Source organism: Paraciimarium castrense LEGE 11436 (assembly GCF_056633055.1).
Map to the genome: position 1 here is coordinate 1 of NZ_JBSJOW010000009.1, position 107,311 is coordinate 107,311.

The 107,311-nt window shown below is 68.0% G+C and carries 122 protein-coding genes and 3 tRNA genes (1 of these 125 cut by a window edge); 65 read left to right on the forward strand and 60 right to left on the reverse strand.

The annotated features are described in order from the left end of the window. The first annotated feature begins 107 nt into the window (after positions 1-107). Entirely contained in the window at positions 108-569 is a 462-nt protein-coding gene (locus tag ACWJIO_RS12650; RefSeq protein ID WP_480313938.1) for a DUF6165 family protein, read from the forward strand. Here the strand turns inward: ACWJIO_RS12650 and polA are convergent. Beyond that, a complete protein-coding gene (gene polA / locus ACWJIO_RS12655) occupies positions 511-3,609 on the reverse strand; it encodes a DNA polymerase I (protein WP_480313940.1) in 3,099 nt (1,032 codons plus the stop codon). The two genes, ACWJIO_RS12650 and polA, sit on opposite strands and share 59 nt — an antisense overlap. Before the next feature lie 90 nt (positions 3,610-3,699). Between polA and ACWJIO_RS12660 the strand changes: the two genes are divergently transcribed. Next, on the forward strand, positions 3,700-3,945 hold the full coding sequence (locus ACWJIO_RS12660) for a hypothetical protein (RefSeq protein ID WP_480313942.1): 246 nt from the start codon (positions 3,700-3,702) through the stop codon (positions 3,943-3,945). Then, positions 3,942-5,237 (forward strand): cation:proton antiporter, encoded by a 1,296-nt coding sequence (locus tag ACWJIO_RS12665; RefSeq protein ID WP_480313944.1) that lies wholly within the window; start codon positions 3,942-3,944, stop codon positions 5,235-5,237. Before ACWJIO_RS12660 ends, ACWJIO_RS12665 begins: the two co-directional genes overlap by 4 nt. Here the strand turns inward: ACWJIO_RS12665 and gltX are convergent. The 6 genes from gltX to ACWJIO_RS12695 all read right to left on the reverse strand — a co-directional run bounded on the left by gltX (position 5,169) and on the right by ACWJIO_RS12695 (position 8,149). Next, complete coding sequence (gene gltX, locus ACWJIO_RS12670; protein WP_480313946.1) at positions 5,169-6,632, reverse strand: glutamate--tRNA ligase; 1,464 nt, start codon at positions 6,630-6,632, stop codon at positions 5,169-5,171. The genes ACWJIO_RS12665 and gltX overlap by 69 nt on opposite strands. 51 nt (positions 6,633-6,683) lie before the next feature. Then, positions 6,684-6,757: transfer RNA gene (locus ACWJIO_RS12675), tRNA-Asp, on the reverse strand. Between the two features lie 218 nt (positions 6,758-6,975). Next, complete coding sequence (locus ACWJIO_RS12680; protein ID WP_006043540.1) at positions 6,976-7,164, reverse strand: SH3 domain-containing protein; 189 nt, start codon at positions 7,162-7,164, stop codon at positions 6,976-6,978. Positions 7,165-7,200: 36 nt separating this feature from the next. Then, a tRNA-Trp gene (locus ACWJIO_RS12685) sits at positions 7,201-7,273 on the reverse strand. A gap of 62 nt (positions 7,274-7,335) precedes the next feature. Continuing rightward, a complete protein-coding gene (gene rplS, locus ACWJIO_RS12690) occupies positions 7,336-7,674 on the reverse strand; it encodes a 50S ribosomal protein L19 (RefSeq protein ID WP_480314160.1) in 339 nt (112 codons plus the stop codon). A gap of 166 nt (positions 7,675-7,840) precedes the next feature. Beyond that, positions 7,841-8,149 carry a peptidase gene (locus ACWJIO_RS12695; RefSeq protein ID WP_480314162.1) on the reverse strand — a complete coding sequence of 103 codons (309 nt, stop codon included), beginning with the start codon at positions 8,147-8,149 and terminating at the stop codon, positions 7,841-7,843. A gap of 222 nt (positions 8,150-8,371) precedes the next feature. Here ACWJIO_RS12695 and map point away from each other — a divergent pair, with 222 nt between their 5' ends. Next, positions 8,372-9,229, forward strand: a complete 858-nt coding sequence (map, locus tag ACWJIO_RS12700; protein WP_480313948.1) for a type I methionyl aminopeptidase — start codon at positions 8,372-8,374, stop codon at positions 9,227-9,229. A 3-nt stretch (positions 9,230-9,232) separates the two neighbouring features. Here map and ACWJIO_RS12705 read toward each other — a convergent pair whose 3' ends face one another. After that, entirely contained in the window at positions 9,233-9,985 is a 753-nt protein-coding gene (locus ACWJIO_RS12705; protein WP_480313950.1) for an NAD-dependent epimerase/dehydratase family protein, read from the reverse strand. A gap of 148 nt (positions 9,986-10,133) precedes the next feature. On the opposite strand from ACWJIO_RS12705, the gene ACWJIO_RS12710 reads away from it, so the two are divergent. Continuing rightward, positions 10,134-11,231: a phosphotransacetylase family protein gene (locus tag ACWJIO_RS12710; protein ID WP_480313952.1), complete on the forward strand. Its 1,098-nt coding sequence runs from the start codon at positions 10,134-10,136 to the stop codon at positions 11,229-11,231. 36 nt (positions 11,232-11,267) lie between these two features. Beyond that, complete coding sequence (locus ACWJIO_RS12715; protein WP_480313954.1) at positions 11,268-11,780, forward strand: DNA-processing protein DprA; 513 nt, start codon at positions 11,268-11,270, stop codon at positions 11,778-11,780. Positions 11,781-11,800: 20 nt separating this feature from the next. Here the strand turns inward: ACWJIO_RS12715 and ACWJIO_RS12720 are convergent, their stop codons facing one another. Next, positions 11,801-12,232 (reverse strand): MAPEG family protein, encoded by a 432-nt coding sequence (locus ACWJIO_RS12720; RefSeq protein ID WP_480313956.1) that lies wholly within the window; start codon positions 12,230-12,232, stop codon positions 11,801-11,803. An 80-nt stretch (positions 12,233-12,312) separates the two neighbouring features. On the opposite strand from ACWJIO_RS12720, the gene ACWJIO_RS12725 reads away from it, so the two are divergent. From ACWJIO_RS12725 to ACWJIO_RS12775, 11 genes are all read left to right on the forward strand, one after another. Further along, positions 12,313-13,290: a class I SAM-dependent methyltransferase gene (locus ACWJIO_RS12725; protein ID WP_480313958.1), complete on the forward strand. Its 978-nt coding sequence runs from the start codon at positions 12,313-12,315 to the stop codon at positions 13,288-13,290. An 86-nt stretch (positions 13,291-13,376) separates the two neighbouring features. Beyond that, complete coding sequence (locus tag ACWJIO_RS12730; protein WP_480313960.1) at positions 13,377-13,868, forward strand: YajQ family cyclic di-GMP-binding protein; 492 nt, start codon at positions 13,377-13,379, stop codon at positions 13,866-13,868. A gap of 373 nt (positions 13,869-14,241) precedes the next feature. Then, positions 14,242-14,658 carry a hypothetical protein gene (locus ACWJIO_RS12735; RefSeq protein ID WP_480313962.1) on the forward strand — a complete coding sequence of 139 codons (417 nt, stop codon included), beginning with the start codon at positions 14,242-14,244 and terminating at the stop codon, positions 14,656-14,658. Positions 14,659-14,704: 46 nt separating this feature from the next. Then, the gene (locus ACWJIO_RS12740) at positions 14,705-18,451 is read left to right on the forward strand and encodes a hydantoinase B/oxoprolinase family protein (RefSeq protein WP_480313964.1); all 3,747 of its coding nucleotides are present in this window, start codon (positions 14,705-14,707) and stop codon (positions 18,449-18,451) included. Next, complete coding sequence (gene ggt / locus ACWJIO_RS12745) at positions 18,435-20,321, forward strand: gamma-glutamyltransferase (RefSeq protein ID WP_480313966.1); 1,887 nt, start codon at positions 18,435-18,437, stop codon at positions 20,319-20,321. The genes ACWJIO_RS12740 and ggt overlap by 17 nt, the downstream gene beginning before the upstream one ends. Before the next feature lie 115 nt (positions 20,322-20,436). Further along, a complete protein-coding gene (locus ACWJIO_RS12750) occupies positions 20,437-20,934 on the forward strand; it encodes a DUF2231 domain-containing protein (protein ID WP_186699127.1) in 498 nt (165 codons plus the stop codon). Continuing rightward, entirely contained in the window at positions 20,934-21,509 is a 576-nt protein-coding gene (locus ACWJIO_RS12755; RefSeq protein WP_186699129.1) for a DUF2231 domain-containing protein, read from the forward strand. The genes ACWJIO_RS12750 and ACWJIO_RS12755 overlap by 1 nt, the downstream gene beginning before the upstream one ends. Continuing rightward, the gene (locus tag ACWJIO_RS12760) at positions 21,506-22,462 is read left to right on the forward strand and encodes a cytochrome c oxidase subunit II (protein WP_193915260.1); all 957 of its coding nucleotides are present in this window, start codon (positions 21,506-21,508) and stop codon (positions 22,460-22,462) included. The genes ACWJIO_RS12755 and ACWJIO_RS12760 overlap by 4 nt, the downstream gene beginning before the upstream one ends. A gap of 1 nt (position 22,463) precedes the next feature. Next, positions 22,464-24,170, forward strand: a complete 1,707-nt coding sequence (locus tag ACWJIO_RS12765; protein WP_193915262.1) for a cytochrome c oxidase subunit I — start codon at positions 22,464-22,466, stop codon at positions 24,168-24,170. After that, positions 24,167-24,766: a cytochrome c oxidase subunit 3 gene (locus ACWJIO_RS12770; RefSeq protein ID WP_480313969.1), complete on the forward strand. Its 600-nt coding sequence runs from the start codon at positions 24,167-24,169 to the stop codon at positions 24,764-24,766. The genes ACWJIO_RS12765 and ACWJIO_RS12770 overlap by 4 nt, the downstream gene beginning before the upstream one ends. Before the next feature lie 28 nt (positions 24,767-24,794). Continuing rightward, positions 24,795-26,324 carry a GMC oxidoreductase gene (locus ACWJIO_RS12775; protein WP_480313971.1) on the forward strand — a complete coding sequence of 510 codons (1,530 nt, stop codon included), beginning with the start codon at positions 24,795-24,797 and terminating at the stop codon, positions 26,322-26,324. Here the strand turns inward: ACWJIO_RS12775 and ACWJIO_RS12780 are convergent. Then, on the reverse strand, positions 26,311-27,597 hold the full coding sequence (locus ACWJIO_RS12780) for an NRAMP family divalent metal transporter (protein ID WP_480313973.1): 1,287 nt from the start codon (positions 27,595-27,597) through the stop codon (positions 26,311-26,313). The two genes, ACWJIO_RS12775 and ACWJIO_RS12780, sit on opposite strands and share 14 nt — an antisense overlap. 7 nt (positions 27,598-27,604) lie before the next feature. Further along, complete coding sequence (gene hemL, locus ACWJIO_RS12785) at positions 27,605-28,891, reverse strand: glutamate-1-semialdehyde 2,1-aminomutase (RefSeq protein ID WP_480314164.1); 1,287 nt, start codon at positions 28,889-28,891, stop codon at positions 27,605-27,607. 286 nt (positions 28,892-29,177) lie between these two features. On the opposite strand from hemL, the gene ACWJIO_RS12790 reads away from it, so the two are divergent. Further along, positions 29,178-30,644: an FAD-linked oxidase C-terminal domain-containing protein gene (locus ACWJIO_RS12790; RefSeq protein WP_480313975.1), complete on the forward strand. Its 1,467-nt coding sequence runs from the start codon at positions 29,178-29,180 to the stop codon at positions 30,642-30,644. A gap of 32 nt (positions 30,645-30,676) precedes the next feature. Here the strand turns inward: ACWJIO_RS12790 and ACWJIO_RS12795 are convergent, their stop codons facing one another. Then, positions 30,677-32,320: an alpha/beta hydrolase gene (locus ACWJIO_RS12795; RefSeq protein WP_480313977.1), complete on the reverse strand. Its 1,644-nt coding sequence runs from the start codon at positions 32,318-32,320 to the stop codon at positions 30,677-30,679. Between the two features lie 89 nt (positions 32,321-32,409). Next, the gene (gene xth, locus ACWJIO_RS12800; protein ID WP_480313979.1) at positions 32,410-33,240 is read right to left on the reverse strand and encodes an exodeoxyribonuclease III; all 831 of its coding nucleotides are present in this window, start codon (positions 33,238-33,240) and stop codon (positions 32,410-32,412) included. Between the two features lie 67 nt (positions 33,241-33,307). On the opposite strand from xth, the gene ACWJIO_RS12805 reads away from it, so the two are divergent. Then, a complete protein-coding gene (locus tag ACWJIO_RS12805; RefSeq protein ID WP_480313981.1) occupies positions 33,308-33,661 on the forward strand; it encodes a hypothetical protein in 354 nt (117 codons plus the stop codon). On the opposite strand, the gene ACWJIO_RS12810 is transcribed toward ACWJIO_RS12805, so the two are convergent. Continuing rightward, positions 33,615-34,466, reverse strand: coding sequence for a tetratricopeptide repeat protein (locus ACWJIO_RS12810; RefSeq protein WP_480313983.1), 852 nt, complete (start codon positions 34,464-34,466; stop codon positions 33,615-33,617). The genes ACWJIO_RS12805 and ACWJIO_RS12810 overlap by 47 nt on opposite strands. A gap of 99 nt (positions 34,467-34,565) precedes the next feature. On the opposite strand from ACWJIO_RS12810, the gene ACWJIO_RS12815 reads away from it, so the two are divergent. From ACWJIO_RS12815 to ACWJIO_RS12860, 10 genes are all read left to right on the forward strand, one after another. After that, on the forward strand, positions 34,566-35,288 hold the full coding sequence (locus tag ACWJIO_RS12815; protein ID WP_480313985.1) for a hypothetical protein: 723 nt from the start codon (positions 34,566-34,568) through the stop codon (positions 35,286-35,288). A gap of 1 nt (position 35,289) precedes the next feature. Continuing rightward, positions 35,290-36,027 carry a DUF554 family protein gene (locus ACWJIO_RS12820; protein ID WP_480313987.1) on the forward strand — a complete coding sequence of 246 codons (738 nt, stop codon included), beginning with the start codon at positions 35,290-35,292 and terminating at the stop codon, positions 36,025-36,027. Beyond that, positions 36,024-36,731, forward strand: a complete 708-nt coding sequence (locus tag ACWJIO_RS12825) for a hypothetical protein (protein WP_480313989.1) — start codon at positions 36,024-36,026, stop codon at positions 36,729-36,731. Before ACWJIO_RS12820 ends, ACWJIO_RS12825 begins: the two co-directional genes overlap by 4 nt. Beyond that, positions 36,728-37,993, forward strand: coding sequence for a nickel pincer cofactor biosynthesis protein LarC (larC, locus tag ACWJIO_RS12830; RefSeq protein WP_480313992.1), 1,266 nt, complete (start codon positions 36,728-36,730; stop codon positions 37,991-37,993). The genes ACWJIO_RS12825 and larC overlap by 4 nt, the downstream gene beginning before the upstream one ends. Next, positions 37,990-39,069, forward strand: coding sequence for a lysylphosphatidylglycerol synthase domain-containing protein (locus tag ACWJIO_RS12835; RefSeq protein WP_480313994.1), 1,080 nt, complete (start codon positions 37,990-37,992; stop codon positions 39,067-39,069). Before larC ends, ACWJIO_RS12835 begins: the two co-directional genes overlap by 4 nt. A 135-nt stretch (positions 39,070-39,204) precedes the next feature. Next, positions 39,205-39,648, forward strand: coding sequence for a Fur family transcriptional regulator (locus ACWJIO_RS12840; RefSeq protein ID WP_480314166.1), 444 nt, complete (start codon positions 39,205-39,207; stop codon positions 39,646-39,648). Between the two features lie 11 nt (positions 39,649-39,659). After that, positions 39,660-41,354, forward strand: coding sequence for a SulP family inorganic anion transporter (locus ACWJIO_RS12845; protein ID WP_480313997.1), 1,695 nt, complete (start codon positions 39,660-39,662; stop codon positions 41,352-41,354). A gap of 41 nt (positions 41,355-41,395) precedes the next feature. Continuing rightward, positions 41,396-42,421: an HAD family hydrolase gene (locus ACWJIO_RS12850; RefSeq protein ID WP_480313998.1), complete on the forward strand. Its 1,026-nt coding sequence runs from the start codon at positions 41,396-41,398 to the stop codon at positions 42,419-42,421. Between the two features lie 57 nt (positions 42,422-42,478). Continuing rightward, complete coding sequence (locus ACWJIO_RS12855) at positions 42,479-43,345, forward strand: bile acid:sodium symporter (protein WP_228009177.1); 867 nt, start codon at positions 42,479-42,481, stop codon at positions 43,343-43,345. Positions 43,346-43,417: 72 nt separating this feature from the next. Beyond that, positions 43,418-44,920: an arylsulfatase gene (locus ACWJIO_RS12860; protein ID WP_186699153.1), complete on the forward strand. Its 1,503-nt coding sequence runs from the start codon at positions 43,418-43,420 to the stop codon at positions 44,918-44,920. A 30-nt stretch (positions 44,921-44,950) separates the two neighbouring features. On the opposite strand, the gene ACWJIO_RS12865 is transcribed toward ACWJIO_RS12860, so the two are convergent. Then, the gene (locus ACWJIO_RS12865; protein WP_480314001.1) at positions 44,951-46,804 is read right to left on the reverse strand and encodes a mechanosensitive ion channel family protein; all 1,854 of its coding nucleotides are present in this window, start codon (positions 46,802-46,804) and stop codon (positions 44,951-44,953) included. Between the two features lie 143 nt (positions 46,805-46,947). Here ACWJIO_RS12865 and ACWJIO_RS12870 point away from each other — a divergent pair, with 143 nt between their 5' ends. From ACWJIO_RS12870 to ACWJIO_RS12885, 4 genes are read left to right on the forward strand one after another with little or no spacing between them, the layout of a single operon-like run. Next, positions 46,948-47,871 (forward strand): formylglycine-generating enzyme family protein, encoded by a 924-nt coding sequence (locus ACWJIO_RS12870; protein WP_480314168.1) that lies wholly within the window; start codon positions 46,948-46,950, stop codon positions 47,869-47,871. Positions 47,872-47,874: 3 nt separating this feature from the next. Continuing rightward, on the forward strand, positions 47,875-48,303 hold the full coding sequence (locus tag ACWJIO_RS12875; RefSeq protein WP_480314003.1) for a DUF1622 domain-containing protein: 429 nt from the start codon (positions 47,875-47,877) through the stop codon (positions 48,301-48,303). A 15-nt stretch (positions 48,304-48,318) separates the two neighbouring features. Continuing rightward, the gene (locus ACWJIO_RS12880; RefSeq protein WP_480314005.1) at positions 48,319-48,705 is read left to right on the forward strand and encodes a YidH family protein; all 387 of its coding nucleotides are present in this window, start codon (positions 48,319-48,321) and stop codon (positions 48,703-48,705) included. A gap of 5 nt (positions 48,706-48,710) precedes the next feature. Next, the gene (locus ACWJIO_RS12885) at positions 48,711-49,601 is read left to right on the forward strand and encodes a bile acid:sodium symporter family protein (protein WP_480314007.1); all 891 of its coding nucleotides are present in this window, start codon (positions 48,711-48,713) and stop codon (positions 49,599-49,601) included. 34 nt (positions 49,602-49,635) lie between these two features. Here ACWJIO_RS12885 and ACWJIO_RS12890 read toward each other — a convergent pair whose 3' ends face one another. The 3 genes from ACWJIO_RS12890 to ACWJIO_RS12900 form a co-directional block, all read right to left on the reverse strand. Beyond that, entirely contained in the window at positions 49,636-50,529 is an 894-nt protein-coding gene (locus ACWJIO_RS12890) for a hypothetical protein (RefSeq protein ID WP_480314009.1), read from the reverse strand. Positions 50,530-50,735: 206 nt separating this feature from the next. Further along, positions 50,736-51,809: a hypothetical protein gene (locus tag ACWJIO_RS12895; protein WP_480314011.1), complete on the reverse strand. Its 1,074-nt coding sequence runs from the start codon at positions 51,807-51,809 to the stop codon at positions 50,736-50,738. Next, entirely contained in the window at positions 51,806-52,357 is a 552-nt protein-coding gene (locus ACWJIO_RS12900; RefSeq protein ID WP_480314013.1) for a hypothetical protein, read from the reverse strand. The genes ACWJIO_RS12895 and ACWJIO_RS12900 overlap by 4 nt, the downstream gene beginning before the upstream one ends. A gap of 197 nt (positions 52,358-52,554) precedes the next feature. On the opposite strand from ACWJIO_RS12900, the gene ACWJIO_RS12905 reads away from it, so the two are divergent. Further along, a complete protein-coding gene (locus tag ACWJIO_RS12905; protein WP_480314015.1) occupies positions 52,555-53,151 on the forward strand; it encodes a Crp/Fnr family transcriptional regulator in 597 nt (198 codons plus the stop codon). A 53-nt stretch (positions 53,152-53,204) separates the two neighbouring features. Further along, a complete protein-coding gene (locus tag ACWJIO_RS12910; protein ID WP_186699172.1) occupies positions 53,205-53,345 on the forward strand; it encodes a hypothetical protein in 141 nt (46 codons plus the stop codon). Here the strand turns inward: ACWJIO_RS12910 and ACWJIO_RS12915 are convergent. The 11 genes from ACWJIO_RS12915 to ACWJIO_RS12965 all read right to left on the reverse strand — a co-directional run bounded on the left by ACWJIO_RS12915 (position 53,342) and on the right by ACWJIO_RS12965 (position 63,397). After that, positions 53,342-54,811, reverse strand: coding sequence for an ABC transporter permease (locus ACWJIO_RS12915; protein ID WP_480314017.1), 1,470 nt, complete (start codon positions 54,809-54,811; stop codon positions 53,342-53,344). The genes ACWJIO_RS12910 and ACWJIO_RS12915 overlap by 4 nt on opposite strands. 104 nt (positions 54,812-54,915) lie before the next feature. Then, complete coding sequence (locus ACWJIO_RS12920; RefSeq protein WP_480314019.1) at positions 54,916-55,992, reverse strand: extracellular solute-binding protein; 1,077 nt, start codon at positions 55,990-55,992, stop codon at positions 54,916-54,918. 123 nt (positions 55,993-56,115) lie between these two features. Further along, a complete protein-coding gene (locus tag ACWJIO_RS12925; protein WP_186699175.1) occupies positions 56,116-56,259 on the reverse strand; it encodes a hypothetical protein in 144 nt (47 codons plus the stop codon). 157 nt (positions 56,260-56,416) lie between these two features. After that, positions 56,417-57,571 carry a CobW family GTP-binding protein gene (locus tag ACWJIO_RS12930; RefSeq protein WP_480314021.1) on the reverse strand — a complete coding sequence of 385 codons (1,155 nt, stop codon included), beginning with the start codon at positions 57,569-57,571 and terminating at the stop codon, positions 56,417-56,419. A 102-nt stretch (positions 57,572-57,673) separates the two neighbouring features. Further along, positions 57,674-58,711, reverse strand: a complete 1,038-nt coding sequence (locus ACWJIO_RS12935; protein WP_480314023.1) for an extracellular solute-binding protein — start codon at positions 58,709-58,711, stop codon at positions 57,674-57,676. A 150-nt stretch (positions 58,712-58,861) separates the two neighbouring features. Next, positions 58,862-59,323: a lectin-like protein gene (locus ACWJIO_RS12940; RefSeq protein ID WP_480314025.1), complete on the reverse strand. Its 462-nt coding sequence runs from the start codon at positions 59,321-59,323 to the stop codon at positions 58,862-58,864. 70 nt (positions 59,324-59,393) lie between these two features. After that, a complete protein-coding gene (locus tag ACWJIO_RS12945) occupies positions 59,394-59,861 on the reverse strand; it encodes a Fur family transcriptional regulator (RefSeq protein WP_480314027.1) in 468 nt (155 codons plus the stop codon). A 24-nt stretch (positions 59,862-59,885) separates the two neighbouring features. After that, on the reverse strand, positions 59,886-61,268 hold the full coding sequence (locus ACWJIO_RS12950) for a hypothetical protein (RefSeq protein WP_480314029.1): 1,383 nt from the start codon (positions 61,266-61,268) through the stop codon (positions 59,886-59,888). After that, a complete protein-coding gene (locus tag ACWJIO_RS12955) occupies positions 61,265-61,945 on the reverse strand; it encodes a TIGR03943 family putative permease subunit (protein WP_480314031.1) in 681 nt (226 codons plus the stop codon). Before ACWJIO_RS12955 ends, ACWJIO_RS12950 begins: the two co-directional genes overlap by 4 nt. 1 nt (position 61,946) lies before the next feature. Then, complete coding sequence (locus tag ACWJIO_RS12960; protein ID WP_480314033.1) at positions 61,947-62,909, reverse strand: permease; 963 nt, start codon at positions 62,907-62,909, stop codon at positions 61,947-61,949. Further along, positions 62,906-63,397: a 6-carboxytetrahydropterin synthase gene (locus tag ACWJIO_RS12965; protein ID WP_480314035.1), complete on the reverse strand. Its 492-nt coding sequence runs from the start codon at positions 63,395-63,397 to the stop codon at positions 62,906-62,908. The genes ACWJIO_RS12960 and ACWJIO_RS12965 overlap by 4 nt, the downstream gene beginning before the upstream one ends. A gap of 82 nt (positions 63,398-63,479) precedes the next feature. Here ACWJIO_RS12965 and hisIE point away from each other — a divergent pair, with 82 nt between their 5' ends. Further along, positions 63,480-64,127: a bifunctional phosphoribosyl-AMP cyclohydrolase/phosphoribosyl-ATP diphosphatase HisIE gene (hisIE, locus tag ACWJIO_RS12970; protein ID WP_480314170.1), complete on the forward strand. Its 648-nt coding sequence runs from the start codon at positions 63,480-63,482 to the stop codon at positions 64,125-64,127. Positions 64,128-64,260: 133 nt separating this feature from the next. On the opposite strand, the gene ACWJIO_RS12975 is transcribed toward hisIE, so the two are convergent. Both ACWJIO_RS12975 and ACWJIO_RS12980 read right to left on the reverse strand, forming a co-directional pair. After that, entirely contained in the window at positions 64,261-65,070 is an 810-nt protein-coding gene (locus ACWJIO_RS12975; RefSeq protein WP_480314037.1) for a peptidase, read from the reverse strand. Positions 65,071-65,096: 26 nt separating this feature from the next. Next, on the reverse strand, positions 65,097-65,597 hold the full coding sequence (locus ACWJIO_RS12980; protein ID WP_480314039.1) for a DUF2214 family protein: 501 nt from the start codon (positions 65,595-65,597) through the stop codon (positions 65,097-65,099). Positions 65,598-65,791: 194 nt separating this feature from the next. Here ACWJIO_RS12980 and ACWJIO_RS12985 point away from each other — a divergent pair, with 194 nt between their 5' ends. The 5 genes from ACWJIO_RS12985 (at position 65,792) to ACWJIO_RS13005 (ending at position 68,424) form a co-directional block, all read left to right on the forward strand. Beyond that, the gene (locus ACWJIO_RS12985) at positions 65,792-66,712 is read left to right on the forward strand and encodes a sigma-70 family RNA polymerase sigma factor (protein WP_480314041.1); all 921 of its coding nucleotides are present in this window, start codon (positions 65,792-65,794) and stop codon (positions 66,710-66,712) included. 39 nt (positions 66,713-66,751) lie between these two features. Next, positions 66,752-67,102 carry a YkvA family protein gene (locus ACWJIO_RS12990; protein WP_480314043.1) on the forward strand — a complete coding sequence of 117 codons (351 nt, stop codon included), beginning with the start codon at positions 66,752-66,754 and terminating at the stop codon, positions 67,100-67,102. A 63-nt stretch (positions 67,103-67,165) separates the two neighbouring features. Next, on the forward strand, positions 67,166-67,495 hold the full coding sequence (locus ACWJIO_RS12995) for a hypothetical protein (protein ID WP_480314045.1): 330 nt from the start codon (positions 67,166-67,168) through the stop codon (positions 67,493-67,495). Between the two features lie 39 nt (positions 67,496-67,534). Continuing rightward, positions 67,535-67,828, forward strand: a complete 294-nt coding sequence (locus tag ACWJIO_RS13000; RefSeq protein WP_480314047.1) for a hypothetical protein — start codon at positions 67,535-67,537, stop codon at positions 67,826-67,828. An 80-nt stretch (positions 67,829-67,908) separates the two neighbouring features. Then, positions 67,909-68,424, forward strand: coding sequence for a phosphate-starvation-inducible PsiE family protein (locus tag ACWJIO_RS13005; RefSeq protein ID WP_480314049.1), 516 nt, complete (start codon positions 67,909-67,911; stop codon positions 68,422-68,424). On the opposite strand, the gene ACWJIO_RS13010 is transcribed toward ACWJIO_RS13005, so the two are convergent. Both ACWJIO_RS13010 and ACWJIO_RS13015 read right to left on the reverse strand, forming a co-directional pair. Continuing rightward, positions 68,360-68,890, reverse strand: a complete 531-nt coding sequence (locus ACWJIO_RS13010; RefSeq protein WP_480314051.1) for a Nif11 domain/cupin domain-containing protein — start codon at positions 68,888-68,890, stop codon at positions 68,360-68,362. The two genes, ACWJIO_RS13005 and ACWJIO_RS13010, sit on opposite strands and share 65 nt — an antisense overlap. Beyond that, the gene (locus tag ACWJIO_RS13015) at positions 68,883-69,392 is read right to left on the reverse strand and encodes a GNAT family protein (RefSeq protein WP_480314053.1); all 510 of its coding nucleotides are present in this window, start codon (positions 69,390-69,392) and stop codon (positions 68,883-68,885) included. Before ACWJIO_RS13015 ends, ACWJIO_RS13010 begins: the two co-directional genes overlap by 8 nt. Before the next feature lie 193 nt (positions 69,393-69,585). Here ACWJIO_RS13015 and ACWJIO_RS13020 point away from each other — a divergent pair, with 193 nt between their 5' ends. Together ACWJIO_RS13020 and ACWJIO_RS13025 are read left to right on the forward strand one after the other, a co-directional pair. Then, positions 69,586-69,951, forward strand: coding sequence for an AbrB family transcriptional regulator (locus ACWJIO_RS13020; protein WP_480314055.1), 366 nt, complete (start codon positions 69,586-69,588; stop codon positions 69,949-69,951). A 199-nt stretch (positions 69,952-70,150) separates the two neighbouring features. After that, entirely contained in the window at positions 70,151-70,552 is a 402-nt protein-coding gene (locus ACWJIO_RS13025; RefSeq protein ID WP_480314057.1) for a c-type cytochrome, read from the forward strand. Between the two features lie 24 nt (positions 70,553-70,576). On the opposite strand, the gene ACWJIO_RS13030 is transcribed toward ACWJIO_RS13025, so the two are convergent. Continuing rightward, positions 70,577-70,846, reverse strand: coding sequence for a YciI family protein (locus ACWJIO_RS13030; RefSeq protein WP_480314059.1), 270 nt, complete (start codon positions 70,844-70,846; stop codon positions 70,577-70,579). 132 nt (positions 70,847-70,978) lie between these two features. Between ACWJIO_RS13030 and ACWJIO_RS13035 the strand changes: the two genes are divergently transcribed. After that, positions 70,979-71,248, forward strand: a complete 270-nt coding sequence (locus tag ACWJIO_RS13035; RefSeq protein ID WP_480314061.1) for a hypothetical protein — start codon at positions 70,979-70,981, stop codon at positions 71,246-71,248. A gap of 42 nt (positions 71,249-71,290) precedes the next feature. On the opposite strand, the gene ACWJIO_RS13040 is transcribed toward ACWJIO_RS13035, so the two are convergent. From ACWJIO_RS13040 to ACWJIO_RS13055, 4 genes are read right to left on the reverse strand one after another with little or no spacing between them, the layout of a single operon-like run. Then, positions 71,291-71,902 (reverse strand): DUF938 domain-containing protein, encoded by a 612-nt coding sequence (locus ACWJIO_RS13040; protein ID WP_480314063.1) that lies wholly within the window; start codon positions 71,900-71,902, stop codon positions 71,291-71,293. Between the two features lie 19 nt (positions 71,903-71,921). After that, complete coding sequence (gene trpA / locus ACWJIO_RS13045) at positions 71,922-72,737, reverse strand: tryptophan synthase subunit alpha (protein ID WP_480314065.1); 816 nt, start codon at positions 72,735-72,737, stop codon at positions 71,922-71,924. 27 nt (positions 72,738-72,764) lie between these two features. Further along, on the reverse strand, positions 72,765-73,160 hold the full coding sequence (locus ACWJIO_RS13050; RefSeq protein WP_480314067.1) for a DUF3007 family protein: 396 nt from the start codon (positions 73,158-73,160) through the stop codon (positions 72,765-72,767). Next, positions 73,157-73,408 carry an NAD(P)H-quinone oxidoreductase subunit L gene (locus ACWJIO_RS13055; RefSeq protein WP_480314069.1) on the reverse strand — a complete coding sequence of 84 codons (252 nt, stop codon included), beginning with the start codon at positions 73,406-73,408 and terminating at the stop codon, positions 73,157-73,159. The genes ACWJIO_RS13050 and ACWJIO_RS13055 overlap by 4 nt, the downstream gene beginning before the upstream one ends. Before the next feature lie 44 nt (positions 73,409-73,452). On the opposite strand from ACWJIO_RS13055, the gene ACWJIO_RS13060 reads away from it, so the two are divergent. The 4 genes from ACWJIO_RS13060 (at position 73,453) to ACWJIO_RS13075 (ending at position 75,428) form a co-directional block, all read left to right on the forward strand. Beyond that, positions 73,453-73,536, forward strand: a tRNA-Leu gene (locus ACWJIO_RS13060). A gap of 35 nt (positions 73,537-73,571) precedes the next feature. Beyond that, positions 73,572-74,519, forward strand: a complete 948-nt coding sequence (locus ACWJIO_RS13065; protein ID WP_480314071.1) for a LysM peptidoglycan-binding domain-containing protein — start codon at positions 73,572-73,574, stop codon at positions 74,517-74,519. 82 nt (positions 74,520-74,601) lie between these two features. After that, positions 74,602-74,994, forward strand: coding sequence for a transglycosylase SLT domain-containing protein (locus ACWJIO_RS13070; protein WP_480314073.1), 393 nt, complete (start codon positions 74,602-74,604; stop codon positions 74,992-74,994). A gap of 17 nt (positions 74,995-75,011) precedes the next feature. Further along, positions 75,012-75,428 carry an NUDIX hydrolase gene (locus ACWJIO_RS13075; RefSeq protein WP_480314075.1) on the forward strand — a complete coding sequence of 139 codons (417 nt, stop codon included), beginning with the start codon at positions 75,012-75,014 and terminating at the stop codon, positions 75,426-75,428. 37 nt (positions 75,429-75,465) lie between these two features. Here the strand turns inward: ACWJIO_RS13075 and ACWJIO_RS13080 are convergent, their stop codons facing one another. Both ACWJIO_RS13080 and ACWJIO_RS13085 read right to left on the reverse strand, forming a co-directional pair. Then, positions 75,466-76,041, reverse strand: a complete 576-nt coding sequence (locus ACWJIO_RS13080; protein ID WP_480314077.1) for a DUF924 family protein — start codon at positions 76,039-76,041, stop codon at positions 75,466-75,468. 736 nt (positions 76,042-76,777) lie between these two features. Further along, entirely contained in the window at positions 76,778-77,170 is a 393-nt protein-coding gene (locus ACWJIO_RS13085; protein WP_480314079.1) for an MAPEG family protein, read from the reverse strand. A gap of 106 nt (positions 77,171-77,276) precedes the next feature. Between ACWJIO_RS13085 and ACWJIO_RS13090 the strand changes: the two genes are divergently transcribed. Beyond that, positions 77,277-78,353 carry a calcium/sodium antiporter gene (locus ACWJIO_RS13090; RefSeq protein WP_480314081.1) on the forward strand — a complete coding sequence of 359 codons (1,077 nt, stop codon included), beginning with the start codon at positions 77,277-77,279 and terminating at the stop codon, positions 78,351-78,353. Positions 78,354-78,369: 16 nt separating this feature from the next. Here ACWJIO_RS13090 and ACWJIO_RS13095 read toward each other — a convergent pair whose 3' ends face one another. The 3 genes from ACWJIO_RS13095 to ACWJIO_RS13105 all read right to left on the reverse strand — a co-directional run bounded on the left by ACWJIO_RS13095 (position 78,370) and on the right by ACWJIO_RS13105 (position 82,477). Continuing rightward, entirely contained in the window at positions 78,370-80,187 is a 1,818-nt protein-coding gene (locus tag ACWJIO_RS13095; protein ID WP_480314083.1) for an SLC13 family permease, read from the reverse strand. A gap of 59 nt (positions 80,188-80,246) precedes the next feature. Beyond that, on the reverse strand, positions 80,247-80,951 hold the full coding sequence (locus ACWJIO_RS13100) for a potassium channel family protein (protein ID WP_480314085.1): 705 nt from the start codon (positions 80,949-80,951) through the stop codon (positions 80,247-80,249). A gap of 83 nt (positions 80,952-81,034) precedes the next feature. Continuing rightward, positions 81,035-82,477 (reverse strand): TrkH family potassium uptake protein, encoded by a 1,443-nt coding sequence (locus tag ACWJIO_RS13105; protein ID WP_480314087.1) that lies wholly within the window; start codon positions 82,475-82,477, stop codon positions 81,035-81,037. A gap of 55 nt (positions 82,478-82,532) precedes the next feature. On the opposite strand from ACWJIO_RS13105, the gene ACWJIO_RS13110 reads away from it, so the two are divergent. From ACWJIO_RS13110 to ACWJIO_RS13130, 5 genes are all read left to right on the forward strand, one after another. Beyond that, positions 82,533-83,198 carry a DedA family protein gene (locus tag ACWJIO_RS13110; RefSeq protein WP_480314089.1) on the forward strand — a complete coding sequence of 222 codons (666 nt, stop codon included), beginning with the start codon at positions 82,533-82,535 and terminating at the stop codon, positions 83,196-83,198. Between the two features lie 460 nt (positions 83,199-83,658). Beyond that, a complete protein-coding gene (locus tag ACWJIO_RS13115) occupies positions 83,659-85,578 on the forward strand; it encodes an NAD(P)H-quinone oxidoreductase subunit F (RefSeq protein WP_480314091.1) in 1,920 nt (639 codons plus the stop codon). A gap of 9 nt (positions 85,579-85,587) precedes the next feature. Beyond that, complete coding sequence (locus ACWJIO_RS13120; protein ID WP_480314093.1) at positions 85,588-87,168, forward strand: NADH-quinone oxidoreductase subunit M; 1,581 nt, start codon at positions 85,588-85,590, stop codon at positions 87,166-87,168. Then, positions 87,165-88,475, forward strand: a complete 1,311-nt coding sequence (locus tag ACWJIO_RS13125; protein ID WP_480314095.1) for a CO2 hydration protein — start codon at positions 87,165-87,167, stop codon at positions 88,473-88,475. The genes ACWJIO_RS13120 and ACWJIO_RS13125 overlap by 4 nt, the downstream gene beginning before the upstream one ends. A 40-nt stretch (positions 88,476-88,515) precedes the next feature. After that, complete coding sequence (locus tag ACWJIO_RS13130; protein WP_480314097.1) at positions 88,516-88,917, forward strand: fasciclin domain-containing protein; 402 nt, start codon at positions 88,516-88,518, stop codon at positions 88,915-88,917. 31 nt (positions 88,918-88,948) lie between these two features. Here the strand turns inward: ACWJIO_RS13130 and ACWJIO_RS13135 are convergent, their stop codons facing one another. Then, a complete protein-coding gene (locus ACWJIO_RS13135) occupies positions 88,949-89,347 on the reverse strand; it encodes a hypothetical protein (RefSeq protein ID WP_480314099.1) in 399 nt (132 codons plus the stop codon). 94 nt (positions 89,348-89,441) lie between these two features. Here ACWJIO_RS13135 and ACWJIO_RS13140 point away from each other — a divergent pair, with 94 nt between their 5' ends. The 3 genes from ACWJIO_RS13140 (at position 89,442) to sepF (ending at position 91,619) form a co-directional block, all read left to right on the forward strand. Continuing rightward, on the forward strand, positions 89,442-90,653 hold the full coding sequence (locus ACWJIO_RS13140) for an NAD(P)-binding protein (protein WP_480314101.1): 1,212 nt from the start codon (positions 89,442-89,444) through the stop codon (positions 90,651-90,653). 54 nt (positions 90,654-90,707) lie between these two features. Further along, on the forward strand, positions 90,708-91,091 hold the full coding sequence (locus ACWJIO_RS13145) for a hypothetical protein (RefSeq protein ID WP_480314104.1): 384 nt from the start codon (positions 90,708-90,710) through the stop codon (positions 91,089-91,091). A 252-nt stretch (positions 91,092-91,343) separates the two neighbouring features. Then, positions 91,344-91,619, forward strand: a complete 276-nt coding sequence (gene sepF, locus ACWJIO_RS13150; RefSeq protein WP_480314106.1) for a cell division protein SepF — start codon at positions 91,344-91,346, stop codon at positions 91,617-91,619. A gap of 6 nt (positions 91,620-91,625) precedes the next feature. On the opposite strand, the gene ACWJIO_RS13155 is transcribed toward sepF, so the two are convergent. The 3 genes from ACWJIO_RS13155 to ACWJIO_RS13165 form a co-directional block, all read right to left on the reverse strand. Beyond that, positions 91,626-91,814 carry a hypothetical protein gene (locus ACWJIO_RS13155; protein ID WP_480314109.1) on the reverse strand — a complete coding sequence of 63 codons (189 nt, stop codon included), beginning with the start codon at positions 91,812-91,814 and terminating at the stop codon, positions 91,626-91,628. Positions 91,815-91,928: 114 nt separating this feature from the next. Further along, on the reverse strand, positions 91,929-92,528 hold the full coding sequence (locus ACWJIO_RS13160) for a lipase family alpha/beta hydrolase (RefSeq protein WP_480314111.1): 600 nt from the start codon (positions 92,526-92,528) through the stop codon (positions 91,929-91,931). Beyond that, complete coding sequence (locus ACWJIO_RS13165) at positions 92,521-92,760, reverse strand: hypothetical protein (protein WP_480314113.1); 240 nt, start codon at positions 92,758-92,760, stop codon at positions 92,521-92,523. Before ACWJIO_RS13165 ends, ACWJIO_RS13160 begins: the two co-directional genes overlap by 8 nt. 157 nt (positions 92,761-92,917) lie before the next feature. Here ACWJIO_RS13165 and ACWJIO_RS13170 point away from each other — a divergent pair, with 157 nt between their 5' ends. Beyond that, positions 92,918-93,064 (forward strand): chlorophyll a/b-binding protein, encoded by a 147-nt coding sequence (locus tag ACWJIO_RS13170; RefSeq protein WP_186699245.1) that lies wholly within the window; start codon positions 92,918-92,920, stop codon positions 93,062-93,064. A gap of 200 nt (positions 93,065-93,264) precedes the next feature. On the opposite strand, the gene ACWJIO_RS13175 is transcribed toward ACWJIO_RS13170, so the two are convergent. Next, on the reverse strand, positions 93,265-93,810 hold the full coding sequence (locus ACWJIO_RS13175; RefSeq protein WP_480314116.1) for a LexA family protein: 546 nt from the start codon (positions 93,808-93,810) through the stop codon (positions 93,265-93,267). A 57-nt stretch (positions 93,811-93,867) separates the two neighbouring features. Continuing rightward, a complete protein-coding gene (locus ACWJIO_RS13180; protein ID WP_480314118.1) occupies positions 93,868-94,455 on the reverse strand; it encodes a hypothetical protein in 588 nt (195 codons plus the stop codon). Between the two features lie 266 nt (positions 94,456-94,721). On the opposite strand from ACWJIO_RS13180, the gene ACWJIO_RS13185 reads away from it, so the two are divergent. The 4 genes from ACWJIO_RS13185 to ACWJIO_RS13200 all read left to right on the forward strand — a co-directional run bounded on the left by ACWJIO_RS13185 (position 94,722) and on the right by ACWJIO_RS13200 (position 96,810). Further along, entirely contained in the window at positions 94,722-95,234 is a 513-nt protein-coding gene (locus tag ACWJIO_RS13185) for an NADPH-dependent FMN reductase (protein ID WP_480314120.1), read from the forward strand. Continuing rightward, the gene (locus ACWJIO_RS13190; protein ID WP_480314122.1) at positions 95,231-95,992 is read left to right on the forward strand and encodes a pirin family protein; all 762 of its coding nucleotides are present in this window, start codon (positions 95,231-95,233) and stop codon (positions 95,990-95,992) included. Before ACWJIO_RS13185 ends, ACWJIO_RS13190 begins: the two co-directional genes overlap by 4 nt. An 81-nt stretch (positions 95,993-96,073) precedes the next feature. After that, positions 96,074-96,466, forward strand: a complete 393-nt coding sequence (locus ACWJIO_RS13195) for a Hepatitis C virus core protein (RefSeq protein ID WP_480314124.1) — start codon at positions 96,074-96,076, stop codon at positions 96,464-96,466. Positions 96,467-96,576: 110 nt separating this feature from the next. After that, on the forward strand, positions 96,577-96,810 hold the full coding sequence (locus ACWJIO_RS13200; RefSeq protein WP_480314126.1) for a hypothetical protein: 234 nt from the start codon (positions 96,577-96,579) through the stop codon (positions 96,808-96,810). A gap of 18 nt (positions 96,811-96,828) precedes the next feature. On the opposite strand, the gene ACWJIO_RS13205 is transcribed toward ACWJIO_RS13200, so the two are convergent. The 4 genes from ACWJIO_RS13205 to ACWJIO_RS13220 all read right to left on the reverse strand — a co-directional run bounded on the left by ACWJIO_RS13205 (position 96,829) and on the right by ACWJIO_RS13220 (position 99,628). Next, on the reverse strand, positions 96,829-97,500 hold the full coding sequence (locus ACWJIO_RS13205) for a DUF2808 domain-containing protein (RefSeq protein WP_480314128.1): 672 nt from the start codon (positions 97,498-97,500) through the stop codon (positions 96,829-96,831). Positions 97,501-97,520: 20 nt separating this feature from the next. Beyond that, complete coding sequence (locus ACWJIO_RS13210; RefSeq protein WP_480314130.1) at positions 97,521-98,783, reverse strand: glutathione S-transferase family protein; 1,263 nt, start codon at positions 98,781-98,783, stop codon at positions 97,521-97,523. Positions 98,784-98,802: 19 nt separating this feature from the next. Beyond that, positions 98,803-99,147 (reverse strand): P-II family nitrogen regulator, encoded by a 345-nt coding sequence (locus ACWJIO_RS13215; protein WP_480314132.1) that lies wholly within the window; start codon positions 99,145-99,147, stop codon positions 98,803-98,805. A gap of 295 nt (positions 99,148-99,442) precedes the next feature. Continuing rightward, positions 99,443-99,628: a DUF4278 domain-containing protein gene (locus ACWJIO_RS13220; RefSeq protein WP_480314134.1), complete on the reverse strand. Its 186-nt coding sequence runs from the start codon at positions 99,626-99,628 to the stop codon at positions 99,443-99,445. Between the two features lie 497 nt (positions 99,629-100,125). Between ACWJIO_RS13220 and ACWJIO_RS13225 the strand changes: the two genes are divergently transcribed. Together ACWJIO_RS13225 and gorA are read left to right on the forward strand one after the other, a co-directional pair. Continuing rightward, positions 100,126-101,589, forward strand: a complete 1,464-nt coding sequence (locus tag ACWJIO_RS13225) for an ammonium transporter (RefSeq protein ID WP_480314136.1) — start codon at positions 100,126-100,128, stop codon at positions 101,587-101,589. Positions 101,590-101,744: 155 nt separating this feature from the next. Next, positions 101,745-103,109, forward strand: coding sequence for a glutathione-disulfide reductase (gene gorA, locus ACWJIO_RS13230; RefSeq protein ID WP_480314138.1), 1,365 nt, complete (start codon positions 101,745-101,747; stop codon positions 103,107-103,109). 31 nt (positions 103,110-103,140) lie between these two features. On the opposite strand, the gene ACWJIO_RS13235 is transcribed toward gorA, so the two are convergent. Genes ACWJIO_RS13235 through ACWJIO_RS13245 form a run of 3 tightly spaced genes read right to left on the reverse strand, consistent with a single transcriptional unit; the run spans position 103,141 to position 104,311 of the window. Further along, positions 103,141-103,584 carry a hypothetical protein gene (locus ACWJIO_RS13235; protein WP_480314140.1) on the reverse strand — a complete coding sequence of 148 codons (444 nt, stop codon included), beginning with the start codon at positions 103,582-103,584 and terminating at the stop codon, positions 103,141-103,143. Between the two features lie 59 nt (positions 103,585-103,643). Then, complete coding sequence (locus ACWJIO_RS13240) at positions 103,644-104,180, reverse strand: ferritin (RefSeq protein ID WP_480314142.1); 537 nt, start codon at positions 104,178-104,180, stop codon at positions 103,644-103,646. Further along, the gene (locus tag ACWJIO_RS13245) at positions 104,177-104,311 is read right to left on the reverse strand and encodes a hypothetical protein (RefSeq protein ID WP_480314144.1); all 135 of its coding nucleotides are present in this window, start codon (positions 104,309-104,311) and stop codon (positions 104,177-104,179) included. Before ACWJIO_RS13245 ends, ACWJIO_RS13240 begins: the two co-directional genes overlap by 4 nt. Before the next feature lie 143 nt (positions 104,312-104,454). Between ACWJIO_RS13245 and ACWJIO_RS13250 the strand changes: the two genes are divergently transcribed. After that, positions 104,455-105,198, forward strand: a complete 744-nt coding sequence (locus ACWJIO_RS13250; protein WP_480314146.1) for a glutamine amidotransferase-related protein — start codon at positions 104,455-104,457, stop codon at positions 105,196-105,198. Here ACWJIO_RS13250 and ACWJIO_RS13255 read toward each other — a convergent pair. The 4 genes from ACWJIO_RS13255 to ACWJIO_RS13270 all read right to left on the reverse strand — a co-directional run. Then, on the reverse strand, positions 105,191-106,243 hold the full coding sequence (locus ACWJIO_RS13255; RefSeq protein WP_480314148.1) for a metallophosphoesterase family protein: 1,053 nt from the start codon (positions 106,241-106,243) through the stop codon (positions 105,191-105,193). The two genes, ACWJIO_RS13250 and ACWJIO_RS13255, sit on opposite strands and share 8 nt — an antisense overlap. Before the next feature lie 58 nt (positions 106,244-106,301). Continuing rightward, the gene (locus ACWJIO_RS13260; protein WP_480314150.1) at positions 106,302-106,463 is read right to left on the reverse strand and encodes a hypothetical protein; all 162 of its coding nucleotides are present in this window, start codon (positions 106,461-106,463) and stop codon (positions 106,302-106,304) included. Between the two features lie 110 nt (positions 106,464-106,573). Beyond that, complete coding sequence (locus ACWJIO_RS13265) at positions 106,574-106,990, reverse strand: hypothetical protein (RefSeq protein ID WP_480314152.1); 417 nt, start codon at positions 106,988-106,990, stop codon at positions 106,574-106,576. Positions 106,991-106,993: 3 nt separating this feature from the next. Further along, on the reverse strand, positions 106,994-107,311 hold the 3' end of the coding sequence (locus ACWJIO_RS13270) for an ATP-binding protein (protein ID WP_480314154.1). Its footprint extends 1,071 nt past the window's final position; the window shows 318 of its 1,389 coding nt (coding positions 1,072-1,389); its start codon lies off the right edge, out of view; the stop codon is at positions 106,994-106,996.

A 107,311-nucleotide genomic window follows, 5' to 3' on the forward strand; every position in this document is an offset into this window, starting at 1 on the left:
GAAGCCCCCTGAGAAAATAGGTCGATGCCAGGTAAAACTTTTTGTGCTCTGCTCTCATGTTCACTAAGGCCGCCCTCGGGCGGCTTTTTTGTGCCCATTCTGTGCCTATGGACTCCTTGATCCAGATACCGGTTTCAGTGGGTGAATTGATCGATAAGCTCACGATCCTTGAGTTGAAGTGCAGGCACTTTGAGGCTGAGGCCCTTGAACACGTCCGGATCGAGTATCAACTTCTGAACGCTGTGCTCGCCGCAGCACCGCTTGTTGTGCCCGAAGACCTGCAGCAACAGCTACAGGCGGTCAACGCTCAGTTGTGGGAGGCGGAAGACGGCATTCGTGCCAAGGAGCGTGCCCAGGACTTCGGCGCCTCCTTCGTGGAACTGGCCCGCAGCATCTACCGCATCAACGACCGCCGTTCCGCCATCAAGCGAGCGATCAATCTTGCCTGCGGCAGCCCCCTGATCGAAGAAAAGCACTACGCACTTCCTCCGCGACCGGGCGAGGCTCGCCCTACTTCGCCTCCATCCAGTTCGGGCCACACCCCGTCTCCACCAGCAGCGGAACGCTGAGTGTCATGGCCTGCTCCATGGTGTGGCGGGTGAGTTCCAGCACCGCCTCAGCGGCCTCGGGGGCTGCTTCCAGCACCAGCTCATCGTGCACCTGCAGGAGCAGCCTGGCCGGCAGGCCTTCGTGCTCAAGACGCGCCTGCAGCTGCACCATGGCCAGTTTGATGATGTCGGCGCTGGAGCCCTGGATTGGAGCGTTGGCCGCAGCTCGCAGCTGCTGGGCTTCAAGACCGCCGCGGCGAGCCAGTTCCAGGTCCAGACTCAGCGGGTCTTTCCCCAGGTAACGGCCCAGGCCGCCAGGATCAAAGACGAAGGGCCGCCGCCGCCCCAGGATCGTCTCCACATAGCCGCGGCTGAGGGCCAGCCGTTCCTGCAGCTCCAGGAAGGCAAACACCTTGGGGTAGCGCTGCCGGTAGCGGCTGAGGAAGTCCTTTGCTGCAGTCTGGCTCACTCCGGTTTCCCGGGCAAAGCGCTGGGCTCCCATCCCGTAGATCACACCGAAGTTGATCGTTTTGCCCAGGCGTCGCTCCTCGCTGGTCACCTTCTCCTTCTCCAGCAGCAGCCTTGCCGTCAGGGCGTGCACGTCGTCGCCGTTGCGGTAGGCCTCCACCAGAACCTCTTCGCCACAGAGATGGGTGAGGATGCGCAGCTCGATCTGGGAGTAGTCGGCGCTGATCAGCGTCCAGCCCTCCTGGGGCAGGAAGGCCTTACGGATCCGCCGTGAGAATTCCGTGCGGATGGGGATGTTCTGCAGGTTGGGATGGCTGCTGCTGAGACGGCCCGTGGCGGTCACTGCCTGATTGAAGTCCGTGTGCACCCTGCCGGTTTCAGGCTCCACCAGGCTGGGCAGGGCGTCCACATAGGTGCTCTTGAGTTTGCTCAGCACGCGGTGCTCCAGCACCAGCGGCACCACCGCATGGTCGTCCTCCAGCTTTTCGAGCACGTTGGCGTCGGTGCTCCAGCCTGTCTTGGTGCGCCGCGACTTCTTGCGCTCCAGCCCCAGGGTGTCGAACAGCAGCTCCCCCAACTGCTTGGGGCTGGCCAGATTGAAATCCACCCCCGCTGCGGCCCTGGCTTCGGCCTCCAGCCGCTCCAGGGTGCTGCCCAGGGTGCCGCCAAGTTCCTGAAGGTAGGCCGTGTCAATGCGGATGCCCGTGGCCTCCATCTGGGCCAGCACCGGCTCCAGGGGCAGCTCCAGCTGATCCAGTAGTGCCGGCAGGGCCGGCCCCATCGCCTCGAGGTCTCGCCGCAGCAGCGGCGCCAGCCGCCGCGTCACGTGCACGTCCATGCCGCAGTAGAGGGCGGCGGCCTCGATCGCAACAGCCGCGAAGCTGGCGCCCTTGGGCACCAGCTCCCCGTAACTGGTGGGTGTGAAGCCGAGATTGCGCTGCGCCAACACCTCCAGGCCGTGCTTGGCGTTGGCATCGCGCAGGTAATCCGCCAGCAGGGTGTCCATCACCACCCCCCGCAGCTCCAGGCCGTGGCGCAGCAGGATCAGCCGGTCGTACTTGGCGTTCTGCAGCGCTTTGGGGTGTACGGCGCTGGCCAGCCAGGCAGCCAGGGCGGTGAGCACCTGATCGAGAGCAAGCTGGACAGGCGGCGGCGGCGGCGGGCTCAGCAGGTCGTCAGCGATGGCGGCCTGGTGGCCGATCGGGATGTAGGCCAGCTCGCTGGGGCCTTCCCCCCAGGCCACGCCGATGCCCACCAGCTCGGCCTGGAAAGGATTCAGCGCCGTGGTCTCGGTGTCGAGGGCCACGGGGTTCTTGGGATCGCTGCAGCCCTGGAGGCGCTCCACCAATTCCGCCAGCCCTTCAGAGGTGGTGATCAACTGGGGTGACAAAACAGGCGGTTCGTTCTGCTGCCTGTCATGGGGCTTGGAATCCGCTGATGGGGATCCCGCCTGCTGCGATCCCGACTGCTGGGATCCTGGCGGCTGCGGGTCGGGACGCTGAGCTTCGGACTGTTTCCCCCGGGGCCCAGCTTGCGCTGTCTTGGCTTTGGTCGTTCGAGCTGAATCTGCAGCACCGGCTACCTGGCTGCTCCCTTCTGTCCCTGCGGGCTGCTCCAACGAGAACAGCGCCGCAAAGCCGTCCACCTGCCTGGCCAGGCTGTGCAGCTCCAGCTCCTCCAGGCTGGTGCGCAGAGCCTCGCTGTCCACGGCCCCAAGCCGTAGCCGCGGGGGCTGGGGCAGGGGGATGTCCACCAGGATTTCGGCCAGCATGCGCGAGAGGTAGGCCTTCTCGCGACCGTCCTGCATGCGGCCGATCAGGGCCCCCTTCAGCACCCCCTTGGGATCCTTCGCCTTGGCGCCGGCCTGCTCCAGCTCCGCCAGGGCCTCGTAGATCCCATCGAGGTGCTGGTAGGCCGCCAGCAGGTTGATGGCGGTCTTGGGACCCACACCCTTGACGCCGGGGATGTTGTCGCTGCTGTCGCCGGTGAGGGCCTTGAGGTCCACAACCTCCTCCGGCGCCACGCCCAGCTTCGCCACCACGCCCTCGCGGCGCACTTCCAGGGGCCCGGAGTTCCTGGCATAGGGGCCGCCGCCCATGTAAAGCACGGCGATGTCGCGGCTGTCATCCACCAGCTGAAACAGATCGCGATCGCCCGAGAGGATGCGCACCCGCCAGCCCTCGTTGGCCGCCTGGTTGGCCAGGGTGCCCAGCACGTCGTCGGCTTCGTAGCCCGGGGCCATGCACAGGGGGATGTCCAGGCTCTCCTGCAGGATCGTCTGCAGGTTGGCGAGATCCTGGAAGAAGGCTTCCGGGGCCTCATCCCGATGGGCCTTGTAGGTCTCGTCGGCCTGATGGCGGAAAGTGGGTTCCGCCGTGTCGAAAGCCACCACCAGCCCCTGGGGCTGCAGGCCCTTGCAGTGGTCGAGCAGGGCCTTGAGGAAGCCGTAGGTCACTGAGGTGGGCACCCCCTCGCGGGTGCTCAGGCCGCCATCGCCACCCTTGGTCAGGGCGTAGTAGCTGCGAAAGGCCAACGAGTGGCCATCGATCAACAGCAGCAGCGGCCTGGCGCTGTCGGGTTCTGCTGCTGCCACGCCTGTCCTGATCGTTCAGGGCCCCAGCCTGCCACCCGCCCCCCGCTGGGCCATCCTGGGCAGACGCCTTGCCGGTGAACCACCCCTGCCATGTCTCGCATCCCCCGGCGCTATGCCGTTCACCTCCACCTCAGCGGCGGTCAGACCCAGACGGTGATGTTCCAGAGCCTGGAGGGCTTTCAGGAGTGGTACCGGGGGCTGCTGACCGCAGCGGCCCCCGACACCTTCGTGAACGTGCCGATCTCCGAGCTCGACGGGGAATACCTGGTGGTGCGCCCATCAGCGGTGATCGGAATCCATGTCGAGCCACGGTTCAGTGCTGCTGATGATGCATGACCCCTGAGCGACTGGGCCTGCTCTGGGGCGTCACGGTGTTCTCCGGCGCCGTGGCCCAAGCTCTGGCCTGGCTCACGGGCCTGCCTGGGGTGGTGCTGCTGCTCAGCTCAGGGCTGCTGATCGGTCGGGCCGGTCTGGGCCTGGTCGAACCGCTCGATCTGGGCGACGGCCTCGAGACCGTGGTGGGCCTGTTCGTGAGCCTGGTGCTCTTCGATGGTGGCCTCAACCTGCGCCTCCCGCCCGACGGCACCAGGCAGGCGGTGCTGCGCATCGTGGGGGTGCGCCTGGTGCTGGCCCTGGTGGGCGGCCTGGTTGTGGGCCATGGGCTCGCTGGACTCGACTGGCCTCTGGCGGGGGTGTTCAGTGCCATCGTGCTGGCCACTGGTCCCACCGTGGTGACCCCCCTGGTGCGACAGATCGGCTTGCGGCCGCCCCTTGGCGAAGTGCTGGAGGGGGAAGGGCTGGTGCTGGAGCCGATCGGTGCCGTGCTTGCCCTCTTGCTCCTGGAGCTGGTGCTAGGCAACCTCCATGGCTGGCGCGAGCTGGCCACGGGCCTCCTGCTGCGCCTGGGGGGCGGGGTGGGCCTGGGGGCTGCTTGTGGCTGGCTGCTGGCGGAAGTGTTGCGGCGCCTGCCGGTGGAGCCGCGTACCGATCCGCTGAGGCTGCAGCTCACCCTCGGCACCCTCTTCCTGATGTTCACCGGGGCCGAGCAGGTGCTGGCGGAGTCGGGGCTGCCGGCCGCGGTGGCCGCCGGGATGGTGGTGGGGCGTCGACTTGAGAGCGACGCCGCCAAGCTCGATGCCCTGATCCGCCAGCTGGCTCAGTTGGCGATCACGATGCTGTTTCCGCTGCTGGCCGCCGACGTGAGCTTTGCCCAGCTGAGTCCGCTCGGCTGGGGCGGTGTGGCCTGTGTGCTCTGCCTGATGCTGGTGTTGCGCCCCCTGGCGATCGCCCTGGCCACCTGGGGTATGGGCTTCAGCCTGGCCCAGCAGACCGTGCTCAGCTGGCTGGCGCCCCGGGGGATCGTGACCGCCGCTGTAGCCAGCCTGTTCGCCATCCGCCTGGAGCAGGCGGGGGTGGTGGGGGCGGGCCGGCTGCAGGGCCTGGTGTTCCTAACGATCCTGCTCACGGTGGGGCTGCAGGGCCTGAGCGCAGGTCCCCTGGTGAGCTGGCTAGGCCTCAATCAACCGCCGGGCGAACAGCCCGAGGCCGCCAGCACCTCCTCAGAGGCCGCGGCTGATGCGCAGACGATCCTCCCCGCTGCGGTGGAGCAACAGCCAGGTGGCCACTAGATCGGGACCCTGCAGGCTGCCCAGCAGCACGGCCCGCAGGCTCTTCATCAGCACCCCTTTCTTGACGCCGGCGTCCTTCGCGGCCGCCGTGAGCAGTGCTTGGGCCTGATCGGCCTCCAGGGCTTCATCCGGCAGCAGCTGGACCAGGGCCTTGAGGCTCTGCCTGGCACCAGGTACCTCCAGCTGCCGGTTGGCGGCCTCCGTCAGCGGCGGCTGGCTGAAGAAGGGCTCGGCTTGCTCGACGCCGTCCTGGAGCAGGGTGAGGCAGGGGCCGATCAGGGCGCAGAGCTGGCATTGCCAGTGGGGGTCGGCCTGGGCCTGGGCGGCCTGGCCACTTCCCGGCTCAGGCCAGCCCCGAGCGGCCCACAGGGGCAGCAGCTGCTGCCGCAGACTCTCCGGCCCCAGCTCGTGCAGCACCTGGCCATTGAGCCAGTTGAGTTTGTCCCAGTCGAACCGGGCCCCGGCCCGGTTCACCCGCTCGAAGTCGAACACCCCGGCCGCCTCCTCCAGGCTGAAGCGCTCGCCCATGCCCTCGGGCGGCGACCAGCCCAGCAGCGTCATGTAATTGGCCAGGGCCGCCGCCGTGTAGCCCATGGCCTGGAAGTCGCTGATCGAGGTCACGCCGTCGCGCTTCGAGAGCTTCTTGCCGGCCTGGTTGAGGATCAGGGGGGTGTGGGCGAACACGGGGGGCTCCAGGCCCAGGGCCTCGTAGAGCAGCAGCTGTTTGGCGGTGTTGGCGATGTGGTCTTCGCCGCGGATCACGTGACTGATCGCCATGAAGGCATCGTCCACCACCACCACCAGGTTGTAGAGGGGGTCGCCGATGCGATCGGCCGGGGCGCGGCGGGCGATCACCATGTCGCCGCCCAGGTCTGAACCGGCCCAGCGCATCGCCCCGCGCACCAGGTCGTGCCAGCTGATGCTGCGGGCGTCGTCGATGCGAAAGCGGATCACCGGCTCGCGCCCCTCAGCGATGAAGGCCTGCTGCTGCTCGGGCGTGAGCGAGCGGTGGCGGTTGTCGTAGCGGGGGGCCTGCTTGCTGGCCGCCTGCAGCTCCCGCATGGCGGTGAGCTCGGCCTCGCTGGCGTAGCAGCGGTAGGCCTGGCCGGAGTCAAGCAGCTGCTGGATGGCCGCCTGGTGGGCCCCCAGACGCTGGCTCTGGATCACCGGCTCGCCGTCCCAGTCGAGGCCCAGCCAGCCCAGGCCCTCGAGGATGTTGGCGGTGAATTCGGGGCGACTGCGCTCGCGGTCGGTGTCCTCGATGCGAAGCAGGAAACGGCCGCCGTGGCGCTGGGCAAACAGCCAGTTGAACACCGCCGTGCGGGCCGTGCCGATGTGCAGGGTGCCGGTGGGGCTGGGGGCGAGTCGAACGCGCACCGCGCCGGCTGAAGTCACCTGGTGCACTCCATCGAAACCACCTGCCGGAGCACGGCCAGTGGAGGGAAACGGGACTGACGGGATTCGAACCCGCAACTTCCGCCGTGACAGGGCGGTGCTCTAACCGGTTGAACTACAGTCCCAGACGGGTCATGGACCCAGGCGGGCCATCGGGTGGGCTGACCCTTGAATCGGTCGCGGTGGCTTGATGGGCGGAAGAGGCCAAAGGCCCAAGCGCTCAGGCCTGCTCTCGACCTCGGAAGTATCTGTGATCGCTGGCCCCAACGTCAACTGTTGAGGGGAGCCCGAGGCGGACCAGCAACAGCGTGCCGGTCCATGGCTGTGGGGCAGCGCGCCAGGATCAGGGACGGAAGCCGGCTGGCTCGATCAGGCGCACCTGATTGCCGCGGGCCGTGAATTCCCGGCCCTGATCACTCTGTACAACCACCCGGCCTCCGGATTTGACCCGGATCACCCGAGCTCGAACCCAGCCCAGAGCGGCAGACTCGAGCACCTTGACCACATCACCGGGTTGTAGATCCAACTCCATGTCCGGAACCATGAAACAGCAGGTGGGGACATCGAACGCGCCGTGGAGGACTTGAACCCCCGACATCAGGTTTTGGAGACCTGCGTTCTACCAACTGAACTAACGGCGCAGGGCCGATGTCCCCAGTGAGACATTGACGAAACCGACCGGACCCTCCTTGCGGAGGATCCTTCAGCGGTCGAAGCGTTGCTTGACCCTGGTGGCTTTCCCCACCCGATCGCGCAGGTAGAAAAGCTTCGCCCGGCGCACCTTACCGCGCCGCTCCACGGTCACGGAAGCCACCTGGGGGCTGTGCAGGAGGAAGATCCGCTCCACGCCCACGCCCTGGAAAATGCGCCGTACCGTGATTGTTGCGTGCAGGCCGCCGTGGCGCTTGGCGATCACCACGCCCTCGTAGGGCTGAACCCGTTCCTTGTTGCCCTCGCGGATGCGCACGCCAACCTTGACGGTGTCGCCCACGTAGATCTCGGGCAGGTCGCTCTTGAGCTGCTCGTTCTCGAAGGCCTGCATCAGGGCATAGGCACTGAGCTTGCCCGTGGTGACCTGAGGGGCTGCCTCTGTTGTCACGCTCTCTCCATCGAGACTGGTCTCGTCATCAATGTGCTGGTCCTTCGTGTCCTCAACCGCCATCTCAACTCCGCGTCGCCTGGCCAAACCACCAGTGTACGGGCTGGGGTCACCCCCCCTTGCGGTTCAGCTGCCGCTGCAGCCGCTGCACGGCCATGGCGGCACCGCTCAGCAGCATCCACAACAGCCCCAGGCCATTGAACAGCACGTAGAGGGTCTCGCCGTTGGATCCGAACCACTGCTTCAGCCACTCCCCCTCGTGCAACACCATCAGCAGATGGGCCTGGTCGCGACCCAGACCGGCCCAGTCGCGCAACAGCCGGTAGGACACCCCGGTGGACACCGTGACCAGCAGCGGCAGCAGCACCAGCGGCGCCACGGCGGCATGGGCCTGGCGCAGGCGCAGCAGCAGGGGCACTGAGGGCCTGGGCTGGGCTGGCTTCGCCTGGGAGTCTTCCGCCTGGGACGGTGTCACGCTGAACCGGTGCGTAGGGCGCTTGGGGGCTGGCTGGACGGTGGGTCGCAGGCCTGCCGGCAACGGACCCATGATGGAACCGCCGTTGCGGCTGGGGCCGGATCCCTATCGAGGCCCGGGTCCGCCAGAATCAGCTGTAACCGTGCCCGCCCACCGCCGATCCGAATGAATCTGTTTGCCGATCTGCTGGCCAGCACCCGCGCCACCACCGCCCCCTCGCCCCTGGTTCAGGCCGGGCCGCGCATCCAGAAGACCCGCCGCGGCGTGGAGGTGAAATCGGCGCGGGAAATCGCCACCATGCGCAAGGCCAGCCGCATCGTGGCCACCGTGCTGCGCGAGATCATGGCGATGGCCGCTCCCGGCATGACCACCGCTGATCTCGATGCCCATGCCGAGAGCCGCATCCGGGCCATGGGTGCCGTGCCCAGCTTCAAGGGCTACCACGGCTTTCCGGCCAGCATCTGCGCCTCGATCAACAACGAGGTGGTGCATGGCATCCCCAGCGCCAAAAGGGTGATCAAGGCCGGCGACCTGCTCAAGGTGGACACGGGCGCCTACTTCGAGGGCTACCACGGCGACAGCTGCGTCACGCTCTGCGTGGGAGACGAGACCCCCGAACCGGCGCGGCGCCTCGCCCGGGTGGCCCAGGAGTCGTTGATGCAGGGCCTGTCCTGCATCAAGGCCGGCAACACCCTGCTCGATATCGCCGGCGCCGTGCAGGACCACGTGGAGGCCCACGGCTATGCGGTGGTGGAGGACTACACCGGCCACGGCGTCGGCCGCAACCTGCACGAGGAGCCCTCGGTGTTCAACTTCCGCACCCGCGATCTGCCCAACATGACCCTGCGGGCCGGCATGACCCTGGCGGTGGAGCCGATCCTCAACGCCGGCAGCAAGACCTGCCGCACCCTCAAGGACCGCTGGACCGTGGTGACCGTGGACGGCAGCCTCTCGGCCCAGTGGGAGCACACGATCGTGGTGACCTCCGATGGCTGCGAGATCCTCACTGACCGCGACTTCTGAGCCTCAGGGCCTGCCCTGGGGGCTGGTGAAGGCCCGGAAGTAGAGCCAGCGCCCCAGGGCCGAGAGCGGCATCACCACGTAGGTGAACGGGTTGGGGGTGACGATGATCAGGCCCCAGTTCAGTTCGGCCTGCCGCATTACCAGGGCCGCCACCAGATCGGGCGGCATCACGCCAATGGGGTTGAGGGCAGAGCGGAAGGGGCCCAACACCAGTCGCCGCAGCCGCAGCTGGTTCCCCAGCTCCAGCGACCGCAGGCTCAAGAGTTGGCCCATCAGGCGCTTGCTGATCTCATAGAGCGGGCTCAGGGCCGGCTGCACTTCCGCCTCCGAGGTGTTGACCCAAACCTCCGGACGCGGCCGATCCCCGGCCCCACCAGACCGCTCACGCGCAGCTGCGGCCGCGGCAAAGAGCTCCAGCAGGCGCCAGCTGCTGAGCGCATTCACCTCCAGGGAGCTGGCCACCGCCTGTTCGGAGCGGGAACCGTGCACATTGATGCCGTGGTTGAGCACCAACACGTCCAGGTCCTGGAGCAGGGGACCCAGCTTCTCCTCCTCCCCCACCTGCCAGCGCACCTGCTGCAGCTGGATCGGCAAGCCGTCGTCGTCGTGCAGGTCCAGCGGGGCCGGCCCGGAGCTGAGGGCGATCAGGCGTGCACCACGGCGGTGCCACTGTCGCAAGAGCGCCCGGCCCAGGGCTCCACTTGCACCGGTGATCGCCACCGTGGGGGCCTGGCGGCGGGAAGCGGCAGGGGCCATCAGGGCGCGACCATGGGGATCAGAACTCTGCAGGTGAGCGCTTGGCCACACCGTACGGGGCTGGGCCAGCTGCCGGGGCGGCCGGGGCGTTCGGCACCAGGACCCACCCTAGATTGACACCACCGGCAGCCCTCGGCGAGGCAGATCTATGGCCCCCACCTTGCTGATCGGCTCCTGTGAACCGTTCAGTGGCAAGTCGGCCGTGGTGCTGGGCCTGGCTCGGCGCCTGCGCCGCCAGGGTCTGGGGGTGCACTTCGGCAAGCCCCTGGCCACCACCCTCGATGGCGAGGACCTCCCCCCCGCCGGTGAACCCCTGCTGGATGCGGATGTGCGCTTTGTGGGGGCCACCCTCGGCCTGGAGGCCCATCAGCTGATTCCCTCCCTGGATGCCCTGGAGCCCTCCGTGGCGCGCCAGCGACTGCTGGCCGCAGACCTCGATCCCGGCGCGGGCTTCGCCCAGCTGAGGCAACGGCTGGCTCAGGACTTCGACGGCGTGGCCCTGCTGGAGGCCGCCGGCAGCCTGCACGAAGGATTGCTGTATGGGCTCAGCCTTCCTCAGCTGGCCCAGGGCCTGGATGCCCCGGTTCTGCTGGTGCAGCCCTGGAACGACAGCCGCAGCGTGGATTCCCTGCTGGAGGCCAAGGCCCGCCTCGGCGACCACCTGCTGGGCGTGGTGCTGAATGCCGTGGACCCCGCCATGGTGCCCCAGCTCGGCCAGGACATCGTGCCCGCCCTCGAACAGCTCGGCCTGCCGGTGCTCGCGGTGATGCCCCGCAGTCCGCTGCTGCGCAGCGTCACCGTGGAGGAGCTGGCCCGCCGCCTCGGCGCCCAGGTGCTCTGCTGCCGGGATCGCCTTGATCTGCTGGTGGAGACCCTCTCGATCGGCGCCATGAACGTGAATTCGGCGATGGAGTTCTTCCGCCGCCGCCGCAACATGGCCGTGGTCACAGGTGCGGACCGCACCGACATCCAGCTGGCCGCCCTGGAGGCCTCCACCCAGTGCCTGATCCTCACCGGCGCCGGCGACCCGCTGCCCCAGTTGCTGACCCGAGCTGAGGAGCTGGACGTGCCCCTGCTCAAGGTGGAGCACGACACCCTCACCACCGTGGAAGTGATCGAGCGTGCCTTTGGCCACGTGCGGCTGCATGAGGCGGTCAAGGCCACCTATGCGGTGCGCCTTGTGGAGGAACACTTCGATTTCGAGCGTCTTTTCACTCGCCTACGCTTGCCCGCAATGGTCCAATAACGCTGCTAGTTTCTTGGCGCAGCCTGCGATCTTGCGGTGACCCGGTCCCTGGATCTTCCTTCCATCGAACGGATCGACACCCTGGCTCAGGAGCTCGCCATGCTCCAGGACACCAGCAAGCGCAGGATCGCCATCCTGGGCAGCCGCCATGTGCCGGTGGTGTCAATCCATCTCGTCGAAGTCATGGCGCGCTCCCTGGCCCAGGAGGGTCACAATCTGATCACCTCCGGGGCCCAGGGGGTCAACGCCGCGGTGATTCGGAGCGTTCTTGAAATCGATCCCTCCCGTCTCACCGTGCTGCTGCCCCAGAGCCTGGACCGCCAGCCCACTGAATCGCGCGAGCAGCTCGATCGGGTGTTGCATCTGATCGAGAAGCCCGAGCACGACGATCTGCCTCTGCCGATGGCCAGCAGCCTCTGCAATCAGGACATCATCACCCGCTGTGATCAGCTGATCTGCTACGCCTTCCATGACAGCGAGACGCTGCTGGCCAGCGTGCGGGTGGCCGAGGACATGGGCAAGGTGGTGAGCCTGCTCTACTTCGACTGATCCTGATCAGCTGATCCGCATCAGCCGACCAGGGCGAGCATGGCCCTGAGCCCGGCCACGTAGAGGATGCCGCTGCAGACCACTCCGGCGGCCCAGCACAGCCCGCGCAGCGGGGGCAGGTTGCCGATGTAGGCCCCCAGGTAGGCCAGACGCAGGGCCGGATGCAGCCAGGCCGCCGCCACCACCGCCGGGCCCGTGGCCCCCGCCACCAGGCAGAGCAGAACGGCGGGTGCATGCAGGGTGAAGGCTTCGAAGCTGTTCTGGTGGGCCCAGCTGGCGCGCTTGCCCCAGGCCGGCAGCCGCTCAAACATGGCGCGCGGCGCCTGCAGGTCGTCAAGGCTGAAATCGGCCTGGGAGCGGGCTGCCCCCAGGGGCACCGTGCTCAGCACCACCACGGCCCCGGCCAGTGCCAGGGACCAGGCCAGGGGGGCAGCGGCGGCGGTGACTCTCATGGTGACCGGGGATCGCGTGGTGGTTGCGCCTGCATGATCGCAGCCGCCTGGGCCAGGATCAGGCCACGCCCCGGCACCCCATGACATCCTCCGCCCCTGTTGCCTCGCCCGCGTCAGCGGCGGTGCCGCCCAACTGGATTGACAACCGCCATCCCCTCGGCCGCCTGATTGCCCTGCTGCTGGCGGTGGAGCCCCTGCGGCGCCTGATGTTTCTGCAGGCGCGCCAGCTGATCATCCGCACCGCCGAAGGTCGCGGCATCGCCTGGCGGGCCCGGCGGCAGGAGCTGCAGCGGCAAGCCGAGCCCCTGCTGGAGGCGAGCCGCAGCCCCCACACCCTGACTCCCGCTTACTACCGGGCCCGCTTTCACGCCTACCAGCAGGGCAACCTCTGCTGGCAGGCCGCCTGTGAGGCGGAGCAGGCCACCGACGCCATGGCCCTGCGGGTCTGGCCCGATGAAGCACTTACTCCACCCCAAGCTCAGCAGCGCCTGCGGCAGGCGATCTTCGCGGCGATCGAACCCAGCCTCCAGGGCCGTCCGGTGCGGGATGCCCTGGACCTGGGCTGCTCGGTGGGGGTGGGAACCCTGGCCCTCAAGCACTGGCTGGAGCAACGCCAGCAGGTCCCGGTGAGGGTGCAGGGGGTCGATCTCTCGCCCGAGATGCTGGCCGTGGCCAGGGTGCGCGATGCCGGCCAGGAGATCCACACCTGGCGCCATGCGGCCGCCGAGGCCACGGGCCTGCCGGACGCCTGCATGGATCTGATCACGCTGCAGTTCGTGTGCCATGAACTGCCTGCCGCCGCCACCAGGGCCGTGCTGGCCGAGGCCGCCCGGCTGCTGAGGCCGTCGGGGGTGATCGCCCTGGTCGACCAGGACCCGGGCTCGGCGGTGATCCGCCGGCTGCCCGCCCCGATCGCCACCCTGCTCAAAAGCACCGAGCCCTACCTGGAGGACTACTTCCGCCTTGATCTGCCGGGAGCCCTGGCGGAGGCGGGCTTCCAGGCGGTGCGGGGCCAGGCCTGCGACCCCAGGCATCGGGTGCTGGTGGCCGTGCGCTGAGCGCCAGGGCTGGACGGTGTCGCTGGGGGAACTGCGCCAGGGTGGTTTTCTACGCTGCTTGCGGCACCGCGCGCTCCCCCTGACCCATGGCTGACACCTATTCCTTCGATGTGGTCTCGGATTTCGACCGCCAGGAACTGGTGAACACCCTCGACCAGGTGCGCCGGGATGTGGGCCAGCGCTACGACCTCAAGGACTCGGCCACCGAGATCGCCCTGGAGGAGACCAGCCTCACCATCACCACGGCCACGGACATGACTCTGCAGGCGGTGGAGGACGTGCTGCGCCAGAAGGCCACCAAGCGCAACCTCTCGCTCAAGATCTTCGACTTCCAGACCCCGGAGGCCGTGGGTGGCAACCGGGTCAAGCAGGAGGTGAAGTTGCGCAAGGGCCTCAGCAAGGAGCTGGCCAAGGATCTCAGCAAGGTGGTGCGCGACAACCTCAAGAAAGTGTCCGTGGCGATCCAGGGCGAGAGCCTGCGGGTCACCGCCAAGAGCAAGGACGATCTCCAGGCGGCGATCCAGCTGCTCAGGGACCAGGAGGTGGAGGTGCCGCTGCAGTTCGAGAACTACCGCTGAGGAGCCACCAGCTGGGGTGCCAATTGTTGTGCTGGCCTAGGCAAGGGTGGACGTGTCCTGTCGCACTTGTTATCGCCAATCTTCAATGTATTAAGCCTTTTGGTTGCTACCGCAGTTGTCAAGTCGATTCCGATTCGACCTGTGCCATGTCCTGCATTTCAGCTCAGACCATCTGAACTGACGGTCCCCAAACTGTCCGCAATAGCCCCCGCGGGCCCCCGCCCTGATTTGTTACGGTGCTGAGGCTTGATGAGTTTTGGCGATGAGTGAATGGAAGGTTCGGAATCTCCCCTCCTGGATGGGTCGGCGCGGCTCCAAGAACGGGTCCAAGCTGAACCTGACTGGTAACAGCACCTGGGCTGGTCAACCGGTGGTGGCCAGGGTGAAGATCAATGCCAGGGGCAAAGGCGATGGCATCACCAACCGTGTGGTGATCAACCGGGCCATGGCCGCCGGCTGGTCGTACAACGGCAATGGCGACCGTGACAAGGTGATCTTTGGCGATCAGGCCGGTGCGATCACCAAGCGCACCAACAGTGTGATCAACTTCGGCAACGACAAGGTGCGGGACACCTTTGTGTTCACCAACACCACCCGTACTCACGGCCCCTTCAATCACATGCAGCGCTATGTGATCCGCAACTTCGGCCGCGAGGATGTCGTGCGTCTCCGCAATGTGGGCCGCACCTTCCGCTTCCGGGATCTGCGAAGCTTCGGCAACGGCGTTTACGGGTTCAACGGTGTGCCCCTAGACAAGCTCCGCGTCTCCCTGGCCTCAGGCCTCGACTGAGGCAGCTCTGCTTAGCCTGAGCGGACCTCCCGGCATCAGGCAGACGGTGATTGGTGCTGAACTGCCCAGCTGTGGCTGGCGTTTCTGGATCGACCGGGGCGGCACCTTCACCGACGTCATCGGCCGCGACCCCGAAGGCTGTCTACGGGTGCGCAAGGTGCTTTCCTTGCCGCCGGGACCATCGGGGGACCCGGTGCTCGCGGCCATGGCTGAGCTGGCTGGCTGTGCTCCCATCGAGGAGATGCGCCTGGGTACCACCGTGGCCACCAACGCCCTGCTCGAGCACCGTGGCTCGCCGGTGCTGCTGCTGGCGAATCGGGGCTTTGCCGATCTGCTGACCATTGGCGATCAGCATCGCCCCGATCTCTTCTCCCTGGCCATCCAGCGGCCCAGGCCCCTGGAGGTGAGGGTGCTCGAGGTGGCGGGGCGCTTGAGCGCCAACGGTGAGGTGTTGGCTCCCCTCCTGCTCGATGACGCCCTGGCCCGGGCGGTGGGCCAGGCCCGTAGCGACGGTTTCAGCAGCTGTGCGGTGGCCCTGCTGCACAGCTGCCGCCAGCCGGCCCATGAGCTCCAGCTGGAGGCCTGGCTGCAGCCCTTCGGCTTCGAGCAGGTGGCGCTCTCCCACCGGCTGAGCGCCCTGGCCCGGCTGGTGCCCCGGGGCCACACGGCCCTGGTGGAGGCGGCAGTGGCGCCGGCGCTTGAGGCTTATCTTCGGCAGGTGCAGCGCTCCCTGGCGAGCCACGCCCCCCGCTCCGGCGCAAGGCCACGCCTGCGGGTGATGCGTTCGAGCGGTGCCCTTGCCGCCCCAAGTGCTCTGCTGGCCAAGGACACGATCCTCTCCGGCCCGGCCGGCGGCATGGTGGGGGCCGTGGCCGTGGCCCGCGAGGCCATGGCGGCGTCGGGCTCCGCGCTGGGGCCCGTGGTGGGCTTCGACATGGGCGGCACCTCCACGGATGTCTTCCACTGGGACCCCTCCAGGGGCCCCCTGGCCTGGGAGCGCCAGGGCGAATCCGAGCTGGCCGGGCTGCGCCTCCAGGCGCCGATGCTGCCGATCCACACCGTGGCCGCCGGTGGTGGTTCCATCCTGCGCTTCGACGGCCAGAGCCTGAGCGTGGGCCCCGCCTCCGCAGGATCTGACCCGGGGCCAGCGGCCTATGGCCGGGGTGGCCCTGCCACCCTCACCGACGCCAACCTGTTGCTGGGGCGCCTGCCCGCTGTGGCGCTGCCGGCGGTGTTCGGCGTCAGCGGCGACCAGCCCCCAGACCTGGGGGCCGTGGCCGGGCGCTTTGCCGCCCTGGCCGCGGCCATGCAGCTGGCCTCACCCGGCATCACCCCGCAGCAGGTGGCTGCCGGAGCCCTGGACCTGGGCCTGGACACCATGGCCGCGGCGGTGCGGCGCCTCTCGATCGAGCGGGGCCACGACCTCCGCGATGCCCTGCTGGTGAGCTTTGGCGGTGCGGGCGGCCAGCACGCCTGCCGGTTGGCCGAGGGCCTCGGCATCAGCCGGGTGCTGTTCCATCCCCTGGCCGGCGTGCTCTCGGCCTATGGCATCGGCCAGGCCGAGCAGCGCAGCCTGCGGGAGTGCCCCACGGCGCTGCCGCTGCTGCCGGCCAGCCTGGAGCAGCTGCAGCGCCGGGCCGAGACCCTGCGCCAGGAAGCCGCCCTGGCCCTGGAGCAGGCCGGCGACCTGGGCGGCACCGAGGGGCCGCTGCGCTGCTGGTTTTCCCTTGAGGTGCGACCACCTGGTCGCGATCAAGGCCTGCTGCTGGCCTGGACGCCGGGCATGAGCGCGGAGTCGCTGGCGGCTGCCTTCGGCGAGGAGCATCGCCAACGCTTTGGCTACTCCCCTGAGCTGCAGATGGCGGAGCTGGTGGTGCAGCGGTTGCTGGTGGAGGTGGCCCCCCCTGAGCCGCCAGGGGCAGCGCCAGGCTGGGAAGCCGAAGCAGCCCCGACCGACGCAACAGACCCGACAGCCGAACTGGGCTACGGAGCCACGGTGAACCTGTGGCTTGATGAGGCCCGCGGCTGGCAGGCGGTGCCCCTCTGGCGCCGGGCCGAGCTGCGGCCCGGCCAACGGCTGGAGGGCCCGGCGCTGCTCCTGGATCCCACCAGCACATCGGTGCTGGAAGCCGGCTGGTCTGGAGATGTGCTCCCGGATGGGGCGCTGCTGCTGCAGGCCCCTTCCCAGCCCCAGGCCGCTGTGCCCGCCCCAGCGCTGCCAGCACAGGCCGACCCCACCCTGCTGGAGCTCTACCACCACCGCTTCGTGGCCATCGCCGAGCAGATGGGCACACGCCTGCAGCAGAGCGCCCGCTCCCTCAACATCCGCGAGCGGCTCGACTTCTCCTGCGCCGTCTTCGATGCGGCCGGCCGGCTGGTGGCCACGGCCCCCCATATTCCGGTGCATCTCGGCTCCATGGGCGAGAGCGTGGCCAGCCTGCTGGCGGCCGTGGCCCGCGGCGAGCGCCCTCGCCTGGAGCCGGGGGACGTGGTGCTCGCCAACGACCCCTATCAAGGCGGCACCCACCTGCCGGACATCACGGCGATCACCCCTGTGTTCGCCCCCGGCGGCGACCCGCTGACGCCCAGCTGTTTCGTGGCCTGCCGGGGCCACCACGCCGACGTGGGCGGCATCACCCCCGGCTCGATGCCAGCCTTCAGCCGCACGATCGAGCAGGAGGGGCTCAGGCTCGACAACCTGCTGTTTCTGCACCGCGGTGAGATCGACATCACGGCCTGGCGCCGGCGCTTTGATCAGGGGCCCCATCCGGTGCGCCAGCCCGACCAGCTGCTCGCCGACCTGCAGGCCCAGGTGGCCGCCAACCGCCTGGGGGTGGAGGAGCTCACGGGCCTGATCCGGGCCAAGGGCCTGGCCGAGGTGCGGGCCTACATGGCCCATGGCCAGGCCCATGCCGCCGAGGCCGTGCGCCGGGTGATCGATCGCCTCAAGGATGGCTCCGCCTGCGTGGAACTCGACGACGGCAGCCGCATCGTGGTGGCCGTGCACCTTGATCGGCAGCGGCGCTCGGCCCTGCTCGATTTCCGGGGCACCTCCCCCCAGCACCCCGGCAACCTGAACGCTCCGCTGGCGATCACCCGAGCCGTGGCGCTCTACGTGTTCCGCTGCCTGGTGGGCGAGCCGATTCCGCTCAACGCCGGCTGTTTCGAACCCCTGGAACTGCTGGTGCCGCCAGGCTGCCTGCTCAATCCCGCCCCGCCGGCGGCCGTGGTGGCCGGCAATGTGGAAACATCCCAGGCCCTGGCCAATGCCCTGTTCGCGGCCCTGGGCGTGCAGGCCGCGGCCCAGGGCACGATGAACAACCTCAGCTTCGGCACCGCCCAGATTCAGTACTACGAGACGATCTGCGGCGGCACCGGCGGCGGCAGGGATCTGCAGGGCCAGGGATTTGCCGGCGCCAGCGCCGTGCAGAGCCACATGACCAACTCCCGCCTCACGGACCCCGAGGTGATGGAGGAGCGTCTGCCGATCCGGATCGAGCGCTTTGCGATCCGGCGCGGCAGCGGTGGCCACGGCCGTTGGCCCGGCGGCGACGGGGTGGTGCGGGAGCTGCGCTTCCTGGCCCCGATGACGGTGTCGCTGCTCTCGGGCGCGCGGCGGGTGGCGCCGGCGGGGCTGGCCGGCGGGCAGCCGGGCCGGGTGGGCAGCAACCGCCTGGAGCGGGAGGACGGCACAGTGGTGATGCTTGCCGGCATCTGCGAAGTGGCAGTGGAGCCCGGTGATCGACTGGTGATCGAAACACCTGGAGGAGGGGGCTATGGCGCACCGGACTGATCGCGGCGCCAAGACCTGGCTGAGCGGCTGGCTGGGAACGGCGCTGCTGGCCGTGGCGCCCGTGGCAGCAGCGCTGCTGGCGGCCGTTCCCCTTGCGGCTGGAGCCCAGGGTGGCGCCTCGGTGGCGCCGTCCAATGTGCTGCAGGAGCGGGGCCAGCGCTTCCAGCCGGTGTGGTCAGCCCGGGGCATGGTGGCCGCCCAGGAGCCCATCGCCGGGGCGGTTGGCGTGCGGGTGCTGCGCCAGGGGGGCAATGCCGTGGATGCGGCCGTGGCCGTGGCCTTCGCTCTGGCGGTGACCGAACCCCAGGCGGGCAACCTCGGCGGCGGCGGTTTTCTGGTGCTGTGGCTGCCGGGTCCATCGCCGGCTGAGGGCCGCGGCTGCCTGGATGGCCCCAGCGCCCCTGGGTCCACCCCTGGGCCTGGCGGCGAGCCGGGAGTGGAGCTGCGCATCGGCGGCGGCACGGCCGTGGCCGTGAACTTCCGGGAAAAGGCCCCCCAGGCCGCCGGCCCCGACCTGTTTCTGCGCCCCGACGGCAGCGTGGACCGCCAGCGCGCCACGGCCAGCCTGCTCAGCACCGGCGTGCCGGGATCGGTGGCGGGCCTGGCGCTGGCCCAACGCTGCTACGGCCGCCTGCCCCTGGAGCAGGTGATGGCCCCCGCCATCGCCCTGGCCGAGGGGGGCTTCGTGGTGAGTCGTGCCCTGGCTGAGGACCTGAGCCGCAGTGCCGCCCGGCTGCAGGCCGATCCCACCGCCAGCCGCATCTTTCTGCCGGCGGCCCGCGCCGGCGCCCGGCTGCGCCAGCCCGAGCTGGCCACAAGCCTGCGGCGCATCGCCGCCGAGGGGGAGCTGGGCTTCTACGCCGGCCCCACTGCTGAAGCCCTCACCGCCTTGATGCGCCAGGGCGGCGGCCTGATCACGGCGGCCGATCTGGCCGCCTACCGGGCCGTGCTGGTGCGCCCTCTGGAGGGCCGCTACCGCGGTCACACCGTGCTGGTGCCGCCGCCCCCCAGCAGCGCCGTGACGATCCTGCAGTTGCTGGCGATCCTGGAGCCCATGGACCTGGCCGGCCTGGGTCATCACAGTGCCGCCAGCCTGCACCGGATGGCGGAGGCGATGCACCTGGCCTACCGCGACCGCAACGCCCTGCTGGGCGATCCTGACCAGGTGGCCATGCCACTGGAGCGGCTGCTGGATCCGGCCTATGTGGAGGCCCAGCGCCAGGCCCTGGATCTGGAGCGCCATCGCCCGGCGGCGGCGGTGCAGCAGGGCCCGCCTCCCCTGCCGGAGAGCGAGGACACCCTGCACTTTTCCGTGGCCGATCGCCAGGGAGGCCTGGTGGCCCTGACCACCACCTTGAACTTCCCCTTCGGCAACGGCATCGCCGTGCCAGGCGCCGGCTTCCTGCTCAACAACGAGATGGACGACTTCACGGCGCGGATCGGCAGCCCCAATGCCTTCGGCCTGGTGCAGGGCGCCGCCAACACGATCGCCCCCGGCCGCCGGCCCCTCAGCTCGATGAGCCCCACCCTGGTGTTCCGGCCCGATGGCAGTCCCTGGCTGGCCACGGGCAGCCCCGGCGGCAGCCGCATCCTCACCACCGTGCTGCAGGTGCTGCTCAACCGCATCGACCACGGCCTCAACCTGGCCGGGGCCGTTGCCGCCCCTCGCATCCATGCCCAGCTGCTGCCCGATCGCCTCTCCCACGAGGAGGGCTTCAGCCCCGACACCCTGAAGCTGCTGGAGGCCCGCGGCCACAGCCTGCGGCGCAGCCGCGCCATGGGTTCCGCCAACAGTGTGGAAATCACGGCGGAGGGCAGCCTCGGCGCGGTGGATCCGCGCCGCTCCGAGGCCAAGGCCCTGCCGGAGTGAGGCCAGAGCCGAGTGCAGATGGGGGATTGCCCACACGGCTGTCGCAATCCATCACAACCGCAGCGACGCCGCCGATCCAGCCAGCAGGCTGGAACCGTTCGGTGGTGCCAGCCCCATGTTTGAGCTGTTGCCCCCCCTCAACGACCACAACCTCCCCTGGATCGACACGATTCACCCGATCGTGGTGCACTTCGTGATCGCCATGGGCCTGGTGATGTTCGTGTTCGATCTGATCGGCGTGGTGGCCCGCAAGCCGGCCCTGTTTGAGGTCAGTTTCTGGAACCTGCTGTTCGCCACCGCGGCGATCTTCGTGGCGATCATCTTCGGCCAGGTGGAAGCCGGGCTGGCCAACCCCTACGGACAGTCCCGCGACATCCTCAGCCTGCACAGCACCATCGGCTGGTCGTTGGCGGCCGTGCTGTCGCTGCTCTCCGGCTGGCGTTACGTGATCCGGGGCCGGGACCCCGAACGCCTGCCCCTGGCCTTCCTGGCCGCCGGCGCCCTGCTCAGCGCCTTGATCGTGGTGCAGGTGGGGCTGGGCAACCAGCTCGTGTGGATCTACGGCCTGCACACGGTGCCCGTGGTGGAAGCGGTGCGTGGAGGCCTGGTCTGATGGCGCTCGGCCCCAACGATCTTCCCTACGCCCTGCCGATCCACCCCAACCTGGTGCACTTCACGATCGGCCTGTTCGTGATTGCGATCGTCTTCGACGTCGCCGGCGCCCTGTTTCCCCTGGAGAAGCGGCTGTTCCGCTTTCTGGCCCTGCCGGTGACCCGCTCCGGCTTTCACGCCGTGGGCTGGTACAACCTGCTCGCCTGCGCTCTGGTGAGTTTCTTCACGGTGGCTGCGGGCCTCTACGAGATGCTGCTGGCCCAGCCGATCGAGGGGGTCACCAGCAGCCTGGGCCTGGGGGCCTCCGCCACCCTGCTCTGGCATGGCGTGGGCGGGGTGCTGATCCTGCTGCTGATCGTGGCGATGACGCTCTGGCGCGGCTTCCAGCGCTTCCGCTGGCGGCGCGACCTGGGCCGCCAGGTGCAGTGGAGCTACCTGCTCTCCGGCCTGGTGCTGTTCGGGGTGATCGGTCTGCACGGCACCCTCGGCGCCGAGCTGGCGGCTGAGTTCGGCGTGCACGTCACCGCCGACCAGCTGCTGGCCAGGGGCTTCGATCTGCGCGAGGCCCTGCCATGACCAGCAGCAGCCGTCTGATGCCTCTCGGCCTGGGCCTCGGCGCCGCCGTGCTCCTGGACGGCTGGCTCAGCCTGGGCATGGCCCGGCTCTCGCACCGCTGGCTGCCGGTGCAGGCCTCGGCCGCGGCCCCCCATGTGGACAACCTGTTCGCCCTGGAGACGGGCATCGGCAGTTTCATCTTCTTCGGCTGCCTCGGCGTGATCGGCTGGACGCTGCTGTTCAACCGGGCGCCGAAGTACGACATGGAGGACGGCGCACCGATCGAAGGCAACCTCAAGCTGGAGGTGGTGTGGACCGTGATCCCCCTGCTGGTGGTGATGGCGATCAGCTGGCACGCGATCGGTGTCAACCGCACCCTGGCCACCCTGGGTGGCAAGCTCCGCCTTCCCACCGCCGCTGCACCGGTGCTGGAGGCCGGCCCCCTCACGGCCCAGGCCGCTGGCCTGGCCGCCAGCGATCCGGCCGCGGCCCCCGAGCCGATCACCGTGCTGGCGCGCCAGTGGTCGTGGGAGTTCATCTACCCCAACGGCGTGCGCAGCACCGAGCTGCATCTGCCGGTGGATGAACGGGCCCACTTCCGGTTGCAGTCGCTGGATGTGATCCATGGGTTCTACGTGCCGGCGTTTCGTCTCAAGCAGGACCTCATCCCCGGCAGCGTGATCGACTACAGCCTCATCCCCACCCGCCCCGGCCGCTACCGGCTGCGCGATTCGATGTTCAGCGGTGCCTATTTCGCTGCCAACCAGACCGACGTGGTGGTGGAAACGCCGCAGCGCTTCCAGGCCTGGCTGGAGGCAGCCAGCCGCGAGCCCCTGCGCCCCGGTGCCAACCCTGCCGTGGAGCTCTACAAGCAGCGCCAGGCCCGCGGCGACCGCGGCTGGGCCACGGTGCCACCGGCTCCAGCGCCGCAGGTGAACGTGAGCGCCGACCCCTCCGCCCCCCACGACGCCTGAGATGACCTCCACCTCCCCCTTTGATCCCCGGGTGCTGAAGGCCTCCCACCCGGTTCCGGGCGCTCCGGACAACTGGCGGCGCTTCTTCAGCTTCAACACCGATGCCAAGGTGATCGGCATCCAGTACATCGCCGTGGCCCTGCTCTTCCTGCTGGTGGGCGGTGTGCTGGCCATGATCATGCGCGGTGAGCTGATCACTCCGCCGGCCGATCTGGTGGATCCCACCGTGTACAACGGCCTCTACACCATGCATGGAACAGTGATGCTGTTCCTGTTTCTATTCCCGATCCTCAACGGTTTCAACAACCTGTTGATTCCGGTGATGATCGGCGCGCCGGACATGGCCTTTCCCCGGCTCAATGCCCTGGCCTTCTGGATGTTCCCGGTGTTCGGGGTGATCCTGATGGCCAGCTTCCTGGTGCCCGGTGGCCCCTCCAGTTCGGGCTGGTGGGCCTACCCGCCCCTGAGTCTGCAGAACCCCCTGGGGCTGTTCCTCAACGGCCAGTTTCTGTGGATTCTGGCGGTGGCCCTCTCCGGCATCTCCTCGATCCTGGGGGCGGTGAACTTCGTGACCACCATCATCCGCATGCGGGCGCCTGGGATGGGCTGGTTTCGGATGCCGATCTTCTGCTGGACCGCCGCCGCCGCCCAGATCATCCAGCTGATCGGCCTGCCGGTGCTCACCGGCGGCGCCGTGATGCTGCTGTTCGACCTCAGCTTCGGCACCAGCTTCTACCGCCCTGAAGGCGGTGGCGACCCGATGCTCTATCAGCACTTCTTCTGGTTCTATTCCCATCCGGCCGTCTATGTGATGGCCCTGCCGGTGTTCGGCATCTTTTCGGAGATCCTGCCGGTGTACGCCCGCAAGCCCCTGTTCGGCTATCCGGTGGTGGCCGTGGCCTCGTTCGCGATCACCGGCCTCAGCCTGATCGTGTGGGTGCACCACATGTTCTACAGCGGTACGCCGCAGTGGATGCGCAATGTGTTCATGGTCACCACCATGCTGATCGCAGTGCCCACCGGCATCAAGGTGTTTGCCTGGATCGGCACCCTCTGGCGCGGCCGCATCCGGCTCAGCACGCCGATGCTGTTCTGCCTGGGCGGCATCGTGAACTTCATCTTCGCCGGTATCACCGGCGTGATGCTGGCCACCGTGCCGGTGGACATCCACGTGGGCAACACCTATTTCGTGGTGGGCCATTTTCACTACGTGATCTTCTCCACCCTCACCTTCGGCGTGTTTGCCGCCATTTACCACTGGTTCCCCAAATTCACGGGCCGGATGATGGTGGAGAGCCTCGGCAAGCTGCACTTCGTGCTCACCTTCGTGGGCAGCACCCTCAACTTCCTGCCGATGCACTGGGCCGGCCTGATGGGCATGCCACGCCGGGTGGCCTCCTACGACCCCGAATTCGCCCTGGCCAATGTGCTGGCCAGCCTCGGCGCCTTCCTGCTGGGGGTGGCCACGATCCCCTTCCTGCTCAACGTGGTGAGCTCCTGGGCCCGGGGCGCCAAGGCGCCGCCCAACCCCTGGCAGGCGATCGGTCTGGAGTGGCTGCTGCCCTCACCACCGCCCGTGGAGAACTTCGAAGACCATGTGCCCACCGTGATCAGCGGTCCCTACGGCTACGGCCTGAACCGACCGCTCGTGGAAGACCAGCAGCGCTACGTGGACTGGGCCGAGGCCGCCGGCCGGATCGAGCCATGACGGACTTCTCCTCCCAGACCACGGCCGCCGCCGCCAGCCATGGCCATGGACACGCCAACCACACGCTCACGGGCTTCGTGATCTTCCTGCTCTCGGAGAGCGTGATCTTCCTGGCCTTCTTTGCCGGCTATGCGGTGCTCAAGGCCTCCTCGCCGCTGTGGCTGCCGCCGGGGGTGACGGGCCTGGAGGTGCGTGAACCGCTGGCCTACACGGCGGTGCTGGTGAGCAGCAGCGGTGTGGCCTGGCTGGCCGAGCGCGCCCTGCACCGCCGCCGTCTCAGGAGCTTCCGCGCCTGGTGGCTGCTCACCATGCTGATGGGCAGCGTGTTCATCTATGGCCAGGTGATGGAGTGGCTGCGGCTGCCCTTCGGCCTCGGCGATGGGGTGTTCGGGGCGGGGTTCTATCTGCTCACGGGCTTCCATGGCCTGCATGTGATCAGCGGCATCCTGTTGATGGGCCTGATGCTGGCCCGCTCCTTTCGGCCCGGCAATTACGACGACGGCGAGGTGGGCGTGGTGGCCGTGTCGCTGTTCTGGCACTTCGTGGATGTGATCTGGATCGTGCTGTTCCTGCTCCTCTACGTGTGGCAGGTCTGACGCGGTGGCTGAGTTGGGACCCGGAGCCATGATCATTGACGACCGCGATTACGACGTTCTGATCGTCGGCGCCGGCGCAGCCGGTGGCACCCTCGCCGCTGAGCTGGTGCGGGCCGGCTGCTCAGTGCTGTTGCTGGAGCGCGGCATCTCCCTGCCGCTCGCCGATCAGAACGTGGCCGATGTGGACCTGTTCCGCCGCCGCCGCTACCACCCCTCGGGCAGCTGGTTTGGCCCCGATGGGGACCCCTTCCTGCCCCAGATGCTCTATGCCCCCGGCGGCAACTCCAAGATCTGGGGCGGTGTGCTGGAGCGCATGCGCGAAGCGGAGTTCAGCGGCCTGGCCCTGCAGGAGGGCCGCAGCCCCGACTGGGGCCTCCGCTATGGCGATCTGGCCCCCTGGTACGACCGCGCTGAGCAGCTCTACCGGGTGCATGGCCGTGCCGGCATCGATCCCACGGAGCCAACCCGCAGCACGGCCTACCCCCATCCGCCGCGGCGCTTCGAGCCGTTGATGGAGGCGATCGAGGCTGGCCTGCAGCGCCGGGGCCTCCATCCCTATCCCCTGCCCCTGAGCTGGTCGAGCGATCCGGATGACCCCACCGGTGATGCTGAGCTGTTCGGCGTGTGGCCCGCCTGTGAGGAAGGGCCGGGATCCTGTGTGCTGCGCACGGGCGCTGAGGTGCGGCGCCTGCACGTGAACCCCGCAGGCACTGAAGTGAAGGGGGTGGAGGCGGAGATCGGCTCCCAGCGCTGGCTGTTCCGGGCCCACCAGGTGGTGCTCTCTGCCGGCGCCGTGAACACCGCCGCCATCCTGCTGCGCTCCGCCAGCGACAGCCACCCTGAGGGCCTGGCCAACGGCTCCGGCCAGGTGGGCCGCAACCTGATGAAGCCCCAGCTCACCGCCATGCTGCAGCTCGCCAGCGAACCCAACTCGGGCCGCTACGCCCGCAGCCTCGGCATCAGCGACTACTACTGGGGCGACCGCAATGTGAGCTTCCCGCTCGGCTCGATCCAGAGCGGTGGGGGTGTGCTGCAGGATCCGCTGTTCGCCGAATCGCCGCCGATCCTGTCGCTGATCACCCGGTTGCTGCCCGATCGCGCCGTGGAATGGCTGGCCGATCGCTCCGTGAGCTGGTGGGCGATGAGCGGCGTGCTGCCCGAGCCCGAGAACCGCGTCACCCTGCGGGGGGAGAGCATCCAGATCAACTACCTGCCCAACAACCGCGAGGCCCACGACCGGCTCGTCTACCGCTGGCTGGACACCATCCAGAAGCTGGAGGCCGACCCCCTCACCCAGGTGGTGCGCGCCGCCCCGATCTACCCCCGTGGCGAGGCGCCGCTGGCGGTGATGGGCTATTCCAGCGGCACCTGCCGCATGGGCTCAGATCCGGCCCAGGCCGTGGTGGACCTGGAGGGTCGCTGCCATGGCCTGGCCAACCTGAGCGTGGCCGATGCCAGCGTGTTTCCCAGCTGTCCGGCGGTGGGGCCGGGCCTCACCGTGATCGCCCTGGCCCTGCGGCTGGGCGAACGCCTGCGCCGGGAACTCAGCCCAGGCTGAGCAGGAACACCAGCAGAAACGCCGACAGCAGCCCCAGGCCGAGGCGCGCCAGCAGCAGCAGACCGCCGTGGAAGCGATCCTGCGGGGCCACCTGGCGGCCCTGCATCACCTTCAGGTTCATCGCCGCCAGCACGGGTGTGGTGAGGAAGGACACCACCATGGCCAGCTGCACCAGGGTGCCCATGGAGCCTGGCCAGAGGCCCACCACGGCGGCCGCCAGCAGGGCATGCAGGCCAATCCAGAGCTGCTGGTCGCGACGATCGTGCACCTGCTGGCCCCGGTGACCCCGCAGCAGCCGCAGTCCGGCTGAGGCAGAGCGGGGGTAGCCATCCAGGCAGGTGAGGCTGGTGCTCAGCATCGTGATGAAGGCCGCAGCAGCGATCAGGGGGTAGGCCCAACTCCCCAGGCTGGCGGTGTAGAGCTGCACCAGCTGCTGGGCAAAGGCGGCTCCGGCCTGCGAGAACTCCCGGCCCGTGCCGTGCATCACCCAGGCGCCCAGCAGCAGGAACAGCACGGCCATCACCGTGGTGAGGACGTAGCCGAGGTTGAAGTCGGCTTCCATGGCGGCCCGGCTGCTGCGTTCACCTGTGTCCTCCTCCCGGGCAAAGATCCATAGCGATGACCAGGCCGCCAGATCCAGCGGACAGGGCATCCAGCCGATCAGGGCCACCAGAAAGGGCAGGGACGTGAGGCTCCAGGGGCTGGGGCTGAACAGGCCGGCCCCGCTGCCCAGCCGCCCGCGCAGCAGCACGGCCCCCGTGGCCACCGCGGTGCACAGCACCAGCAGCAGCACGATCACCTTGCTGAACCGATCGAGGCTGCGGTAATGCCCCAGCAGCAGCAGGGCCAGCCCCAGGACCAGCAGGGCCAGGGAGAGCAGCACCGGGCTGAAGGGCAGGAAGCTGGTGGCCAGGCTGCCGGCCACTGCCGTCACGGCGGCGATGTTGGCCACGCCGGTGGCGAGGGTGATCAGCAGGAACAGGGGCAGATACCAGGGGCGCTGGCGCTGGTATCCCTCCAGCAGGCTGAGGCCGGTGACCGCCGTGAAGCGCGTGCCCACCAGCAGAAAGGGATATTTCACCAGGTTGGCCAGCAGCACCAGGCCCAGCAGGCCCAGGCCATAGCGGGCACCGGCCTGGGTGGAGGCCACCAGATGGGAGCCGCCGATGGCGGCACCGGCCAGCAAGACCCCCGGCCCCAGGGCCTGGCGCAGGCTGGAGAGGCTGAGGGGCTGGTCGGCGGCGGGGTCTCTGACCGCGGGCGTGGGGTCCATCAGGACCTCAGGCGATGGCGGCGAAGCTCTCCTGGAAGGCGGTGAGGGTGGCATCCACGTCGGCGTCGCTGTGGGCCAGGGAGGTGAAGCCGGCCTCGAAGGCACTGGGGGCCAGGTACACGCCGCGCTCGAGCATGGCCCGGTGCAGCTTGCCGAAGCGGGCCGCATCGGCGGCCTTCGCCTCCTCGAAGTTGCGCACCGGCCCATCGCAGAGGAAGAAGCCGAACATGGCGCTGATCGAGCCGCCGCAGATCGGCAGGCCGGCCGCTTTGCCGGCCTCGAGAATGCCCTTGATCAGGCGCTGGGTGGTGGCTTCCAGCCGCTCGTAGGTGCCCGGCTGGCGCAGCAGATCCAGCGTCTTGATCCCTGCGGTCATGGCCAGGGGATTGCCGCTGAGGGTGCCCGCCTGATACATCGGCCCCGCCGGGGCCACCATCGCCATGATCTCGGCCTTGCCACCGTAGGCGCCCACCGGCAGGCCACCGCCGATCACCTTGCCCATGGTGGTGAGGTCGGGGGTCACCCCGAAGCGGGCCTGGGCGCCGCCGTAACTGATGCGGAAGCCGGTCATCACCTCGTCGAACACCAGCAGGGCGCCGTTCTCCTTGGTGAGCTCGCGGATGCCCTCCAGGAAGCCCGGCACCGGCGGGATGAAGCCGGCATTGCCCACCACCGGTTCGAGGATCACGCCGGAGATTTCGCCGGGATTTTCGGCGAACAGCTGCTTCACAGCTTCCAGGTCGTTGTAGGGGGCGGTGAGGGTGCTGGCGGTGGTGGCCCGGGGCACGCCCGGGGAATCGGGCAGGCCGAGGGTGGCCACGCCGGAACCGGCCTTGACCAGAAACATGTCGGCGTGGCCGTGGTAGCAGCCCTCGAACTTGATCACCTTCTCGCGGCCGGTGAAGGCGCGCATCAGGCGCAGCACGGACATGCAGGCCTCGGTGCCGCTGTTCACGAAGCGCACCATCTCCACGGAGGGCACGGCCTCGATCACCCGCTGGGCCAGCTCGTTCTCCAGCTCACAGGGGGCGCCGAAGCTGGTGCCCTTGTCGAGGGCGCTGTGCAGGGCGGCGATCACTTCGGGGTGGGCGTGGCCGCAGATGGCCGGCCCCCAGCTGCCGATGTAGTCGATGAAGCGGTTGCCATCCACGTCCCAGGCGTAGGCGCCCTTGACCCGGTCGAACACGATCGGATTGCCTCCCACGGAACGGAACGCCCGTACCGGCGAACTCACACCACCGGGCATCAGGGCCTGGGCGGCAGTGAAGATCTCCTGGGAGCGGGCGGTGTTCACGGCGGGAGCCGATACGGGAGCCGAGGTCAAAGCGGATTCCGCGGGGGGTGAAGGGTGTCTGGGGCCGGGGAGCAACGGCCGGGGATGGCCCGGTGCCTTGCGCCGTAACGGTGGAGCATTACGGAACGACCGCTTCCCATCCTGGCCCAAGACCCGGCAGAACGGTTTGTGGGTAGCTTCGGGTCACGTTCAACCGGCCCTGGGAGCCTTCCGGCCCTGTGAATCCTCCGGCACTGTGAGCTCCGGCACCCTGAGATCCGGCACGGCCAGCTCCGCCCCTGGGAGCATGGACTGGCCCGGCCTGGAGCGCGACCTGCGCCGGCTGCTGCCCGCCCGCGCCGTGGTGGCGGCGGCCCAGGAGCTGCTCGCCTACGACTGCGACGGCCTCACCCTGAATCGCCACCAGCCGCGCCTGGTGGTGCTTCCTGAGACCACCCAGCAGGTGTCGGATGTGCTGGCTCTCTGCCACCGCGAGGGGGTGCCCTTCGTGGCCCGGGGCAGTGGCACGGGCCTCTCCGGTGGGGCCGTGGCCGAAACCGAGGCCCTGGTGGTGGCCACCAGCCGCATGCGCAAGGTGATCGAGCTCGACCTCGCCAACCGGCGGGTGGTGGTGCAGCCCGGTGTGATCAACAGCTGGGTGACCCGGGCGGTGGCCGGGGACGGCTTCTATTACGCCCCCGATCCCTCCAGCCAGGTGGCCTGCAGCATCGGCGGCAACGTGGCCGAGAACTCGGGCGGCGTGCACTGCCTCAAGTACGGCGTCACCAGCAACCACGTGCTGGCCCTGGAGGTGGTGCTGCCTGATGGCACGGTCACCACCCTGGGGGGGCAGCTCGATGAGATGGCCGAGATCGATCTGCGCGGAGCCTTCATCGGCAGCGAGGGCACCCTCGGCATCGCCACAGCCATCACCCTGCGGCTGCTGCAGGCGCCCCAGAGCGTGGCCGTGCTGCTGGCGGACTTCACCTCCATGGAGGCCGCCGGTGAAGCCGTGCGGCAAGTGACGGCGGCTGGGGTGATGCCGGCGGGGATGGAAATGATGGACCGCCTCACGATCGAGGCGGTGGACGACTACTTCGGCCACGACGAATACCCTCGCGACGCCGCCGCCGTGCTGCTGATCGAGCTGGATGGCCAGCAGCGGGAGGTGGCCGCCGCCGCTGAGCTGGCGACCGCCCTCTGCCGCCAGGCGGGGGCCAGGCGGGTGCGCGAAGCCTGGGATCCCGAGGAGCGGGCCCTGCTCTGGAAGGGCCGCAAGTCGGCGATCTCGGCCCTGGGCCGGCGCTTCCCCAGCTACTACCTCCAGGATGGGGTGGTGCCCCGCAGCGCCCTGCCCCGGGTGCTGGCGGCGATCGAGGGCCTCAGCGAGCGCTTCGATCTGCCGGTGGCCAATGTGTTTCATGCCGGTGACGGCAATCTCCACCCCCTGATCCTCTATCGGGCCGGTGAGCCGGGCATCGCTGAGCGGGTGCAGGAGCTGGGGGCCGAGATCCTGCGGCTCTGCGTGGAGGCGGGGGGCAGCATCACCGGTGAGCACGGCGTGGGCAGCGACAAGCGCTGCTACCTCAGCTGGATGTTCAGCCCGGACGACCTGGCCACGATGCAGTTGGTGCGCCGCTGTTTCGATCCCCAGGGCAGGGCCAACCCCGGCAAGATCTTTCCCACCCCGCGCACCTGCGCCGAATCAGCCAGGCGGGTGCAGGTGCTGCAGCAGGAAGGGGTCAGCTTGCCCGAGGAGGCTGTGGTGTTCTGATCCGCTGGGCTTTTCCAACGGATTGTTCTTGCTCATGGATACTCCTTGCGGAACGCTTCGATGGCCTCGCTGAGTTTCTCTGAGGAGGCGCCGCTCACCATGAAGAGCTTGAACCTTTCATCCCTGCTGAGATAGTCGGCATAGGAAGAACGCAGGTAGGGCTTGTAGCTGTCGTTTCCCTTCAGATGCACCTCGAAGAAGGGCAATGCCATGCCTTGCATGTAGCCGCCGATCAGGCCCTGGCTGGGCAGGGTCAGATCCGTCATGGACTGGATGGCGTCCTTGATGCCCGGGTCAATCTTGGTGAAGTTCACATGGGCCTGGCCCTGCACGATCAGCCAGTACTTGTCGGGGGCCGTGAGCCAGGTGAAGGAAGCGGCCTGCTCCAGGGCTGGCGGCGTTGCCGGGTCGTAGCTGCCGGAGGCCATCACCACCGGCAGCTTGAGCTTGCCGATACCGGCCTTGCCGAAGATGCTCCGATTCACCGGGTTGGCGGCGAACACTGCTGCGGTGCGGTCGTCCTGGAGGTTGGTGAGGTCCTGGGGTGGCAGCCGCAGGGCCTGGCATTGCAGCAGCAGTGAGAGATTCAGGGCCGCATAGGGACGTTCGCAGTCTTCCTTGAGGTAAGCGAGATCGACCTGGGCACCACCCAGGGCCAGCACCGTGTAGCCGCCGAAGGAATGGCCGGCCACGCCCACTTTTTCGAGGTTGAGTCTGCCGTTGAACTGGTCCGCATTGCGTCGCTCCAGCTCATCGATGACGAAGCTGACGTCCTTGGGGCGGTTGACAAAATCGTTGATATCGAAGAGGTCTTTGTGCAGGCCCCGCAGCATCTCCTGCAGCCAGATCGCATCGCTGCCTGGGTGTTGGGGTGCGGCAATCAGATAGCCATGGGAGGCAATCTGCTGCATGACCTCAGCGAAATCTTCTGGACGGGAGGCCAGGCCATGGGACAACACGATCACGGGAATCGTTGTTGATCCCTTGATCTTCGGTGTGTAGACATCCACGTAGAACGAACGATCCCGTGTGGTATCGGTCAGGTTCCAGACCTCTTTGGTCACCGGGTGCGGACCCGGTTGGCGCGGATTGGCCATGGCGGCGTAGTCCTCCACGGGCTGAGCCTCGGCTTCCGCTGCCGTGAGGCTGCTCATCACCGTGTCCAGGCGTTCGGTGGCGGCGATCACGCGCTCCGCGGCCTTTTCAGCCCCCAGCACCTTTTCCCCATGGATCTGGATGTTGGCTGGGAGTTGGTCGAGCACCGACAGCAAGCTGAGCCCCTCTTCGGAGAAGGCTGCATTCACCAAGGCGGCCCGCAGCACCAGTTTCCCGTTCCCACCGCGCAGCACGGTGATCGCTTTGCCCAGGCGCTCGAGAATGTCTTCTCCGATTCCCGTGTTGAAGAATCGCGAAACGATCAGGGGGTCAACGTTGGCCTTCGTGGTGAGGGCTTTGCGCAGCAGGGGGTATTGCTCGGGCTTCACCGCCGCCAGGAAAAAACCGAGATCCTCTTCAACCGTTCCATCCTTGGCAAAGGCCTCCAGTGAGCTCAGCTTCAGCGAACGGATCAGCGGCCCATAGGAGAAGGAGAGCGTTTCCTCCGCCCTGGCGGGTTGGCTGAGCAGCCCTGAACCGGCGACCGCCAGCAGAGCCAGGCCAACCAGCTGTCCCTTCAAGATCCTGCTGCAACGCTTCATCCCCCTGGAGATGACCTGATGCCGTGCCATGAAGGATGGAAGAAATTCGTGGCCGAAGGCTACTGAACTCAGGCTTCTTCGCCCTCGTCGTCCTCCTCCTGGGGTGGCCAGGCCAGGTTCACCACCACCGGCGCGTGGTCGCTGGGTTGCTCATTGCCCCGGGTGTGCCTGTGGATCTGACAGCCGCTGGCGCAAGCCACCAGCTCCTCAGAAAGATAGATGTGATCGATGCGCCAGCCCCGGTCCCGGTCCCAGGCGCCGCTGCGGTAGTCCCACCAGCTCCAGTGCCCGCTGTCCGGCTCGAACAGGCGGAAGGCATCGCTGAGCCGATTGTCCAGCGCTGCCGCCAGGGCCTGCCGCTCGGCCTCGCTGGCCATGATGCCGCCCGTGAGCCGCTTCGGATCGTGCAGGTCGCGGGCTTCGGGGCCGATGTTGAAGTCGCCCAGCATGCACAGGGGGTCGCCCTGCTGCGCCTGGACGCCGAGAAACCGCCCCAGACAGTCCAGCCAGTCCAGCTTGTAGCGGTACTTGTCGCTGCTGAGGGCGCTGCCGTTGGGCACGTAGAGGTTGAGCACCCGCAGCCCTTCCACCAGGGCACTGATCACCCGCTTCTGCTCGCCGAGCCGCTCGGCCTCGGGCTCCCCCGGCAGCAGGGCCGTAAAGCCGATCTGCACATCCTCGAGCGGCAGCAGGCTGAGAATGGCCACGCCGTTGTAGGCCTTCTGGCCGCTGATGGCGCTGCTGTAGCCGAGCTCGCTGAAGGCCTGATGGGGGAAGAGCTCATCGGCCACCTTGGTCTCCTGCAGACAGAGCACCTCGGGACGCTCCTGCTGCAGCCAGGCCCGGATCTGCTCCAGGCGGGTTCGCACGGAGTTGACGTTCCAGGTGGCGATGCGCATGGGGGCTCGGCTCAGAGCGGGTCGAATCCCCCTTAGCATCCAACCACTGGCTTCGCGAGCGTTCCCCATGGCCCCCATGGCTCTGATTCGCCCCGCATCCCTGGCCCTGGGTCTGGCTGCCGCAGCGGCCCTGGTGGGCGCCTCTGCTGGTCTGGCCCCGCCTGCCGGGGCTCAGCAGGCCGGCTACGGCCAGACCCTCGGCGGTCCACTGGACTCCAACGACGATGACTTCGGCACCGGCGCCCCCCGTGGCGGCAGCAGCAACATCCTCGATGCGACCAACCCCATGGATCTGATGAACAGGCTGCGGCGGGCCACGGCCCTCGACGACGCCACGTCGCCAGGCGACGCTGTGGATGCCGCGCTGCAGGACTTCAATTCTCAGTCCGCGTCGCCGGGCTCCCGGTTGGCTCCGCCTTGACCTCCGGACGCGCCTGGGCTGGTCCTTTGCTCTGGATTGATTTGAGGCCCCAGGCCGCGGCAACTCTGTCCAGGCGCGAATCGGCGTCCTTGCCTCCCTGTTGCCTGGCCTTGGCCAAGCTGTCATGGGCTGCCTTGGTGTCGCCTCGCTCCTGCTGAATCAGGGCCACAGCAAGGATGGGCCGCGGATCTTTGGGGAAGGTGCCCGAGAGCTTGATCAGTTCCGCCTCCGCCTGGCCACCCTGGCCGCTGCGTTGCAGCACGTTGGCGAGCAGCAGGCCGATGGGCACGGCATTGGGGCTGGGCGTGGGGGTGCTGGCCCGCCGCAGGGCTCCCTCAAGCTGGCTTCTGGCCTCGGCGGCGCGCCCCGTTTCCAGCTGGATCAAGGCCATCAATTGCAAGGCCTCCACCTGGTCGGGCCGCTGGTTCAACACCTGGCGCAGTTCCCGTTCGGCACCTGCCCGGTCGTTCTGGTCGCGGCGCAGTTCGGCCAACAGCAGCCGCAAGGACCAGCGCTGGGGCTGCTGGTCGGCTAGTCGTTCCACCAAGGGGGTGGCCTCGGCCCGGCGGTCAAGTGCCACCAGCAATTCGAGCAGACGTTGCTGCTCACTTTCGCTGGCCTGGCCACTGTCGAAGCGGCCTCTCAGCTGGGCGGCCTCGCGCTGCAGGCCCGGCCGTGAAGCGGTGGTGCCGGGAGCGCCGCCCCGCTGCTGCCCCAGCCACCAGCCCACTGATAGGGAGGTGACGGCCAAGGCCACCGTAGCTACAGCGAGCCAGGGACCCTGCCGTCGGGGGGCTGGAGGCATGGCGCCGGGGACCTGTGCGAGCAGGCCTTCAGTCTGCCCTGGCTTCCCACCCCCCGGATCCGGTCAGCACGACAGGCTGGGGCCTTTACATTGGTCGACATGCGCGACCACCCCATCCCACCGGTCACCGAACCGTTGCAGTACCGGGCCATCGGCGTGGTGCGCGGTACCTATGTGCCCACCGACCCCGAGCAGCTCACCCGCGGAGCCATCCACACGGCCGATGGCCAGGCCGTTGAGGCCGTGGTGCTCGGGCGCCTGCTCACGCTGATGCGGCGGCACCTCGATCTCGCCCAGCCCCACCTCTGGGTGGTCTACCCCCGCTCCCGGGAGGAGCAGGGTCTGCATCTGCAGATGGTGGGGGTCTGGGAGCCCAGCACCCTGGCCGAGCCGGCGGATGTCGATCCTGCGGTCGGTGGGGCCGTGGGGGGCGAAGCAGAGGGCGGCCCTGTCCAGGCGCCTGGCAGCGATGAGCTCCCCGAGGGTGATGACTACTTCTCCGTGCGGGGCGAGCTGATCTACACCCGTCCTGAAACGGGGGATCTGGTGGTCAAGGTGAGGCAGCTGCCGCGCTCCGATGGCAGCCGCCCGATTCCGTTCAAGCTGCAGCTCAAGGGAGAGGTTCCCCTCGACCATCTGCGCCATTTCGTCTCGCTGGCCATGCGCCGCTGCGGGGAGCAGCTTCAGCTGGAGAGCTTTGAGGTGCTGGCCCCTGTGGCCCAGCGGGGCAGCCGTGGTGGCAAGGGCCGCCGCGAAGGCGGTGCCAAGCCCAGCCCCAAGCGGGGCGGCGGTCGCACGGCGGTGAGCAGGCCGGTGGGCTGAGATGGCCTTCTGGGCGGCCACCGGCGGCACGTGGGTCAACCTGCTGACGGTGTTCGCCGGCGGCATGGTGGGCTCGCGGCTGGGGCACCGCCTGCCCGCCGACCTCCGGTGTCAATGGCAGCAGTGGCTCGGGGTGATCACGCTGCTGCTCGCTATCGAGATGGTTCAGCCCCTGTGGAGTCTGCGGCTGGGGCCCTTCCCGGCCGTGCTGGCTGCCCTGATGGTGCTGGTGCTGGGCTCTTGGTTCGGCCATGGGCTGGCCCTGGAACGCCGGCTCGAGGCCTGGCTGGCTAGGAGCAACAGCCCCCGAGTGGGCGTCCCAGGCCATGGCAGCGCGGACGTGGTGAGCGGGGCTTTCGTGCTCTTCTGCATCGGTCCGATGACCCTGCTGGGCTGTCTGCGCAATGGCGCCTTGGGGGATCCCGACCTGCTGTTGGTGAAGGCGGGCCTCGACGGCCTCAGCGCGGCGGTGCTGGCCGCCGGTGTTGGGCTGGTGCTGCTCTGGGTGTTGCTGCCGCTTGCCGTTCTGCAGTTCGGCCTCTCTGGCGCCGGGGCATTGCTCGCAGGCAGTGTGGGCGATCCATCCCAGGCGCCGGCCGTGCTGTTCACGGCAGCTGTGGGGGGCCTGCTGGTGCTGGCCCTGGCCCTCGACCTCTTGCAGTTGCCCCACCCCTCGGTGGTGAACGGCCTGGCAGCCCTGGTGTTGGCCCCGGCCGCCGGCTGGTTGATTCGACCATGACCTCGCCCCTGGCCGCAGGGGTGGCCGTCGCCCTGATCAGTCTGTTGGCCGTGCTGGGGCCCCTGCTGGGGCTCTCGCCCTGGTGGATCGCCGTGGCCGTGGCGTTCTGCCTTGGTTTTCTGAGCCTGGATGCCTTCCGCTTCGGGGGGCGTGGTGGCCATCTGCTGGCCGAGGCCATGCCTGGTGGGCAGTTGCGGCTGCGTCGGATCGCCACCCACGAGGCGGGTCACGTGCTGATCGCGGCCCAGGAGGGGATGGTGGTGCGCCAGGTGCTGGTGGGCAGCCTGGCCTGCCTGCGGCTGGGTCTCAGTGCCGGCGGCACCACAGAGCTGGAGCCCCCCGCCAGCACCAAACTCGCCCTTGAAGATCTGCGCCGCTGGAGCCGGGTGTTGCAGGCGGGTATCGCCGCTGAGCAGCTGATCTATGGCGACCATGTGGGCGGTGCCGATGACCGCGCCCTGCTGGGCCGGCTCTGGGGCCTCTCGGGCCACGACGTGGACACGGCCCAGCGCGAGCAGCGCCGGGCCCGCCGCGAGGTGGAGCAGTGCCTGCGCGGCCGGCGCGACGATCTCGAGCGCCAGGCCCAGGCCCTGCTGGTGGCTGCACCGCGCCTGGGCCATAGCTCCCCCCCCGAAAGCTCACACGACACCGCACCGGGCGCTGCCTCGCCTACGGAAGACTCCGGCGCGGAGCCGGGCCGATGACGCTGGCCCTGTTGGATTGCCCCACCGGCCTGGCGGGCAACATGCTGCTGGCGGCCCTGCTCGATCTCGGGGTGCCGGCCGAGGTGGTCCACGCCCCCCTGGCCGACCTCGGTCTTGCTGGTACTTACGCGCTGCAGATCAGCGAGCGCCGCAGCGGCGGGCTGCGGGGCCTGCACCTGGAGGTCGTGAACCAGGACGCCGACCCACCGGCGCGCACCTGGCAGTCCCTGCGCCGCACCCTGCTGGAGGCCCCCTGGCCCGAGGCCCTGCGGGCCAGGGTGCTCTCCGTCTTCGAGCTGCTGGCGGAGGCTGAAGCCCGCGTCCATGGCCATGCCCCTGAGCAGGTGCACTTCCATGAAGTGGGGGCCCTCGATGCCCTCGTGGATGTGGTGGGGGTCTGCGCCGCCCTGCTGCATCTGGCCATCAGCCGGCTGGAGTGCACCCCGCCGCCGGCGGGCCACGGCACCGTGACCACGGCCCACGGCATCCTGCCGTTGCCGGCCCCCGCCGTGCTGGAGATCGCCCGCTGCCATGGCATTCCCCTGGCCTCGGCGGCCGGCTTCCCCGCCGGCGAACTCACCACCCCCACGGGTCTGGCCCTGATGGCGGCTTGGGCACAGAGCTTCGGCCTGCCCCCGGCCCACCGGCCGCGCCAGGTGGGCATCGGCCTGGGCAGCCGTCAACTCGACCGTCCCAACTTGCTGCGGCTGGTGCTGGCCGATCCGGTGGAGGGGCCCGCTGCAACTCCGGCACAGCCCCAGGACGAACTGGACCTGGAGGCCGCAGTGGAAACCGTGGTGGAGCAGCAGGCCCAGATCGATGACGCCACCCCCGAGGACCTGGCCGTGCTGCAGGAGGCCCTGCGCCAGGCCGGCGCCCTGGAGGTGTTCTGCACGCCGATCCAGATGAAGAAGGGACGCCCCGGCTGGCTAGTCACGGCCCTGGCCGATCCAGCCTGGGCGGCCAGCCTGCGCGGCGTGTGGTGGCAGCACAGCACGAGCCTGGGCCTGCGCGAACGCAGCCAGCCCCGCTGGGTGCTGCCCCGGCGCCAGCTGCTGCTGCCCACCCCCCTGGGGGAGGTGCCGATCAAGCAGGCTCGCCTGCCCGACGGCCGCTGGCGCAGCAAACCGGAACACGACGCCTTGGTGGGGCTCGCCCACAGCCACAATCTCAGCATTGAGCAGGTGCGCGCCGTGGTTCAGGAGGCCCTGCAGGGCAAGGTTGACGCGGTAGACCCGGCTGCCATGGAGCTCGCCCCATGAGCGGCCTCAAAGGGCGTCTCACGAGCGGGCTGAAGCGGCGGGGGCTGGCCTGGCTGCAGAAGGCTGGCCATTGGGGCCGGGCTGTTCAGGCCAGGCTGGACCGCCTGCCTGCCCCACCCGGGGGGCTAGGGCTCTGGTTCACTCTGCTGAGCTTCGGGTTCCTGCTCGCAGCCCTGCTCAACCACGGCCGCCAGATGCTGCAGCTGAGCCTGGACCTGCAGGGCTGGCTCTGGCTGCTGCTGGCGGTGGGGGCCAGCCTGCTGAGCCTGGTGGCCAATGGGCTCGGCTTTGGCGTGCTGTTGCTCTGGCTGGGGCAGCGCCCCCGCTGGGCCGCCCTGGTGCGGATGTATCTCGACACCAACCTGCGCAAGTTTCTGCCGGGGGGGATCTGGCACCTCACCAGCCGGCTGGCCCTGCTGCGGGATCCGGCCGGTCCGCTGCGCAGCCCTGTGGCTTTGCCCCAGGCCCTGGCGGCCGTGCTGCTCGATCCCCTGATTGCCGCCGTGGCGGCCCTGGCCCTGGTGGCGGCCGATGGCTGGCGCAGTGGGGTGGCCCTGGTGGCGCTGCTGCCCCTGTTGCTGTTGCTGCCCCGCTGGTTGAGGCCCCTGCTGCTGGCCCTCGAACGGCGCCGGGGCCGCGAGCTGGAGCTGGACAGTGGCTCAGAGACCCTGGCTGTGGGCCAGGCCGCAGTCCCCCTGCCCGGTGCCTATCCCGTGGCCCCCCTGCTGGCCCAGCTGGGTTTCGTGCTGCTGCGCTTCGGCGGCTTCGGCTGCTGCGTGCTCGCTTTTGAGCTGCAGGGTTCCCTGGGCTGGGGCGGCTGGCTGGCGGCCTTCGCCCTCGCCTGGACCGCCGGCCTGGTGGTGCCCGGAGCTCCCGGCGGCATCGGCGTGTTCGAGGCGGTGCTGCTGCTGCGCCTCGGTGGCCAGATCTCCGAGGCACCCCTGCTGGCCATCGCCATCAGCTACCGGCTCACGGTGACCCTGGCCGATCTGCTGGCGGCGCTCACGGCTCGCCTGGACCAACGCCTGGATCAGCCCACGGGCCTAGGCCGCACTGGAGCCCGCCCTGCGGCCTGAACTGCGGGCCTGCCGCCATGGCCATGCTTCGCAATTACGCCTATTGTTGAGAAGCCCAGGCTCTCTGTGGTGCCTTCCCCCCCGACCCCTGGTTCCAGGGCTGCCGCCGCAGGCCCCACGGCGGCCCCGGAAGGCCTGCTCAGCGCCAGCGAGGGCCTGCGCAACAGCCTCCATGACCGCGGCCAGCGGCTCACCCCCCAGCGCCAGCGGGTGCTGGTGCTGTTCGAGCAGATCGGCGAGGGCACTCACCTCAGTGCCGAGGAGGTGCATCAACGCCTGCTGAGGGCAAGCGAGCGGGTGTCCCTGGCCACGGTGTACCGCACCTTGAGGCTGCTGAGTTCCATGGGCCGCCTGCAGGAGCTGGAACTGCCCGAGGGGGGGCGGCGCTTTGAGCTGGCCGGTGACACCACCCGTGACCACCACCACCTGGTGTGCGTGCGCTGCGGTCGCACCGAGGAATTCGAGAACACCGCGGTGCTGGCCGCTGGCGACGAGGCGGCCAAGGCCCACGCCTTTCGTCTGCTCGACTGTGTGCTTACGGTGCGGGCCCTCTGCCCCCGCTGCGCAGAACAATCCTGAACTCCGCCCCGTTGGCCCTCCTCTTCCCTGTCTGGTTGCGTTCCTACAGGCCTGAGTGGCTGCGTCCCGACCTGGTGGCGGGCCTCACCGCGGCGGCGGTGGTGCTGCCCAAGGCCCTGGCCTTCGCCACCATCGCCGGCCTGCCGGTGGAGGTGGGGCTCTACACGGCCCTGGTGCCGATGGTGGTGTATGCGCTGCTGGGCAGCTCGAGGCCCCTGAGCGTGAGCACCACCACCACCCTGGCGATCCTGGTGGGCAGCGAGCTGGACCGGCTCGGTGTGGCCCAGGATCCTGCCCAGGCCCTGGCGAGCAGCGGCCTGCTGGCCCTGTTGGTGGGGCTGATGTTGCTGGCCGCCTCACTGTTGCGGCTGGGTTTTGTGGCCAGCTTCATCTCCGAGTCGGTGCTGGTGGGGTTCAAGAGCGCGATCGGTGTGGTGATCGTGGTCGACCAGTTGCCCAAATTGCTGGGGGTGTCGATCGACAAGCTGGGTCTGTTCCGGGATCTGGCGGCGCTGGTGGCGGCGCTGCCCCAGGCCTCCCTGGCCACCGTGGTTCTCTCCCTGGGGCTGGTGGCCCTGCTGATTGGCCTCGAGCGCCGCTGGCCCCACCTGCCGGCACCCCTGCTGCTGGTGGCGGTGGCGATCCTGCTCACCGCCGTACTGGGGCTGCCCGAGCGCGGCGTGGAGGTGGTGGGGACCATCCCCAGTGGGCTGCCGGCCTTTCAACTCCCCTTTCTCAACAGCGGAGGCCCAGCCCCCCTCGCCCTCGCCAACCAGCTGTGGCCCGCCGCGGCCGGCATCGCCGTGATGAGCTTCACCGAGAGCGCCGCGGCCTCCCGGGCCTTCCGCGAGATGGGCGAACCGGCGCCGGATGCCAATCAGGATCTGCTGGCCCTCGGCGCCGCCAACCTGCTGGGGGCCTGCTTCGGAGCGATGGCGGCGGGCGGTGGCACCTCCCAGACCGCCGTGAACCGCAACGCCGGCGCCCGCACCCAGCTGGCTGAGCTGGTCACGGCGGCGGCCACCGTGGCCACCCTGCTGGTGCTGGCGCCCCTGATCGCCCTGATGCCCCAGGCCGCCCTGGCCGTGGTGGTGATCGCCTATGCGCTGGCGATGATCGCGCCGGCTGAATTCCTGGCGATTCGCCGCGTGCGGGCCCAGGAGTTTCGCTGGGCGGTGGTGGCCTTCCTGGGGGTGGTGTTCCTCGGCACCCTGAAGGGCATCCTGGTGGCGGTTGTGCTGTCGCTGCTGTCCCTGGCGCAGCAGGAGGTGAGCCCTGCCGTCTACGAGATGGGCCGCAAGCCCGGCACGGATGGATTTCGCCCCGTCTCGCCCCAGCACCCTGAGGACGAAACCTGGCCGGGACTGCTGATCCTCCACCCCGAAGGCCGCCTCTTCTTCGCCAATGCGGAGGCCGTGGCCGGTCGCATGCGGCAAAGGATCCATCAGCGCCGGCCCAGGGTGGTGGTGCTGGACGGCAGTGCGGTGATCGACCTGGAGTACTCGGCGCTCAAGGCCCTGGTGGAGGCCGAGCGCCGGCTGCGCCGCGATGGCACGGAGCTGTGGATGGCCGGGCTGAATCCGGATGTGCTGCAGGTGGTGCGCCGCTCCGAGCTTGGGGCCCGCCTCGGGCCGGGCCGGCTCCACCTGAATGTGGAGCACGCCGTGGAGCGCTTCCTGCAGCACGAGGCCGGCGATGGCTCCTGAGGGGGGCATCATGGGCGCCAGCCGTGCTGAGATCACGAAGGATGTGGCGTTCCCTGGTGTCGGGCCTGCTGCTGGTCCCGCTGTACTGGCTGCCGACTGTTCCAGTTGCGGCCCAGATCCAACCACTGCCATCCTGGAACGAGGGCGCTGCGCGCCAGCGCATCCTTCAGTTCGTGGCGGCGGTGACGACACCGGGTGGCCCTGACTACGTAGCGCCGGCGGAGCGCATCGCCGTGTTTGACAACGACGGCACGCTCTGGGCGGAGCAACCGATGTATGTGCAGCTGGCCTTCGCCATCGATCGAGCCCGCACGCTGGTGAGTCAGCAACCTGAGCTGGCCGCCCATCCGGTGCTCGCTGCAGCCGCTGCGGCCGGTCAAGCTGAGGCGATGCCCAGCATGGGCATCCCAGAGCTGCTGGAGCTGGTGGCCCTCACCCATGCCGGTATGGATGCCGAGGCGTTCCGGGAGCTGGTCGGCGACTGGTTCGCCAGCGCCTGCCATCCCACCTGGAAGCGTTCCTATCGCGCGCTCACCTACCAGCCGATGCGGGAGTTGCTCGACTACCTGAGGAGCCACGGTTTCCAGACCTACATCGTCTCCGCTGGTGGCGTGGAGTTCGTTCGGGTCGTGAGCGAGGAGCTCTACGGCATTCCCCCCGAGCAGGTGATCGGCTCGTTCGTGGCCAGCCGCTTTGCCCTCCAGGACGGGCTGCCGACGATCGTCCGCCAGGCGGAGGTGCAGCTGATCAATGACGGGGCCATCAAGCCCGTGATGATCGAGCAGGTGATCGGCCGTCAGCCCATTGCCGCCTTCGGCAATTCCGATGGCGACTTCGAAATGCTGGAGTGGACCACCAGCCAGCCTGGGGCGAGCCTGGGGCTGATCGTGCACCACGACGACCCGGAGCGGGAGGTGGCCTACGACAGCCCGTCGCCCATTGGCCGCCTCGATCGGGCCCTCAAGGAAGCGCCCGGGAGGGGCTGGATGGTGGTGTCGATGCGCGACGACTGGGCCCGGGTGTTTGCCGATCCTCCAGCCCGACCTCTGGAGGCTGAGTGCCCCTGACGCAGCCGCGCCTGGGCCGGCGGTCATAGGTTCAGGTCCTGCTCAAGACTCCCTTCCTTGGCCCAGCTCGCGGCCGCCCTCCCCGGGCTCACCCTGTTCGCGATCATGTTTGCCCTGGGGCTTGGCCTGCAGCCCCAGGCCCTGGGGCAGATCCGCCGCCGACCCGCCTTGGTGCTGCGGGTGCTGATCGGCTCCTGTGTGCTGGTGCCGCTGGTGGCGCTGGTGCTGTTGAAGCTGCCGCTGAGCGCCGCCCTCTCGCCGCCAGTGCGCTTCGGCATCGCCCTGATGGCCATTTCACCGAGTGCGCCGCTCACCTTGCGCAAGGCAGGAAAGCAGGGGGGCGATCACCAGCTGGCGGCAGTGCTGCAGGCCTGCGCGGCGGTGGCGGCGATTGTGTCGATTCCCCTGCTGGCCGATCTGTTTCGGGCCTCGTTCGGCATTGAGGGCTGGGACATCGGCCCCAGGCAGGTGGCCATGCAGGTGAGCCTGGCCCAGGTGCTGCCCCTGCTGGCCGGACTGCTGCTGCGGCGTTGGCGGCGGGGCCTGGTGGAGCGGCTGGAGGGGCCCCTCAACAAGCTGGCCAATGGTCTGTTCCTCCTGCTGGTGCTGGTGGTGCTGATCAGGGTTGGCCCTGTGTTGCTGCCCTTCGTGGCGGCCAACCTGCCGGCCCTGGGTTTCATGGCGGTCATGGTGGCCACGGCGCTCGTGATCGGTTCCCTGGCTGCTGGTCCAGCGCCCGGGGAGAGCCTCACCGTGGCTCTGGTCACCTCGATGCGCAATCCCGGCCTGGCCCTGGTGTTTGCCACCACCTACGGGGCTGGGATGCCCGCCATCAAGCTGGCCGTGCTGGCTTACCTGCTGGTTACCGTGCTGCTGTCGGCTCCCTTTCTGCGCTGGCAGAAGGGCCTGCTGGCGCGGGTTTGAGAACCGCAACGGCTCATGAGCCCTGGGGCTGCAGCGCGCAGAATGCAGGGCAGGTTCAAGCACCAACCCACCATGCCGAACGGCCAACCCAACATCCTCATCCTCTGGGGCGACGACATCGGCCAGAGCAACCTCAGTTGCTACAGCGATGGTCTGATGGGCTACCACACCCCCAACATCGACCGCGTCGCCAACGAGGGCGGCCGCTTCATCCACTACTACGCCGAACAGAGCTGCACCGCCGGCCGGGCGGCCTTCATCTCCGGGCAGAGCGTGTTCCGCACCGGCCTCAGCAAGGTGGGCCTGCCCGGCGCCGAGCTCGGCTACAGCACTGAGGATCCCACCATCGCCTCGCTGCTGAAGCCGCTGGGCTACCGCACCGGCCAGTTCGGCAAGAACCACTTCGGCGACCGCGACGAGCACCTGCCCACCAACCAGGGCTTCGACGAGTTCTTCGGCAACCTCTACCACCTCAACGCTGAGGAGGAGCCGGAACTGCGCGACTACCCCACGGCGGAGGAGCTGCCCGACTTCCGCAAGAATTTCGGCCCCCGGGGGGTGCTGCACTCCTGGGCCAACCCTGACGGCAGCCAACGGATCGAGGACACCGGCCCGCTGACCAAGAAGCGCATGGAAACCTGCGACGAGGAGTTCCTGAAGGAGGCCAAGCGCTTCATCCGCGATGCGGTGGCTTCCGGTGAGCCCTTCTTCGTGTGGTTCAACACCACCCACATGCACTTCCGCACCCATGCCCGACCCCAGGATCTGGGCCGCAGCGGTCGCTGGCAGTCGGAGTACCACGACGTGATGATCTATCACGACGAATGCATCGGCGAGATGCTCAACCTGCTCGACGAGCTGGGCGTCACCGATGACACGATCGTGATGTACAGCACCGACAACGGGCCCCACATGAACAGCTGGCCTGACGCCGGCATGACTCCCTTCCGCAACGAGAAGAACTCCAACTGGGAAGGGGCCTACCGCGTGCCCGCCCTGGTGCGCTGGCCGGGCAAAATTGCGCCCGGCACCCTGTTCACCGAGATCGTGAGCCATCTCGACTGGCTTCCCACCCTGGTGGCCGCCGCCGGGGAGCCCGAGGTCAAGGAGAAGCTCAAGGCCGGATACCAGGCCGGCAGCCGCCACTACCACGTGCATCTCGACGGCTACAACATGCTCGACTACTGGACGGGCAAAACCGAGAAGAGTCCCCGGGTGGAGTTCTTCTACTTCTCCGATGACGGCGACCTCACCGGTCTGCGCTACGACAACTGGAAGATGGTGTTCATGGAGCAGCGGGCCACCGGCACCCTCCAGGTGTGGGCGGAACCCTTCACGGCCCTGCGGGTGCCGAAGATCTTCAACCTCAAGACCGACCCCTACGAACGGGCCGACATCACCTCCAACACCTACTGGGACTGGATGCTCGACCACGCCTTCATGCTGGTGCCGGCCCAGACCTACGTGGCCCGCTTCCTGGCCACCTTCCAGGAGTTCCCGCCCCGTCAGAAGGCGGCCAGTTTCTCGCTGGAGGAGGTGATGGAGAAGATGCTCAGCACCACAGGGCATTCCTGAGTTGCTCCCCCCAGCGGGGGGACAACGCCATCACGGGCGCCGCAGCACCTGCTGCGGTCTGCCCGGCTCAATGCCCGCCGCATCGAAGGCGCCCTTGAGCCGCCGGCGCAATTCGCGGGCCACTCCCCATTGCTTCAAGGGCAGGGTGCGGATCCAGAGCTTGAGCCGCACGCCGCTCTGGTCGAGCCGGTCCACTCCCAGCAAGGAGGGCTGCTCGAGGATCTGCCCTTGCCAGGCCGGGTCCTCCGCAAGCGCGCAGGCCACCCCTTCCAGCACCGCGCAGGCCTGCTCCAGATCACTATCCCAGGCGATGTCGATCTCGAAGTTGATCCGCGACCATTCCTTGCTGCGGTTCTCGCTCACCCGGATCATGCCGTTGGGGATGGTGATCACCTCCCCCTGAGCCCCTCGCAGTTGCGTCTGCACCAGGTTCATTTCCTCCACAAGGCCGCTGTGGCCGTTCACGGCGATCGAATCACCGATGGCAAAGCGGTCTGTGGCCAGGATGCGCACGCCGCCGATCAGGTCTTCCACCAGGCCGCGGGCCAGAAAGCCCACCGCCACGGCCACGATCCCTGCCCCAGCCAGCACCTCGGGGTTGATCCCGAACAGCAGCACCGTGAAATACAGGCCCAGGAGTGTGGTGCCGATCACGATGCCGCCCCGGATCACCCGGGCATTGGTCTCCAGGCGGATCTGGGGGCGCAGGGAATTGGGCTGGGCCATCTGGGCTTCTTCGGCCCAGCGATTCAGACGCCGCATCACGGCCCAGATCAGCAGCCCTTCCAGCAGGATCACCCCGATCCAGATCAGTGGAATCCCTGCCGATTGCTGCAGCAGTGCCATCGCCGCCAGTCGTGTTTCCGGGAAGATGAACAGGGTGATCGTGACCGCCATCACCGCCAGGGCGATGCGGACCACCTGCAGGATCTTCAGGCGGAAGCGGGAGCGCCGCTGGCGTTGCTCGAGCCGCTGCAGCCTGCGCAGCTGCAGGTCCTGTCCCACCTCAGGCAGCGCCGATTTCAGCTCCTCCATGGCCTGGGCGCAGCTGTGGCTGATCCGGCGCAGCTGCCCCAGGGCCCGGGTACTGAGCCCAACGCCCAGCGACCCGAGCACCAGGGTGAGCAGGGCACCGCTCCAGCGAGCCCAGGGGAAGTGCCGATCGAAACTGGCCCCCCAGAGCGCTTCGCTCAGGGTGCGCTCGAAGATCGCCTTCCACTGCTGGGCGAGGGCCTCGCGGTCCAGCCCGTTGGCGATGCTGTCGGGCCCGGTCAGGGTCACCAGGGTGACCTGCGGCGTGTTCCTGTCTTCGTCAGCGGGGAGATAGATCACCGGGCTGCGGTTCTGAACGCCCACCGCCAGCGAGGGGGTGAGTGGATGGCGAGGCTTGCCGCGGCGGTCCAGCCAGAACCCTGCCCCCCGCCGGCTCGATCGGACCGAACCGGGCTCCACCTGGTTCTCCCGCAGGGAGGCGATCCGCTTCAAGCTGGTCGCCACGGCCGTCGCCCGCGCCTCCACCCGCGCCGCTGCCGCCGCCGCTCCCCCTTCGGCGTCGCTGGCCAGCACCGCCACTGTGATCTTCGGTTCACCGGGGCCGAGGGGAATGTGGGGATTCACCACCTGGCTGCACTTCAGCCGGCCGCAGGATCTGGCTCGGTCCAGATCCCACCACTGTTTGCTGGCCAGCGGGGGCGGCCCATCGCCTCTGCTGCTCTCGCCGAGATCCAGAGCGGCGGTAGCCCCCATGGTCAGGCCTGGCCCCAGGCTGAGGACCGTGGCCAGGCCCATGGCGAAGGCCACCGCTGCGGCTGGCAGGCGACGACGTGTCAGCTGAAGCAGAGTGTCCAGCATGGTCTGCGGCGTGTGGAAGCGCTGTCGCTCCATGGTCACCCCTGGGGCGTTGCCTTCCGCGGCTCCGGTTCCCACACTGCGGGCAGTGCCCCTGCTCCCGCTTGGCCCCTTCCACTGCCAACACGCTGCCCGCACCCGCTCCTCAGCGCTCGCCCGGCCGGCCGCCGGCGCGGGACATGGTGTGGATCCCCGCGGGCAGCTTCACCATGGGCTCCGATGCCCACTACCCCGAGGAAGCCCCGGCCCACCGGGTGCAGGTGGAGGGCTTCTGGATCGATCGGGCGCCGGTCACCAATGCCCAGTTCCTCAAGTTCGTGAAGGCCACCGGCCACACCACCGAGGCTGAGCGACCCGCCGATCCTGCCGACTACCCCGATGCCTTGCCGGAGCTGCTGGCCCCCGCCTCGATCGTGTTCGTGCCGCCTCCGGGCCCGATCAGCACAGGCGATCCCTACCGCTGGTGGCAGTACGTGGCCGGCGCCAGCTGGCGCCACCCCGAGGGTCCGGGCAGTTCGATCAAGGGCCGCGACCACCACCCGGTGGTGCACATCGCCCATGCCGATGCCCTCGCCTATGCCACCTGGGCCGGCAAGGCCCTGCCCAGCGAAGCCCAGTGGGAGCGCGCCGCCCGGGGCGGCCAGGAGGGCTGGGAGTTCGCCTGGGGCGATCAACTCCAGCCCGGTGGACGCCCCATGGCCAACACCTTTCAGGGCGACTTCCCCCACCACAACAGCCGCCTGGACGGCTTTGAGCGCACTTCGCCGGTGGGTTCGTTCCCTCCCAACGGCTACGGCTTGCTCGACATGATCGGCAACGTGTGGGAGTGGACCGACGACTGGTACGGCGACCATGCCGCCCTGGTGTCGGCCCACAAGGCCGCGGGCGGTTGCTGCACGATCGAGAATCCCCGCGGCCTGGGCCGTGAGGCCAGCATCGACATCACCTCCCAGCACGGCTCGATTCCCCGCAAGGTGGTGAAGGGCGGCTCCTTCCTCTGCGCTCCCAGTTACTGCCGCCGCTACCGGCCCGCTGCCCGCATGGCCCAGGGGATCGACACCTCCACCTGTCATCTTGGCTTCCGCTGCGTGGCGGGGGCCTGAGCGATGGAGCACCTGGGTCTTGAGGCCGTGGTTGGGGGGCTGGCTGACGGCCTGCGGGTGCTGTTGGAGGGCCTGTCGGTGGTGTGCGTGGCCGTGGGGCTGGCGGTGACCCTGAGCCAGGCCCTGCGGCTGCAACGCCGCGGCGCCTCCCGCCATCCCCGTCCGTTCAACAGCTTGCGGCTCTCCTTCGGCAGCTGGCTGTCGCTGGCGCTGGAGTTTCAGCTCGCCGCCGACATCGTGGCCACCACCTCGGCCCCCTCCAACGAAAATCTGATCCAACTGGCTGTGGTGGCCGTGATTCGGACCTTCCTGAACGTCTTCCTGGCCAGGGAAGTGGAGGCGGAGCAGAAACTTGAGGACGCGCTGAGCCGCACGGCGGCTGCTTCAGCGACAGGCGGGGCCATCCCCAGCAGACCATCCACTCCGGGCTAAGGGGCCAGCCACAGCATGGGAAATCTCAACAACGAACTGGCCAAGGAGCGCAACCGGGCTGCGGCGGAACGCACGATGATGGCCTGGATTCGCACCTGCCTCTCGCTGATCAGCTTTGGTTTCGGCCTCGACAAGATCATCGGCGCCATCAACCGCACCCGCTTCGAAGGCAGTGGCCATGCCGGCCTGAGTGTGCGGCTGGTGGCGATGGGCTTCGTGCTCACCGGCATCCTGGCGATGGCAGCCGCCACCCGCCAGCACCTGCACACCCTCAAGCTGATCCGCCGCGACGACTTCGTGTACGTGGATCAGCGCTCGATCACCGTGTGGACGGCCATTGCGCTCACGATCATCGGCATTGCCGCCTTCACTCTGCTGATCACTGGCTCTGTGGTGGCCTAGCTCCCATGCCCCCATCCGCCGCACTGCTGGTCACAGCCACGATCGTGACACTCATGTTCAGCCTGGGTCTGGGCCTGAAGGATTACCCCTTCGTGCTGCTCAGGGATCGGCCCGGCTTTGTCTGGCGGGTGGTGCTCGGCACCTGCCTGCTGGTGCCCCTGGCCGGCTTGGCGCTGGTGCTTCTACCCCTGTACACCCAGCTCTCACGGCCCGCCTGGACCGCCATGGCCCTGATGCTGGCCTGCCCCAGCGCACCGCTGATCCTGTTCCGGGTGCGCAGCAGCGGCGGCACCGCTGAGCTGGCGGTGAGGCTGCAGATCGCCGCGGCGCTGTTGGCGACCGTGTCCATTCCCCTGATGGCGATCGTGTTCAAGGCGAGTGCACGTCTCCATGGCTGGGACGTGACCGGCTGGGAGGTGAGGCCGATCGGCGTGGCGGTGCAGGTGCTGAAGGTGCAGGTGCTGCCTGTGCTGGCCGGCGTGCTGCTGGCCCAGTGGCGGCCTGGTCTGGCCCAGCGCTGCAGCACGGTGCTCGCCAAGCTGGCCACCCTGATGCTGGGCTTGGTGCTGATCGCCCTGCTGGCGCTGAGCGCCCGCCAGCTGCTGCCGTTCCTGCAGCAGAACCTGGTGGGTCTGGCGGCCATGGCCGGCCTCAGCGTGCTTGCCCTCGCCATCGGCTATGGCCTGGCGGGCCGCGATCCCGTGGAGCGGCGCACGGTTGCACTTGTGAGCGGCATGCGCAACACCGGCCTGGCGGCGGAGCTGGCCCTCACCTATGCGCCGGCCAAGGTGCTGCCGGAACTGATTCCGGGCGTCCTTTCCTATGTGCTGATCACGGTGATTGTGTCCACCCTGTTTCTCGGCTGGCAGAAACGGGAGATGGCCGGAGCCAGCTGATCTGAGTTGGCGGATAGGGTCCAGTGGATCGGGCTCAGAAGAAGAACTTCACCCCGGCCTCGATGCCGTTCTGGTAGCTCGTGAACCCACTCGCGGGGGTGTCTCCATTGCCGTACTGCAGCCCGAGATAGCGCCAGGACAAGGTGAGGTCTGTGTTGTTCCCCACCGCGTAGCCCAGGCCGATCTGGGCATTGCCGGAGACATTCTTGGCGCCGCTGAAATCGAAGCCGCCGATGTCAGCCCGGGCGAAGGCCCGCAGCTTGGGTGAGAGGAAATAGGTGCCCTGGATCCCTGCCATCGGCTGGGCCCAGGTGCGATCAAACGAGCGTTCGGCGCCCAGCACGATCTGCCGGGGCCCGTTGCCCCGCAGTTGGGCCCGCACATCCAGGCCCACATCGATCACCCGCACCCCCATGTAGGGGATCAGGCTGTAGCTGCCGGGTTTGGCCAAGGCCGATTCAGGATCACCGAGGCGATAGCGCACGGCGAGGTCGTAGATCCCCTGGGTTGAGCTGATGTCTGTGTTGGCGGTGATGCGGCCCCGGGGGGTGGTTCTGCCGTTCTGGGCGCCCAGCTTCACGTAGCTCAGATCCGTGAGCAGGCCCCAGCGACCCCGCTCCACGCTTCCCCGCACGAAGGTGGCCCAGTCCAGGGCGGAGAGGATGTCGCCGAGATCGAGGTCTACATCGCTCTCGAACCCATTGATGGTGGTGGTGCCCGTGGTCTTCAGCGGCGCAAAGCCGTAGAGCTCCACGGTGCCCGACCAGTCGGGAACGGGTTCGGGTTCAGGACTGTCGGCCAGCTCCTCGGCCTCAGCGGGCGGGGTCTCGGGATCGGGGAGCGTCTCCTCGGCCCTGGCCGCGTTACCCCCCACCAGCATGGAGGCGACCCAGAGGCCTGCTGCCAGGCAAAAGGGGAAGGGCGCCATGGTCCTGGAAGGGGCTCGCACGCGCAGCCGATGTTGAGGAGTCCCACTGTCTCATCCAGCCGGAGGACTGGGCCGATGGCCTATTCCAGCTGTGTCTGCGGCCTGACGAGCCATGGGATCACTGCTGATGCCAAGTTTTGCGAGGGCTTGGCCACAAAAAAATCTGCCGCCCTGAGGACGGCAGGTTCGTGCTGTGGCCTGACAGCTCAGACCGACCCGTAGGCCACCTGGCAGGCGGCATTGAGCAGTTCCGCTTCCGAGGCGCTGTCGGGAGTGCTGCCGTTGAGGGTGCCGCGGTCGCAGTCGGCCTGCATCGTGAGCGAGTTGTCGCCGCTGATCGCCTCGAACGACACCGATTGATCACCCACGGGTTCCACGGTGCCGTACAGCAGCCGGTAGTCGCTGTTGGGCACCACGATGTAGGTGGTCTCGTTGCTCACCGCGTTGTCCACGGCCGAGTTGATGATCGCCGCCGTGGCCAAGGTGGTGATCCCCCAGGTGGCTGCACTGGCGCCCCACCAGCCCCAGCTGGGACTGGACCAGCCGCCGTACCAGCCGGTGTTCCACGGCCGGGCGTAGCCCCAGCCGGGCCGGGCCCAGCCGGGATAGCGATCCCAGCGGTCGTTCCAGCGGTCGTCGCGGCGATCCCAGCGGTCTTCGCGGATGTTGTCGCGCCGGTCCCAGCGATCGTCGCGCCGGTCATCTTTCCAGTCGCGCCTGTTTTCGGCCCGGTCGCCCCGTTGATCCCGCCGGTCATCGCGATTGTCGCGGTTGCGGTCACGATTGCCGTCGCGGTTGCGGTTGCCGTCGCGGTTGCCGTTCCGGTTGCGGTCGTTGCTGGCGGTGGTGCGGTTGCGGTCGCGGTTGTTGTTGCTGGCCTTGCGATTGGTGCCGGAGCCCTTGCTGCCCTTGGCCTTGGAGCTCTTGCCGTGGTTGAGGGAGGGGCCGCCGCTGCTCTTGGCCTTCTTGCTCCAGCCACCACTGGGCTTCTTGGAGCCCCTGTTCAGACTGGAGCCCGAGGACTGGAAGCCGCCATGTCCCTTGGAGGCCCGGTGCTTGCTGCCTCCGCTGCGGTGGCCCCCGCTTTTGTGGCCGCCGCTTCTGTGGCCTCCACCGCCTTTGTGGCCGCCACCGCCACCTTTGCGGGCTATCAGCTCGCCGCTGGAGCCCGACTCAAGCCGCGCTGGGCTCGGAGCGTCGAAGCTGGCCAGGGCAGGCAGGTTGGGCAGCACCAGGATGCCGGCCAGCAACAGGCCGAAGGCCGAACGTGGGCGTTTCATTCCAGCACCCCCTCGCAGCCGTCGTCGTAGCAGGTGAGGTCCACGCGGCCGCTGTCATCGAACATCACCACCACCAAGTCGCGGCCCGTGGTGGACTCGGGACGTTCCTCGCGCACGCTGTTGAGGTAGTTGGGGTTCACCACGCAGAGGTCGCGGTCGTTGAAGCAGATCGTGTTGGTCGAGAAGCGGGCACCTGCGGAGCTGAGGTTCTCCCAGTCCTGGCTGCCGGCGGTCATCACACTCATGGTCAGCGGGCTGTCGGTGACCCTGATGGAGGTGACGCTCTTGCCGATCGTGTGGCGGTAGACGGTGACATCGCCACTGGCCTCATCGATGGCTTCCACGCTGCAGGGCTGGGCGGCCCCGCCCCGCAGCGTGCAGGTGGTCTCGAGTTGGTAGAGGAGCGTGTCCTCAGCGGCCCTGGCCGGTGACAGTCCCAGAACTGTGGTGGCGGCCCAGGTGGAGGCGACGGCGACCGTGGCCAGGAGTCCCATGCGGGCCAGGAGGCCCTGGGCGCTCCGGTGCAGACGAGGAGTGCGGGTGAGCATGAATGGTCAATCCCCAGCGAATTGCGGGATACCTCTCCACCGTGGCGACGATGGGATCAGACGTCACGGCTTTGTTGCAGATGGCTGGCGTTCCGGGGCGGACCGGGTCGCAGCTGCTACTCGCTATTGAGAATCGCTTGCAAAATGCGCCGCTCTTGTTTAGGTTGCGAGTCATTCGCAACTAGGCCCTTCAGGCGATGACCTTTCGACTGCTCTCCGACACGCCCCTCAGCGCCGTGCGCTTGCCGGCCGGGCACTCGGTGCTGCTCGATCCCGCCCGCCGCGCCGGCAGTGGCTGCATCGAGGTGCTCGACGGCGTGGCCCGCGTCTACTGCCCCTGCGAGGAAACCGAGGGCATGACCCTGGCCTTCCTGCAGGCCGGCGATCAGCTCGACGCCTCACGCCTCTGCAGCGAGGGCGCCTGCGTGGAGGCCCTCACGCCGCTGTGTTTCAGCACCAGCAGCGCCCTCGACCCCGAGGCGGGGCTCGACCCGGTGAATGAGTGGACGCTGCAGCTGCTGCGGATCCGCCACCTCGGCACGGCGGAGCAGCGCCTCCATGCCCTGCTGGCCATGCTGGTGCGCCGCATGGGACGCCGCTGCGGCCCCTGGTGTGATCTCCCCTTCCGCCTCACTCACGAGCGCATCGGCGAACTGATCGGCACCACCCGTGTCACCACCACCCGGCTGATCTCGAGAATCCGCCAGGCCCAGTTGATCGAAGTGCCCGCCGGGTCTGCCGGGATGCGCCTGGCCCCCTCCCTGGTGGAGTCAGCTCCCCTGGCCAACGCCTGAGCAGGCTCCCCTCCCCCCCATTCCTCTTCTCCCTTCGCCCGTCAATCCGCACCATGGCTCAGCCGATCGGACCCGCCAACGACAGCCCCGACTCCGCCAACCGCAGGGGCCCCAGCGAACCCAAGAAAAAGGGCTGCAAGACCAGCAAGTGCTCCAACTGGAAGGGCGGCAAGTGCCGCTGCGGCAAGGCCTAGTCCTCGTTGAGGCTGGGAACCAGGGCCAGGGCGGCCACCAGGCCCAGCAGCAGGATCAGCAGCGCCGGAATCAGGGCCGCCCCCACCCGTTCGTCACTGGCGTACTGGTACACCCGCACCGACAAGGTGTCGAAATCAAAGGGCCGCAGCGCGAAGGTGAGGGGCAGCTCCTTCACGGTGTCGACGAACACCAGCAGTCCGCCCACCAACAGGGGTCCGCGCAGCAGAGGCAGATGCACCCGCCGCAGCACCTGGGGCCAGCTGCAGCCCAGCCCGGTGGCTGCTTCATCCACGCAGGGTGAAATCCGCTCCAGGCCGGCATCGAGGCCGCCTTTGCCCACGGCCAGAAAGCGGTCGCTGTAACCCCACAGCAACAGCAGCAGGGGGCTCAGCTGCCAGGGCCCGCCGAGCACCATCAGGCCGAGCGCCAGCACAGTGCCGGGCACCGCGTAGCCCATCCCGGCCACGAAGGTGAGCTGCCGCATCAGTGGCTGCTGGATCCAGCGCCGGGCGATCGAGAGCAGCAGTGCCAGGCCCATGGTGAGCCCAGCGGCCACCAGGCCCAGGCCCAGACTGCGGCCGGTGAGTCCCGCCAGCTCCGCCACGGTTTCGCCCCGCAGTTGATCCCAGCTCATGGCCGTCCACAGCAGTGGCAGGCCCAGGGTGAGCAGGGGGGGCAGGGCCGTGAGCAGCTGGCTCAGGCTGGCTCGCCAGCCCGTGAGTAACCAGGGCTTGAGGCTGTCGCCGCGGCTGCCCATCAGCCAGCGGCGGCTGCGGCGGCGCAGCTGGCCTTCGATCGCCACCAGCAGACTCACGATCGCCAGGGCCACCAGGGCCAGGGCCACCGCCCCCTGGGGGTCGCCCTGGTCCTGCCAGCGCCGCAGGATGCCGGTGGAGAGGGTTGGAACCCCCAGCAACTCCACCGCTCCCAGCTCGTTCACCACCTCCATCCCACTCAGGGCCACGCCGGCGCCGATGGCTGGCAGGGCCATCGGCAGGGCCACCCGCCGGAAGGAGCCCCAGGGTCCGGTGCCCAGGGAGCGGCAGGCCTCGAGCTGGCGCCGCCCACTCACGGCGAAGCTCTCGGTGCTGAGCAGGAACACATAGCTGTAGGTGCCCAGGGTGAGCACCACCAGGGCCCAGCCGAGCCCATGCACCCGCCAGCTGAGGCGGCTGCCCAGGTCGATGGCGGTGGCCGCCAGCAGATAGGTGGGGGTGGCCAGGGGCAGCAGCTGGGCGATGCGCAGCCACCGCCGGCCCGGGAACTGACAGTTGGCGGTGAGCCAGCCGTTGGCGGTGCCCAGGACCGCCCCCGCCACACCCACTCCCAGCACCAGCGCCAGAGTGTTGGCCACCTGCTCGCCACCTTCGTAGCCCAGACCAAGCCTCTCCAGACCACCCGCCTGGACGGCAAAGCCCAGCAGGGCCACCACCGGCAGCAGGGCCAGGCCTGACACCAGTACCACTGCTGCCCCCAGCAGCGACCGTTGGGGCAGCTGGGCATGAGTGGGCCAACGGGGCCAGGGGGCCAGGCGGCTCTGAGGTGCCTGGACGTCTGCGGAGTGGGCGATCACTTCCAGCCGCTGGCCTGCATCAACGCCACGGCGTCCTGGTTCTTGTTGCCCATCTGCTCAGCTGAGACGCCGTTGGCCTTGAAGGTGCCGAAGGTCTTCAGCACCTCATTATCGCCGTAGCCGCTGAGGGGGTATTCGTTGTTGGCTTCGGCGTAGCCCTTGCCGCCGGTGGGGGAGGCCAGGAACTCAAGCAACAGCCGGGCTCCTTCAGGATTGCTGGCGTGGCGGGTCACGCCGGCACCGCTGATGTTCACGTGGGAGGGATCGGGGAACACAACCTTCAGCTTGCCAGCCAGCTCCTTGTCCTCCGCTCCGTTTTCGCCCGAGAGCATGCGAGCCACGTAGTAGGTGTTGACCACCGCCACGCCGCAGTCGCCCTTGGCCACAGCCCGGGACATGGGCGTGTCCGAGGTGAAGAAGGGCTGCTCGACGTTGGCCACCATGCCCTTCACCCAGCCCTTGGTGGCGTCGTCGCCCTGCTGGATGATCTGGTCTGCCACCAGGGACTGGTTGTAGACGCTCTTGCTGTCGCGCAGGCAGAGCTTGCCCTTGAGTTCCGGTTTGGTGAGATCGGCGTAGGTGCTGATCGTGGCGGGATCCACCAGATCGGGATTCACGATCACGGCCCGCACCCGTCGGGTGAGGCCGAACCAGCGGCCCTTGGAGTCGCGCAGGTCGGCGGGCACATCCTTCTCAAGGGCAGCCGACTCAGCGGGCTGGAACAGGTCCATGCGGGTGGCCTTGTCGAGCCGGGCCGCATCCACCAGCACCAGCAGGTCGGCGGGGCTGTTCTCCCCTTCGGTGCGCAGGCGCTCGATCAGGGCATCATCCTTGGCCTCCAGCAGGTTCACCTCGATGCCCGTACGGCGGGTGAATTCCTTGTAGAGCTCCTTGTCGGTGTTGTAGTGGCGGCCGGAATACACGCCCACCTCGGTACCGGCGAGCTCAGATGGCACGGCGGAAGAATCGGCCGCATCCGGCTTCTGATTGGCGCATCCCACGGCACCGAGGGAGACGACCAGAGCCAGGGCCAGCTTGCCAAGGGCATGTCCGCCCAGGGTTGAAGAGATCATTCAGGACGCTTGGCGTCAACAACCCCCAGAACCTAGGGATCAGCCCAGGCGTGGACCCGTGCTTAAGAGGCAGGGGCGCGTGACCATTGATACGGCCCAGGGAGCCGTGCTGGGGAGTTGGTGTCAGCCGTTGCGGCGCACGCGCACCGGCACCAGGGCGGGCTGCATCAGGCCGCCGCCGCCGTTGTCGTCGTCGGAATCCGTGGTGAGCCAGAACGCCAGACCGAGAACGCCCAGAACGCCGATGCACAACAGCAATTCAGCCATGTCGTTCTCAGGAATGCCCGGATGCTAGCCAGGCTGTCCGGTGCGGGTGTAACGGGGATCACCGTTCCCAGGGACGGTGATCTGGGGTGCTGCCCTGGGGCTCCTCCTGGCCAGAGCAGGCTCCCGGATCGCTCAGAGGGGTTGGGCCGGTTCCCGATCAGCCGAAGCCCTTGCCGGCGTCCTTGGCCACGCAGGCCTGCAGCTGGCGGCGCAGTTGGTCGTGTTTGAGCTCCTTGCCGATCAGCACGATCTGGTTCTGGCGCTTCGCCGTGGGCCAGTCGCTGTCATCGATCGAAAAGCGCTTGCCCGCCAGATGGAACACGTGGCGGCGCTCACTCTCGTTGAACCAGAGAATCCCCTTGGCCCGGAACACTCCTGCGGGAAGCTGGTTGTCGAGGAAGTTCTGGAACTTGCGCAGCGAGAAGGGCCCCTCGCTCTGAAACGACAGGGAGGTGTAGCCCTCGATGGCGGCGTGGTCGGGGTTGCTGCCGTGGTGGTGGCTGTGGTCGTGGCTGTGGTCGTGATTGTGGGCGTGATTATGGGCGTGGTCGTGGTGGTCGTGGTGGTCGTGCTCGCAGTGGCCGTGGTCGTGGTCGCAGTCGCTGTGGTCTTCGGCGGCGGCGGCCGCCGGCGGCTGGGCCACGAGGCGATCGCTCTCGAACAGGCCCACGCTGAGCAGCAGGGCCAGGGGCACCTCCCCCTTCACCGAGCGCAGGATGCGGGCATCGGTCTTGATCTCGCGCAACTGCCGCTCCAGGGCCTGGAGTTTCTCCTCCTCCACCAGATCGCACTTGTTGAGCAGCAGCATGTCGCCATAGACGATCTGAGCCCGGGCCACCTCGCCCTCCAGCAGATCGGCGCTGAAGTTCTCCGCATCCACCAGGGTGATGATCGAATCCAGGCGGGTGGTGTCGCGCAGGTCGCTGCCCAGGAAGGTCATCGCCACCGGCAGCGGATCGGCCAGGCCGGTGGTCTCCACCACCAGGTAGTCCACCGGCTCGGGGCGCTCAAGGATGCGGTAGACGGCATCCAGCAGCTCGCCGTTGATCGAGCAGCAGATGCAGCCGTTGCTCAGCTCCACCATGTCATCGCCGGTGGCGATCACCAGTTCGTTGTCGATGCCGATCTCGCCGAACTCATTCACCAGCACGGCGGTCTTGAGCCCCTGCTGGTTGGTGAGGATGTGGTTCAGCAGGGTGGTTTTACCGGCGCCCAGGAAGCCGGAGAGGATCGTCACCGGCAGGGCGGCGGGGGCGTCCGGGGTGGGGGGCTGATCGAGAAGCGCGGCGGGGTTGGCCGTGGTGCTGGTCATGGGGTCGGCAGCGGAGGTGGCCGGCTGGCCGCCTCCCGGAGGTGGGTTCAGCCAGTCTGACGCCCAGGACCCTGGGCTGGATCGGACCAAGCCCGTCCAGGATCATTTCCAGCCGTTCTGCTCCATCAGGTTCACCGCTGAGCGACTCTTGAGGCCAAGTTGCTCGGCAGACACCCCATCGGCACGGAAGGTGCCCAGCGAGCGCAGCACCTTGTTGTCTCCGTAGCCCTTGAGGGGATACTCGAAGTTGGCTTCGGCGTAGCCGCGACCACCTGTGGGCGAAGCCAGAAACTCAAGCAGCTTCTGCGCTGCGGCAGGATTCTTCGACGCCGAGGTGACACCGCCGCCGCTGATGTTCACGTGGGAAGGATTGGGGAAGACCACCTTGAGCTTCTGGGCCAGGGCTTTGTCTGCTGCACCACTTTCGCCAGACAGCATGCGGGCCACGTAATAGGTGTTCACCACCCCAACGCCACAGGTGCCGTCGGCCACGGCACGGGCCAGAGGAGTATCGGATGTGAAGAAGGGCTGAGACACGTTGCTGACCATGCCCTTGATCCAGTTGCGGGTTGCGGCATCACCCCTGAGGATCATCTGGTCGGCAACCAGGGACTGGTTGTAGGGGCTCTGGCGGTTGCGCAGGCAGAGCTGGCCTTTGAGGGCGGGCTTGGCGAGATCCGCATAGGTGCGGATCGTGGCGGGATTCACCTTGCTTGGATTGACCACCACGATGCGCACCCGGCGGGTCAGGCCGAACCAGCGACCCTTGGAGTCGCGCAGGTTGGCGGGAACATCGCGGTTGAGGGCAGCGGACCTGATCGGCCGGAACAGGCCCATGTCGGTGGCCCGGTCCAGGCGGGCGGCATCCACCAGCACCAACACATCAGCCGGACTGTTCTTGCCCTCGCTGCGGAGACGTTCGATCAGGGGATCATCTTTGGCTTCCAGCAGTCGAACTCTGATCCCTGTCTGGGCTGTGAACTGGGCGTAGAGTTGCTTGTCGGTGTTGTAGTGACGACCGGAATAGACACCGATCTCAACTCCCTTTTTGGCTTGGGCGAGCTGGGTCTCTCCACCTTTGACGGCAGCAATCGGGACCACCGCAAAGGTCAGGGCAGACAGGCCAAGGGCGCTGGCCAAGGCCGGCAGACACCACTGTGATTGAAGAGGCGAGTTCAAGAGACTTGGCGTTGTTCACGCTTGCATGCCTCAAGAACCTAGGTATGGAGCTCAAGCCGAATTGATCTGATCTCACAGGCCCGTGTGACCAATGTGACACCCAGGAGGTGATCAGATCTGGAATTCGGCGATGCCGCCGCTGATCAGCACTTCGCGGTAGGTGTTGTCGGAATTCTTCCAGCGCCCGAGCGCATTCGGGTTGAAATAGAGGTGCACGAACCGCTGGTTGCGTTCCGGGCTGGGCTCGGGCCGGCGGTAGCCGGGGGTGCCCGCCGGCAGCCAGTTGCGGTACTTCGCCCGCTGGCCCGACGACCAGCTGTAGCCGCCGGTCTTGTTGCTGCGCTTGAGGCCAATCCAGAGCCCGCACTCATCGGCGGCGATGGGGGAAAAGCGCCGGGTGAGAAAGCGGTTTTCCTTGCGGTTGTTCACGGTGGCCAGGTCGCCGCCGAGCCTGCGCGCCTGCTTGCGGGCCCGCTTCCAGCTCAGGGGGCCTTCGAGCATCACGTAGGCGCTGCCCTTGCGGCGGAACACCTGGTAGCCCAGGCCGGTCAGACGGTCGACGGTCTCGCTCATGGAGGCAGGCGGTGTGGTGAGACGGTGTGGTCAGACGGTGGGGAAAGGGCCCACCGGGGACCTTGCCAACCTAGGTGGGGCCTTGACCGGCCCTCTCTGGAGCCCTGCCCACCCTCTCTGGAGCCCTGCCCACCCCCTCGGATCCCTGCTGGCTCTGGCGTTGCTGGCAGGCCTCGCACAGCCCGAAGAACTCCAGGGTGTGGAACAGGGGCAGGAAGCCGGCCAGCTCGCTGCGGGGTGGCTCCAGGCCGTGCACGGGGCAGCACTGCAGCCTGTGGGTGTGGCCACAGTCCACGCAGGTGAGGTGGTGGTCGTCCCGTTCAGTGGGGGCGAACAGGGCCTCCCCGCTGGGCAGATGGCGGCAGCGCACCAGACCCCATTGCTGCAGTTGGCGCAGGTGCCGGTAAACCGTGGCCAGGCCCATGGGGGCGGCCTCGGCCTTCAGCCGCGCGTGCAGATCCTGGCCGGAGAGCTCCTGGGGCGTGTGCCGCAGGGTGTCCAGCAGACGCGTCTGCCTGGCGTTGAGTGTGGGACCCACAGGCGCATGGTCGATGCTGGTGTTCTAGCCGGGAGGGAGCCAGTGCACCTGGCTCACGGCCAGGGGCAGGGGGGTCAAGGCCAGGCTCACCGCGTCAATCAGCACGGGCTGGGCCGGTGGCGGTGGCTCGCCGATCGGGGAGAGCGGCCGCAGCGCGGCCAGCAGCTGCTCGCTGCTGGGGTCGTAGTGGAGGCCCGTGCCCGGCTCCAGTTCCCAGCCGCTGAGGCGCCGGCGCCCCAGCTCCCGGCCCTGGCGGTCCAGCACCAGCAGGGAGAGTTCCGGCAGGCCGCGGCCCTCCACCAGCAGCGCCCAGGCGCGCTCGCCGCCCCGGCTGCAGGCGCTCGCCACCAGGGCTTCCGAACCCAGCCAGAGCTGGCGGGGCGCCTGGCCCGGCTCCACCAGCTCCAGGGAGCGGCGGAAGTCGGGCCAGTGCCGCAGCAGCAGGGCCCGTCCCGCCTGGGGGCAGAAACTGCTCAGGTCGCGGCTGCCCGGCAGGGTCTGGCGGCGGGGCTGGCGGGGCGGCAGGGTTTCCAGATGCAGCCCCTCGCTGTCGGGCACCACCACGGCGCCGCCGCCAGGCAGCAGCAGCATCGGCCCGGTGGCCTGCCAGGGCAGCCGCGAGCGCGATCCCTGGGGTGCACCATCGCGGCGCGGGGCGATCAGTTCGGCGCGGGTGCCGGAGGCGTCGAGGTCGCCGCTCTGCACCAGCAGCTCCCCCAGCCGGTTGCTGCTGAGGTGGGCGAAGGTCACCGGCTCCTGCCCCAGGGGCTGGGGGGCGGCCGCCTGCACGGACGCCAGCCCGCGCTCAGCGGGCGCCAGGTTGCGCTGCTGCAGGGCGATGGTCCAGAGCCGCAGCTGCCCGGAGGGCTCGCGGCTGGCCGCGGCCACGCCGGAGCCATTGCCGAGCGGGATCACCACGGGAATCGAGGGCCACACCGGGCTGATGGCGCTCCAGCTGCCGTCGTGGTGGCGCAGCTGCAGCTGCTCCCCGTCCCCCTCAGGAACCACAGCCATCACCCTGGGGCGGGGATCCCACAGCCAGCGGCTGGGTGGCAGGGCCAGGCCGCGGCCATCGCGGCCGGTGAGATCGAGTTGCAGGGGCTCCGCCAGCCGCTGGCCATCGCCGAGGCTGAGCAGCAGGTTGTCGCCCCGGCCCAGCCAGCGGTGCTCCAGGGCCGGTTCCAGACGGCTGCCTTGTTGCAGGCTCTCGGCCGTGATCGGGCGACTGAAGCGGGCCTGCAGCGCCGCGGGGCCGGAGCTGGCCGGGGCGGTGCTGAGGCGCTCCAGGCGGGGCGGCAGGCGCACCAGCAGCTGTTGCTGCACGGTGGCCACAGCGGCCAGTGCCCCCAGGGCCCCGAACAGCCCGCGGCTGCCGGGGGAGCGCAGCGCCTCCAGCCTGTGCTTCATGGCTCCAGCGGCCGGGCCGGCCGCGGAATCGGCTGAATCGAGCTGGGCACCACCTCCAGCCGTCCCTCGCTCACGGCCATGCGGCCTTGGATGGCCAGCCACTGGTCGGTCTGGGGCCTGGCTGCGTCGCTGGGCCAGCGCACCGGCAATCCCACCGGCGTGGCATCGGCCAGACAGCAGCGCACCAGCAGCCTGGCCAGCTGGGGTGGCTCCCCCTCGATCGGCAGCACGAAGCCACTGATCCGTACCGGATCGCCCTCGAACAGCTGCGGGTCGGGCTGGCTGCGCAGCAGCCGCACCCAGTCGGTGAGGCTGCGCTGGGCCGGAGGCAACACGAAGCTGAGCTCGGCGTCGGCGGTCTCATCGCTGGGGCGCTGGCTGGCCAGATCGGCAAAGGAGGGGTTGGGGGGCAGCAGCAGCAGGGCGACGGCGATGGCCACGGTGAGCAGATCCCGCCAGCCGCTGCCGGGCTGGGGGCGTTCCGGTCGGCAGCGCAGCTGGGCCACGGCAAGGCCGAGCAGCAGTGCCCCGGCGATCCACACCAGTGGATGGAACACAGCCCGCAGCAGCAGATCCAGCCGGCCATCGACGCTGCTGCGCAGCATCACGGCGGCCCAGAGGGCCAGGGGCATGGCCTGGCGCAGCCGGGGCAGGTAGCGGTGTTTCAGGCTCGCCATCTCAGAGCTTCCACAGGTTCACCCACTGGCCGATCACCAGCACCAGCAGGCCGGCGCCGGTGGCTGTCACCAGAAGGCCCTTGGGGCGGAACAACAGGCCGAGAAGACCGATCAGCTTGAGGTCGATCACGGGCCCCAGCAGCAGGAAGGCCAGCAGCGCCCCTGGCGTGACCTGGGCCGCGAAGCCCAGGGCCAGAAAGGCATCCACGCTCGAGCACACCGACACCACCAGGCTCAGGGCCATTAACGCCAGGATCGAGAGGGTAGGGGTGCCTCCCACGGCCAGCAACCACTGGCGGGGCAGCAGGCTCTGCACCAGGGCGGCGATGGCGCAACCGAGCACCAGCAGCAGGGCCAGATCGATGAACTCGCGGCTGCCGTGCTGGAGCACAGTCGCCCAGCTCGGCCGCTCCACCGGCTGCGGCGGTGCCATGGGCTCGGTGAGGCCCACCACCCCGGCGCGGCGCTCCAGCAGGCTGACGCTGCTCAGGGGCTGGTTCAGCCGCCGCTCCTCCAGCAGATCGGTGCGGAACAGCTCGGCCTCGGGCAGCTGCCGCAGCACCAACGCCAGGCCCAGGGCGAGCACCACGGCCCCGAGGGGCCGGGCCAGCAGCATCCAGGGCCGGTCCGGAAAGGCGGCCCAGGTGCTGGCCAGCACGATCGGATTCAGCACCGGAGCGGCGAACAGAAAGCCCAGCCCCGTGCCGACCGGCGCCCCCCCCACCAGCAAGCGCCGCGCCACCGGCACGTTGCCGCACTCACAGGCCGGCAGGGCGAACCCCAGGGCGGCGCCGGTGAGGGGCCCCCACACCGGGTGGGCCGGCAGCCGCCGCAGCCAGCGCCCCCCCGGCGCAAAGCGCCGGGCCAGGGCGGCGATCGCCACGCCGATCAGCAAAAAGGGCAGGGCCTCCACCAGCAACCCCTGAAACAGGGCCCAGGCCGTGGCCAGGCGGGTGAGACTCACGCTTGCGACCCCCCAGGGAGGCTGGCGTCAAACCAGGACGGCGTTGCGGTGTAAGCGGCGGCGTTGTGGCTGTTCTCCCGGGCTTCGGTCTTCCAGCAGCAACTGCGGCCGCCATCGCGGCGCCGCAGCAGTTCGTTGGCCCAGCCCCACACCAGGGCGGCACTGGCCTCCATGCCCACGTTGTCCATCACCCGCAGATCCAGGGCGCCGGCATTGTGCAGGGTCTGCCAATGCTCCAGCAGGGGATCGTCCGCATTGGCCAGAAACGTGTGGTCGAACTGGTGGGCCAGCTGGGCCTCCAGGGGCCTGAGGCTGGAGAAGTCCACCACGAAGCCGCAGGCATCGAGGGCGGTGGCGGCGAACCAGAAGGTGAAGCTGCGGCTGTAGCCGTGCACGAAGCGGCAGTGGCCGTCATGGCGCCACTGGCGATGACAGCAGGGATAGCCCTCAAACTGCTTGCTGCAGGTGTAGGTCGCCGGCGCGGGCATGGGAGAGGATCGAGGCAGCGGCAGAGCGGTGACGTTGCAAGGTCTATTTCAGCGTGGGCCGGGGCAGCGGCCGGAGTCCGGCCTGATCGAGGCGCTGCGCTTCAGTGCCGATGGCCTGATTCCCGCCGTGGCCCAGGACTGGCTGGACGGGGCGGTGCTGATGCTGGCCTGGATGAACCGGGAGGCGTTGCAACGCACGTTGGAGAGCGGCGAAGTGCACTACTGGAGCCGCTCGCGTCAGGAGCTCTGGCACAAGGGGGCCACCAGCGGCCACATCCAGCACCTGCGCGGCCTGCGTTACGACTGCGACGCCGATGTGCTGCTGCTCAGCATTGAGCAGGTGGGTGATGTGGCCTGCCACACCGGCGCCCGCAGCTGCTTCTATGACGATGGGCCCGAGCCCAGCGGCGGCGGAGCCGCCGCCCCGCCGCCGCCCGCCGATGCCTGTACTGAACTGATGCGGGTGATTGAGGGGCGCCGCGACCAGCCCGAACCTGGCAGCTACACCAACAAACTGCTGGAGGGTGGTGACAATCGCATCCTCAAGAAAATCGGCGAGGAGAGTGCCGAGTTCGTGATGGCCTGCAAAGACGGCCAGCCGGCGGAGATCGCTGGGGAGGCCGCCGATCTCGTGTATCACCTGCAGGTGGCCCTGGCCTTCCACGGCGTCAGCTGGCGGCAGGTGCAGCAGGTTCTGGCCTCCCGCAGCGGCGCTCCCCGCAGGGACTGAGTCCACCATCCCCCTGAGATGCCCATGGGGGCAAACCTGGCCATGGTGCGTCGCACCTGCGGCTGGCTGCTGGGCCTCATCCCACGGTTGCGCTGATCCCGTGTGCCGAGCTCTTTGCCCCGCCCAGCTTCGTCTACGCGTCGGCCCTGGCTGGTGATCCTGAAGCTGATGGCCTTTCTGCTGGGGGCGCCGTGGCTGCAGGCGGCGGCTGGCTGAGGCCGGGCTGGGCCTGCAGCCAGCGCAAGGTGGCCCGATCCCGAGCGCTCAGTTCCAGCACCGGCACCGGGCCGGGAATGGCGGCCAGGGCGTCGCCGGGCGTATCGCTGTGGCCCCACAGCCCGAAGGCGTGCCCCAGCTCATGCAGGGCTGTCGCCTGGGTGGCCTCAAGCCGCTGGCCCGGGCTCACGCTCACCAGCACCTCGGGCTCCAGCTGCCAGCGTCCCAGCCGCTCCACGGCGACGAGCTGCAGTTCGGCCCGGCCATGGCTGGCGCGTCCACCCCTCAGGGGAGGCCGCCGGCGCAGCAGCTGAATCTGGGCCTGGCGTGGATCGTCCACCAGGGTGATGGGCAGCTCCGCGCTCCAGGTGTCCAGGGCGGCCTGCACCGCCTCAAGCCAGCGGCCATCCCATCGGGCAGCAGGCCCCGCAGTGGCGGCGGGTTCGACCCAGATGCACCAGTGGTCCCGCCGGGGCCAGCCCAGGTGGGTGGGCCGTAACAGGTGGCGGTAGTCGCTGGCTACTGCCGGGACGGCTGGCGGCGTGCTGCGTTCGACAGCGGTGGGTGGAGGTAGCAGCCGCCTGCCCGCGGCAAGGGGGCATGGAGGAGTGGCGGCTGGCGAGGTGGCCCGCAGGGGCAGGGCCATCAAGCTGCTCACCAGGGCAGCTCTGGTGCCCATGCCCAGCAGCACCAGGAGGGCCCCGGCGCAAGGCGTATCAGGCTTCATCAAGAAAGCCATCCTGCTCAGCGCTCTCAGCCGAGCCCCTGGCCGGGCAGCCCCACGCCGCGGGCCATCAGGGTGGCCAATAGGGGAATCAGCGCGAAGCCGGCCAGCTCAATGTTCAGAATCCAGGACAGGCGTTGAGCCAGGGCCTCACTCACCTGGGGCAGTTCGCCTTTGCGAAGCGGAATCGCCCAGAGGATGTAGGTGATGGTTGGGTAAAGCGACAGCGCTCCCACCGACAGGTAGACCCCGACCTTCCACCAGAAGAGCGGATTTTCCGTGTAGAAGCTGCTGCCCTGTCCGTAATACAACACACGCAGGATGCCGCTGCCCAAGAGCGCCAAGGCCGCCAGGCCATAGACAATGTCAGTGATCACCATCAAAGTGGCGTTCTGCTTGCTGGGATTTGGGCCGATCAGACGGCGTTCCAGCACAAGGGCCCCGAAACACACCATGAAGCTCAGGTAGTGCACATAAGCCACCCCGGCACGGGGGAGCACATCGGCGGGAAGTACGGCCGGCAGGGGCATGCGGGGGTTAATTCCAGAGTTCTTCAGCCGCGCGAGCTTAACGTTGGTATCGCCCTTGCCGCGAGCTGGCGGCTCAGAGGTGAAGCTGAAGTGTTGCTGAAAATGTGTAGCAATTTGGAAGGTTGGAAGCCTTTCCGCTGGTTCTACGTTTGGCTTGAAAACTGCTTAGGTTCATTGCACTGGAACAGCTATCGATGCCAAGCTCACTGAGCGCCTATCTGGCCGAGATCGGTCGCCACCAACTGCTTTCTCCGGAGCAGGAGCTCACCCTGGGTCGCAAGGTGCAGGCCATGGCCGGGTTGCAGGAGCGCTGCCGCGAGGCCGGCGGTCAGGGACCTGCCTGTGAGTACAGCGATCAGGAGCGCCGCACCATGCGCCTTGGTGAACGGGCCAAAAACCAGATGATCACCGCGAACCTGCGGCTGGTGGTGAACCTGGCCAAGCGCTATCAGAACAAGGGCCTGGACCTGCTGGATCTGATCCAGGAAGGCACCCTGGGCCTCACTCGCGCCGTTGAGAAGTACGACCCTACCCGTGGCCACCGGTTCAGCACCTACGCCTACTGGTGGATCCGGCAGGGCCTGAACCGTGCGCTCTCCACCCAGAGCCGCACGATTCGTATCCCCGTCAATGTCAATGAGAAGCTCACGCGGCTGCGAGCCGCCAAGGCCGGCTACCTGCAGTCCCACGGGGTGAATCCCAGTGCTGCCGCTCTGGCGCGGGCGATGGGGCTGCCCCTCAATGAAGTGGAGGAGCTGCTCGGTTGCGAGCTGCGCAGCATCACCGTGAGCCTGCAGGGCGTCGTGAAGTCGAAGTCAGACCCGTCCGAACTGGTGGATGTGCTGCCGAGTCAGGATCTGGCCCCCATGGAGCGGGCGGAACTGGCCGAGCGGAGTGCCTCGGTGTGGGTGTTGCTGGAGCGCTCCAACCTCACCCCCAAGGAGCGCACGGTGTTGATGTTGCGCTTCGGGTTGGATGGCAGCCACGAATGGCGCACCCTCGCAGAAGTGGCGCGACAACTCGATTGCAGCCGGGAGTATTGCCGCCAGGTTGTGCAGCGCGCCCTGCGAAAACTGCGGAAAACCGGCATTGAGACCGGTCTGGTGGAAGCCTGAATCGGTCAACATTGGCAACGTTGGCCCTTGGAGTGACCTGTGTCCCCATCCGTTGATGCCGAGGTGCTCGAAAGCACCGTCGTTGACGAAGCTCTGCTGCTGAGGCTATTGCGCCGCGCCGGGCGCGGCATAGCCAGGCCAGCTCTGGAATGTCTGGAGATGCTCCTGGATGGCGACACCCCTACGCCGGCCAAGCTCACCGTGCTGGCCGCACTCACCTATCTCCTGGTGCCTCTCGATCTGATCCCGGACTTCATTCCCGTGGCCGGCTTCAGTGATGACCTGGTGGCCATCACCGCCCTTCTGGGCATCTGCGGTCGCCACCGCAGCGAAGCCATACGGATGCGGGCGCAGCGCAGACTGGACCGGTGGTTTCCGCTGGGGCGCTGACCGGCCGTTCTTGCACTGCAGCCGTTCCCCGCTCCGCAGCCCTTGCCTTCCCCCCCCGTCGCCATGTCCCAGCTGAGCCCTGAGCAGCTCGAGGAGCTTCAGGCCTTCCTCAAGGACTGGTTGCGGCACACCGGCCGCACTCAGGCAGACCTGCGCCGGGCGCTGCAGGCGAGCTCGATCCGGATGCCGGTGCTGCTCGAAGTCCTGCAGCACACCTATGCCGTCCAAGGGCTCACGGGTCTGGCCGGCCAGCTGTGTGGCATCGAGGCGCGCTGGCAGGTGGAGGACCAAGCTGTCGAACCTGTTTCCGTGCCAGCTGCCGTCGACGGCAGTGCTTCCCTCGGCCAGCTCGATCTGTTGTTGCAGGAGATCCGCTCTGAACGGCGCGAATGAGGTGCTGCCGCCAGATTGGATGCATTGTTGGACATCCGCATGATCACGTTCCTGCGCCAGGTCAACCGCCACCTTGGTGCCTTCAGGGGCCCCTGTCCCGGTAGGGCCCTCGTGCTGCTCTGCCTGGTCTGGGGTGCTTTGGAGCTGCCGGCAGCCTTGGCCCAGCGGGAGGGCTATCTGCTGGGTCCGGGCAGTTCCGTTGGCCCTGCGACCCGGGTGAAGCCCACCAACTGCACCACAGCACCGGATGGAGCGGTGACCTGTGACACTGAGCTGGAAAACCCCGTCGGGGACACCCCGGCCCGGCCCCAGTTCGAATTGTTCGAGAACTGAGCGGCCCTCGGCAGCTGCATCGTTCCTTGGGGCTTCAGGCCCCAACCCCACCTCTGGTGCAAGAGTTGGGCCCCTGATCGATGCCAACCCTGTCCCCGCCCCTCGTGTTGCGCCTGCAGCGTCTGTTCGACGACCTCAACTACCTGTTCGTGATCGACCGCGCCGAGCGGCAGCTGGCCAAGCTGCTCGGCATTGTGCTGGTGGTGGTGATGGCTGCGGCCACCCTGCAGCTGATCTGGCAGGTGGCCTTGGCCCTGAGCATCCCCCAGACCCCTTGGCTGGGAGACAAGCTGAACCGGGTGCTCGGCGATCTGCTCAACCTGCTGATCGCTGTGGAGGTGCTGCAGAACATCACCTCCTACCTGCGCCGCCATGTGGTGCAGATCGAACTGGTGCTGCTGACGGCCATGACCGCCGTGGCCCGCAAGGTGATCGTGCTGCCCGCCGGAGCCGAGAGCAAGCCTCAGTTGCTGGCCGGCCTGGGCATCGCCGTGCTCGCCCTGGCCGGCGCCTACTGGTTGGTGCGCTCGCTCACCATGCGCAGGAAGCGCTCCAGAAGAAGGCAAGCCAGACGGAGCCGGGGGCAGGATCTGTAGCGACCACACGATGGCGGCGGTGGGGAGGGATCACCATCCAGTCGCCCCGCTGCAGTGGCGTGGCCACGGGCTCATCGGCGAACTGCAGCAAGGCTGAACCCTGCACCAGGGTGATCCACTCGTGGTCGGCCTGGTCATACCACTGGTCACCAGGGGTGCTGGCCGCGCAGGAGTGGATCCGCTCCAGCCTCCAGTCCTTGCCCCTCACCAGCACGCTGCAGGATTCAGCCCCCTCCGGTGGGCATGGCTGGCTCAGGAGATTGGTGAGAGCGTCTCCAGGCCGCTGCTGCTCTCCCCAGCGGCTCCCGATCTCAAAACCACAATGGCGCGCCAGCTCCACCACCTGGTGATGGTGCTCACAGTCCCTCAGGGTCCGGCGCAGGCAGGGATCCGTCTCGGTGAGTGCCACGAAGGCATTCAGTTGCCTCACCTTCTCCAGAAACTGTTGCAGTTGGGCTTCAGCCACGGGCGGCAGCGGCACCGGGGTGCGCGGTGGTCAGCCGTTTGATCATCCGCCAGCGCTCGAAGCTCACCCCTTGCAGCTGCACGGTTTCAGCCGCCGCCACCTGCCAGCCGCGCCGCAGCAGCAGGGGCCTGGACAGCTGACTGGCCTCCGTGCGCAGCTCGGAGACGCCACGGAGTTGAGCCTGGGCCTCCAAGTGCTCCAGAAGGGTGCTGGCCAGCCCGCGCCGGCTCGCCGTACCGCGGCAATAGAGCAGTGAAAGGCGATCGATCGGCTGGAGAATGCCGAAGGCCTCGAGCTCTTCGGGTTGATCTATCGGGTGGCTGCCCAAGCCGTAGCCGTGCTGGAGGGCCATCGCCACGCCATTGCTGCGGGAGGCATGCTCAACCCAGGCTGCAATCTGATCGGCACTGTAGAGCCGAACCGCCTGGCTGATGACGGCGTCCTGATAGAGCATGATCAGCCGATCCAGATCGCACGACCGCAGGATGCGCAAGCGGTTCATCCACCCGATCCGTCCGGCGCATGTTCTATCACCTTCTCCACGGTGGCGGTGGCCGTGGCAAGAGGGCAGTCCAATTGGATTGGGCTCTGCGTTCTCAAGTTGCGAGCTTGTCAACAGCATCCGGTGGTGTAAATTTAAGATGTCTTAGAGGGAAGTTTCCCCCTACCACCTCCACCTACCACCTCCCTGACCGATGCTCACCGGATCTGAACTGCTCGCCAAGGTCAAAGAGCTTGGTGACGTGAGTAAGTCGGACATCGTCCGTGCCTGCGGTTACGTCTCCACCAAGAAGGACGGCGGCGATCGCCTCAACTTCACTGCCTTCTATGAAGCCCTGCTCGAAGCCAAGGGCGTCGAGCTCGGCGGCACGGGCAAGGTCGGTAAAGGCGGGCGCAAGCTCAGCTATGTCGCCACCGTGCAGGGCAATGGCAACCTCTTGATTGGCAAGGCCTACACCGCCCTGCTCGACCTCAAGCCCGGCGATGAGTTTGAAATCAAGCTGGGCCGCAAGCAGATTCGTCTGATCCCTGCCGGCGCCGCCGACGAAGAAGAGGATTGATCCTGCTGGGCACAGCCCGCCGCTCTGAAGGCGCCACCGCGTCTGCCAGTGGTCTGGTTGAGCTGCTTTGCAGGGTTCCCGGCCCAGAACAGCTCCCTTGGGCTGTTCTGGGCCTTTGTGTGGCTGTCGCCTTCAGCGCAGCCGGTGCCGATTGCCACCGGAGTGGCAACCTGAGGGATCAACAGGTGTGATTCAGAAGATGCCGGTCACTGTTCTCTGTCCGCAACCAGCTGCTGCCTCCCGGCTGCAGGAGATCCTGCACCGCGGTCTTGTGCTGGCAGCGACCCTGGTGTGGATTGGCTTGATGGGCCTGGCGCCTCCTGCTCTCGCTGCAGCGGTGAGTGGCGATGGGGCTGAGCTGTTCGCCAATCATTGCTCGGGCTGCCATATCCATGGAGGCAATGTTCTCCGGCGGGGAAAGACCCTGAAGCTGGCCGCGCTGGAGCGCCAGGGCGTGGCCTCTGAGGCCGCCATCGCTGCGATTGCCGCCGCCGGAGTGGGCCAGATGGGAGGGTATGGAACCGTGCTCGGCGATGACGGCGTGCAGGCGGTAGCGGCCTGGGTCTGGAATCAGGCCCAAGCGGGCTGGCCCCGTGGCTGATGGTGACGCCGATTTCGAGCAGGGCTAAAAGGCCTGAATCCAGCCATGGATCTCTACGGCAGTCCAGATGCCTTTTCGCCAGTAGATGTCGCCTTTGACGAGGGCCTCGACCTGCTCGCGGCTTTCGGCTTCATAGATCCCGAACACATGGGTGCTGCCTTCGGTGGGTCCCAGGGTGATCAGCACTCCCGCCTGCTTCTGCTGCTTCAGTCCGGCCAGATGCTCGTCCCGAAAGGGTGTGCGCTTGTCCAGGGCATCGCTGCAGTAGGTGCCCCAGAGCACGAAGCGTGCCATGGCGGAGTTGTGAAGGTTCCCGACCCTATCGGTGCCGGTGCACAAAGCGGAACGCGCTACCGCCAACGCCATCCTCACCCCAGGCACGAGGTGATAGGAAGGCAGGACCCCCTGCTCCCCCGGTTGCAAGCCATGTTGATCCGTGCCGCCGCCCTGGTGACCCTGGCCTTCGCAGCGCTGGCGTCAGAGCTGCCTGCCGAGGCCAACATGATGGATTTCATGATCCGCAAATACTGCCTGTCGGCGGTGAATGATGAGGTCAAGGCCTCCGGGAAGCCCGCTCCGGCCGGCATGGCCGACTACACCTGCGACTGTGTCGTGCAGCAGATGAAGAGTGGCAGCAGCCAGGAGCAGGCCAAGGACACCTGCAAGGCCCGCACTGCCAAGAAATACCAGCTCTGAACGCGTCTGGCCTTCGTCAACCCGGTGCTGACAAGGGTCGCTTCAGGGTTGACGGCGCCAGATCAGGATCCGATTGTTCGCCGGCAGGTACGCATCGGCCACCGGTTCCAGACCCTCGTGCCTGGCAAGGCGATGCAAGTCGCTGCTGTCGCGCACGCCCATGGCCTGGTCGATGCTGCGCAGGTGGGCATCAAAGGCGGCATTGCTCTCCGCTGTGTGCACCCCGTTGTCGCAGAAGGGGCCATAGAGCAGCAGCAGTCCAGCCGGACCGAGCACCCTGGCGCTTCCGGCGATGAGGGCCGCCACGGCGGGCTCGCCCATGATGTGGGCCGTGTTGGCGCTGAACACGGCGCCGTAGGGGCCGGCCGGCCAGGCCTGAGCCTCCAGCACATTGAGCCCCAGGGCCGGCAGCAGCCGCGAGCCGGTGGCACGGTGCTGGGTCCCCTCGTGATCGATGCGCTCCTGTAGCGCGCCCACCCCTTCAGGGCGCTCACTGGGCTGCCAGATCAGTTGCGGCAACAGCTGGGTGAAGATCACTCCGTGCTGGCCACTGCCGGAACCCACCTCCAGCACCTCGCCGCCCTCAGGCAGCCACTGGCGCAGCACAGCCAGGATCGGAGCGGCATTGCGCTCGCAGGCAGGGGAGTACAGCATCACGGAGGGGTTGTGCAGCTCAGGAATCCAGCCCCGCCCGCAGCTCTGAGCAGAAGCGGCCAGCGGCCGCGGCCACATCGGCTTGCTGGGCATGGGCCTCGGCCATCACCCGCACCAGGGCACTGCCCACGATGGCGCCATTGGCCCCCCAGTCGCGCACCTGGCGCACCTGCTCCACACCGGAGATGCCGAAGCCGACGGCCACTGGGGTGTCTCCCGCCGCCTTGAGGTGGCTCACCAGCGGCCCCACCCGCGCCTCAAGCCCGGCGCGCACGCCTGTGACCCCGGTGACACTGACCAGATAGGTGAAGCCGCGGCTGGCCTGGTGGATGCGGGCCATGCGTTGGGCCGGGGTGGTGGGGGCCACCAGCAGCACCAGATCGAGCCCGGCGGCGGCGGCGATGACGGAGAGTTTCTCGGCCTCCTCCAGGGGCAGGTCGGGTACCACCAGGCCGGCGGCACCGCAGGCCGCTGCCGCCTGGCAGAAGGCCTCCATGCCGCGGTTGAGCAGGGGGTTGCTGTAGGTGAACAGCACCACCGGCAGGGTGAGCTCGCCGCGCAGGCCGCTCAACATCTCCAGCACCCGTGCAGGGGTGGTGGCGCCTGCCAGGGCCCGGCTGGCCGCCGCCTGAATCACGGGGCCGTCGGCGAGGGGATCGCTGTAGGGGATACCCAGCTCCACCAGGTCAGCGCCGGCCTGCTCCAGGGCCAGGAGGGTGGACCGGGTGACCTCCAGATCCGGATCTCCGGCCATCAGAAAGGGCATCAGGGCGCAGCGACCCTGCTGCTCCAGGAGACCGAAGCGCTGCTGAATGGGGGTGGGGGCGACGGACACAGCGGCTGCAGGGGCTGGCTTGTGAGCCTATGTCTCGCTGTGGATCGTCTCACTTGAGGGGGAGCTGCCCGGGACCATGGGCGGTGCGACCTCGGGCGGATCTCCATCGAGTTGGCCGGCATCGCGCATCAGCCGCAACTGCTCCTCAGGGCTGAGGGCATCGAATTTGCGTTGCAGCGCTTCGGTGGTGGCGGCGTCATAGGCCTCTCGGTAGGTGCGGCGCTGCTGCATGTAGGTCATGTTGCCGCCCAGTGCCCGCAGCAGGTAGCTGGCCGTCCAGCCCACCACCAGCAACATGAGCAGGGCTGAGGCGGCGATGCCGGCTGAGAAGGTCTCGAACCCGTTGGCCTGAAACAGTGCGTAGCCCAGAGCGCCGAGACCGAATACCGCCAGTCCCAGCAAGAGGGATTGTCCCTTGGTCATTGGGCGCTCTGCCCGGCCATGCGCAGATTGATGAACGGTGCGAACAACATCAGCCCTGGGAAGAACAGAAACACCAGCCCGTACACGCCGAAGCGTTCCACTTTGCCCATCACCGTCCAGCGCTTCACCATCCAGGCATAGAGGGCCAGGGGGATCACCACCAGATAGGCCCCGCCCAGGACCACGTAGAGGGCGAGCAGCGGCAGCGCCCCAGAGGGCAGCGCACCCAGAAGACCAAGGAGGGACACGGCCAGAGTGACATCGACGCGAGCAAATCTAGAGTGCCTTTGCCGGGGGCATGGCGGAATCGGTAGACGCAGCAGACTTAAAATCTGCAGACCGCGAGGTTGTGGGGGTTCAAGCCCCCCTGCCCCCACTAGGGTCGAAGCCAAGCCGAAGGGAGCCAGGGTGGTGAGACGAGTCCCAGCCCAGCAGCCAACGCCAGCCCAGCAGCCAACGCCAGCCCAGCAGACCGCCAGCGCCGGCCGGGGGCGAAGCTCAGGCCTGGAGAGGGCTTCAGCCCCAGCGTCGCGGCTGCTGCCCTCCCTGCTGCTCGGTACCCTGCTGGCCGCCGGGGGCCTCGGCTCGGCCCTGGCCACGGTGGTGTTGCTGACGGGAGCCAGGCCTGGCCTCGCCCAGGCAGCGGCCAAGCCACGGCAGGTCACGGTGAAAGAGGGAGACACCCTCGAGGTGATTGCCGGACGCCATGGCGTATCGGTGGATGCACTTCAGCGTCTCAATGCCATCAGCGATCCCCGCACCCTGCAGATCGGCCAGGTGCTCAGGCTTCCCCCAGCCACCGCTCCCCGCACCGGCGCCAAGCCAGCCACAACACCCAAGCCTGCTCCTGCCAAGACCCCGGCCCCGGCTCCCGCGGCGAAGCCAGCTGCTCCCCAGCCAGCCGCCCAGACCCCTGCAACCCCCGCTCCAGCAACCTCCCCAGCACCGGCCAAGCCGACCGAGCCGCCGCCGGCAGCGACGGCCCCAGGATCGGCGACCCCAGCCACTCCGGCGGCCGCGGCTGCCTCCCCCGCCGAGAAGCCCGACCAGAGCCGCTGGCGCTATTTCGGCAACACCCTGGTGGACTGGGGCAGCTGGAAGCTGCATCCCGGTGGACTGCGCGTCACGGTGGTGCAGCCCGCTACGGAGGACGTGGGGGCATCAAGGGCGAGGGCCACGGCCGTGGCGGTGCAGTGCAGCAGCCTGCGCCAGACCTGGCGCGTCGATGGGGCGTGGCTTGCCTGGGCCGTGCCCGAGCCCCGCTCCGTGGGGCAGCAGATCGTGCTCGACCTCTGCGACGAGGTTCAGGCTTCACCGGAAGCGGCCATCCCTCCCCCGGCTCCCGCTCCGGGGGTCTGACCCCGCCACCCCCATCCACCCCTGACCCTGGCGGCCCTGGTGCAGGGCCGATACGTTGCCGGCGAGTCCATGGCGCACAGGCATGCCCGCCTGGTTGTTTCGTTCCACTGGTGGCGCACTGCTGCCCCTGCTCTTGTCGGTGGCCGGCGGCCTCGGCCTGTTCTCCCCTGCCGTTCAGGCGCGTGACACGCCCAGGGCCGATGCCCTGCAGGCGATCCGCCAGGTGTGGCCGCTCGAACACCTGGGCAGCGCCATCCGGCTGGCCCATTTGGAGAGCGGCCTCACTCCCACCGCGCTTGGCTGCGGAGGGGATTGCTTTGGCCTGTTCCAGATCCACTTCAGCGCCAACCGGGGTCTGATCACCGCGATGGGCATTCGCACCCCTGAGGAGCTGCTCGACCCGCTGGTCAACAGCAGCGTGGCCTATGCCATCTTCCAGCAATCCGGCTGGCAGCCCTGGGGGATTGAGCCCTGAGCGCCCCAAGGCCTGCCGTGGAGGTCGCCCTCGCCGTGCTTGAACAGGGTGGCCAGTGGCTGATTCAGCTGCGGGATGATGTCCCCGGCATCGTGGCCCCGGGAGCCTGGGGATTGTTTGGAGGCCATCTCGACCCCGGCGAGAGCCCGGCTGCGGCCGTGCGCCGCGAGCTGCTCGAGGAGATCGGCTGGTGGCCTCCCGCTCCACTCCCCTTCTGGTTCTCCCATCGCAATGCTCACCGTGTTGCCCATGTCTTCCGCGCTCCCCTGCCGCTGCCTCTGCAGGCGCTCCAGTTGCTGGAGGGCCAGGACATGGTGCTCGCCAACCCCGAGCTGCTGCGCAGCGGCCAGGCCTGGAGCCCCCGGTTGCAGCAACACCGTGCCATTGCCCCCTCGCTCCGGTGCGCCCTCAAGGCCCTCGAGCAGCCGCACTGAGGCTCCCAGGGGCCGAGGCAGAGATGTTCTGAAGCGTTCAGAAGCCTGATCCGGGCTGCTGCAGGAACGCCTCCTCCTCCGGGGTGGACGGACGACCGAGCAGCTGATTGCGGTGGGGGAAGCGCCCGAAGCGGGCGATCACCGCGTGGTGGCGTTGGGCGAACCTGGCGGTGCGGGGGTCACTCCAGCGGACGAACAGGGGCAGGCTGGCCTCCTGCACGGCCAGGTCTTCGCTGTGCATCATCGGCATCAACCAGAACTGTCGGCGGGCGATGACGGGTTCTCTGGCCAGCCAGCCCCGCTCCACAGCAGCCTGGCTGAGGGCCAGGGCCTGAGGGTCCGCTCCGAAGGCCCGGGCACTGCCACGCCAGATCTGGCGTGGCAGCTGATCCAGGAGCAGCACGAGGGCAAGCGCTCCAAGGGGCTCATCGCCCCAGCGGTTCAGCGCTCCTGCGGCGGCCTGCTCGGTGAGGGAGAGGAAGCGGTGGCGCACGCAGGCATCGAAGGTCTCATCCTTGGCGAACCACTGCCGCGGCGGCGTGGCTTCAAACCAGAACTGCAGCAGGTAAAGCGCCTGAGGGTTGGTGACAGCGCCGCCGTGATCAGGGGTCATCCCGCTGACGATGCCACGAGCTGGCGCAGGCGGACGCGCCAGGCGGCATGGCCGGGCCCGAATTGCTCGATCAGGGCGTCCCCGGCTGGATGCAGTCCCTCCCGCGAGACGGCCGCAATCTTGAGTGCCGGCTCCATGGCCTCAGCCAGCAGAAGCCCCGGCTGGAGTGCCCCGGCTGCCCCTCCCGGGCCGAGGCCTGGCCGACGTCAGATTGCTGCTTCCAGGCCTCAGGCTTGATCGATGGGACACTTTCGGGTAAGTTAGGTGGGTTCGGCAGAAGCCGGCAGTTCGGGCCCTTGCTGCAAGTCCGATCTGACCACGCCGAGCACAGCGCCCTTGGCTCCCCACGCTTCCTGGGAGAGCAGCCCAGGCCAGATGGCCTGAAGGTCTACGCCCTTGGAGAGGCCCGTCTGGACGGGGAAGGGCATTCCTGCTGCGTCATTTCGAGATCTCCACCTGGCCATGGGCCTAACTGCGGCGCCGTTCAGGCGTCTCTGCCGGCCCCTGGACTCATCACTTCACCACGCCATTGCTTGACCGATCACCATGACCACACTGCACCGCTCCACACGCCAACGTCCCCTGCGGGGAGGCCCCATGGGGCGTGGTCCTTCAGGACCGTCCTGCCCGTTGCGTCCCCTGGGTGGCAAGGGCTCACGCCAACCGCTCGCTTCTCAGCCGCTCACCTGGGAAGACCTGCTGGGTCAGCGCTGAGCCCCGGCGGCCCAGGGGAATCTCAGCCCAGCTGACGGATGGCGCCCACCAGGGCCACCACCCACAATCCCGCCGCACTCAGAAAGCTGATCCCGAAGCCGGGGCCCCGTTGTTCCGGAGCCTGCATGTAGCCCACGGCATAGGCGATGCGACCCGCGACCCAGAGGATCCCGAGCAGGTTCACCACTCCCCAGGTGCTCCAGAGACAGGCCAGCCAGTAGCTGGGCAGAAAGAACACCAGCTGCTCCAGGGTGTTCTGCTGCACCCGCAGTGCCCGTTGGAAGGGTTCGGGGCCGTCCACCGCCGGTGGCTTCACCTGGTGTCTGAATCGCGCCCGCCCCACGGCCAGTGCCGTGCCCTGATAGACGCCGAGGCCGGCAAGGGTCACCAGGGCCGGTAGGGCGAGGCTCGTCATCGTGGTGCGGCAGCAGCCCCCATCTTTGCCACTGATTGAGCCGCCTCCCGAGCCATCGCCCCCCTAGTCCCACAATTGAGCCGACTCACCCTGCGACGGCTCGCGCGTGACCAACCTGCTCCCCAGCCTTCTGCAGATCCTGCTGGGCATCCTGTTGCTGTTCGGCGGTGGCGAGCTGTTCGTGGCGGGGTCCACGGCGGTGGCCCTGATGCTCGGCATCCCCCAGATCGTGATCGGTCTCACGGTGGTCTCCCTGGGCACCAGTGCCCCGGAGCTGTTCGTGAGCCTGATCGCCACGGTGCAGGGCAATGACGCCATTGCCATGAGCAACGTGGTGGGCAGCAACATCTTCAACGTGCTGGTGGTGCTCGGCATGAGCGCCCTGGTGGTGCCCCTAAGCGTGCGCAGCCGCCTGGTGCGACGCGATGTACCCCTGCTGGTGGCCCTCTCGATGGCCGTCTGGGGGATGGCCAGCGGCAGTCGGCTCACCTGGCAGGCCGGCGTGGCCCTGTTGGTGGGACTGCTGATCAATCTGGTCTGGGAGATCCGTACGGCCGGGGAAAACCCCGAGGAGGCGGGGGAGTTCGACGCCAGCGAGCGCCTTTCGGCCCTTGGAGCCGGACTGCGCCTGCTGGGCGGGCTGGTGCTGCTGGTGGTGGGCTCCCAGGTGCTGGTGCGCGGCGCCACCACGGCTGCCCTGGCCCTGGGCGTCAGCCAGACGGTGGTGGGGCTCACGATCGTGGCAGCCGGCACCTCGATGCCTGAGCTGGTCACCTCGCTGGTGGCCACCTACCGGGGCAAAGTGGATCTGGCCATCGGCAATGTGGTGGGCAGCAACCTGCTCAACCTGTTCCTGATCCTCGGACTCTGCGCCACGGCTTCAGGCGGCAGGGGGCTGGCGGTGGACCCCGTGCTGATCCAACGCGATCTGCCGGTCATGGTGGTCACCACCCTGGCCTGCCTGCCGATCTTCTGGAGCCAAGGCCAGATCACCCGGCTGGAGGGCGGGATTCTGGTGATGCTCTACGCGCTGTACCTGGGGGAGCAGGTGCTCAGCAACAGCGTCAGCAGCCTCACCGATGAATACCGACTGATTGCGCTCACCGCCGTGGTGCCGCTGGTGCTGGTGTTTCTGGTGTGGCAAGCCCTGCGCTGGCGGCATGAGCGCAAGGCCCGGATTTGAGCTTCCGAATGCCTGTCTAGATCCCGAACTGCCGGCAGATCAGCCAGGGCACCAGCAGAGTCATCAGCAGCGTGAGTGGGAAGCCATAGCGGGCCACATCGAGAAAGCGGTAGCGGCCGGGGCCGAACACCATCAGGTTGGTCTGGTAGCCCACCGGGCTCAGGAAGCTCTGGCTGGCCCCGAACAGCACCGCAAAGATGGCCGCCATCGGCGGCATGCCCAGCCCCAGCGCCAGTTGGGCCGCGATCGGAATCAGCATCGCCACGCTGGCGGCATTGCTCATCACCTCAGTGAGCAGCGTGCTGAACAGGAACACCGCCGCCAGGGCCCAGTACGGGGGCCATGTCTCCAGCCCTTGGATCAGCGCCTGGGCCAGGGCCTCCGCCAGACCAGTTTTCTCCAGCGCCACGCTGAAGCTGGCCAGGGATCCCAGCAGCAGGATCACATCCAGCCGGACCGAGCGCTGCAGCTCCCCTGGCCGCAGGCAGCCCGTGACCACCATGGCCACACTGCCCAGCAACACAGAGGCCACCAGGGGCAGCACCTGCAGACTCGGCAGCAGGATCGACAACCCCACGATCGCCACCGCCACCCGCTTGCGGCTCACGGTGGGCAGGTCGTCCTCGATCTGCTCCAGCACCACCAGATCGTTGCCGGCCAGCAGGCCCCTGATGGCATCGCGAGGACCTTGCAGCAGCAGCACATCGCCCTCGTGCAACTGGGCCTGGCCAAGGCGCTCCCTCACCACGGCGCTGCCGCGGCGCAGGGCCAGCACGGTGGCGTTGTAACGCTGGCGGAAGCGCAGATCGCGCAGGCAGCTCCCCGCCAGGGTGGAGCCCGCCGGCAGCAGGGCCTCCACCATCCGCTGGCTGTTCTGGGCGTCGGGAATCGGAGGGCTTGAGGCCCCCTCCTCCGGCGTGGGCGCCAGCACCACCGTGTGCTCCTGCTGCAGCCGCAGCAGATCGCTGCGGGTGCAGCGCAGCACCAGCCGATCGCCCAGCTCCAGCCTCCTGTCGGCCAGGGGGGGCTGAAAGCGCTCCTGCCCACGGTGCAGCTCCAGCACGTCCACATCGAAGCGCCGCTGCAGCCGGCTGCCGTGCAGCGACTGGCCCACCAGTTCGGAGCTCCCAGGAATCTCCACCTCGGTGATGTAGCCGCTGCTGGTGAAGCCCCGGGCCAGATCGTCGTCATTGTTGCCGCGATCAGGGAGGAAGCGATCGGAGAGCAGCACCATCGCCAGGCTGCCGGCGGTCCACACCCCAAGGCCCACCGGGGTGAACGTGAACAGCTCGAAGGCGCCATAACCCAGCTTGCTGCTCACCTCGCTGGCCAGCAGGTTCACCGAGCTGCCCAGCAGCGTGAGGGTGCCGCCCAGCACGGTGGCAAAGGAGAGCGGCAGCAGCACCTTGGAGGGCGCAATCCCCCGCCTGTGGCACCAGCCCTCAATCACCGGCAGCAGCGAGGCCACGATCGGCGTGTTCGGTACAAAGGCCGAGACAGGCCCCACCACGCCTGTCAGCAGGAGGATCATCCGCCTGGGGCTGCGCACGGCATCGGAGCCGATCAGACCCCGGAGCCGGTCCAGTCCCCCCGAGCGGAACAGGCCAGCCGAGAGGGCGAACAGGCCTACCAGGGTGAGCAGGGCGGGGCTGCCAAAGCCCTCCAGGGCCTCAGCTGGCTTCAGCACTCCCAGGGCCATCAGCAGGCCCACAGCCAGCAGGCCGGTGACCTCTGCCGGAATCCAGCTGCCGATGAACAACACCACGGAGAGCACCATCACCGTGAGAGTGATCAGGGCCTGGGGGGCCAGCACAGCCTCAAGCAGGGGGGGCAAGAACCAGGCGTCAGCGTTGGCTGAATGTAGGGGCTTCGCTGCCGGGAACTCCCCTGGCTTCAGCTGCCCGGCAGCTCGGCCAGATCGTCCGTGGCGCCCATCACCACCAGCAGTTCCCCCTTCTGCAACACATGGGAGGCGGGGGGATTGACGGTGAGCTGGTTGTCCGGTCCGGCAGCCAGCACGCTCACGTTGAAGTTCTTGCGCAGGTTGAGATCCCGCAGCGACTGGCCGATGAACGGCTCCGGAACCCGGATTTCCTCGATGCTGTTGCGGTCGTCAAGGCGCAGCCGGTCCAGCAGGTTGGGGCGCACCAGTTCGAGCCCCAGCCGCTGGCCCTGCATCTTCGATGGGAAGATCACCCGGTCGGCGCCGACCCGCTGCAACATCTTCATGTGAAGATCATTGGTGGCCCTGGCGATCACCTGCTTCACCTGGCTGCCTTTGCTGTCCTTGGCAATCAAGGTGGCGGTCACACTCACCTCGATCGGTTCGCTCATGGCCACCACCACGGTGGTGACATCCAGAACCCCGGCGGCCCGTAGCGCCTCCTCGTCTGTGCTCTCCACCTTGCGGGCGGTGATTGAGGGATCGAGCCGGTTGATCCGATCCACTGCGGAGGGGTCATTGTCAATCGCCAGCACGTCGGCTCCGCCCTTGCTCAGCTCCAGGCAGAGCGCCGTGCCGAATCGGCCGACCCCGATCACCGCGAAGCTGCCCATGGCACGGCTCTCGGCCGGATTCCAGTTCCACCAGTTGCTCATCGTTGCGGGGGGTCCTGCAGGGCCAGATCGGTGGATCCTCGCTCAGGCCAGGCCAGGGGCCTGTTTCGCCAGAGGGATCAGGTTCAGATGTAGAGGTCTTCGCGCGGGTAGCCCACCCGGGCCTGGCGGCGGCTTCCGTAAAGCGCCGAGAGCAGCAACAGAATGCCCAGCCGGCCCACGAACATCCCCACCATCAGCACCAGCTGGCCCCAGCGGTTCAGCTGGGCCGTGACGCCGAGATCGAGGCCCACGGTGGCGAAGGCGGACATGCAGGTGAAGAGCTTTTCGAGAAAGTTGAAGCTGTTGGCGCCTTCCGCGCCGCCGGCCGTGGGCCCCAGACCAAGCAACAATGCCATCAGCAGCACGAAGATCAGCGAGGCAATCGTGACTCCGATGGCTCGCAATACCACCCGGTCGGGGATCTGGCGGTTGTGAATGACCACCTCTTCCCTCCCCTGCAGGGTGGAACGGGTGGTGGCCATCAGGGTGGCGAAGGTGGTGGTCTTGATGCCCCCGCCGGTGCCGCCTGGGCTGGCACCGATGAACATCAGCACAATCACCAGCAGCAGCCCGGCGTCGGAGATCGTTTCCACCGAGAGGGGCACCGTGGAGAAACCCGCTGTGCGGGTGGTGATCGACTGAAACAGGGAGACCTGGAGCCTCTGAAGCAGACCGAGGGATTGGACAACGCCCCCGGTGGCGAAGGATTCGGTGAACACCAGGCCCAGGGTGCCGAACAGCACCAGCAGCAGGGTTGACCGCAGCACGAGGCGGGTGTGCAGGCTGAGCCGACGCATGCCGCGCCAGGTGGCGCGGTTGGCCCACAGGTCATTGATCACTCGCCAGCCGATTCCCCCCACCACGATCATGGTGGCGATCACACCATTCACAACCGCGTTGTCGCGATAGCGCTCCAGGCTGCTGCTCCACAGCCCGAAGCCCGCGTTGTTGTAGGCGCTGATCGCATGAAACAACGAGGCCCAGAACCGCTCCAGAGGGTTGGCGATGTCGGTGAAACCAAAGCTGTAGAGCAGCAAGGTGCCCAGCCCCATCATCCAGCAGCCCGCCACCAGGATGCTGTTGAAGGTGGGACCGATGCCCCCCACGCCGAATTCATCGAGCGCACGGCCCTTGTCGAGTCGGGAGCGCAGCCCCGAGTGACCCTGCACGAAGCCCTGCAGAAAGGTGGTGATGGCCATCAGGCCCAGTCCGCCGGTGATGATCAGCCCCGCCAGGGCCATCTGCCCCAACAAGGTGAGATCGGTGCCGATGTCGATCACTGACAGACCCGTGACAGTGATGGCGGAGGTCACCGTGAAGAGCGCTTCCCACAGCCCCACCTCAGGCGATGAGCAGAGCGGACTGGAGAGCACCAGGGTGCCGGCTGCGATCACCAGCGCACCCGTGACCACAGCAAACTGGGGCACGGTGAGCCCGTGGCGCCAGCGCAGCAGGGCCTCCCAGGGCCCCGTACGAGCGGTGCGGCGCGGATGGCTGTCTTGAAGGGCGATGTCAGGGGGCGGCATCGCCGCGGGGATCAGGCCGGAGCGCCCTAACCTAAACCCACTCCCCCCCTGGGTTTTGCCCCCGTTGCTGGCCTGGTTTCCCGATCTCCCCCAGCTGATCGACCGGGCTGCCCAGCTGGATCCCCTGCTCGGCTACGGGGCCATCGCCCTGGCCATGCTGCTGGAAAACCTGATCCCGCCCATCCCCTCGGAAGTGCTCCTGCCCCTGGCGGGTTACGGCGTGGCCAGGGGGGATCTGGCCCTGCTGCCCACCCTGCTGGCGGCCCTGTTCGGCACCGTGTTGGGGGCCTGGTGCTGGTATCTGGTGGGTCGGCTTGTGCCGCGGCAGCGGCTGGAGCGGTGGCTGCTCCACCATGGCGGCCTGGTGGGCCTGCAGCAGGGCGATCTGGAGCGCAGCCGCTCCTGGTTTCTGGCCCATGGCCGGGCCCTGGTCTTCTGGGGGAGGATGGTGCCCGGAATGCGTACGCTGATTTCGGTGCCGGCCGGTCTTGAGCGGATGGCCCAGCTCCCCTTCCTGCTCTGGACCACTGCAGGAAGCCTGATCTGGAGCACGGCCCTGATCCTGGCCGGCCGGCTGCTGGGTCTGCACTATCCCCTGGTGGCCGAACGATTGGCCCCCTATGGCGAGACGCTGCGGGTGCTGTTGCTGGTCGCCCTGCCCGCAGGGGTGGGGGTGATCGGGGCGCATCGGTTGGCCCGGCTGCGGCAACGGCAATCCTGAGCGGGGACCATCCCCAGAGTGGATTGGATCACCCCTGCTTCTTGAAGCCATAGGACATTCCTTCCCGACGCCAGCCCAGCGGGTGGAGAACCCGCTTAAGGTTTCCTTCGCAACCTCCTTACCCCCAGCCTCTGTCCAATGCATCAACGCCTTGTCCCTTGAGCTGTGCTGCTCTGGACGGTGCTCAATCTCTGCTTTCCAGAAGGCCTTGCTGGTGGCCCGCTAATGGCCTTCACATGTGCCCTGGACACTACTCCTGGTTCACTCAGATCTCAGGGTTGTCGCCATTCTTCCTCTTGTTCAGCACACCCCTCCATCCCCGGGCCATCATCAGCCAGGCTGATCTCCTTCCGCCCCATCGCTGCATCGATGTCCGATCGGTGCCCAGGCCTTCAGGGCCTGTAGTTACATCCCTTTCCTGACGTTCTGTCGTTCAGATGCCACCGGAATTGTCGTCATCATGACCGTCGCATTTTTGGAGACGGCCTGGCTTGTGCCTCTCTACCCTCTCGCTGCCGCCTTCCTCTCTCTCGCCTGGTCGCCTGGCGTCATCTGGCGCACCGGGCCCCGCCCCTGTGGCTACCTCAACCTGTTGATGGTGAGTGTGGCTTTCTGCCATGCCGTTCTGGCTCTGCTTGGTCTGCACGCCAGGCAGATGGCCGTCGCTCTGACAGCCCTCGAACCCGTTCGCTTCGGGTGGACCTGGATGGATACGGCCGGGCTGAAGATCAGTTTCGATGGGTTGATCACTGAGCCCGCTTTGATCGCGATGATCGTGATCACAGGGCTGCACGTGCTCGTGCAGATCTACACGATTGGCTATTTCGAGATGGATTGGGGCTGGGCCCGTTTCTTCGGCTCCCTCAGTTGCTTCGAGGCCGGCCTGTGTGCACTTGTTCTCACAGACTCACTCTTCTTCAGCTATGTGATTCTCGAGTTGCTCACTCTGGGCACCTATCTCATCGTGGGCACCTGGTATAACCAGTCGCTCGTGGTCAAGGGGGCCCGGGATGCCTTCCTCACCAAACGGATCGGAGACCTGATCCTGCTGGCCGGCGTGATTGCCCTGCTGCCGATCACCGGCACCTGGAACTTCCATGGATTGCAGGCCTGGGCCGAGACCCAGATTGCCGCCAGCCCCGATGGCCATGTCACCTTGCCACTCAGCGTCACCCTGATCCTGCTGGCCCTGATTGCCGGGCCGATGGGTAAATGTGCCCAGATTCCCCTGCACCTCTGGCTCGATGAGGCCATGGAGAGCCCCCTGCCCTCCACGGTGCTGCGCAACTCCGTGGTGGTTCTGGGTGGGGCCTGGGTGCTGCTACGGCTGCAGCCGCTGCTGGCCCTGAGCCCGCTGGTGGGTTCGGTGCTGGTGGTGGTGGGAGGTTCCACGGCCCTGGTGGGCGCCCTGATCGCTCTGGCCCAGGTGGATGTCAAGCGTGCGCTCTCCTTCCTGGTGAGCAGCTGGTTGGGCCTCCTGTTTGTTGCGGTCGGTCTGGGCGGCGTTCCCGTGGCCAACCACCTGCTGCTCGTCTACCCCCTGCCCATGGCCCTGCTGCTGATGGTGGTGGGCACCGTGCTGGTGAGCAATGTGACCCAGGACCTCACCCAGCTCGGGGGCCTGTGGAGCCGACGGCCCCTCACCGGTCTGGCCTTTCTCGTGGGCAGCGCCGGATTGATCGGCCTGCCGCCCTTCGCTGGTTTTTCAGCCCTGCGCGAGTTGCTGGCTCTCACCGCCGGCAGCACCCATCCCGTTCTGCTCTCGGGCGTGGTGCTGCTGAGCAATGGCCTGATCGCCGCCGGATTGATCCGGGTGTTCGGCCTCATCTGGGGGGGCAGCCCTTCGGCCTTCACCGCTCGTTCGGCTGAGGTTCTCTGGCTGATGGTGCTTCCCACCACCGTGCTGATGGGACTGGTGCTGCATCTGCCGATCATCCTGGCCAGCAGCGGCGTGTTCGGGCTCACTCCCCTGCCCTCCTGGGGGCCCATGGCCGTGCCGCTGCTGCTCAGCACCGTGGCGGGCTGCGGTCTTTCGGCCGTGTTCTATCTGCGCCCGCACCCTCTGGCGAAGCTGCCTGCTGCCATGGGCGGCTTCCAGCGCTGGTTGGCCCACGACATGGACACCGAGCGCTTCTATCACCGCACGGTGGTGGCCCTGGTGCTGGCCCTGGCCCGACTCGGGGCCTGGAGTGATGGACGGGTGGTGGATGGCTTCAGTACCGGCACCGGCGCTGCGGCCATGGCCAGCGCCCGCCGGCTCAGCTTCACCACCAGCGGCCGCACTCAGCTCTATGCCCTCACCTTGATCGTCGGCGTGGTGCTGATGGCCGCCTGGCTGCTGGCCAATCCCACCCCGCTCCTTCCCACGACCCTGCCCTGAATTCCGCCCATGTCGCTGCTCATCCTGTTGCTGTTGGTGCCCCTGGTCGCCGGCCTTGCGGTGGCCGTGCTGCCCGCCGAGGCAGCAGTTCGGCCCCGCACCCTGGCCATCGCCGCCGTGGCCGTTCAGCTCCTGCTCGGAGGGCTGTGCTGGCTGCAGCAGCCGACCGACCTTGCCATCGCCTGGCTTCCGAAGCTGGGCCTTGCCCTGGAGCTGGGCCTTGACGGCCTCTCCCTGCCGGTGGTGCTGCTCACCTCTCTGCTCACGATGCTGGTGCTGCTGGCCTCCCCTGCCGATCAGAGTCGGCCGCGGCTCTACGTGAGCCTGCTGCTGGCCACCAACCTCGGTCTGGTGGGAGCCTTCCTGGCCCAGAACGCCCTGCTGTTTCTGCTCGCCTTCGAACTGGTGCTCATCCCCACCACCCTGCTGGTGGCGATCTGGGGACGGGCCAATGGCCGCGGAGCCGCCATTCGCTATCTGATGTACGGGGCGGTGTCCGGCCTGGCCCTGCTTGCCGCGGTACTGGCCCTCGGTTGGCTGGCCCAGCCTGGGGTCGAGGCCCCAGCCGGTATGACGCTGTTCAGCTTCCAGACCCTTGCCAGCGCCAGCTTCACCCCATCGGCGGGCCACTGGATCCTCGCCCTGCTGCTGCTCAGTTTCGGCCTGAAGCTGCCGATCGTGCCCCTGCATGGCTGGCAGCCGATCACCTACGCCGAGGCACCGATCCCTGTGGTGATGCTGCTCAGCGGCTCGGTGTCCAAGCTGGGGGCCTATGGCCTGTTGCGCTTCGGGGTGGGTCTGCTCCCGGACGCGTGGGCCAGTTTCTCTCCCTGGATTGCGGCGGCGGCGGCGGTGAGCGCCGTGTATGGCGCTCTCAACGCCATTGCCCAGACCGACATTCGCCGCGTGATGGCCTACAGCGCCCTCGGCCACATGGGACTGTTGACCCTCGCCCTGGCCGCGGCCACGCCGATGAGCCTGCAGGGCGCTGTGGCCCAGGTGCTGGCCCAGGGGTTGATCACGGCTCTGCTGTTTTCCTGTGTGGGGCTGATCGAACGCAAGACAGGCACCACCTCCATCCCGGAGCTCTCGGGCCTGATGAACCCGATTCGCGGTCTGCCGTTCACCACGGGCATGCTGTTGATTGCCCTGATGGCTGCCGCCGGCATTCCTGGACTGGCGGGCTTCCCGGCTGAGTTGCTGGTGTTTGAAGGCAGCTGGGTCACCTTCCCCAGGGCCACGCTGGTGTGCCTTGTGGCTTCCGGTTTCACCGCTGTCTACGCGGTGCGGCTGTTCAACCGTGTGGGCTTTGGTCGTCTCGACAACGACCGAGCCGACTGGTTGGCCACCACCTGGACTGAACGGGCTCCGGCGATCGTGCTTTCGGCCCTGGTGTTGTTTGCCGGCTTCCGCCCTGCCCTGTTGACAGGCTGGAGCGAGTCCACCACGGCCTTGCTGGCCCTGAGGCAGTCCACAGGCACCACCTCCATTCTGATGTCCCGATCCAGGGCACCGGTACCGGCCATCGTCGCTGCCCTGCCACCAGCCCCTGCCTTTTCCTCTGCCGCCACCAAGGAGCTCCTGGCATGACCCCTCCCTCCGCGCTCGCCCCCTCCGAGACCCAGGCCCCCCCGATTCCGCCCTCCACCCACCCCTATGCGGAGGTGATCCATCGCCTTGAGGCGGGTGGTTCGATGCTGCCCGACAACCCGGAGAACCTGCAGCAGATCATCGGCATCTACAAGGCCTATGCCGTGCCGATGGATTTCTACTGGCGCGACCTACTCTATATTGCCGAAAAAGTTTTCCTTAATCCGCTGCCGGCCTTCAAGTACTTCATTTCCCAGGAGTATTTGGATCGGCCTAACAGCTATTCAGGTGATCAGTCTCAACTTCGGATCTGGAGGGGGGGTGAAAAAACCCATCCTGAATTGCTGGAGTTCATGGCCAAGGGTGAAACTGGCTCGATGTCGAAGCTCTTTCACCACCTTTGGCATGACCGGGTGAACATGGAGTTCGCTGAAGCCTGCATGGATGCCATGTTCTGGCACCAGGGTATGGGCGGCCGCTTCAATGACTACCTTGATTCCAAGCCCTACAGGGAGCAGGCCGATCGAGCCATCAAGGCCTATTTCAAGGGTAATCCCCTGATGCTGGGTCTCTACCGTCTGTTCCCGGACATGTTCCTTGAGCAGGTGCGAAAGCTCTCCTATTACGCCAACCTGGGCCTCTTCTGGGAGGTGATGGCCCCCGTGTTCTTCGAGATGAGTGATCTCTACGACGAGGGCAAACTCACCTCGGTGCCGGAGGCCATGGATTTCCTGGTGAACGGTATCTTCGCCGTCGCTGGACGCCCGATCTACCACCATGTGTTCATCCGTGGAGAATGCTTTGAAATCATTCCCAAGAGCTGCGGCTTCACCTGGCTGTATGAAGCGGCCCTGCCCTATGTGGAGGCCGTCTTCTACCGCACCGCACCATTTCGTGGTACCAAGAGCTACAATGCCCAGGCTCTGCAGGTGCCTGCTGATCAGGCCGAGTTCCACTACGGCATCCTCTACGCAGACGTGTTCCCCGTGGGCTCAGCAGGAATCCCTCCAACCCTGCTGATGCAGGACATGTTGCATTTCCTGCCTCCCTATCTGGAGGAGATGTACCGCAATCACAAGCGTGGCGATGAGGATAAGTTGATTCAACTGGGAATCACCTTCCAGCGCTCGATGTACAACGTGACCTCAGCGGTGATCCAGGCTCTGCGCTGTGCTCTCCTCTATCCACTGGACGACCCCGATCCTGAACACCTGCGCGCCAATCGCCAGTTCTTTGAAGCCCAGATGGATCGGTTCCTGCGGCCGGAATCCCGCCTTACCCCGATTCAGACCCAGCACTACCGCTGATCCGGCTGCCTCTCTGCCCCTGGCCCCTCGCCTTCGTCCCATGGCCACCATCCTTGAAACAGCTGCCTCCGCCGGCAGCTTTCAGACCCTGCTTGCCGCCGTTGATGCCGCCGGTCTCAGGGGCGCCCTAGAGGGGCCGGGCCCCTTCACCGTGTTCGCCCCTGTGGATGATGCCTTCGCGGCCCTGCCTCCCGGCACGGTTCAGACCCTGGTGGACAACCCACCCCAGCTGGCCCGCATCCTCAAGTTCCATGTGCTCTCAGGCGACCATCGCCGCGAGCAACTGGTGCAGCAGCCGGAGTGGGAGAGCCTGGAGGGCGCGCCCGTGGCGATCCGGCGGGCCGAGCCCTTTGAGGTCAAGAACGCCACCGTGGTGGCTGCCGATGTCCTCTGCGACAACGGCGTGGTTCACGTGATTGACCGGGTCATCCTGCCCGGCTGACCGCCCGGGAGCCGCTGCCCTCCGGCCCGGCTCAGCTGCCAGCGGCTCCCGCCGCATCGGCGGGTTGGCGGCTCAACGGTAAGGGGCCATCCCTGTCGGAGCGGAACTGCAGCGCCATCCCCCCGAGATGGTGGCCGACCAGATCCACCAGCCGCAGAAAAATCTGATGGGTCTGGGGTGCGCGCAGGCCCATCGCCTCGCGGCTGAGCAGCACCAGTTCCAGCACCTTGCCATCGGCCTTGGACTGCACGTCGGCAAAAAGCTGCATGCGCTGGGTTTCGCCGCCCTGCTTGACCATCGCCCCCAGATGGGCGGAGGTGCGGTGATCCACCTCGGCGTTCAGTCCCCTGAGCACCGGTTCGAGAGCCTCGAGCATGGCCACCGACTCCGGTTGACCTTCGGGCTTGAGCACCAGCAGAAATCGCGCCATGGACGCATACGTCGGCCACGACGCTACTGCGACACCCGCTGCAGGTCGTTGGCAGCACTGTCATCCTGAGCCACTACCGGTTGGTGACCCCTCCATGCCCCGATCCGGCTCAGGATCCGTTGCTGTTGTCGGGGCTGGAGTTGCGGGCTGCGCTACCGCCGCCCAGTTGCGTCGGGGCGGGTTTGACGGCCGCATCAGCCTCTGGGAGACCGGACGGGGCCCGGGCGGGCGGGCCAGCACCCGCCGCTCCCGGGGGGACGCCGCCTTGGCCATCGACCATGGGGCCCCCCTGCTGAACATCCGCAGCGAGCGGCCCCCCCAGTTGCTGGAGCCCCTGCTGGAGGGTGGCTGGCTCGCGCCCTGGGGCGGGCTGATGGCTCTGCTGGAGGGGGAGTCGCGGCTGCACATCGGCCGCCCCGATGGCCTCGGCGTGGGCCGCCTCTATCGGGGCGCAGACGGCATGGACGGCCTTTGCCGCGGCCTGCTGCAGCTGGGGGCCTCCGCTGCCCAGCCAGCCGCCGAGGCCCATTACGACACCTTGATCCGTTTCCTGGAGCACTCCGCCAACGGCCTCTGGCGGCTCTGGGATCGCCAGGGCGAGCTCCGCGGCGAGGCCGATTGGCTGGTGCTGAGCAGCACCCTGCTCGCCCATCCCCGCAGCTGCCTGCTGTTCGAGTGGCCGGAGGTGCCCCTGGCGCGGGCTGCCGAATCGCTGGGGGATCTGCAGCTCGACCACGCCCTCACCACCATTGCGGGCATCCGCGCCGAGGCCCGCAGCAACCTGTTGTTGCTGTTCCCCCCTGAGGAGGCCCTGCCCTGGACCTCCCTGCCGTTCTCCCTGGTGAACTTTGATCCGGCTGCTCAGCAGTGCTGGGGCCTGCGCCGCATCAGCATTCAGCCCTTGCCGGATGGGCGCTGCGCGGTGGTGGCCCATTCCAGCGATGCCTTTGCGGCCGACCACCTGGATGTCTATGGATCGCGCTCCGCGGTAGCCAGGCTGCTGGCCCTTCCGGTCGATGCCGGTCGCGAGGAGGACGTGATCCAGGCCCTGGCCAGGGCCGTGATGGGGTGCCTGGCCCCCTGGATCGATGGTCTCACCCTGGAGAGTGCCTCTCCCCAGCTGATGCGGTGGGCGGCAGCCTTCCCCGTGGCGCCGGGCCTTCCGGCCTCCCTGCGGCTGTGTCCACTCAGCCGCGTCGGCTTCTGCGGCGACTATCTCGACGGCGAGGGCTTTGGCCGTATCGAGGGTGCCCTGCACAGCGCCGAGCAGCTGGCCGCTTCTCTGCTGCAAGCTGGACTGGCCTAGCGCTGGCAGCGCCCGATGCCGTCCCCCCTGCCTTCTCCGGTGCCGCGATGGCTCATGTCGCCGCTGCTGGTTCTAGGGCTGTTGCTGGCCCTGGGGATGCCCCTGCTGGGCCCCTGCTCGGCGGCCTGGGCTCTCGACGCCGCCAACCAGCCCAACCGCTACTGCTGCGATGGCGATCTGCTGCTGGCCAGGGTTGAGAGCGGCGCGGTCGATGCCCCGGGCATCCCCAACACCCTGGCGGGCACCCTGCCTGGGGCCTTCGTGGTGATCGACTGGCGCGACCTGCACCTGCAATTGCCCCGCACCAACAACGCCGGAGCGCCCAGTTTCGGCGATGGGCGCTGGTGGTGGAGCCTGGAGGATCCCAGCCGGCCCACCCTGTTGCTGCAGCGTGCCGAGCAGACCAGCTACGCCTGCTCGATCCTGTCTGCGCCATGACGGCGGCTGGCTGTCGAGGGCTGGGGGATTCCGTCTCCGCTTCGTCAGCCGCCGCTGCCGCCCGGTAGCGTCAAGGAGTCGAGGTGGACGATGTCCCCAACCCGTTGGGGGCGTTTTCCGAGATGGGGCTCCACGGAGCCCCTTTTGCTGGGTCTCCATCTGTGATAGGCGGCGCCAAGACGGCTGTTGCGATGGCGACTCTGGTGGTCAGACCCCGCTCCCCCGAGTAGCCTGCTGCCCTACGGCACGGCTATGCAGAGTCCCTTTGGCGACTGGCTGCCGGAGGTGGTGGTGTTCCACCCCATCGGTTTCGAGGATGCCCAGGCGATCGTTGAGGCGGTGCGGGAGCTCAAGACCGCCGTGGTGCATGCCGGTGCCATGGACCGCGCCGAGGCCCAGCGCCTGATCGATTTCGTGGCCGGCGGTGTGTGCGCCATCGATGGACAGGCGGAGTGCCTCGATGCCCTCACCTTCGTGTTTGCCCCTGAGGTGATCGCCCTGCAACGCGACAGGCCCGCCGAGCCCTGAGCCAGCTCAGTGGATTGAGGTCACCGTGCTGAGTTGCAGCCAGCAGCCGCTGGGTGCCAGCTTCTCCACCACCACACTGCGGTGCTGTTGCTGGGCGAGGCTCTGGGCGAAGGTCTCGGCCTCATCCCGGTCCCAGAATCTGGGTGCGATCACCTGCTGGGGCACACTCTGCTCGCGCTCAACTTTGGGGCGCACGCGATACCGACCTTCTGGATTGGGCACGACCATCGGGTCATTCTGGGGGCACGCTCCGCGCTCTGGTCCAGCCTCCGGATTTCTCCAGGATTGCTGAGCCCAGCCCCTCGCCGCTCACGGCCTCAGCAGCTCCTTGCCCAGCCGCTCCAGGGCGATCGGGGAACGCAGCAGCTGGTCGTGGGTCCACACCAGCAGCCCCTCGCGGCGGCCCCAGGGCAGCGCCGCCTGCCATCCGGGCGTCACGATCAGGTCGAAGGGCGTGTAGAGGCTCACGCACTCCAGCTGCTGCAGGGCCGTGGTGTCCTGGTTGAGCCGCCTCAGCAGGGAGCTGCCCCGGCCCATGTCGGCGATGCCGGGCAGCAGCCAGGGCGGGCAGGCCAGGGCATTGAGGGTGCCCTGCTGGGGACTGCCCAGGCTGATGAACCGGCGGGTGCGCCGATGGCCCCCCAGCCACTGCAGCCAGATGCGGGCGATCACCCCGCCCATGGAGAAGCCCAGCAGGTCGATCGGCTGGTCCGTCCCCACGTGGGTGGCCAAGTAGGAGGCCAGCTGCACCGCCAACCGCTCCAGGGGCACCTGGCCGACGCCATGGGGCAGATGAGGCACCAGGATCGGCTGGCGCCGGCCGTCCAGATGGCGAATCAGCGGGTTGAACACCCCCGGGGTGTCCCAGAGCCCATGCACCAGCACCAGGGGTGGTGGTGCCTCAACCATCCAGGCGCAGCATCCTCTGGCCAGGCGGCAGCTTGGCCTGTTCCTCGAAGATCGCTGCCAGCACCGCCTGGCTGGCGGCGGGGTGTTCCTTGATCCCGGCGACGATCCGCCGCACGTCCTCAGGGTTCAGCCCTCCCTGCAGGGTCTTGGCGTGGAGCTTCTGGCGGAACTGCTCCAACAGCGCCTCTTCCTCGGTGCTGAGGGGGCTTGCCCCCGGGCGGTCGATCTCCACGGCTGGCCTCTGCCACTGGCGTGCTGGCCGCACCCTAGGAAAGGCTGGCGCTGGGGCCAGGGGTGCCTGCGTCAGCAGCTGGTGACTTGCGCCCTGCCCGACCCACGCCCCTTCATGTTCTGTTACACTCTTCGCAACGTTTCGTCACTCGCCTCCCATGGCTGACAACACCGCCTCCCGCTTCGGCTTCGTCGCTTTCGCTGAAACCTGGAATGGCCGTCTGGCCATGATGGGCTTCGTCATCGGCCTGGCCACCGAGATCCTCACCGGCCAAGGCATCCTGGCCCAGGTGGGTCTCGGCTGAGTTCGCCTGCTGCCGGGCACAGCTGCTTCAGCCCCGTGCTGATCGCCGCTGCGCCCCAACCCCGCTTCTGATCCCAGAAGACACTGTTCTCCAGCCTGCGGGCTGTTCTCCTTCACCGGGTCTCTGACACTGTCAGGGACCCGGTCTGCGTTCCATGCCTCCCTCCCAGACGCCCTCTCCGCGGGTCGTGAAGCTGCAGATCATGGCGGCGGTGTTTGTGCCGATGGCCCTGCTGGGGCTGTGGCTTCGCTCCCAGGGCTTCTGGTGACCACCTGGCGCCGGGGCAGCAGATGGTGCACGGCATGGATCACCACGCCCCAGATCAGCAGCTCTCCGCCGGGGTCGTCCACGCGGATGGCGGGGATGGCGGGATCGCTGGCCACCAGCTGCCATGGCGGCCGCTCGCCCCGCAGCTGTCGCAGCACGAAGCGCCCCTCGTGAATGGCCACCACCGTGCAGCCCGGCCGCGCGGCCACACTCCGGTCAATCACCAGCAGGTCGCCGTGCTGGATGCCGGCTGCCTGCATGGCGTCGCCCTCCACCCGCATCAGGAACGTGGAGGTGGGCCGCGGCACCAGGGCCGCGTTCAGGTCGATCGACGCCTCCACATAATCGTCGGCGGGACTGGGAAACCCGGCCGCCACGCTCTCCAGGGCGAGCGGCAATGCCTCTGCTGAGGCTTCGCCGCTGATGGCGCCCAGCCAGCGCAGATCGGCTCGCTGGGAGGTGTTGTCAAAGCGGCCCATCCAGTTCCGGTCCAGCCTGCTCAGTACATTTGTACTGCACTTCTGGGCCCACCGGCGTCAGTCGCCGCAGCCGCGGCGGATCACCTCCTGCTGCAGGGCTCTGAGCTGGTCATCGTCAGGGAGCTGGGGCGCGAACAGCAGCGCCCAGGCGAGGGGGACATCGCCCTCCCGCAGGGCGCTGTCAATGGCTCCCAGCCAGTCGGCCGGTTGCCCCTCTGCGCTGAGCTGGCCGATCAGCCGCTGGCTCTCGGCCATGCGGCTGGCCGAGGCACCCACCAGGTGCACATGGGCAAAGGCCTCAGCGGAGGCGTCCTGGGGGCGCAGCTGCAACAGCACCGGTTCGCCAGGGAGGATCGGCGTGGTGGGCCAGTCCAGGGGGGTGCGGATGGGCTGCTCGGGGCTGCCCACCAGGCGCCAGGTGTCGGCCCGGGGCCGTTCGATGCGCAGCTCCAGCAGAGGCTCCACCAGCACCAGCCGGGGGCGGGACACCGGCACAACGCCGAGGGCGTCGGCCATCTCGACCGGCTCCACGCGCGGCGCCACCACACACACGGCCACCGGCAGCTCCGGCTGTTGCAGGGCGCGGCTCGAGGGTGTGGCGGCCAGCCCCATCAGCACCAGCCCAGTGATCAGCCGGGAGTGCATCAGGACGATCCTGAGGGGGCGCCGATCAATGGCCGCTGGTCCGGGCTGGAGGGAGGCATGGGCCTGGAGGACGAGGACCGGGACCGCCGGATGGATGAACGACCGCCATCACGGTATCCAGGGCCGGCTGAAAGCCAAGGGATCGGGGCGACCCTGTCAGGCCTTCGCAGTGGTTCCGTTCAAGATGGGTGGGCCGGCGCGCCAAGCTGGTGCATGACCAGGGCCGGGATCCCGCCGAGGCTGCCCCCGCCCAAGACGCCGCCACCATGAACGATCTGCTTGTGCTCGCCGCCAGCAACGGCGAGAACCTGCGCCTGGCCGACCGCTTCGTGGCGGCAGCCACGGCGCACAGGCTCACGGCCGAGGTGCTCGATCTCACCGCCCTGGAGCTGCCGCTGTACTCCCCCAGGGCCCAGGCCGAGGGGATGCCAGCCGTCCTGCCCACCCTCGAGACCACCCTGGCAGCGGCCCCGCGCTGGGTGATCTGCGCGCCCGAATACAACGGCTCGATCCCGCCGGTGCTCACCAGTGCCATCGCCTGGCTTTCGGTGCAGGGCAGCGACTTCCGGGCTCTGTTCAACCAGCGGCCGATTGCCATCGCCACCCACTCGGGCGGGGGCGGCCACACCGTGCTGGCGGCTCTGCGGCTGCAGCTGGCCCACCTGGGGGCCCATGTGGTGGGCCGCCAGCTGGTGAGCAATGGGGCCAATCCCGCCAAGGACAGCAGCATCGCCGATCTGGTGGACCGGCTGTGCTCCATGCAGGCACCCCACCCATGACCACCAGCGTTGCCGCCGCGGCCCCCGCACCGCTGTTGCGTCCGGCGGCGCAGCGGTTCCACAGCCGCTTTGACTGGCTGGAGAGCTGGCACTCGTTTTCGTTTGCCGATCACTACGATCCAGCCTGGATGGGCTTCGGACCACTGCGGGTGATCAATGACGACACCATTGCCGCAGGTCGGGGCTTCGGCATGCACCCGCACCGCGACATGGAGATCATCACGGTGATGGTGGAGGGCCAGCTCAGCCACCACGATTCGATGGGTCATTCTGCGGTGATTGAGGCGGGGGAAGTGCAGGTGATGGGCGCCGGCACGGGCGTGGTGCACAGCGAGATGAACCGGGGCGATCGCCCCTGCCGGCTGCTGCAGATCTGGATCGAGCCCAGCCAGGGCGGTCTGCCGCCGGTCTACGGCCAGAAGCCGTTCGAGCTCGGTGCCGCCTGGACCCCCCTGGTGGATCCCGCCGCTGCCGCCGGTGCCCTCTCGGTGCGGCGGCCGATCCGGCTGTGGCGGGCCAGGCCCGGGGCCGGCGACGTGCTGGATCTGCCCCTGGCCCCCGGCGGGCTCGGCTGGTTGCAGCTGATCGATGGCGCCGGCGAGGTGCAGGCTGCGGCGGAGTCGCCTGGCGCCACCGGCGGGCATCAACGGAGCCAGCCGCTGCAGCGCGGCGATGGCCTGGGCTTCGGGGCGGAGAGTCTGCGGGCCTTCGGCGCCGGCCCCAGCGGTGCCGACCTGCTGCTCTTTGAGCTGGGCTGAGGGGCAGCGCTGATGGCCGTACGCCCGCCGTATCCGACCATGGGGGACCGGCGCCCTCCCGTGCTCCCCGCCCGGCTTGCCATGCTTCAGCCCCCGCGTGGCTACCTCACCCTCAGCTGGCTGGGTGTGGTGGCGAATCTCCTGGTGCTGCCCCTGGTGCTGTGGGTGATCCTGCGCGAACCCACCTGGCGCACGGTCCACATTGTGGTGGGGGCCAGCGCCGTGCTGCCCACCGCCGTGGTGGGCCTGGTGGGGGCGATCGCGCTGCTGAAATGGAGGGCCTGGGGCCAGATCGTGGTGATCGTGGCCCTGGCCATGAGCCTGGCGGTGGGTCTCCCCTATGGGATCGTGCGGTTGGCCCTGTTCAGCGAAGGCCGTGGCCTGACCGCCCTGGTGGCGGCGGTGCTCTGGGCGGCCAACACGGCGGCCCTGGTCTATTGGTGCCGTCCCAGCATCCGCCGCTACCTCACCTGAGGGCGGCTGTCCAGGCTGGAGCCACCGGACTGACCCGAAGATGTTGTGAAGGTGACAGTTTCTGGCTGTCACAAGGGCCATGATCAGGATTGGTTTTCGCGTTGTGGGAGATGGCTTCAGTTCATGCCCAGCCTTTGCGCTACTACCGCCTCGTCGACCAGCAGGGTTCCCCCCACCCGGTGCTGGACGACCTCTATGACTCGCTTGACGCCGCCTGGGCCGAGGCGATGGGATGGTGGCAGGACCAGGTCGGTGCCAGCCAGGGACCGGTGGAGATCGGCGTTGAGGTGAGCACGGCCAGTGGCGACTGGCGCACATTGCGCTACCCGGGCGGCAACGCCTGAGTTGCGGACCCTCAGGATTCAGCGCCAGTCCGGTTGGTAGATCCTCAGGGTGCCGAAGCCCAGGGATGCCGGTGTGGGTTGGGGGCCGGCCGGGATCGCCTGCACCTGGAACATGTAGGTGTCGCTGATCGACGGATTGGCCCAGGGCTTGAGCATCACCGTGATGGTCTGCCCCGGTGCCACCGGCTCTGGAAAGATCACCCCCACCTGCCGTTGCGCGGGATCAAAGCTGGCTTCCACCGCAATCGGCGCACCCTCCCGGCGCGGTCGTCCGACAAAGGCCCGGGTGCGTTCCGGGCTGAACGGGAAGTTGGTGTCGATGCCCCGCGTCTGACGGATGGTCAGGCCGCCCAGGGAGGCGCCGGCGTCGGCAGCCAGTTCCACGCTGAAGTAGTACTCCGCTGCAGGCTGGGACACGGTGGTGTAGTAGCTGACCAGATCCACTTTCCAGGGCGGGCGAGTGAAAAAGGTGCTGCCACGCAGTTCCAGAGCCTGTAGCGGGGCCGGAGCCAGCAGGGCCAGAAAGGCCAGGCCCAAGGCCGCGCCCCCCAGGCGCCGCGCCGGGGAGGACGTCGAAGGGCACTGGCGAAGGCTGGCAAGCCCAGGGATGCTGGGCGGAAGACCGATCTGCTCAAGACCGATCTTCTCAAGACCGATCTGCTCAAGACCGTTGCGTCTAGGAGAGGTCATGGGCGGGACGTCGGCTCGCTCTAGACGCTAGGGGTTGGGCTGAGGAAAGGCAGAGGATCCTGATCGCGCCTGTGGTGGACGGGGAGGGGCTCGGGCTGAGCCCAGGGGTCTGCGGGGTCGAGAGCGGCGGTGGTTTCCAGGCTGGTCCGCAGGCGCCTGGCCGCGTGCAGGGGCATGTCGCGGGGCACGCTGATGCGATCCCGCAGCGTGCGCAGGCCAGCGGCGGTGCCGGCTGGCGGCGCCTTGGGACTGCCGAGCGCCAGATGGCTGAGGGCGCAGCGCAGGGCCAGGTCCATGGCGGGTCCTGCCAGGTAGGGCCGCTGCTGGAGGGTGCCGTGGTGGCGCAGCATGCGGCCCAGGGCCACGGCAGCGGCATCGTCCGGCTCTGGGGCGGAGGTTTCCGGATCAGCGCCTGAGGCGGTGTTCAGTGGCCAGGGGCCCCGGTCAATGCGGGTGGCCAGGGCCTGTTGGGCGGCCGTGCCGTTGGCGTGGCAGCCTCCCATCTGGGGCGGGAGGTCGTGGGCATGGGTGTGGAAGTCGCTCTGGGTGCCGAGGTAGGTGGAGCGCTGCTCCAGAGCGGCAAACCAGCGGTCGACCGCCGGATGCTCCTGGCGCAGCAGAAATCCCTTGTAATAGGCCAGGGAGGCGTTCATCCGCTCCAGGTAGGGCACAAACACGAGGTCGGCGGTGCTCAGGTCCCCCAGCAAAAAGGGCCCGGCCTCCAGCTCAAGGGCCTGCTCCAGCCTGGCTGCCGTGCGCTGGAACAGGCGGCGGTTCTCCTGCTCGGCGGCAGCTCCGCGCTGGGGCTGGCAGAGCCACTGGCACCACCGACGGAACAGACTTCGCTCCAGCTCTCGCAGCGGCAACACCTGGGGATGGCTCATGCCCGCCAGCAAGGGCCCGAAGGCCTGCTCCAGGGCTTCGAGAATCCGATCGCTCTCGGTGATCCGCTGACCATCAAGTTCGAGGGCCGGCAGCATGCCGGAGGGAACCTGTTGGCGGTACCAGCGCTCCTTCTCGCCGTAGCAGAACATGGTGACCTTGCGGATTCGGTAGGGAATCCGTCGCTCCTCAAGCCAGAGCCACACCTTCTGGCAGTAGGGACACCAGGCGTGATGATCGCGGTACAGGGTGACCCGCACGGCTGAGTCTGGCTGACCGAACAGCCGCAGGAGAGCCTGGGAATTGGTCTTGCCCTGAACAAGATCCCCCTGGGGTTGTGCCCAGGGGGCGAGTTCCAGCCATGACAGCGGGCCCGTGGTCTGGTGGCCCGGAGCCTGCATGGCCGTCCTGATCACGAACTCAGGGAGTCAGGGTATCGTCCCCGGATTCCCCGGTGCGGATCCGGATGGTGTTGTCAACCGGGGTGATGATGATCTTGCCGTCTCCGATCTCACCAGTACGAGCGGCGGTTTTGATGGCTTCCACCACGGTGTCAACCACCTGGTCGGTCACCACCGTCGTGATGTGCATCTTGGTGAGCAGTTTGGCCTCCACCTTCACACCGCGGTAGACCTCGGTGTGACCCATCTGGCGGCCGAAGCCCTGAACGGCTGCCACGGTGATGCCGTTGATGCCGATGGCCACGAGGGCGTCCTTGACCGCGTCCAGTTTTTCGGGGCGCACAATGGCTTGAATCTGTTTCACGTGATACCAGGTTGACCCAGCCTCTTCTAGAGGCTGAAAGCCTCCGCTTCTGTAGCAATGGTGGCTTTCCGCAGGGGTGTGCTTCGAACGTCACCAAGCCCGCGCCATCTTCACTGGAGGCGCACGGCCAGCCTGACGCCGCACGGGCCTGGCAGAAGACCTGCTGTCATCTTCACCCTCTCGGAGCTGCCTACACAGTGAGCGCCCCCACGGGAGGTGGAGGCGCTGAGCGACCAGCCGAGGCGCCGAGACACAGGCTCTGAGAGGTCAGAAGCGCTGTAACCCCTTTCCAGGCTCAGTGGTGGTAGTGGGCACCCCGGTATTGCAGATCGGTGGAGGGGTCCAGCGGCGCAGGCTCATGGCGCAGGGGGGCCACATAGTGCAGACCCCGGTAGGTGTGCTCCACGGCCTCGCTGGAGGCGTGCTCGTGCTGACTGGCGTCGTAGGCCACGCCGCGGTAACGCAGTGGGGAGTTGGTCATGGTGGCGTCCTCAGTTGGAAGAAGAAGAGCCAAGTGGGGCGACTCGGGGCGCTCGGGCGTCGTTGACGGCCCCCTTGACGTGGAGGAGCGTTGCTTCGTCCGGCCTCTTGGCGACCGAGGTCGCCTTGGGGATCGGGCTACTTCCAGCAGACACGGCTGACCGGGCTCCAGGGAGTCCGGGGCGAGTGCACAGGCCCAACGTTTTGTCCTGAGCCCCCATCAAAGCCGAGATTTCTGTCCACTGCGAACAGATCGGGAGGATCGTGCTAAATCGTTGCAATTCCCTTGGGTTCAGGGGCTGGCCAGGGCCGGAGCTGGGTCGCGGCGGACGGCCGGAGATCACTGCTGCTGATGTCTCGGCTCCGGCAACCGAGCCCCCCTGGGCTGATTTTGTAGCGAAAACAACATCGGCCTGCAGCGTCAGAGCGCATTGTCAGTCGCAGTGGATGTCTACTGGCATCCAATTTCCATCGAGCAGCCGTCTTTCTGATCTGCCCATGACCATTGCTTCGCACCCTCCCAGGCGCACGAAACGCCTACAGGAGGCGAGTCTGTTGGAAGGACCAGCCCTGTTGATGAGCAGGATCCGAGGTCTTTCTTCCCAGCGCGGCCTCATCTGGTTGGCCTGCATTCCTGTCGCTCTGTTTGGCCTGGGAGTGTTCAATCTCTCGGCCCATGCCGCAGAGCTCCCGGAACTCACGGCCGCCTTCCTGGCCAACAACATGTTCCTGTTGGCCAGTGCGATCCTGGTGATCTTCATGAACGCCGGCTTCGCCATGGTGGAAGCCGGGCTGTGCCGCCAGAAGAACGCCGTCAACATCCTGGCCAAGAACCTGATCGTGTTCGCCCTTGCGGTGACTGCCTACTGGTTCATCGGCTACAAGATCATGTACAACGCCGACTGGGTCATCCCCGGTTGGCTCAAGTTCGGGGGGCTGTTCTTTGACCCCACCGTCACTCCTGAGATGGTCACCGATGCGGCCCTCGTGCCCAGCATCGACTTCCTGTTTCAGGCTGCCTTTGTGGGTACCGCAGCCACGATCGTTTCAGGCCTTGTCGCCGAACGCATCAAGTTTGGCGAGTTCGTGGTGTTCTCCCTCGTTCTCTGCGGCATCCTCTACCCGATCTCCGGCTCCTGGCAGTGGAACTTCCCTGACGATGCCGGTGTGGGCGGTGGCTGGCTCGCCTCCCTTGGCTTCATCGATTTCGCTGGCTCCACCGTGGTGCACTCCTTCGGTGCCTGGGCTGGCCTGATCGGCGCGATTCTGCTTGGCCCCAGGATCGGCAAGTTTGCTGAGGGCAAGCCCCAGGCCATGCCTGGCCACAACCTCTCGATTGCCACCCTTGGCTGCCTGATCCTCTGGGTGGGCTGGTACGGCTTCAACCCCGGCTCCGTGCTGGCAATGAACGAAACCGTTCCCTATGTGGCGGTCACCACCACCCTGGGGGCTGCCGGTGGCGGCATCGCCGCCACCCTGGTGAGCCAGTTCACCGGAGGCAAGCCCGACCTCACCATGACCATCAACGGCATTCTGGCCGGACTGGTGGCTGTGACGGCCGGTTGCGACGGCTTCTCGATGCCTGCGGCCTGGGTTGTGGGCTTCATCGGCGGCGCCCTTGTGGTGCTCTCGGTGGCCTTCATCGACGGACTCAAGATCGACGATCCGGTGGGCGCCTTCTCGGTGCACGGCACCTGCGGCATCTGGGGAACCCTGGCTGTAGGCCTGTTCAACATGGACAAGGGCCTGCTCACGGGCAACGGTCCTGCCCAGCTCGGTGTCCAGATCGTGGGCGTTCTCGCCTTCGCGATCTTTGCCATCGTGGCTTCGCTGATCACCTGGTCGATCATTGGCGCCATCTTCGGAGGCATTCGCGTCTCCGAGAAGGAGGAGATCGAAGGCCTCGACATCAGCGAGCACGGCATGGAGTCCTATCCCGACTTCGCTGCCAGCGCCAAGTAACGCTGCAGGCCTGGGCTGTTGCCCCGGCCTTCACCCCCATCAGCCCGCGGCTCCGCCGTGGGTTTTTTGCTGTGGGGGTCCCCGGGGAGCCCGCCGCACCGGACCCCGACCAAGCAAGCTGGGCTTCTTCCCCGCCGTCCTCTGCGTCTGTCTCCATGGGTGACCGCTTCGATCTGATCGTTCTCGGTGCCGGCTCCGGAGGCTTGGCTGCCGCCAAGCGGGCGGCCAGTTATGGCGCCAGGGTGGCGATCGTGGAGGGCGACCGGGTGGGCGGCACCTGCGTGATCCGTGGCTGCGTCCCCAAGAAGCTGCTTGTCTATGGCTCGGCCTACAGCCACCTGCTCGCCGATGCCGCCAGCTACGGCTGGGAGCTGGCCCCCTGGCGCAGCGATCCGGCGCGGCTGCTGGCGGCGGTTCGGGCCGAGGTGGATCGGCTCAACAGCCTGCACATCGGCTTCCTGGAGAAGGCCGGCGTGGCCCTGGTGCGGGGCTGGGGGCGCTTTGTGTCTGCCGATGCCGTGGCGGTGCAGGGCGCCGATGGTTCCGAGCGGCAGCTGCAGGCGGATCACATCCTGGTGGCCGTTGGCGGCCGGCCCTATCGCCCCCCCTTCCCAGGCGCCGAGCTGGCCTGGGTGAGTGATGACATGTTTCTGCAGGAGAGGCTGCCTGAGGCGGTGGCCGTGGTGGGTGGCGGTTTCATCGCCTGCGAATTCGCCTGCATCCTCAACGGCCTCGGCGTGCGGGTGACCCAGCTGGTGCGGGGCGATCACCTGCTGCGGGGCTTTGACCGCGAGGCCAGCGAGGCCGTGAGGGAGGCCATGCAGGAGCAGGGCATCGATCTGCGCTTCGCCCACACTCCGAAGTCGCTCACGCAGGCCTCCTCGTCCGCCGCGCTCAGCCTCACCACTCAGTCCGGGGAAGAGATTGCCTGCGGTGGGGTTCTGCTGGCCACAGGACGCAAGCCGTTTCTGGACAACCTCAACCTCGAGGCCGCCGGGGTTGCCGTGGAGGGCGATGCGATCCCGGTGGATGCTGACCAGCGCACCAACGTGCCTCACATCTACGCGGTGGGCGATGTGACCGACCGCATCAATCTCACGCCGGTGGCGGTGGATGAGGGTCGGGCCTTTGCCGACACGGTCTACGGGCAGCGGCCGCGGCAGGTGAACCACGATCTGGTGGCCAGCGCCGTATTTTCCCAGCCGGAGCTCTCAGGGGTGGGTCTCACCGAGGAGCAGGCCTGTGAGCGCCATGGCGCCGCGGCGATCCAGGTGCATCGGGCCCGCTTCCGGGCCATGAGCCAGGCTCTGCCGGCGCGGGGGCCCAGTGTGCTGCTGAAGCTGATCGTGGAGAAGGCCAGTGACCGCGTGCTGGGCTGCCACATGGTGGGTGACCACGCGGCCGAGATCATTCAGATGGCCGCCGTGGCGATCGGCATGGGGGCCACCAAGGCGGATTTCGACCGCACCATGGCTCTCCATCCCACGGTGGCGGAGGAGTTCGTCACGATGCCCAACTAGGGACGGGCCCAGTCAGCGCCAGCCGGCCCCACTAGCTGGCCGGGTCGACTCCGGGGTCACCAGCGCTGGCCTTCGGCTCAATGCCCCACTGCGCCCTCAGGCCCGGGTTGCTCAGCTCCCAGGCGTGCTCAGTGGGGGCAACGTTGTGGGGCTGGCGACAGGGCACCAGAGCGCGCTGGGCAAAGGCCTGCCGCAGCTGAGCGTCGTAGTGCTCCGCCTGGGCGATCAGGCTGTTGAGGTGCTGCTGGCCGCCTGCCGCCTTCAGCATGGCCTCATTGGAGCGGCACAGCGCTAGATCCTGCCGGTGCTGCTCCAGCCAGTTCCATTCGTAGTGGAGCATCGCCTCGCTGCACTGCTCCAGCTCGCGCACAAACAGATCGGCCTGTTGCCGCTCTGGTGAGCCGGTTGAGGGTGCAGCCCCCCGGTTGTCGAGGCGCTGTCCAAGGCGCTGCATGATGGCGCGCAGTTCACTCATGGGGCCAGGCGGTGCTGCTGGCCATTGTTGCCGGGCGGAGCTGCCATCGCCACAGGCCCTCAGGCGCCGCCAGCGGCGCCGTAGCCCACCATCGTGGCCTTCACGTGGGCCAGGGCGGTGCCCTCCAGGAACTGCTGATCCAGCAGCAGCAGAGCGGCTGAATTGTCACCGGCCAGCCGCAGGCGCTTGCGCACGAAGCGGGCCTCGGCCTCCTCCTTGATCTGCTCCTCCACGAACCAGTCGAGCATCGCCGAGGCACTGCGCTCGCTGTTCTCCTCGGCCAGGCCGTACAGCCGGTTGATGGAGGCTGTCACCTCCTTCTCCATCTCGGAGACCCGGTCGAAGAGCTGCTGCACCGATTGCCAGTCGCGCTGGGGAGCCTGGATCGTGGGCAGGATCACCTCCTCATCACAGTCCACCAGGTAGGCGATCATCCGGGCCGCGTGGGCTCGCTCCTCGTTGCTCTTCTCGAGCATGTACTTGGAGAATCCCGCCAGATCCTTTTCCCGCAGCCAGATCGACATCGACAGGTAGCTGTGGCTGGCCTGGAACTCCGATTCCAGATGGCGGTTGATGGCGGTGGTGAGCTGGTTCATCTCAGGGGAGCGGGGCCACGGGTGGCGTCGGATCCCAGCCTATGAATCCTGGGGATGGCCAGCTGTTGGTGGGCCCAGTGGGCCGTGAGGGCGGCCAGCAGGCTGAGCTGGTTGCCACGGATGCGGAGCATGGTTCGACGTGCGGTTGAGTTCAGACTGCCGCTCGCCGATGCCCCGGTCGAGTCGTCAGGTGACCCCTGCGGGCAACCGATGGCACAGGCCGATGTGGCGTCGCCGCTGGGCCGGCGAGGATGGGGGCCACTGGGATGTGGCCATGGCCCGACTGCTCGTGATCCAGCACCTGGAGCGCGAAGGCCCGGGCCAGTTTGCCGCCGCAGCGGCTGCTCGGGGCTGGCCACTGGAGCTGCTGCGTCCAGACCTGGCCCAGCCCCTGCGCGATCCCCTGGACGACGAGATCCTGCTGGTGCTGGGCGGTCCGATGGGGGTGGAGCAACGCACCGATCCTGCCCTTGCCTGGCTCGCCGAGGAGGTGGCGCTGCTGGAGCGGGTGCTGGCACGCCAGCAGCCCGTGATCGGCATCTGCCTGGGCGCCCAGCTGCTGGCCCATGCGGCAGGAGGCAGCGTGGAGCCTCTCACCTGCGGGGTTCCACCGGTGCCGGTGCGGGAGGTGGGCTGGGGTGCGGTGAGCTTTCTGGGGGACCCCGGCCAGGACCCCCTGCTGCGGGGGCTGGAGACCAGTGAGCTGATGCTGCACTGGCATGGCGATCGGGTGCGCCTGCCCGCCGCTGCCGAGCTGCTGGGATCCACCCTGCTCTGCCCGGAACAGATCTTCCGCCTCGGGGCGCGGGCCTATGGCCTGCAGTGTCACGGCGAGGTGCTTGAGCGGGATCTGCAGCGCTGGCTGGAGGAGGACGCGGCCTACGTGACCGGCGCCCTGGGCCCCGGGGGAGTGGAGCGGATCCGTGCCGACACGTGCCGCTGGGGTGCCAGGGCCGAGCGGCAGGGACGCCGCCTGATCGACAACCTGCTGGATCTGCTGGAGGCCCCGCTCAGCTGAGGGCCATCTGCAGCGGGCGCCGCTGCAGCCGCGGGCCCTGGCTGGGCTGGATCGCCTGCGGCAGGGAGCCGGCGGCCAGTGGCTCCAGGCTGTTGAGGCTGTAGGTGGTTTCGCGCAGCCCGCCCGCTCCGCTCGACAGCTCCAGCAGCGTGAGGCTCTGCTGCGGCGGCGCGCTGCTCTGGAGCAGCTGGCGCGGGCCGCTGCCCATGGCGCCGAGGTTGAGCAGGTTGAGACCTCCCACCCGGCCGGGGAACCAGGTGTGGTGATGGCCACTGATGTAGAAGGCGACCCCCTGGCGCTCCAGCAGCGCCTGCAGCACGGCGGGCTGATGCAGCACCTCGCCGCTGCGGTCCCGTCCCTGGCCCACCGCATAGAGGGGCAGGTGGCCGATCGCCAGCCGCAGCCGGGCCTGGCGGGCCTGGGGGCTGGCGAGCTGACGTTCCGCCCAGCGCAGCTGCTCCGCCCCCAGGCCGGCGGAGGAGGCGTCCAGCACCAGCACAAACACCCCGTGGTGCAGGAGGGTGTAGTGGAAGGGGAACGCGGAGGCCTCCAGCAGGGTGATCCCGAGGCGGGAGCGCTGGGCGAGCCAGAAGCGCCGGGCTTCCTGTCGATCGAGGCCGAACACGTAACGCCCGTGCTGCTGGCTGCTGGAGGCGTCGTGGTTGCCCATCGCCGCAGCGAAGGCGAAACCATTGGCCAGCAGGGGATCGAGCACGTTCAGCCCGAAGCTGCGCCACATCGCCTGCAGCTGGGTGGCCGAGAGCCCCCGCTTCTGGCCGGCCACCATGTCGCCGGCGCACAGCACCAGATCAGGGCGCAGGCGGCCCAGCAGGGCCACCCCCCGCTGCACCTGGGGCACGTAGCTGGTGGAGCCGTAGCTGCTGTTGAGGTCGCTGATCAGGGCGATGCGCAGGGCATTGGCGTCAGTCCCAGCTCCTGGCCTGAGGCTGGCGGCACTGCCCGAGCTGCCCAGCAGGGGGCCGGCCAGCCACAGCCCCGCACCCCCGGCGGCCAGCTGCAACAGATGGCGCCGGGAGCAGTGCATCGGCTTGAGACGGCGGCTGGCAGGTGGTCTCGACAGACAGGGTGCGGGCCTGGCCCGATCAGAGCACGGCGAGGGAGGCCCCCAGCACCACCACCATCGCCGTGATCAGGCCCACGGCCCAGAGGGCGTGGGACCTGGCATCGGCGGCGGTTTCGCCGGCCACGGCGGCAATCTCGTCGGCGTAGAGATTGTCGTGGTTCTCGAGGTCGTGGGTGCGCATGGTGGGCCTCCCAGTTGGGCTGGCTTCAACCTAGGCAGCCCCCCCTGCCCCCACCACCTCCAGGGCCATGACGAGATGTGTGGGGGTGTGACGGATCGCCGGGACGGCGATCAGGCGCCCGTGGTGGCTTTGCCTTTGCCGCCCTTGCGCCCCTTGCCGGGACCTCCCACGGGGGCCTCGATGCCATTGCGCTCATAGATCTTGCGCATCTCTTCGCGGTACTGGGCCCGGAGCTCCTGATTGGCCTTGCGCTCGTCTTTACGGCAGTTGCGCAGCTGTTGCTGGTTGGACGCGGCCGCCACGCAGCGCTGGCTCTTCTGCTGGATCTGGGAGCGCTCCTTCTGCTGCTTCACGGAAAGCGCCTTGCGCTCAGGGAAGATCTTTTCCTTCTGGGCGGGGGTAAGCCGCTCCGGGGGGGCGGAGTTCTGGGCCAGGGCGGGGCCCAGGCTGCCCAGAGCGAGGCTGAGGCCGGCAGCAGTGGCCAGGCCGGTGCGCACGAGGCGGCGGGACAGGGTGGGGAAGGTCATGGGTCAGGGACGCTCAACGCCATTCATCCTGTCCTGTCGGTCTGAATGAGATCGGTCTGGGGAGCGCCCAGATGTGACCAGATCTGACAGGGATCGGCCCCGCAGCCCCAGGCTGAATCCCCCCTGGCTGGGGTGGCCGTGGAAGAGCTCGCCGCCATGCTCCAGGGCGACGCGCTGGGCGATGGCCAGGCCGAGGCCACAGTGGCCATCGCCTCCCCTGGCCTCGTCGAGCCGTCGAAAGGGCTGCAGCGCCTGGTCCCAGAGCGCCTCGGGGATGCCCTCACCGGCGTCGCTGACGGTGATTGAGAACCCCCCCTCACC

Bases quoted from the DNA above. Each gene is read 5' to 3' on its own strand.
- ACWJIO_RS12650 (WP_480313938.1), top strand. From the start codon at position 108: ATGGACTCCTTGATCCAGATACCGGTTTCAGTGGGTGAATTGATCGAT.
- ACWJIO_RS12660 (WP_480313942.1), top strand. From the start codon at position 3,700: ATGTCTCGCATCCCCCGGCGCTATGCCGTTCACCTCCACCTCAGCGGC.
- ACWJIO_RS12665 (WP_480313944.1), top strand. From the start codon at position 3,942: ATGACCCCTGAGCGACTGGGCCTGCTCTGGGGCGTCACGGTGTTCTCC.
- ACWJIO_RS12680 (WP_006043540.1), bottom strand. From the start codon at position 7,164: ATGGAGTTGGATCTACAACCCGGTGATGTGGTCAAGGTGCTCGAGTCT.
- rplS (WP_480314160.1), bottom strand. From the start codon at position 7,674: ATGCAGGCCTTCGAGAACGAGCAGCTCAAGAGCGACCTGCCCGAGATC.
- map (WP_480313948.1), top strand. From the start codon at position 8,372: ATGAATCTGTTTGCCGATCTGCTGGCCAGCACCCGCGCCACCACCGCC.
- ACWJIO_RS12705 (WP_480313950.1), bottom strand. From the start codon at position 9,985: ATGGCCCCTGCCGCTTCCCGCCGCCAGGCCCCCACGGTGGCGATCACC.
- ACWJIO_RS12710 (WP_480313952.1), top strand. From the start codon at position 10,134: ATGGCCCCCACCTTGCTGATCGGCTCCTGTGAACCGTTCAGTGGCAAG.
- ACWJIO_RS12720 (WP_480313956.1), bottom strand. From the start codon at position 12,232: ATGAGAGTCACCGCCGCCGCTGCCCCCCTGGCCTGGTCCCTGGCACTG.
- ACWJIO_RS12725 (WP_480313958.1), top strand. From the start codon at position 12,313: ATGACATCCTCCGCCCCTGTTGCCTCGCCCGCGTCAGCGGCGGTGCCG.
- ACWJIO_RS12730 (WP_480313960.1), top strand. From the start codon at position 13,377: ATGGCTGACACCTATTCCTTCGATGTGGTCTCGGATTTCGACCGCCAG.
- ggt (WP_480313966.1), top strand. From the start codon at position 18,435: ATGGCGCACCGGACTGATCGCGGCGCCAAGACCTGGCTGAGCGGCTGG.
- ACWJIO_RS12750 (WP_186699127.1), top strand. From the start codon at position 20,437: ATGTTTGAGCTGTTGCCCCCCCTCAACGACCACAACCTCCCCTGGATC.
- ACWJIO_RS12755 (WP_186699129.1), top strand. From the start codon at position 20,934: ATGGCGCTCGGCCCCAACGATCTTCCCTACGCCCTGCCGATCCACCCC.
- ACWJIO_RS12760 (WP_193915260.1), top strand. From the start codon at position 21,506: ATGACCAGCAGCAGCCGTCTGATGCCTCTCGGCCTGGGCCTCGGCGCC.
- ACWJIO_RS12765 (WP_193915262.1), top strand. From the start codon at position 22,464: ATGACCTCCACCTCCCCCTTTGATCCCCGGGTGCTGAAGGCCTCCCAC.
- ACWJIO_RS12770 (WP_480313969.1), top strand. From the start codon at position 24,167: ATGACGGACTTCTCCTCCCAGACCACGGCCGCCGCCGCCAGCCATGGC.
- ACWJIO_RS12775 (WP_480313971.1), top strand. From the start codon at position 24,795: ATGATCATTGACGACCGCGATTACGACGTTCTGATCGTCGGCGCCGGC.
- ACWJIO_RS12780 (WP_480313973.1), bottom strand. From the start codon at position 27,597: ATGGACCCCACGCCCGCGGTCAGAGACCCCGCCGCCGACCAGCCCCTC.
- ACWJIO_RS12790 (WP_480313975.1), top strand. From the start codon at position 29,178: ATGGACTGGCCCGGCCTGGAGCGCGACCTGCGCCGGCTGCTGCCCGCC.
- xth (WP_480313979.1), bottom strand. From the start codon at position 33,240: ATGCGCATCGCCACCTGGAACGTCAACTCCGTGCGAACCCGCCTGGAG.
- ACWJIO_RS12805 (WP_480313981.1), top strand. From the start codon at position 33,308: ATGGCCCCCATGGCTCTGATTCGCCCCGCATCCCTGGCCCTGGGTCTG.
- ACWJIO_RS12810 (WP_480313983.1), bottom strand. From the start codon at position 34,466: ATGCCTCCAGCCCCCCGACGGCAGGGTCCCTGGCTCGCTGTAGCTACG.
- ACWJIO_RS12815 (WP_480313985.1), top strand. From the start codon at position 34,566: ATGCGCGACCACCCCATCCCACCGGTCACCGAACCGTTGCAGTACCGG.
- ACWJIO_RS12820 (WP_480313987.1), top strand. From the start codon at position 35,290: ATGGCCTTCTGGGCGGCCACCGGCGGCACGTGGGTCAACCTGCTGACG.
- ACWJIO_RS12825 (WP_480313989.1), top strand. From the start codon at position 36,024: ATGACCTCGCCCCTGGCCGCAGGGGTGGCCGTCGCCCTGATCAGTCTG.
- larC (WP_480313992.1), top strand. From the start codon at position 36,728: ATGACGCTGGCCCTGTTGGATTGCCCCACCGGCCTGGCGGGCAACATG.
- ACWJIO_RS12835 (WP_480313994.1), top strand. From the start codon at position 37,990: ATGAGCGGCCTCAAAGGGCGTCTCACGAGCGGGCTGAAGCGGCGGGGG.
- ACWJIO_RS12850 (WP_480313998.1), top strand. From the start codon at position 41,396: ATGTGGCGTTCCCTGGTGTCGGGCCTGCTGCTGGTCCCGCTGTACTGG.
- ACWJIO_RS12860 (WP_186699153.1), top strand. From the start codon at position 43,418: ATGCCGAACGGCCAACCCAACATCCTCATCCTCTGGGGCGACGACATC.
- ACWJIO_RS12865 (WP_480314001.1), bottom strand. From the start codon at position 46,804: ATGGAGCGACAGCGCTTCCACACGCCGCAGACCATGCTGGACACTCTG.
- ACWJIO_RS12870 (WP_480314168.1), top strand. From the start codon at position 46,948: ATGGTGTGGATCCCCGCGGGCAGCTTCACCATGGGCTCCGATGCCCAC.
- ACWJIO_RS12875 (WP_480314003.1), top strand. From the start codon at position 47,875: ATGGAGCACCTGGGTCTTGAGGCCGTGGTTGGGGGGCTGGCTGACGGC.
- ACWJIO_RS12880 (WP_480314005.1), top strand. From the start codon at position 48,319: ATGGGAAATCTCAACAACGAACTGGCCAAGGAGCGCAACCGGGCTGCG.
- ACWJIO_RS12885 (WP_480314007.1), top strand. From the start codon at position 48,711: ATGCCCCCATCCGCCGCACTGCTGGTCACAGCCACGATCGTGACACTC.
- ACWJIO_RS12890 (WP_480314009.1), bottom strand. From the start codon at position 50,529: ATGGCGCCCTTCCCCTTTTGCCTGGCAGCAGGCCTCTGGGTCGCCTCC.
- ACWJIO_RS12895 (WP_480314011.1), bottom strand. From the start codon at position 51,809: ATGAAACGCCCACGTTCGGCCTTCGGCCTGTTGCTGGCCGGCATCCTG.
- ACWJIO_RS12900 (WP_480314013.1), bottom strand. From the start codon at position 52,357: ATGCTCACCCGCACTCCTCGTCTGCACCGGAGCGCCCAGGGCCTCCTG.
- ACWJIO_RS12905 (WP_480314015.1), top strand. From the start codon at position 52,555: ATGACCTTTCGACTGCTCTCCGACACGCCCCTCAGCGCCGTGCGCTTG.
- ACWJIO_RS12910 (WP_186699172.1), top strand. From the start codon at position 53,205: ATGGCTCAGCCGATCGGACCCGCCAACGACAGCCCCGACTCCGCCAAC.
- ACWJIO_RS12920 (WP_480314019.1), bottom strand. From the start codon at position 55,992: ATGATCTCTTCAACCCTGGGCGGACATGCCCTTGGCAAGCTGGCCCTG.
- ACWJIO_RS12925 (WP_186699175.1), bottom strand. From the start codon at position 56,259: ATGGCTGAATTGCTGTTGTGCATCGGCGTTCTGGGCGTTCTCGGTCTG.
- ACWJIO_RS12930 (WP_480314021.1), bottom strand. From the start codon at position 57,571: ATGACCAGCACCACGGCCAACCCCGCCGCGCTTCTCGATCAGCCCCCC.
- ACWJIO_RS12940 (WP_480314025.1), bottom strand. From the start codon at position 59,323: ATGAGCGAGACCGTCGACCGTCTGACCGGCCTGGGCTACCAGGTGTTC.
- ACWJIO_RS12950 (WP_480314029.1), bottom strand. From the start codon at position 61,268: ATGAAGCACAGGCTGGAGGCGCTGCGCTCCCCCGGCAGCCGCGGGCTG.
- ACWJIO_RS12955 (WP_480314031.1), bottom strand. From the start codon at position 61,945: ATGGCGAGCCTGAAACACCGCTACCTGCCCCGGCTGCGCCAGGCCATG.
- ACWJIO_RS12965 (WP_480314035.1), bottom strand. From the start codon at position 63,397: ATGCCCGCGCCGGCGACCTACACCTGCAGCAAGCAGTTTGAGGGCTAT.
- ACWJIO_RS12975 (WP_480314037.1), bottom strand. From the start codon at position 65,070: ATGAAGCCTGATACGCCTTGCGCCGGGGCCCTCCTGGTGCTGCTGGGC.
- ACWJIO_RS12980 (WP_480314039.1), bottom strand. From the start codon at position 65,597: ATGCCCCTGCCGGCCGTACTTCCCGCCGATGTGCTCCCCCGTGCCGGG.
- ACWJIO_RS12985 (WP_480314041.1), top strand. From the start codon at position 65,792: ATGCCAAGCTCACTGAGCGCCTATCTGGCCGAGATCGGTCGCCACCAA.
- ACWJIO_RS12995 (WP_480314045.1), top strand. From the start codon at position 67,166: ATGTCCCAGCTGAGCCCTGAGCAGCTCGAGGAGCTTCAGGCCTTCCTC.
- ACWJIO_RS13000 (WP_480314047.1), top strand. From the start codon at position 67,535: ATGATCACGTTCCTGCGCCAGGTCAACCGCCACCTTGGTGCCTTCAGG.
- ACWJIO_RS13005 (WP_480314049.1), top strand. From the start codon at position 67,909: ATGCCAACCCTGTCCCCGCCCCTCGTGTTGCGCCTGCAGCGTCTGTTC.
- ACWJIO_RS13015 (WP_480314053.1), bottom strand. From the start codon at position 69,392: ATGAACCGCTTGCGCATCCTGCGGTCGTGCGATCTGGATCGGCTGATC.
- ACWJIO_RS13020 (WP_480314055.1), top strand. From the start codon at position 69,586: ATGCTCACCGGATCTGAACTGCTCGCCAAGGTCAAAGAGCTTGGTGAC.
- ACWJIO_RS13025 (WP_480314057.1), top strand. From the start codon at position 70,151: ATGCCGGTCACTGTTCTCTGTCCGCAACCAGCTGCTGCCTCCCGGCTG.
- ACWJIO_RS13030 (WP_480314059.1), bottom strand. From the start codon at position 70,846: ATGGCACGCTTCGTGCTCTGGGGCACCTACTGCAGCGATGCCCTGGAC.
- ACWJIO_RS13035 (WP_480314061.1), top strand. From the start codon at position 70,979: ATGTTGATCCGTGCCGCCGCCCTGGTGACCCTGGCCTTCGCAGCGCTG.
- ACWJIO_RS13040 (WP_480314063.1), bottom strand. From the start codon at position 71,902: ATGCTGTACTCCCCTGCCTGCGAGCGCAATGCCGCTCCGATCCTGGCT.
- ACWJIO_RS13050 (WP_480314067.1), bottom strand. From the start codon at position 73,160: ATGACCAAGGGACAATCCCTCTTGCTGGGACTGGCGGTATTCGGTCTC.
- ACWJIO_RS13070 (WP_480314073.1), top strand. From the start codon at position 74,602: ATGCCCGCCTGGTTGTTTCGTTCCACTGGTGGCGCACTGCTGCCCCTG.
- ACWJIO_RS13080 (WP_480314077.1), bottom strand. From the start codon at position 76,041: ATGACCCCTGATCACGGCGGCGCTGTCACCAACCCTCAGGCGCTTTAC.
- ACWJIO_RS13085 (WP_480314079.1), bottom strand. From the start codon at position 77,170: ATGACGAGCCTCGCCCTACCGGCCCTGGTGACCCTTGCCGGCCTCGGC.
- ACWJIO_RS13100 (WP_480314085.1), bottom strand. From the start codon at position 80,951: ATGAGCAACTGGTGGAACTGGAATCCGGCCGAGAGCCGTGCCATGGGC.
- ACWJIO_RS13105 (WP_480314087.1), bottom strand. From the start codon at position 82,477: ATGCCGCCCCCTGACATCGCCCTTCAAGACAGCCATCCGCGCCGCACC.
- ACWJIO_RS13115 (WP_480314091.1), top strand. From the start codon at position 83,659: ATGACCGTCGCATTTTTGGAGACGGCCTGGCTTGTGCCTCTCTACCCT.
- ACWJIO_RS13120 (WP_480314093.1), top strand. From the start codon at position 85,588: ATGTCGCTGCTCATCCTGTTGCTGTTGGTGCCCCTGGTCGCCGGCCTT.
- ACWJIO_RS13125 (WP_480314095.1), top strand. From the start codon at position 87,165: ATGACCCCTCCCTCCGCGCTCGCCCCCTCCGAGACCCAGGCCCCCCCG.
- ACWJIO_RS13130 (WP_480314097.1), top strand. From the start codon at position 88,516: ATGGCCACCATCCTTGAAACAGCTGCCTCCGCCGGCAGCTTTCAGACC.
- ACWJIO_RS13135 (WP_480314099.1), bottom strand. From the start codon at position 89,347: ATGGCGCGATTTCTGCTGGTGCTCAAGCCCGAAGGTCAACCGGAGTCG.
- ACWJIO_RS13140 (WP_480314101.1), top strand. From the start codon at position 89,442: ATGCCCCGATCCGGCTCAGGATCCGTTGCTGTTGTCGGGGCTGGAGTT.
- ACWJIO_RS13145 (WP_480314104.1), top strand. From the start codon at position 90,708: ATGTCGCCGCTGCTGGTTCTAGGGCTGTTGCTGGCCCTGGGGATGCCC.
- sepF (WP_480314106.1), top strand. From the start codon at position 91,344: ATGCAGAGTCCCTTTGGCGACTGGCTGCCGGAGGTGGTGGTGTTCCAC.
- ACWJIO_RS13160 (WP_480314111.1), bottom strand. From the start codon at position 92,528: ATGGTTGAGGCACCACCACCCCTGGTGCTGGTGCATGGGCTCTGGGAC.
- ACWJIO_RS13170 (WP_186699245.1), top strand. From the start codon at position 92,918: ATGGCTGACAACACCGCCTCCCGCTTCGGCTTCGTCGCTTTCGCTGAA.
- ACWJIO_RS13175 (WP_480314116.1), bottom strand. From the start codon at position 93,810: ATGGGCCGCTTTGACAACACCTCCCAGCGAGCCGATCTGCGCTGGCTG.
- ACWJIO_RS13180 (WP_480314118.1), bottom strand. From the start codon at position 94,455: ATGCACTCCCGGCTGATCACTGGGCTGGTGCTGATGGGGCTGGCCGCC.
- ACWJIO_RS13185 (WP_480314120.1), top strand. From the start codon at position 94,722: ATGAACGATCTGCTTGTGCTCGCCGCCAGCAACGGCGAGAACCTGCGC.
- ACWJIO_RS13190 (WP_480314122.1), top strand. From the start codon at position 95,231: ATGACCACCAGCGTTGCCGCCGCGGCCCCCGCACCGCTGTTGCGTCCG.
- ACWJIO_RS13195 (WP_480314124.1), top strand. From the start codon at position 96,074: ATGCTTCAGCCCCCGCGTGGCTACCTCACCCTCAGCTGGCTGGGTGTG.
- ACWJIO_RS13200 (WP_480314126.1), top strand. From the start codon at position 96,577: ATGGCTTCAGTTCATGCCCAGCCTTTGCGCTACTACCGCCTCGTCGAC.
- ACWJIO_RS13205 (WP_480314128.1), bottom strand. From the start codon at position 97,500: ATGACCTCTCCTAGACGCAACGGTCTTGAGCAGATCGGTCTTGAGAAG.
- ACWJIO_RS13210 (WP_480314130.1), bottom strand. From the start codon at position 98,783: ATGCAGGCTCCGGGCCACCAGACCACGGGCCCGCTGTCATGGCTGGAA.
- ACWJIO_RS13220 (WP_480314134.1), bottom strand. From the start codon at position 99,628: ATGACCAACTCCCCACTGCGTTACCGCGGCGTGGCCTACGACGCCAGT.
- ACWJIO_RS13225 (WP_480314136.1), top strand. From the start codon at position 100,126: ATGACCATTGCTTCGCACCCTCCCAGGCGCACGAAACGCCTACAGGAG.
- gorA (WP_480314138.1), top strand. From the start codon at position 101,745: ATGGGTGACCGCTTCGATCTGATCGTTCTCGGTGCCGGCTCCGGAGGC.
- ACWJIO_RS13235 (WP_480314140.1), bottom strand. From the start codon at position 103,584: ATGAGTGAACTGCGCGCCATCATGCAGCGCCTTGGACAGCGCCTCGAC.
- ACWJIO_RS13240 (WP_480314142.1), bottom strand. From the start codon at position 104,180: ATGAACCAGCTCACCACCGCCATCAACCGCCATCTGGAATCGGAGTTC.
- ACWJIO_RS13245 (WP_480314144.1), bottom strand. From the start codon at position 104,311: ATGCTCCGCATCCGTGGCAACCAGCTCAGCCTGCTGGCCGCCCTCACG.
- ACWJIO_RS13250 (WP_480314146.1), top strand. From the start codon at position 104,455: ATGGCCCGACTGCTCGTGATCCAGCACCTGGAGCGCGAAGGCCCGGGC.
- ACWJIO_RS13255 (WP_480314148.1), bottom strand. From the start codon at position 106,243: ATGCACTGCTCCCGGCGCCATCTGTTGCAGCTGGCCGCCGGGGGTGCG.
- ACWJIO_RS13260 (WP_480314150.1), bottom strand. From the start codon at position 106,463: ATGCGCACCCACGACCTCGAGAACCACGACAATCTCTACGCCGACGAG.
- ACWJIO_RS13265 (WP_480314152.1), bottom strand. From the start codon at position 106,990: ATGACCTTCCCCACCCTGTCCCGCCGCCTCGTGCGCACCGGCCTGGCC.